This is a genomic window from Paraburkholderia sp. GAS448 (assembly GCF_050435685.1).
In the GTDB taxonomy this organism is placed as follows: domain Bacteria; phylum Pseudomonadota; class Gammaproteobacteria; order Burkholderiales; family Burkholderiaceae; genus Paraburkholderia.
The window spans coordinates 1-102,707 of record NZ_JBNDKT010000029.1 but is presented as its reverse complement, the minus strand read 5'-3'; the positions used below and the strand labels follow the sequence as shown (position 1 = coordinate 102,707).

Here is a 102,707-nt window from a genome sequence, read left to right as displayed (position 1 = left end):
ACTGAATTGAGCGTCGATTCGCTTCGTCATCTGGAAAGTTCGACGCCATCTCGCCTGCAACTTGGGCAGTTGGTCCATTGATCAGCGTTTCCCTAGGGCTCCTGCGGGCTGCGGGGGATCTTACGACTCAAGGCATCCCGATCATGCGAGAGGCAGTCAGGTTGTTGGCCGGCATCGACAATACGCCACCATACGAGATCCATCTTCTACGCGACGGTACTGAGCTGGAACTGGCCGGCGGGATGCCTTTCGGCACGACCGAGCAGATTCGCAGGTTTCTTGACGCTTCTTCGGGGGTCCGGGTGATTCATTTGAATAGCCGCGGCGGCAGAATGAACGAAGCCTACCTGCTGTATAAGTTGATCAAGGAAAGAAATCTCATTACCTACACGTCGGCTGATTGCGTCAGTGCGTGCTCCATGGCTTTTCTCGCTGGGCGTGAGCGGTATCTCGGAGAACACGGCCGGCTAGGCTTTCACAGCGCAGCTGTCGGCGACTTGAGTGGCGAAAACGCCACCGGACTGAACGACGATCTGAGGAGCGCATTGACAAGCCAGGGTGCATCAGAAAGCTTTATCAACAAGGCGCTTTCTACACCACCGAGTGACATGTGGTATCCGAGTACGGACGAACTGCTTCAGGCGCATATCATCGATTCAGTGGTGGATGACCGGTATTTTGGCATTTCCGGGATCGGTCAATGGAGCGATGCTCACAAGATGGAATCGAACTTGCTCAAGCTGCCGCTCTTTTCAACGCTTGCGCAATATGACCCAGCGAACTATCGGAAGCTGCGCGACGTTATCGTTTCAGGTGTTCAGAAAGGGAAGGCGGCGATCGATGTTCAGCGTGAAGTTCATTCAGTGGTCGCGAGTCAAATGATTCCTGGGTACCTCGCCAAGGGGCCGGACGATCCACTGCTTCGTTACTGGCGTTCGCAGATCGCCGAGATGCGTTACTTGGCAAGACTCAATCCGCAATACTGCGCCGATTTGCTGTTCCCGCAATATGCCGGTTCGCCTCCTGACCTTCCCAAGTTGCTACCGCAGGATCTCCAGACTGAGGACCAGAATGCGCTGGCCGATCTGGCAAAGGGCGCAGCGACGGATCCACAAGGCGCCGCCGAGAGTGATCAGATAAAAGCCGACCTGCAGGCAGCGGTTGAAAGCGTTTTGCAACAGTATCCATGGGCTGCCGATGTACTGGCGCATTCTGCCAACTACAGGGATAAGCCGGCCGCACTTTGTGGGGCAAGCGTGGCCCTATTCTCGGAGATCCTGTCTATGCCGGACAGCCATAGATCTGGTCCCATTCTTCGGTACATGAGCGCCTCCCAGTAGCAAGGAAACAAACAAATAGACCTCACAACTCGTCGGCGCCCTTGGCGCTGGTTTTCCCGACACCTTCGCCCAGTCAACGGCCGCTTGACAGTCGGCGAGACCCATCGCGTCATCTGCCTTGAAGCAACGTTCACAATCACCAACCGAATGGCCGCTTCCTGGGCGGAACCGACGTCCCAATGTCCGAGCGCCGGTGCAGACGAATGACGCTTGATGGCCGCACCGAGAAGTAGCCATTGCGCGCGGCACCGGACTGCCACCGGCTTGTGTTCCAACTGCCAGCCGACAGCGGTGAAATTCGCGAGTCGCTTCACGAACCGGCCGTCGCCAGTGACACTTTTACTTCGCGCGGTCGAAACCCTTGTCTTGCAAGGCTACGCCGTCCTCGGTCAGTCTCGGGGTCGCGAATTGACACATTTACTGTCGCAACGGCGACAGTTTTAACCGGTCTACGCCAGCCGTGGTTATTCGGCGAACAGGTCCGGACCAAACACTTCGTAGTGAATGCGGGCGTCATGGATGCTGAGCTCCTTTAGCGCGTCATGTTGCATGCGCATAAAGGGGATCGGTCCGCAGATGTAGTAATCGGCGTCCGGCAACAGGATCGAACTCTTGATCAGATTGACGTCGACGAAGCCCGCGTGATCGTAGTCACGGCCCTGAGTATCCTGGGGCAGTGGCTCGTCATAAAACACCACCAGATGAAAATTGGCATGCGCTGCGGCTGTCTCACGCAGCCGGTCGCGCATGGCATGCACCGCGCCGTTGCGAGCACCGTGGACAAATACCACCTGCCGCTGCGGATCCTGTATGGCCTTCTTGAGCATGCTGATCATCGGCGTCAGCCCCACGCCTCCGCTGATCAGCACGATAGGCGTCCTGGCGCTCACATCGATATGGAAACTGCCATATGGCGCGGCCAGCCTGACCTCGTCTCCGACATTGACGTGATCGTGCAACAGGCAGGAAACATAGCCTGGCGGGTGCGTACCGCCGCTCTCGCGCTTGACCGAGATGCGGTAGCTGCGTCCGTTCGGCATATCCGAGAGGCTGTACTGCCGAATCTGCTGCAAACCCAGAGCCGGCACGTTCACGGCGATACTGGTGTATTGCCCGGGTTCGAAGTTGGCGACGGGTCCGCCATCGGCCGGTTCAAAAACGAAGGATGTGATGACGCTGGTTTCCGGCCGCTTCTCGCGAACAACGAAGGTGCGCCAGCCGGTCCAGCCGCCCAGCCTCTCCGCGGAGCCTTCGCATAACTCACTTTCCATGCCCATCAGCATGTCCGCCAGGTTGCTGTAGGCCTGTGCCCAGGCGGAAACAATATCCTCGGTCGCCGCGGTCCCGAGCACGTCCTTGATGGCGCCAAGCAGGTGCTCGCCGACGATCGGATAGTGCTCCGGCAGCACGCCGAGGCTCGCATGCTTGTTGGCAATGTTTTTCAGCACCGCCGTCAGGCTTGCGGGGTCTTCGATATTTTCCGCGTACGCATAGACGGCACGCGCCAGCGCCTGCTGTTGCTGCCCCTGTTCCTGATGTGCCATGTTGAACACATTCTTCAGTTCAGGATGGGTCTCGAACAGGCGCTGATAGAAGCGCTGGATGATGGGGTAGCCATATTCGGCCAGAACGGGCGCGGTGGCCTTGACGATGTCCTTCGTTCGCTGCGTCAGCATGACCTGGCTCCTTCACAACGCTGGGGAGCGCCCCAACCTGGCTCAAGTCTATACAACGATGGCGCGTTTGATGATACCGAGTCGGCCCGGCTCGAGCCGAAAGCGGCGGCCGGGAGCATACTGGCATCGGTTGACGATATCTCCGTTGAGCAAATCGGGGGGACGAACATGCGCCTGATCGAACCAGATGAACACAAAGATTTTCTCGCGACCTTGCAGCGCAACGGTTTGGCAGAAGGAGATTTCGATCTTCGGGAAGCCGACACGACAGATCCCAGGAGTGACGAGAACTGCGGTCTACAGGGCTACGTCTGCGTAACCAGGCTATCGACGCAGGTTACGAAGGAATACCCGTTATGCGACGAAAGCGATTGGCTGCAGCATTTCAAGAGAGATCTCGACGCCGGCGTCTTCGGCTGACAGGAATGAAATCCCGGGCGCCATCGAAATCCGTGACTTGCGCTACGCGAACGCGAGCACGAAATCGAACCGGGCTGCATTGCGCCCGCCGTGGTCGTCGATCGTCATCAGCAGTCGGCGATCAAACAGGAAATCGCGAGCGTTGCGCTGCTCGCCCGGAAAGTAAAGTTGGGTCGTGAGGGTAGGCCCGTTCGGCGCTTGCACCGTCACATGGAAGTGTCGTGTGCGTCCCGGATACAGACCCGGCACGATGGTCTCGAGGCGGTAGCGTCCCTCGTTGTCGGCAAATTGGTGACCGCGCAGCCGGAACCCCTCGACGTCGTATTCCCCGGCGTCATCAGCGTGCCAGAAATCGAGCAAAGCTCCGGACACCGCCCTGCATCGTGTCGACAGCACCTGCCCCGTCAGGACGATCTTCGTTCCATTGATACCCGGTTCGAGCAGCGATGCGCGTTGCGGCGAGTGCGGCAGGAAGAACGGGCCTGCCGTCTGCCGCGGCGTCGGTCCGTGGCCGTCGTCGCAGGCGGGCGTCGGTGAAACTGCGTTGGCCCGGCCTTCGTCGGTTTTTCCGAGCGCCAACAGCAGCAACGTGGACGGCACCGCACCCGACCTGCGAAGAAAATCGCGCCGCCCCTGGCTCACACTTCGTGCGCGCATCGTGGACCCTCCTTGTTTCGCGCTCGATCGTCACGCCGCGCGATCCGCGCTGCGGAGTCGACGGGCGTCCGTGCGGGTCCCGTCGAAGTTAGCAGAGCCTGCACCAGTGCTAACCATGGTAGGCCGAAACTTCAGGTCGGGTGAGCCGGCCGCGAGGTCGCGAACGACACTGGCGGCGTGTTGCCCGGCGCGTTCAAACCCAGCCGTCGATCTTCAGACCGCTTGCCTGCTCGGCCTCTTCGCGCGACACCTTGCGCACCGTCTGACCGAAGCTCCACACGTGCCCTTCGGGGTCGCGCGCAGCATACACGCGATCGCCATAAAACTGGTCGGCAAGTTCGCGCACGATCACGGCGCCTGCCGCACGGGCGCGTTCGCAATGCCTGTCGATGTCGGCCTCGAGTTGAACGTGCACGCCCTGCGTGTTCTTGCCACCCACGGAAGCAGGACTCGCGGTGTGCTCGGCCCATTCGCTGCCGATCATCAGATAGCTATCGCCGAATCGCATTTCTGAGTGAGCGACAGAGCCTTCGCTATCCGTGATGACCATCGTGCGCTCGAAACCGAATGCCTTCTCCAGCCAGTCGAGCGCGGCCAGCGGGTCCTTGTAGAACAGCGCGGCGGCGAGTGAACGACGGCGAATCGGGTCTTCCATGACTGTCTCCTCATGTTGAGCGTGATCGCCCATCCTCGCTAAGCATGGGCTTGCCGGCAAGAGCGAATACAGCCCGGCGGCCATCAGAGGAAATCAGAACCTTTCTTTTTCCTTTCTGTTCAGTTTAAATAGGCTACTTCAACTTATCGTTACGGAGTTATGTATGTCGCACTTCATGCAAGGCGCAGTGACCCTGGGTGGCTGCATCGGTGTTTTCACGATGGTGGTAAGCGTCATCGAAATGCTCGCAAACTGACCGCTGCGGATTCGGGCCGGCGGCGCATGGCGGCCGGCGCAGCGGCGACGGGGCATGTGTGCTGAGGAAGGCCAGGAGGACGCTGGCGACCTATCACGGCCACGCCGATGCCGTGCGCGTGCTGCTCGAACACGGAGCGGACCCGGACCTGCGCAACGACAATGGCCAGACGCCCATCGCCGGCGCGGCCTTCAAGGGCTTCAAAGCCGTGATCGTCCCTGGCGGGCTCGTTCTTTGCTTCTCCATGCTGTGTACGCGCAGCGACGGAGGCGCCATGCAGCAGCTATCTGGCCGTGACATCGCGACCTTCAGAAACATCGCGAGACATCCGTGGGTATTTTTCTGGCAAACGCTAAAGGCGTTCCGCGCCAACCAGGGCATGCTGCTGGCTGGCGCGGTGGCTTACTACGCACTGCTGTCGATCGTGCCGCTCCTGATCCTCATCGTGATCGTGCTGTCGCATGTCGTCGAAAGGCAGATGCTGCTCGATACGCTTGCGCGTCTGCTCGAGTGGCTGGTGCCCGGACAGGCCAGCGCGCTCGTTCGCGAACTCGCCAACTTTCTGACCCATCGCGCGGTGATCGGCTGGGTCCTGCTCGTCACCATGCTGTTTTTCAGCTCGCTTGCATTTACCGTGCTGGAGAACGCGATGTCGGTGATCTTCGTGCACCGGGTTGCCATCCGCCGTCGCCACTTCCTGCTTTCCGCGCTGCTTCCATATAGCTACATCCTCTTTCTCGGCATCGGCATGCTGATCGTCACCTTCGTCTCCAACGGCTTGCAGACGATGGCCGCCAACAGCATCGCGCTGGCCGGCATGCATCTGTCCCTGCACGGCGTTTCGCGTGCGATCCTTTATCTTCTGGGACTGGCCGGCGAGATTTTCGTGCTGACATCGATCTATCTCGTGATGCCAGTGGGACGACTTTCCCTGCGCCATGCATTGATCGGGGCGATCACCGCCGCGCTTTTGTGGGAAATCACGCGCCACGTGCTGGTGTGGTATTTCGCAACGTTGTCCCAGGTGAGCGTCGTGTACGGCTCGCTGACGACATCGATCGTCGTGCTGTTCAGCCTCGAAATGCTGGCGACGCTTCTGTTGTTCGGCGCTCAGGTGATCTCCGAATACGAGCGTTTTGGCATCGAGCGGCCGAATCAGGCCGCGAAGCCGTTCCACACCGGCTAGCGGCCTCCCGCTAGCCTTGATCACCGCCCCCGACTGGAAGCACCGTGCCGGTGATATAGGATGCCTCGTCGGAAGCGAGGAACAGGATCGCACCGACCTGCTCGTCGATCGTCCCATAGCGATGCATCAGACTCGACGCGATCGTCTGGTCGACGATGCCCTGATACCACCCGGCTTCCTGCTCGCTCTGCTGTTCGGCATTGCGTGGCACTTTTCTCGGCGGCGCTTCGGTGCCACCGGTCGCGACGGCGTTCACCCGAATGCCATCCTGAGCGTGTTCGAACGCGAGACTCGCAGTCATCGCATTGACGCCGCCTTTGGCAGCGGCATACGGTACGCGATAGATGCTGCGTGTCGCGATCGACGATACGTTGACGATCGCGCCGCGTTTTCGCTCGATCATTGCGGGCAACACCGCGCGGCAGCACCAGAGCGTCGGAAACAGCGAGCGCCGAACCTCCGCTTCGATCTGCGCTTCCTCGTAGTGCTCATAGGGCTTCGCCCAGATGGTGCCACCGACATTGTTCACGAGAACGTCGATGCGCTCATAGGTCTCGAGCGCCGCCCGCATCAGCAGGCTTGCGCCTGCATACGTTTCGAGGTCCGCGATGACCGGAAGGCAGCGCCCACCGCGCACCGAAATTTCGCTCGCGACCTCGTGCACCAGTTCCGACCGGTCACAGAGCACGACCGTCGCCCCTTCGTCGGCCGCACCGAGCGCCACACCGCGCCCGATGCCCTGCGCCGCACCCGTGACGACAACAACCTTATCCTTGAAGCGAGAGAATGTCTTCATGCTGTCAGACCGCCGTACTGGCTGAGAACTTTTCGTAATGGAAGTTGACGGGCGTCACGCCCTCGTCGCGCAACCAGGCACGCACCGCCTCCACCATGGCGACCGGACCGCACAGATAAACGTCGACCTCTCCGCCGTTGAGCCATTCCGGCTCGACATGCCCGGTGACGTAGCCTTTGCGCGGATGCGCACTGGAGTCGTCCGCCACGCAGGTGCGGTACTCGAAATGCGCGAGCTTGCGCTCTGCTTCGTCGAGTTTCTCGAGGCAGACGAGATCGGTATCGTTCGTCACGCCGTAGACCATCCTGACCGGCTGCGTGTTGCCGCCGGCAGCCAGCACGTCGAACATCGACAGGAAGGGCGCAATGCCGGTGCCTCCGGCAAGAAACAGCACCGGCCGCACGGGCTCACGGAGGTAGAAGCTTCCGTACGGTCCCGAGAACGCAATACGCTGGCCCGGCCTCGCCTCGGCCGACAGGTACTGGCTCATGCGGCCATCCGGCACGTTGCGCACGACGAACGAAACGCGGGACGCACCGGGCGGCGAACTGAACGAATAGGAGCGGTACGCGTCGCTGCCGGGTATTTCGACGTTCACGTACTGTCCCGGGAGGAAACCCGGTTTGCCGGCATCGTCGACATCGATCGAAAAATGAATCGTCGAGTCGGACAGCCGTTCCACCGCTGCCAGCGTGCCTTCATGCCGCGACACGCCAGTCTTGCATACGGCGGACGAAGCCGGCACACGGATCACGCAATCCGAGCGGGGCCGCGTCTGGCAACACAGAACAAAGCCCTGTTCTGCCTCGTCGGCGGTGAGCGCATCCTCGATATAGCTCGAAGCGGGAAGATCATACTGACCCGCTTCGCAAAAGCTGCGGCATGCGCCGCATGCGCCATCCCGGCAGTCCAGCGGGATGTTGATCTTTTGCCGGTACGCCGCGTCGGCGAGCGTCTCCGTGTCCCGGCACGTGATGAAACGGGTGACCCCGTCTTCGAACTGAAGCGCAATGCTATGTTCCATGACCTGCTCCTCGACCCTGCTTCCGAACCCTGCGTGCTCAGATGTGGTAGATATCGATGACCTGATTGATGTAGTCGTTCTTCAACACGACATACTTGTTCAGGATCTGCGGCTCTTCACGCGAAAAATCGATCACGTAGCGCGACATGCCGAAGTAGCTGTAGTTCGTCCTGTACCGGTGGCTGAGTGTGTGCCAGTTGAAACGAACCGTGCAGACGCCGTTCTCTTCACTTTCGAGTTCGACGTTGGCAATGTTGTGGCTGGTGCGCGTGTCCGGCATCGTTGCGCTCGAACGCTCGGTCTTGATACGAAAGACGCGGTCCTCCAGCCCCTGGCGGCTCGGGTAGTAGATCAGCGAGATTTCGCGCTGCGGATCCGTGACGAGCTTGTCTTCGTCGTCCCACGATGGCATCCAGAAGACAGCGTCAGGGTGATAGCAGGTGAGCCATTCGTCCCATTGCTCATCGTCGAGCAGCCGGCTCTCGCGGTAGAGGAACCCTTGGATTTCGGCGAGCGTTATGCTGTTCATGCGGGTGTTCATGCCGGGCTCCCTTCGACAGCCAACGCCTTCTTCATCGTTTCCACCCAGTAGCGGTGCTGAACCGTATAGAGGCCTTCGTCTTCGGTCTTCACGCCGCTCATCACCGGGGAGAGACCGATCTTGCGTGCCGCTTCGTCCGGACCAGCGATCCAGTGCGTCGAACCGCGGCACATGTCGTTCCATTCGACCGCACGGGCTGCATAGCCTTGCTGGCATGCACGGAATTCCTCGAGATCGTCAGGCGTTGCCATGCCGCTCACATTGAAGAAGTCTTCGTACTGGCGGATGCGTTGCGCACGGGCTTCGTCCGACTCACCCTTCGGCGCAATGCAATAGATCGTCACTTCGGTCTTGTTGACGGACAGCGGGCGCAGCACGCGAATCTGCGAACCGAACTGGTCCATCAGGTAAACGTTCGGGTAAAGGCACAGGTTGCGCGAGTTCTGGATCATCCAGTCTGCTGTCTCGCCGCCGCAGCGCGCGGCAAATTCGTCGCGTCGGCTGAAGTTGGGACGGTCTTCCGGGTTCGCCCAGCGCGACCACAGCAGCATGTGGCCATGCTCGAAAGCGTAGAAGCCGCCGCCCTGGCGCCCCCAGTTGCCCGCATCCATCGCGCGGATGTTGTCTTCACGCACGCTTTCCTGCTTGCGATGGTTGGTGGTGGCCGCGTAGTTCCAGTGAACCGCCGACACGTGATAGCCATCCGCGCCGTTTTCCGCAGTGAGTTTCCAGTTGCCTTCGTACGTATAGGTCGACGAGCCGCGCAGCACCTCGAGCCCATCGGCAGACTGGTCGACGATCATGTCGATGATGCGTGCGGCCTCGCCGAGGTATTCCTCGAGCGGCTGCACGTCGCTATTCAGGCTGCCGAACAGGAAGCCGCGATAGCTTTCGAAGCGCGCCACCTTCCTGAGATCGTGCGACGCTTCCTTGTTGAAGCACTCCGGGTAACCGGCGCCTTCCGGATCCTTCACCTTCAACAGCTTGCCGCTGTTGTTGAAGGTCCAGCCGTGGAACGGGCACGTGTAGGTTGCCTTGTTGCCGCGCTTGTGGCGGCACAGCATCGCGCCGCGGTGCGTGCATGAGTTGATGAGCGCATTGAGCTCGCCCTGCCGGTTGCGCGCGATCACCACCGGCTGACGGCCCATGTAGGTGGTGTAGTAGTCGTTGTTGTTCGGGATCTGGCTTTCGTGCGCGAGATAGATCCAGTTGCCCTCGAAAATGTGCTGCATTTCGAGTTCGAACAGCGCCTCGTCGGTGAATGCGCTGCGATGAAGACGATAGTCGCCGCGCACCTCGTCTTCCACCAGGTAGTCGTCGATGTGCTTGAGCTTCGGACTATGGTCAGGGTAAATCGGAATCATCACGTGTCTCCGGAATCTTGGGATGGCCGGGCATGCGTTGCGCCCGGCGCGCCTCGGCAACCTGTCTGGCAGCTCGCCTGGGTACTGCCCTCAGGCCACTGCGCGCTTGCGCTCAACCTCAACGGCTGGCGCCGTCGCATGTTCGGCATTCAGGCGGAAGTCGAAATCGATCGAAACGAATGGTTTGTCGACGCCCTGTGCCTTGATCCGTTCGGGCGACGTGATGCGGGAGACTTCCGGCACGAGCCCTTCCCGGCTGGCGAACGCGAAGTCGTCCCACAGGTATTCGTCGCCATCGATATTGATCTGCGTCGTGAGCTTGCGGTGGCCGGGTGCGGAGACGAAGAAGTGAATGTGCGCGGGCCGGCGGCCGTGACGGCCGAGCTTGTCGAGCAGGCGCTGCGTCGTGCCTTCGGGCGGGCAACCATAGCCGACCGGCACGATACTGCGGAACTGGTAGCGGCCATTGCGATCCGCGACGATCGTTCGACGCAGATTGAAATCGGATTGGGTCTTGTCGAAGAACGAGTAATTGCCGAGCAGGTTGGCATGCCAGACTTCGACTTGAGCGCCAGGCAGCGGCTTGCCGTTCGAATCGTGCACGGTGCCTTGCATGAAGAGCACATCGCCCTTGTCGGCTTCGGTGCCGTCGTCAAGCCGCGCAAAGCCCTCACCTTTCGGCGCGCCGGCCACGTACAACGGTCCTTCGATGGTGCGCGGCGTGCCGCCGGTCAGGCCGATTTTCGCTTCGGCCTCGTCCATCCGGATGTCGAGGAAGCGTTCGAGTCCGAGGCCCGCAGCCAGCAGCCCCAGTTCCTGCGAAGCACCCGCCTCGGAGAAATACTCGATGCCCTTCCACACTTCGGTCGGGCTCAGATCGAGATCCTCGATGGCCTTGAAGAGGTCGGCGGTCAGACGAACCGCGACCTGTTGAATGCGCTGGTCGACGTGCCCTTTGGCGGTGTCGACGATGAACCCTTTCACGAGGGCCTCGATTTCTGGATGAGTCATTGTCTGCTCCTGATCTCTGATTTTGGTATGCACGGGAATCACGACCCATGCCGCTTCCGTGAGGACAGGCGCCGCAATCGAATGCCTGAAGAGATAATGCTCAGAAGGTATAATTCGCTGTGGCGTCAACCGTAGTGGCAGAATAATTGGCGGCTGTTCGGGTCGTCCAACACCGTTTTAGTATTGGGTTGATATCTCAAAGGTATGGTCATGGAACTGCGCCATCTGCGTTACTTCGTCGCCGTAGCAGAGGAATGCAATTTCACCCGCGCCGCGAAGCGCCTGCATATCGCGCAGCCGCCGCTCAGCCGGCAGATTCAGCAACTCGAGGAAGCCCTTGGGGTCCAGCTGTTCGAGCGCAATGCGCGGCCACTGAAGCTGACCGATACCGGGCGCTTCTTTTACCAGCACGCGGTTCAGCTGCTCGCCCAGACGGCCGAGCTCGAATCGATGACGAAGCGGGTTGGGAAAATCGAGCGGAGCCTGTCGTTGGGCTTTGTCGGCTCGACGCTCTACGGGATGCTGCCGAAGATCATTCGGCGCTTTCGCAGCGAGAACAGCGCGGTTGAACTGAGCCTGCACGAGATGTCCACGATGGACCAGATCAAGGCGCTGAAGGAAGGCCGCATCGATGTCGGTTTCGGCCGGATCCGTCATGAGGATCCGAGCATCCGGCGCGTGGTGTTGCGCGAGGAACGGATGATCGTGGCGCTGCCGGTCGGTCATTCACTTTCGCTGGCAAAGCCCGTGCTGTCGCTGCATGACCTGATCGGCGAGACGCTGATCATCTTTCCCAAGGCACCCCGCCCAAGCTACGCCGACCAGGTGCTGGCTGCCTTTCATGACCGCGCGCTGAAGCCCTACCGGATCTATGAAACACGTGAACTCCAGATCGCGCTTGGGCTGGTAGCCGCCGGCGAAGGCATTTCGATCGTGCCCAGCAGCGTGCACGGCCTGAAACGCGACGACGTGAGCTACCGGGAACTCGACGATCCCAACCTCGTTTCGCCCATCATCATGAGCATGCGCATGCTCGACGAGTCGGAGGACGTCAAGGCCATGCTCGAACTGATCTACGCGCTCTACGACGAAGAAGAAATGACTTATCTCCCGCCGCACGAGGGCTAAGGCCCCCGCTCGACAATACCCGCCAGGTATCAAGCTAGACGTGATCGGTCTTGGACAGGCCGAAATCATGGGGTGCATACTCAAGTCGACCTCACAATCTCTATCGGCAAGGTATGAACCCAACTGTCCACTCCGTTGAAGCCATCCTGGTGGATCTGCCCACCATACGCCCCCATCAGCTGGCGATGGCGACCATGCAGCAGCAAACGCTGGTGATCGTGCGGCTGCGCTGCAGCGATGGCGTCGAAGGGATCGGCGAAGCGACGACCATCGGCGGCCTCTCCTACGGCGATGAAAGTCCGGAAGGGATCAAGCTGACCATCGATACCTATCTCGCACCGGCACTTGCAGGGCTCGACGCGACCAACGTCCACGCGGCGATGGCACGTCTGAACAAGATCGCCCGCGGCAACCGCTTCGCCAAGTGCGCGCTCGAAACGGCGCTCCTCGACGCGCAGGCGAAACGCCTTGGCGTACCCCTTTCGACCCTGCTGGGCGGCGCGGTGCGGCCAACCTTGCCGGTGCTGTGGACGCTTGCCAGCGGGGACACGCAACGTGACATCGACGAAGCCGAGACGCTTCTCGCCGGGCGCCGACACAACACGTTCAAGCTGAAGATCGGCCGTCGCAGCGTGCGCGATGACGTGGCGCACGTGTCGGCAATCAAGCGGGCATTGGGGGAGCGCGCCCGCGTGACCGTCGACGTGAATCAGGCCTGGAATGAGGCCGATGCGGCGACCGGCATTGCGATGCTCGAAGCCGCCGGCATCGATCTGATCGAGCAGCCGACGCCGCGCGAACAGCGCGGCGCGCTCACACGACTCGCCGCCCGTTTTGTGGTGCCGATCATGGCCGACGAAGCGTTGACAGGCCCGGAAGACGCGGTCGAACTGGTGCGCGGCGCCTGCGCCGACGTGTTTGCGCTGAAGATCGCCAAATCGGGCGGCATTCACGGGATGCTGCGCACGGCAGCGGTTGGCGACGCAGCGGGTATCGCACTGTACGGCGGCACGATGCTCGAAGGCAGCATCGGCACGCTCGCCGCCGCACATGGCTTTTGCACGTTGCCGCAACTCGCATGGGGGACTGAACTGTTCGGTCCGTTGCTCGTGAAAGACGACATCGTGACCGAACGTCCCGTGTACCGTGATTTCGACCTGCATCTTCCGGCGGGACCGGGCCTGGGTCTTGTCATCGACGAGGACAAGCTGGCGTTCTATCGCCGCGATTCTGTTCGCGTGACATCACGTCCCGCCGCGGCGGCCTGAAATCCTCATTCGTTTGTGTGCGCTGCGCGCCGAGCGGTCGCGGTCGCACGACACGGCCAATATCTTCAAGGAAACATCATGCTTTACCTCGTCAGAATGGACGTTCATTTGCCGCTGGACATGCCCTCTGCACAGGCGGACGAAATCAAGGCGCGCGAAAAGGCCTATTCGCAAGACCTGCAGCGAAATGGCAAGTGGCAACAGTTGCATCGCGTGGTAGGCGAATACGCCAACTACAGCATTTTCGATGTCGAAACGCACGACGAGCTGCACACGCTGCTGTCCGCCCTGCCGCTCTTTCCCTACATGACGATGCAGGTCACGCCACTCGCCCGGCACCCGTCAGCCATTCGCTGATCGAGCGGCGGCTTGAGGCTGTCCCCAGTCGTATTGCCCTGCCGCAGGGACACGGAAAGGTGAGAAGTTCCAGGATGGTGAGGAATTCCAGGAGACGCAGTCATCCAGGTGAGCGTTTCCAGGAGGTGAGCCAATCCAGGAGGTGAGCCTTTCCAGGAGGTGAGCCTTTCCAGGAGGTGAGCCAGTCCAGGAGACGAGAGCGAATCCGCAACGCGGGTGTGTACGAGGCACACCGTCAAGGCCAGATCAGCACCGGCTTGCTGCCGCTGCGCGGCTCCGCTTCGCTGTACACCGGGTTGAGCACGAAAGGCTGCAGATTGCCGACGTTGTTCGCAACACTGACGAACCGACAGTCCTCCCGGCCGTAACCCGCTTCGACGCGCGCCGCCGCCTTCGAAACCTGGGCTTTGTCGCGCATGATCTGCGGCTGTGCGGGCGACAGGCAACCGTTGCTGTCCCGGAGAGCGCGCGCAAAGCTATCGTAACGGCAGACCGGCGGAAGTGTACGGTTGGACCTGAGCACATCAATAATCGACTGCGACGGGCCTTGCGCGAGGTGGACCGGCACCTCGAACTCATGTGCTTTCATCGATGCGACAGCACGCAACACCTGTTGCGACTGAAGCAGGATCGCAGTGAGATACTGGTCTCGCGCCTCCTCGCGCGAAGCACGATCAGGCAGGTCGGCGATTGCATCGCCAAGGTTGACGTAGGCTTCAGCGTAATCCGGCTGCAATTCCGTGGCCGTCATCAGGTAGCTCGTGGCGTAGTTGCGCAGTCTGATCACGTCGTCGCGGCTCAGCGCACGGTCGGTGAGCGTGAGGTTGAGTGCCTGCCGCCCGGCCGCGTTGTAGGCAAAGGCGAAAGCTGGCGTCGCGGGACGATATTTCACCGCCGTCAGAAACGCCTCCAGCGCCTGCTCGCCGCACCCCAGTTCGGCCAGTCCGATGCCCCAGTTGTAGTACCCCCAAGCGAAGGTCTGATCTTCTGCGACGGACAGCATCGCGCTTTGGACCTCGCTGGCGTATTCGCCCCGATCTTCATGGATCTTCGATAGCGCAAGCCAGCTCCATTTGTAGTAATGCGAGGCTTCCACGTCGTTGAGTATCCCGTTGAAGGCGTCCACTGCGTCGCGGTAGTCGCATTGAGGGCCATGCTCGTAGCACTTTATGCGGTCGCGGTTCGACAGCGCCTCGGCATAGACGAACGGATTGCGCTTTTCCATGACCTGGTCCGCAGCCAGGGAAACCAGATCGCGCCGATCGGTCGTGGCCTCCACCGATGCCGCGTTTTGCGCGGTCGGCCCGGTGCTGTCTTTCACGTCGGCGCATCGCATCTGGTTGTCTGAAGACGTCACGGCAAACGACTGCTCCAGCGCCCCCTGGCTGATCGTGATGGCGAATTCGCAGACCCCGCTGGCCGTCGGGCTCAGCGAACCGCGGATGTAGACATCGTTGATCCCGAACATGCGCTTCGTATAGTAGGCGACCGCGTCCAGCGATATTCCCGTGTTCAGCAACTGGACGCTCGATTCGGGCTCGTCGGCTTCGATACTCTCACGGATCTGGCTGGGCATCTCGCTGTCGGCTTCCGACAGGACCTGGTTGAGGCGGGCTGCCAGTTGCTGCTGAACGACCTCTCCGGTCACACCCCGCTCGGCGAGACTTTTCGGCACTGCGACTGGCTCAACCAGCGTGCGCGGCTTCAACTGCATACCGACGGTCAGGAGCAGCCAGATCACCAGAATCAACGAACCGGCAGTCTTCACCCAGCTTGTCAGCCGCGCGCAAAGGTCGCCATCTCCCTGCGAAGTTGACGTTTTGCCAGACGGACGACGCAGCGTGCGGCGACGCCGCGCGCCCGGGTCCGGGTTTGCCGGAAGAAAAGGCATGACAGGTACTCGCAAAACTCCCGCGCGCGACGGACGAGGCAGTATTCGCCTCGCCTGTGAACGAGAGTCATATGCTGCTCAGACGACTCGCGCCCGCGGAAATTGAAACTGCGTCGCTTTTGTCAGCGTGTCGTCAGGCGACCATGTAACCGGTTACGCCGTGTGTTGCACGACCAATGAGAATCGTCGAGTACCTGCGGGGGATTTAATGCCGGCACTGAGGCGTGCAGTCGCGCGAGGCAACAGCACGAACTGAAGACGTTCGAGCTGGAATCCGCCCTCCGCACGGACGAGCGATGAGGCGGAACTGCGTGACAGCCCACTGTGGAGCAGTTCGCATGAGCAAGAGCCGAAGTCGACGAGGCGCCGTGCTGGCGCCTCTACGTGCTCTACGTGCTCGCTTCAGCGCGGCTTGTGCGCGGCGGCTTCGGCTTCAGCGCGCAGGCGCTCTTCCTGCGCGCGCAGCTCGGGGGTGAATTCGGCGCCGAAATCGTCGGCCTCGAACAGCGGGCGAATTTCGATCTCGGACTCGCCTTCCATGGGGTTGGGGCAGCGCCTGACCCATTCGACGGCTTCCTCCATCGATTTGACCTGCCACAGCCAGAATCCCGCGACGAGTTCCTTGGTTTCGGCGAACGGCCCATCGATCACGGTCCGCTGACTACCCGAGAAACGCACCCGTTTGCCCCTGGAACTCGGGTGCAAGCCCTCGCCCGCGAGCATCAGGCCTGCCTTGACGAGTTCTTCATTGAAGTTGCCCATCGCTGCAAGCAGCTCGGTGCCCGGCATTTTGCCGGCCTCCGACTCGCTTGTAGCCTTAACCATCACCATGACGCGCATCGTCAATTCTCCTTGAATGGGTTGTTGGGGCCGCACGACCCCGAAGTCGGTCCAGAATCGACGGCCGCTCTCTGTCAATACGACGAATCGTGATAACCGAAATCGACATCGCCGTCAAAAAATCTCGCGCACGATGCTTCCCGCTCAACCTGCCGGCCGCAGTCGGCGCAGCGCATCGGCGCAAGCGCCTAGCGAGTCGATTTTGACAACCGGTGCGACAACCCAAGATTCGTCACGATTTGCCAGGTATGGACCCTTGAATACTTCGTGCCGAAACGCGTCGCTATGACCTCGCGCACACGTGCATTGGTCCAGGCGTCGGTCGGAAATCCATGTTCGCGTGCAGAGCCTTGCAAGGCAGCAGCGAGCCACCGAAGTGCATGCTCGTCCAGCGCCGCGGTACGTCCGCCCACGCTCACCTGCTTCAGGGCTTCAAGACCACCCCTGTCCAGAATGGCCTTATAGCGCCTGACCGTATCCGCGGACATGCGCAACGCTTCGACGACCTCGGGAATGGACGCGCCTTGCGCCAGCATTTGCCCGGCGGCCATCCTTCGCACGACGCTTGGCAGTTCGTCAGTTCGAGTAGGCATTTGATTACCCATGGGTGGGAACTCTCAGGCCCGCGACACGGCGGTACGTCTTTCAGCCATGCGCGCTCGCTCGTACAGTTGCCCGTTGAATCGCCGCTGCACGGTTCCTCCGGCCAAAGCCGCAACGAACTGCGTTCAATGGTGGATGCCGAAGCCGGGCACGCTTACTAATAAATGTTTTCGTCTGCTTCGTGTAAAGCCTCAGGAAAAATAATTGCGTTGACGCGCTATATCACGTGAACTATGGCAACCATCCCCGTTTTATCGCCTGAAACAATCTGGGCGCTCGCTACATATTTCAAATAACCTACAATTCGCCTTGATTTATTTTGGTACGTTAGCTATCGTTCTGAAACGGCTAGTAAGGCCTTTGTTCAAAGTCCCGCCGCACAGGCTTCACAGTGCGCCTGCCACGTTTTCTGAGGAACGTTGTATGGCTCCACATTCTCGCCCCGTTTAACGCAGCACCGCCGATTGCGGCGCTCCGCTGCATGCGCCCGGTCATCGATTGGCCACGGCTCGCTTAAACCGTCACGTTCCAAACAAGGCGGCGGCTTTTCGCGTTGATTTTCCCGCACAGCCATTTTGTGCGAAGAGTGGCATTGGTCTTTTTATAATGCGCGGGGAATACGATGTTAAGAAGCCGTTTAAACCTATTAAATGTATTAGCCCCCGCTTTTTTCTGCATCTCAAATACCTTTACATGGGCGCAAAGTGCGGCTGAAGACGCGAACCGGAGTAACAACCCGCTGAATCTGGCAACTTCATTCAATCTGCAGAACTATTTCGCGCCGGGTCTGTTCGACGCAAGTGCTCGACCCAACGATTTCCTGCTGCGCCCCATCCTGCCGCCTGGGCCAAACGGCCTGGTACCGGAGCCACAGATCTTCCGGATGACACTCCGTTCGGCATCTTCAACCTTCCCGATGGCTCGTATCTCCGCTCGACCGGAATCTGGACGTTCGACCTTCAGCGCGGCAACGATTACATGCCGGTCGGTCCCGGTGGCGGTAAGGCATGGAACGCTGGCTCGATCATCTTCAACACGCTCGTCGAACCACAGTATTCGGTCGCGCAATCTGGGGATGGCGTATCCCGATGGCAGATTTTTGCCGGCCTGAACATAATCTTCGGATAGTAGCGGACAGACCCACAGAGGCGGGAACCATGAACCTTCGGACAGTCGTTCGGGCAGGAGCACTTGTCCTGGGACTTTCGTTGCTGACGCTGCCGCCCGTGCAGGCGCAGGCCACGGGCTCTTCCGAAGCGGCAGGCGTGACGGTTTCTCCAGACGAGGCACGCAGCATTGCAAAAGACGCCTTCATCTACGCGTATCCCATGCTCTTCAACTACAAGACGATGTACCAGCAAGCCGTTGACACCAAAGCGAGAACCTGGGTGGGTGGCTTCGGCAAGTTCCGGAATTACTCCCGGCCATATGGTCCGGAGAACAGGGCAATCGTTACGCCCAACAACGACACACCCTACTCGTGGGCCTGGCTCGACCTGCGAAGCGAGCCATGGGTACTCACGGTTCCGGCTATCAAGGACAAACGCTATTACGTATTCCAGTCGATCGACCTCTTCACCTACAACTTTGCGTACGTCGGCTCGCGCACGACGGGTGAACGCGCAGGCCACTACCTGTTCGCCGGCCCCAACTGGAAGGGCAAGACGCCCAGGGGCGTCGACCAGGTCTTCCGCTCGGAGACGGATTTCATCCTGACGCTCGGGCGCACTGCGTTGAACGGTCCGTCGGATGTGAAGAACGTCCAGGCGATTCAGAAGGGCTACAGGCTGACGCCACTGTCTGCGTTTGAGCATGGCGCGCCGCCGCCGGCAGCGCCAAAGCTGACATTCCCCAAATGGGATGAAGCAAAGGCAACATCGATCGACTTCATTGCATACCTCAATTTCCTGCTGCAATTCACGCAACCAACTGCCCCGTCGGAAGTCGACTTGATGCAGCGCTTCGCGAAGATCGGCATTGGCCCGCGCAGGCACTTCGATGCGTCAAGCTTGCCGCCGGAAACGCGAGAGGCCATTGAAGCGGGCGTAGACGACGGCAAGGCCGCGCTTGCCGAAGCGGAGAAGCACACAACAAGCTCATTCGACCTCTTCGGCTCGCGGGAGGACCTGAATGGCGACTACATGAAGCGCGCGGTTGCCGCGGCGATGGGCATCTACGGCAACACGAAGGACGAGGCGGTGTATGTCGGCACACGTGTCGACGCCGATCATCAGCAGTTGCTGGGCTCTCAACCCTACGTGATTCATTTCGACAAAAAAGACCTCCCTCCTGCGAAGTTCTTCTGGTCAATGACGATGTACGACCTGCCCGGCCGGCACCTCGTGGCCAACCCGATTCATCGTTATTCGATCGGCGACCGGACCAAAGGGCTCCAATACAACGACGACGGTTCGCTCGATATCTACATCCAGCACGCGTCGCCTGGCAAGGACGAGGAATCGAACTGGCTTCCCGCTCCCGATGGCCCATACATCGTTATCGCCCGGATTTATGGGCCCGATGCGACGGTGTTCGATGGATCGTGGAAATTTCCGGCGCCGCAAAAGCAATGAGCGCATGGCTGCCCTGAACCAAACCTGAGGGGGAGTCCTGTGAACACTCCGAACCGCCTTGTCCGCGGCCAGGTCCGGGCGACACGCCATGCAGGTAGGCGGCGCGTGACGCCAGGGTCCGCGCGCAAGGAACACGCTGGAGAAAGCCGATGGATACCACTCTGACTACGCATCTGACCCGTTTGCTGTTGCACGCGGCCAGAAACAGGCGCGTACTGCCTTATACCCGCTTTCACTCGATCTTCCCGCACACGATACCCCTCGCCGCCAGGTACGCCGCGCTCGAGTCTGTGCTTCAACATCTCTCCGACTCTCAGCAGGCCGACTACGGCGTGCTGCTCGCGCGCGACAACGGTCTGCCAGGACCTGAATTCTTCCAGCGATTCAGGAAACATCGACTGGACGAATACACCGCTGTTGCAGGAGACCCGCGTTACCACAACGCGACGATGAAGCAGCAACGGTTGATTGTCGATACCGAGCGGGCTCGTGTCTATGCGCACGTGGCAACGCATTTCCCGACGCCGGAAACGCAGCGGGATGCTCCTGAAATCCGTTGTGCCGGCAGCAAGGCGGCAGCCACCACCCCTGCCGTCCATATCGCCGTCTGCTTCGCAGCGGTCCTGCTGCTCGGGATTTCGACGACCGATACGCATGCGCACCGCGCCAGCGCGCCCCGCATTGAAGGGAACCAGCTTGCCAGCCGATACAGCCACGACACGGATGTCATTTCATCGATGTCGGCGATCGCTTGCAGCCCGGTTTTCAACCCCTTCCCGTAGTAGCCAGGCAGCCACAAAAAGGAGTCTGTCATGACGTGCAACACATCGAATTCGAGCCGGCATCGTGCGACCGCAACCAAGGTAGCGCTCGCGCTTCTGGTCGCTTCCGCGTATCCGGCGATGGCTCAGGATGCCAACCCTGAGCAGGGTCAACAGGTCATCGGCGCGGCAGCGCTAGCCCACGTTCAGGCGCGTGTCATTGGTATCGAGCCGGATTCGAACAGCGTGACGCTGCGTGGGCCGCGCGGGAACGTCGCGGTCATCGAGGTGAACCCGGAAGTCGCGGACGTGAAGAAACTGCAAATTGGCGATGTCGTGGACATCGCCTACAAGAACGCGATTCTCATCGGCGTCGACAAGGTCGCGACAAGTGGCATTCGCGAACGCATCGACACCGAAACCGCTATGCCTGCATCAGGCGGTGTCGTCGCTACCGCTCGTCGGGTCGAAGTACTGGCGACCGTGCAGAAGATCGATCGCAAACACCGTCAGGTCACGCTACGGGGGCCAACCCGCACTGAGGTGCTCGATGTTGCACCGGACGTGTCGCTCGATAACCTGAAGGTGGGCGACTCGGTACGAGCCGTCTTTGTCGCTGCCGCTGCCGCGCAGGTTTCGCGGGATGGCGCCGATGTAAAGTAACAGCGTACCTCGCCGTTTCGATCCAACGCCACACCCTTCAGGAGCACTGCGATGGCTGACCTGGAAAGTATCGAAGATAAACGGGCGGCAGGCCAGAAAGCACGCGAGCGCACGAAGCGCTCGGAGCATCGCGAAGTGGGCAAAGTCGATCGCGACCCCGTCGAACTGTTGCAACGTAGCAGCCAGGGACGGGTCGAGGCGCTCGTTCCGTTGCGCTATGGCCGGATGGCGGTTTCGCCGTTCACCTTTTTTCGCGGCAGCGCCATTCTTCAGGCGCATGACCTGAGCGGGACACCGAACACCGGCATCGTCTCGCCAATCTGCGGGGACGCCCACCTGATGAACTTCGGCGGGTTCGCCACGCCGGAGCGTCAACTTATCTTCGACCTGAACGACTTCGACGAGGTCGCAATCGGCCCATGGGAATGGGACATCAAGCGGCTCGCGGCAAGTTTCGCCATCGCCGCGCAGCACATGGGCCTCGGTCGTGGCGTCGCAAGCGATCTGGTGATGGTCGTCGTCAACAGTTATCGCGACCGCATCGCCCAGTATGCGCAGTGCAGCGCACTCGAACTCTGGTACGAGCGCATTACGTTCGAAGGGATGATCGAAACGGCAGTCACCCCCGAAGGTCGCCGTCTGGTCCGCAAGGGCATGGAAAAGGCGGCCGGACGGACGCACGAGAGCGTACTCAGCAAGATGGCCGTCGAGCAGGATGGCCGATGGATCATGCGCGACGCGCCGCCCGCGCTCTTTCACCCGGCCGGCCCGAACTCACTCCTCGGCGCTCAGAGCGACTGGGCCGAAACGGACGCCTGGAAGAAAAAGCTCCACAAGTCGTGGCACGAATACCTCGACACGCTCGCGCCCGACCGTCGGGAACTGCTCTCCAGGTTTACCGTAGAGGACATTGCGTTCAAGGTTGTCGGTGTGGGCAGCGTCGGGACGTTCTGCCTCGTGATGCTTCTGATCGATAGCTGGGGAAAGCCTCTCTTCCTGCAGATCAAGGAAGCGCGCGCATCGGTGGTCGCCCAGTATTTCAACGCCCCCGGGCTGGGCCACGAAGGACAGCGCGTGGTAGTCGGGCAGCGCTTGCTGCAGGCGGCCAGCGACATATTTCTCGGTTGGACGACTGGCCCCCAAAGTCGTCACTTCTACCTTCGGCAACTTCGCGACATGAAAGTATCCGCCGCTATCGAACTCTTCGATACGACCATGCTGGAGGGGTATGCGCGAGTGTGCGCGTGGGTCCTGGCGCGTGCCCATGCGAAAGCGGGCGGCAAAGCGGTAGAACTGGCGAGCTACATGGGAAAAGGCGACCAGTTCGCAGAGGCACTCGTGCATTACTCGCTTGCCTGTTCGAAGCAGAACGAGAAAGACTACGACGCTTTTCTTCACGCGTGCCGGTCGGGCAAACTGGAAGCGCGTACCGATGAGGACATGGCGGCCGATTTCAGCGTCTGAGGCGCCAGCCGCTGCTGGAAGGAGCAAAAGTCAGAGGTCCGCCTGAAACAATCGAGAACGTAAGCGGACCCTCACCCGGCGCATGACTTCAGGATTCACCGCATGTTGCGCTCATAATGGCATGCGCATGCAGCCCTTCCGGATCTCGTCACATGGATCTGTACGCTCATGTACGCATCATCGTCGGAGTGGTCATCAGCCTCGGGCTGACCCATCTGCTGCGCAGCGCGGCCCACATGATCCAGCATCCGGGAAAGCAGAAGATTTACTGGGTGCATATGATGTGGGCCCTTTTCATGTTCATCTACGTTCTGCACTACTGGTGGTGGGAATTCTGGCTCCGTGAGCTGAGGTACTGGAGCTTTGCGATATACCTCTTCACGATCGCGTACGCCGTGTTGATCTACATGACGTGTGCGATGCTGTTTCCCGACTCGATGGCTGACTATCCCAGCTACGAGGAGTACTTCTACTCACGGCGCCAGTGGTTTTTTGGCCTGCTGATCGCGTTGTTCGCGCTCGACCTCGTGGATACGCTCCTGAAGGGGCGTCAGTACTACCTGCATCTTGGGATGGCGTATGCCTTACGGGCAATCGTCTTTATCGCCGGCTGCGCAATCGCCATCGCGACGCGCAACAGGCGTTATCACCAGTTCTTTTCCATCATCGGCGTCGTGTACCAGCTGCTGTACATTTTTAGCCTCTACAGCCACGAATTCTCATTTGCGTGCAGGGCGGAGTTCTCCCCGGCGCGCCTCCAGCATCGATCGGAAGCGACAGGTCACGCCAACCTTGACGATCGGATAGCGACGCCGTCGAGCGTGCGGGTGCGCGTCATACTGGTTGCGATTGCGTCGGGTTCGGCTTGCCGTCGTCACGCTATCGCGTCTTGAGTCAGTTGACGCTTGACCTTGCCACCGTGGGAACGTCGAAGCTAAAGGCTTCCGACTGACCACCGAAGGAGAAGCATATGGAACTGCAGATCAGCGACATGACATGCGGCGGATGCGCCACTGCGGTAACGCGCGCGGTAACGAATCTGGATAGCGGCGCGAAAGTGGACATCGACGTCGCCACGCGGAACGTGAAAATCAACTCAGGCGCAGCGCCCGGGAGTCTGCTGGCTGCGATCGAAGCGGCGGGTTTTCATCCGGTCGAAAAAACCGGGGCATGACCGCCAGCGGCACGATGAGCGGCGGTCGGCCGCTATACCGCTTCGACCACGCGATCCCGTCCTGAGACCTTGGCCGAATACAGCGCTGCGTCGGCGCGCGCCATCACACCGGTCGTTGATCGACTTGAAACGGTCGATGTCGATGGGAACACGCAGTTTTGACACGCTCATGTCCCCGCTTCGCAAACGGCAAACTTGCGACGGTAAGAAGCCGGACTGGTCAGCGTAACGCGCCGGAAGTGCCGCCTCAGCGATTCCTCTGACCCGAAGCCCGCCAGTTCCGCGACGCGCCCCATCGGCATGGACGCCTGTTGCTCCAGCAACTCGCGTGCAATTGCCACCCGTTCGCGGACCAGCCATTCGTAGGGCGCCATTCCGGTCGCATCGCGGAACTGACGTTGCAGCGTGCGCGGGCTCATGGCCGCGCGCTCGGCGAGCGAGCGCAGCGTATGCGGCAACGCCGGATTCACGCGCACCCAGTCCATCAGTTTCGCGAGCCGCCCGCCTTCGTCATGCGGCATCGGGCGTGGCACGAACTGCGCCTGGCCGCCCTCTCGATGCGGCGGCACAACGAGCCGTTGCGCGACGCGGTTCGCCACCGCGCTACCGTAATCGCGCCGCACGAGATGCAGCAACATGTCGAGTCCGGCCGCCGAGCCCGCCGAGGTAATGATCTGACCTTCGTCGACATACAGCGCGTCCGGCTTCACCCGTAACTGCGGATAGCGTCGTTGCAGACGCTCGGCATAACGCCAGTGGGTCGTCACGGTCTTGCCGTCGAGCACGCCCGCCGCGGCAAGCACGAATACCCCGGAGCAGATCGTGCAGAGCCGCGCGCCGCGCCTGTAGGCGGCACGGATTTTCTTCAGCAGCGGTTCAGGTGGAATTTCGTCGGGATCGCGCCAGCCGGGGATCACGATCGTCGCGGCGCGCTCGAGCATCCGCAACGAATACGGCGCGGCGACCGTGATGCCGCCCGCCGCACGGATCGGCCCCCGCTCGCCAGCGCAGACGGCGAAGCGGTACCAGTCGACTTCGAGTTCCGGCCGCTCGAGCGCGAACAGTTCGGTCACGCAGCCGAATTCAAAGGTACAGAGCCGGTCATAGACCAGCGCGACAACGAGATGATCTTGCATGGCGTGATGTTACCGGTAATTGTCGATTACGCCACTTATCCGGGACACGTCCACAGCCAATAATGGTGGCTGCAGATTCACTCCAGACTACATACAGGAACCCTGCCATGTCTCACGTCACCGCCGTTCCCGCCGCCGACAGCGCCGCCGCGCTGGCTCATTTCCAGTCGACGCTGCAGTTCGAGACGGATTGCTGGGATGTCCATGATGCGCTGTCGTCGGCGGGCGACGGACGCACCGGCTTCGTTCTGCTCGACGTCAGAAGCCCAGTTCTGTATGCACAGGGACATGTGCCGGGCGCGATCAATCTGCCGCACGGCAAGATCATCGAATCGAAGCTGGCCGCATGGCCGCGCGACACACTCTTCGTCACCTATTGCGCGGGTCCGCACTGCAATGGCGCAACGCGCGGCGCGATCCGGCTTGCGCAACTCGGGAGGTCCGTCAAGATCATGATCGGTGGGGTGACAGGCTGGCTCGACGAAGGGTTTGAACTGGCCGGGCCAGAGAGGCCTGAGGCGGCGCCGGTCGTCGGGACATAAACGCACGTGTCTCACGCGCTGCGGAATAGACAGGCGATGCCGGTCGTTTATACCGGGTAGTGACGCGGGCACGCAGGCGGCCAAAACCGCAGGGCGCAGTCCCGCTCGACTCATCGACCAACGGCAGGCTGTCATGAACACTCACGGCGCGCATCTCGTTCGTCCGGTATCCGCTCTGCTTTGCGTCGCCTCGCTGTCGGCACTGACAGCGTGCGGCGGTGGCGGTGGCGGAGGCGGAGGAAGCAACCCGATGCCGACGCTCACGATGTCGGGCACCGCCGCAACGGGCGTGGCGCTGAACGGTGCGGCTATGAGCGTCACCTGCTCGCCTGGCACGGCAAGCGCCACCGCCGACGCGAACGGCAACTACACCCTCACGGTGACGGGCACCCCACCCTGCCTCATTTCGGCGACGGCCAACGGCATGACGCTGCATTCGCTCGCATTCGCGGGTGGCACGTTCAACACGACACCAGAGACCGAACTGCTGCTCATCTATCTCGCCGCACAGCTTGGCACGACCGAGACCGGACTCATCGGTGGCCTCCCCGCCAATATGCAGTTTCAGCAGGTGCTGGCGAACTCGACCGATGTGCTGAACGCCCAGTCTGCCGTCGTCACGAACCTGCAGCAGCGCTATGCGCTGACGCTGTCGGTGCCGAGCTTTCTGACGACGGCTTTCACAGCCGGACAACCGGGCGTCGATAGCGATCTCGTTGCGCTCGAAAAAGCCGGCGCAATCGACAGCAACGGCCAGCCCGATCCCGCCGCGGTCTCGCTGATAATGACGGCAGGCGCCGCGCACGCATTGCCGGTGCCCCCCGCTTCGACAGGCGGCACCGGCAACTCCGGCGGCAGCGGTATTGGCGTCGGCATGATGTAGCCGCGCAGATGCTGTATCCAGCCTCGCTGGTCACGCCGCTGCAAGCTGCTTCAGGCGCAGATGCAACGCTTCGGACGCGCGCGTCATAGGCGCGCGCAGTTCGTTTTCGATTCTGCCTTGTGCCGCTAGCGCCGCCTTCACGGGTCCCGGATTCGGCTCCGCGAACATCGCGCTCACGAGCGGCGCGAGTGCATGCCAAAGCGAGCGCCCTTCGTCGAGCCTGCCCGCCGCCAGCGCACGGTACAGTGCGACAAAGCGCTCCGTGCACACATGGGCCGATGCAGCGACCGCGCCGGCGCCACCCATGCAAAGCGTCGTGAAGATCTCGCTATCGTTGCCGGCCAGCACGCGCAGCCGGCCGTCGAGGATCAGCGCGAGCGTCGTATCGGGCGAACCGGAACAGTCCTTGACGGCCTGAACGCGCGGATGCGCAGCGAGTGTCAGCAGGCTGTCGAGTTCGATACGCACGCCGGTGCGCGCAGGGATGTCGTAAATCACGACGGGCTTCTGGCTCAGATCGGCAAGCGACGAGAAATGATCGATCAACCCCGCCTGCGAGGGCCGGATGTAGTACGGCGCGGAAATCAGCACACCGGCCAGCGGCTGTTCGTTGAGTTGCGCGATGCGCTCGCGCAGGCTCGCCGCGTGGTTGCCCGATACGCCCGCCAGCACCGGCAGATCGCCGGCCGCCGCCAGCGTCGTCGCGAGCACGGCGTCCTGTTCCGACGCCTCGAGCGCGGCCGGTTCGCCGGTCGTCCCGAGCGCGACGAAGCCTGACACGCCCGCCTTCGCATACCCCTCGATCAGCGCGCGCAACGCATCGTGATCGACCGCGCCGTTTGCGAACGGCGTGACGAGCGGAATCCAGATCCCTGAAAAAATCGACATGACAATACCTCGAACGTGACCGTATCGATTCCGTTCAGCAGTGCGGGGGGAAGGTACGTCGAAGGCGGGCCTTGACTGACTGTTCCGTCGCACATCTGACGGAACAGCAGGCTCCGGTCAGATGAGCAGCTGTTTTTTGGCTTTCGCGCCAGCGACCGCGCAGGCGGACACGACGCTCGCGAAAGCGAGGCGTGTCGCACGAAGACGGAAGATCTGGCTGGTTTGCATGGATCGCAGTGTAACCGGCCTTCGCCCCATCCTGCAAAGGGGTCTATGCGCGGCGGGGTCTGCCTGTCTCAAAAATGCTTGACTTCTCCCGCCATCAAACTAATATACGCACCGCGTATATCAACCATCCTCAACCACCACCGAAGGGTGACCCGCATGAGCGTTCCGCAACAAGCCTTCCTACGCGACGCCATGCGTCGTCTGAACATGACCCGCGAAACCTTCGCGAGCCGCATTGGCGTCTCCCGGCGGGCGCTCGACACCTGGCTGCTGCCCGACGATTCGCAGGAATCGCGCGCCATGCCGGAAATCGTCGAGCGTTTCGTGTCCGAAATCGTCGTGAATGGCGCGCCCAGCGAAAACTATACGCAAAGCGTAGATTCCCAGTCGCTGGCAAGCCAGATCCTGTTCGAGGGCCGGCCGCAACTGCTTTCCGTCGATCAATTCTCGCGTGACTCCGTCGAAGCGCTCTTTCGCGTCGCGGACATCATGCAGCCCATCGCGCGCCGCCGGAAAATCTCCCGCGTGCTGGAAGGCGCGGTGCTCGGCAACCTGTTCTTCGAGGCCAGCACCCGCACGCGCGTGAGTTTCGGTGCGGCGTTCTGCCGCCTGGGCGGCTCGGTGTGCGACACGACCGGCTTCACGTTTTCGTCGATGGCCAAGGGTGAGTCGATCTACGACACGAGCCGCGTCATGAGCGGTTACGTCGATGCGCTGGTGATCCGCCATCCCGAGCAGGGCTCGGTCGCCGAATTCGCGCGCGCGACCAATATTCCGGTGATCAATGGCGGCGACGGCCCCGGCGAGCACCCGAGCCAGGCGCTGCTCGACCTGTACACGATCCAGCGCGAATTCTCGCGCCTCGGCAAGATCGTGGACGGCGCGCATATCGCGCTCGTCGGCGACCTGAAGTATGGCCGCACCGTGCATTCGCTCGTCAAGCTGCTGGCGCTCTATCGCGGCATCAAGTTCACGCTGGTCTCGCCGCCGATGCTCGAAATGCCGTCGTATATCGTCGAGCAGATTTCGCGCAACGGGCACGTCATCGAACAGACGCCCGACCTCACGGCCGGCCTGCGCGGTGCGGACGTGGTCTACGCGACGCGCATCCAGAAGGAGCGCTTCACCGACGAGTCGTTTGAAGGCTACACGCCCGATTTCCAGATCAATCAGGCGCTGGTCGATACGGTGTGCGGCGCGGACACGCTGATCATGCACCCGCTGCCGCGCGACAGCCGGCCCGGCGCGAACGATCTGAGCGTCGACCTGAACCACGATCCGCGGCTCGCGATTTTCCGTCAGACCGATAACGGCATCCCCGTGCGGATGGCGATTTTCGCGGTGCTGCTGGGTGTCGAGAAGCTGGTCCAGCATTCGATGCGCGACGCCGCATGGCGCCCGCCGACGTATCTCGGTCCGGACGACGCGGTGTTTCACGGGATCGATTGAGCGTCGGCCGAACGTCGATCAAGCGTCGACCGGGCCATCGATACCTGGGGCGAGGCATCCCGTCGCCTCGCGGCGACGCACTGGGCAACGATGTCGAACTGGCGGTCAAAAGCAGTGATCGCGTCGTCCCCTGCCCGCGCTCGCGCCTCTCAACCCCAGGCGTTCGCCGCGGTCGCCGCTGCCACCGTGCATTGCAGACCCTGCATGCGGCCCGCTTCGTCGATGGCCGCTTCGAGGTCGGCAAACGCGTACGACTTCAGTTCAACCGGTTCGAGCGACAACTGTTTCGCGTTCACCAGTGCGACCAGCGCGAGATAGTCGGCGCCCGTGTACATGAAGTTGCCGATCAACTCCCAGTTGTTGCGCAGCATCTCGCCGTACGGCACGGGCAGATCGACCTGCATGCTGCCCATCAGCACCAGCCGCCCGTTGCGGCGCAGGCTGCGCAGCGCCGCGAGCGTCGCGTTCGGGTCGCCGGCCTGGCCGACCATGTCGAACGCGAGATCCGCGCCACCGCCAGACGCCGAGCGGATCGCCGCGACATCGGCGGCGCCGTCGCCGGTGAGCAGAACCGGCACGACACGGCCACGCCCCAACTCGACCAGCGTTTGCAGCGGTTCGAGCCTGCGGCTCAGCGCGATCACCCTGCTCGCGCCGAGAGCCAGCGCAACGAGCACCGCCGCCGAGCCGAAATAGCCGCTCGCCCCATTGATCACGACAGTTTCGCCCGCCGTCAGCCGGCCGCGCCGCAAGCCGCCGAACGGCACGGCGAATTTGCCGAGCACCGCGAGGCGTTCAGACGAAATTCCATCGAGCCCATCGAGCGAGATCAGTGTAGACGCCGGAAACTCGGCCAGCTCGCGCCACGTACCGTGCGGGAATTCGGCGAGCATCGGCGCGCTGCCGGCGCTGATGCCGGTCAGGCCGATCAGCACCTGTTCCGGCTCGCGCGTGGTTTCGTTCGCGGTCCAATGCGGGTTCACGGCGACGCGCTGGCCGGCACGAAACGCCAGCACACCAACGCCTACCGCCTCCACGCGCCCCACGCCGTTGGTCCCCGGTGAGAACGGTCCCGGCGGATAAGCGTACGGCAGCTTGCCCGCAAGCCAGGTGCGCGTGTAGCTCAGGAGCGGCACCGCCTCCATCCTGACCAGAACGGCGCCGCGACGTGGCGCCGGCTCAGGAACCTCGCGCAGTGCGAGCGGCGTGCCGGGTTGATCGAGTAGCCAGGCTTTCATCGCTGATTTCTCCAGTCGTTCGATTGATGGGACCGACGGGTTGTACTGTAGGCTCCGCCAACCTATCCTTCAAATCAATTGCTCATACACGACGTATCAACATGATTGATCTGCGCGGTATCGACCTGAACCTGCTCGTCTCGCTCGACGCGCTGCTGAGCGAATCCAACGTGACACGGGCCGCCGCGCGGCTGCATCTGACGCAGCCGGCCGTCTCGACGCAGCTCGCGAGGCTGCGCGCGATCTTCGGCGACCCGTTGCTGATTCCCGCCGAAACCGGGCGCGGCATGACGCGCAGCGCCCGAGCGCTTGAACTCATGGAACCGCTTCACGCGGCATTGAAAAATCTCGAAACGGTGGTTCGCCACCAGCCGAGCTTCGATCCACGCACCGACACGCGACGCTTCATCGTCGCGGCGCACGACAACTCGATGGCCGTGCTTGGTCTGCGACTGATGGAACGGCTGTCGAAGATCGCGGGGCGCGGCGTGCAGATCGCGTTCGCACTCGTCGATCAACCGACGGTGGCAAGCCGACTCGAACGCGGCGAGATCGATCTGCTGCTCGGCTCAGAACGGATGATGCCGCCGACCATCAAAGCCCGGAAGCTGTACGACGAACACTTCGTCTTCGTGCAGCGCAAAGGACATCCGCGCGGCACCGGACCACTCGATCTCGATGCCTATTGCGCGCTCGACCATGTACTCATTTCCACGAGTGGCGGCAGTTTCTACGGCTTCATGGACGAGCATCTCGAAGTCCTGGGACGCGAACGGCGCGTCGTGCTGTCCGTGCAGCACTCCACACTGGTACCCGAGCTGATCACGCAGACCGACTATGTTGCGACACTGCCCGCGCGGCTGGCCGCCCGCTACGCCGACCGTCTCGACCTGTTCGATCTGCCATTCGAGGCGCGCGGCTTTTCGCTTTTTGCGGGCTGGCACCCGCGCAATCAGACCGATCCAGCGATCGTCTGGTTACGCGAAATGCTGACAGAAGTAGCGGCATTCTAAAGACCTTCGCGCTGGATACCGCTGCCGGGAGAAATAATAACGGCTGGTTACAGATGACCGTGCTGCTAAAGGCCATCAACTCGATATGCCGCGCTCAAGATGAATGCCATGAATATCGATGCAGTTGCAACGAAGATGCGTGAACGAGCCGTATTTTCCAGTGCAAAACGCATATAACCTGGATCTGACAGGTGTTTGAAATACCTGCCAGAAACGCGGGTCTTTAGCAGTCCAATACGGGTTCCTTTCAAATAAAAATCCTTTAGAACACGGCTTTACTTTTTTCCTCGTTAAGCGCAACGTGCATTGTTGAAACGTGCGTTGCCAGTTTATTCCTGTCGTTTGCCATGCGTGGTCCCGGCGCTTTTCACATGTGCCGCGTCGCAGCAGGCTTTGCCTTGCGCGAGACCCAGTGGCACCTGAATTGCTGATTGAACTGACGTCCCTTCGACGCAGCCCGACCTTGTATTGCGAGTCTGCATCGACCTCTCATGGAGCAAGCAGAACGTCATGCCCAGGAATCCCGACTCCAAGGATCCGCAGCAGGGATCCGCCTCCCCTAACGTCTCGCGTCGACGCTTTCTGCAATCCGCCGCAGCGGCAGCGACAGCCGGCGCAGCACCTCATCTGTATGCGCAGCAGCCCGTCGTCGCAGCGGCGCCTCCGGCCCCGCGAGCACCGGTGCCGCCGCGCCCTGTCACGCTGAACATCAACGGACGCGAGTACGCGCTGCATCTCGAGCCGCGCGTCACGCTGCTCGATGCGCTGGGCGAATATGCCGGACTGATGGGCACGAAAAAAGGCTGCGACCGCGGGCAATGCGGCGCGTGCACGGTGCTGGTCGACGGACGGCGCATCAACTCGTGTCTGACGCTCGCCGTCATGCATGAGGGCGAGGCCATCACCACCGTCGAAGGACTTGCGCGCAACGGCACGTTAAGCCCGCTGCAGGAGGCCTTCGTCAAACACGATGCGTTTCAGTGCGGCTACTGCACACCCGGCCAGCTCTGTTCTGCGACCGCCATGCTTGGCGAGTTCAAGGCGGGCACGGCAAGCACCGTCACCGCCGATGTGCGAAGGCGTCCTGCGCAACTCTCGGACGAAGAGATCCGCGAACGCATGAGCGGCAACCTGTGCCGCTGCGGCGCGTATTCGAACATCGTCGCCGCAGTGCGTGCGGTGAACGAAGGCACTGCCTGAGGAGGATCGGCCCATGGAAGCGATCTCCTACGAACGAGCCAGCGATGTCGCGAGCGCAGTGCGTGCTGCACAACAGCCAGGCACCGTATTCATCGGCGGCGGCACGAACCTGCTTGACCTGATGAAAGGCGGCGTCGCGCGGCCCCTCAGACTCGTCGACGTCACCCATATCCGCGGACTCGATACGATCGGGTCATTGCCTGACGGCGGCCTACGCATCGGCGCATTGGTGCGCAACAGCGACGCCGCGAATCATGCGGATGTGCGCGAACGCTATCCGCTGCTGACACAGGCTTTGCTGGCGGGCGCATCGGCGCAACTGCGCAACATGGCCACCGTCGGCGGCAACCTGATGCAGCGCACGCGTTGCCACTACTTCTACGACGTCGCTTTCGTTCAGTGCAACAAGCGTCAGCCCGGCAGCGGATGCGCCGCGCTAGACGGCCATACGCGCATGCACGCCATCCTCGGCGCGAGCAGTCAGTGCATCGCCGTGAATCCATCGGATATGAGCGTGGCTCTCGCGGCACTCGATGCCACGGTGCGCGTGAGCGGTCCGCGCGGCGAACGGGTGATCCCATTTGCAGAGTTCCATCGTCTGCCAGGCGAGCGTCCCGATCTCGACACGACATTGCAGCCCGGCGAACTCATTACATCGGTCGATCTGCCGCCGCCGCTCTCCAGCGAGCACGCGCACTACCTGAAGGTGCGCGACCGCGCGAGCTATGCGTTTGCGCTCGTCTCGGTCGCGGCGGCGTTGCAGCTCGACGGCAACACAGTGAAGAACGTGCGTATCGCGCTGGGAGGCGTGGCGCACAAACCGTGGCGCGCGAGCGTCACCGAACAGATGCTCACCGGCGCGCCGCTCACCGATGCAACGCTGCAATCCGCCGCAGCCGCCGCTTTGCGCGACGCGCATCCGCAGCGCGATAACGCGTTCAAGGTGCAACTCGCGCAGCGCGCCATCGTGCGTGCCCTCAAGCAGGCCGCAGGCGAACCAGGAGGCGTCGCATGAACATGATTGGTCAGCCGCTCGACCGTACCGATGGTCTGCTCAAGGTCACAGGCGAAGCGCGCTACGCCGCCGAATTTCCAGCCGCGAGACTGGCGCATGCCGTGCTGGTCACCAGCACGATCGCGAGCGGGAGCATCGCGGCTATCGATACGGCACGCGCCCAGTCGCTGCCCGGCGTGCTGCTCGTGATGACGTATCAGAACGCAATGAGACTGCCGAACGGCGGACGCCCCGCACTTGCGCCGCCCGCCGGGCGTCATCTGACGCTGTTGCAGGACAACCAGGTCCACTACAGTAACGAGCCCGTCGCAGTCGTGGTCGCGGAGACACTTGAACAGGCCACCGACGCCGCCCGCCAGTTGCGCATCACCTGGCAAGGCTCGCCGGCGACGCTCGATTTCACGCTCGCCAAAAGCACCGCGCATGCACCAGACCGACCGCAAGGCCGGCAGACCGACACGCAGCGCGGCGACATCGAAGCGGGCCTTGCGAGCGGCACGACGTGCATCGACGCGGTCTATACGACACCGATAGAGCATCACAACCCGATGGAGCCCCATGCGACGCTGGCAATCTGGGACGGCCCGAGGCTCACGCTGTACGACTCGACGCAAGGGGTCAGCGGCGCAAAAAATGCCGTGTCGAAGACGTTCGGCATACCCGCCGACGATGTTCATGTGATCTCGCCGTTCATCGGCGGCGGGTTCGGCTGCAAGGGCTCGTCGTGGTCGCATGTGGCGCTGTGCGCGATGGCGGCGAAGCAGACCGGCAGGCCGGTGCGCCTCGCGCTCGAACGGCCGCAGATGTTCGGGCCGGTTGGCGCCAGGCCACTCACCGAGCAACACTTCGTGATCGCCGCGCGCGCGGACGGCACGCTGACCGGCATGCGCCACGACACGTTCGCCAGCACGTCGATGTTCGAAGACTGGACGGAGACCTGCGCAATGGTCACGCGCATGCTGTACGCCGTGCCGAATCAGGCGACGACGCACCGGCTCGTGCCGCTGAACGTCGGCACGCCGACCTTCACCCGGGCGCCAGGCGAAGCAACCGGGTCGTTCGCGCAGGAATCCGCCATGGACGAACTCGCGTGGGCGCTGAAGATGGATCCGATCGCGTTGCGTCTGAAGAACTACGCGGAGATCGATCCCCAGGACGGCAAACCCTGGTCTAGCAAGTCGTTGCGCGAGTGCTACCGCGTCGGCGCGGAGAAGTTCGGCTGGTCGCGGCGCACGGCGACGCCGCGCTCGATGCGCTCAGGCAACACGCTGATCGGCCTTGGCATGGCCACCGCAACCTATCCGGCCAACCGCAGCCCGGCGGCGGCAATCGCTCGCATCCTGCCGGATGGCACGGCGATGGTCGCCTCCGGCACACAGGATATCGGCACCGGCACGTACACCGTCATGACCCAGGTCGCCGCCGATGCGCTGGGCTTTTCGCCCGACAACATCCGCTTCGCGCTCGGCGATTCGAACTTGCCCCCGGCACCCGGGTCGGGCGGCTCGCAATCGGTCGCGAGTGTTTCGCCGGCCGTGCGCGATGCCGCTACGCAGGTGCGCAACAAGCTGGTCGCGATGGCGCTCGCCGATCCGGATTCTCCGGTGCACGGTGCGGCCTTCGAAGAAGTGACCGTCGCGAACGGCTGGGTGGTCAGCGTGAAGGATGCGTCGCGGCGCGACCCCGCCGGTGCGATCCTCGCGCGGGCGGGCGGCCAGCCGATCGAGGCCCAGTCCAGCGTGAAGCCTGGCGACGAGCGGCAGCAATATTCGCTCCACTCGTTCGGCTCGGTGTTTGCGGAGGTGCATGTCGACGCCGATCTCGGCACTATTCGAGTCGCGCGGGTCGTCGCGGTGTACGGCGTCGGGCGGATCCTGAACGAAAAAACCGCACGCAGCCAGATGATGGGCGGGATCGTCTGGGGCATCGGCGCGGCGCTCGAAGAAGAAACGCAGCTCGACACGCGCTACGGCCGCTTCGTCAACGCGAATCTGGCGGAGTACCACGTGCCGGTGAACGCCGATATCGGCACGCTCGACATCACGTTACTCGACGAGGCCGACCCGCACATCAACTCAATCGGCTCGAAGGGAATCGGCGAAATCGGCATTACGGGCGTGGCGGCGGCCATCGCCAACGCGGTGTATCACGCAACCGGCGTCCGTGTGCGCGATCTGCCGATTACGCTCGACAAGATCATGGCGGGTCCCACGTCTGCGTGAAGCGATCTGCGCATCGCGATCGATGTCGCGATGCAACTGCGCTGAAACGCATCGACGCGCGGTCGTGTCCGCAAGGCACGGACCGCGTTCTTTTTTGTGCCCGCCATGACGTCGCCGTAACGATTGACGCTTGCCTGCCCGGGCGTTGCACCGCACAATCGAATGCATCCCCTCTTTCGGTGCCGCCCCATGTCTTATGCGTCGTCCGCCACTGGCGTCCTGCTCGCCGCCGGCTACGGGTCGCGTTTCGACCCCGACGGCATCCATAACAAGCTGCTTGCCCTGCTCCCCGATGGCATGGCCGTCGCGCACGAAGCGGCTCATCGCCTGCTGCGGGTCACGCCCCGCGTGGTGGCCGTTGTGCGGCCGGGTTCGGAAGCGCTTGCCCGCGTACTCAACGACGCGGGCTGCGAAGTCGTGTTTTCCGTTAATGCAGAGCGCGGTATGGGCGCAAGCCTCGCCGCCGGTGTCGAAGCAAGCCGCGATGCGGAAAGCTGGATCGTCGCGCTGGCGGACATGCCATGCATCGCCGTGTCGACGATCGAAGCCGTGGCGCGTGCGCTCGACGAAGGCGCATCGCTCGTCGCGCCTTTCTATCGCGGAGAGCGCGGGCACCCGGTGGGCTTCGGCGCGGTGCATTTCGCGGCGCTGGCCGCACTCGACGGCGACACTGGCGCGCGCGATCTGTTCAGGCGGAATGAAGCCACGCGGCTGGATGTCGCCGATCCGGGGATTCTCCGGGATGTGGATACCCCGGATGATCTGCACGGGTTGAGCTGAGGCGTAGGCGCTTCGCGTTGTTTGCGACTAAGCTGAACTCAACCGTCCGACCCGATGCGCCGACGCACCCGCTGCCGTGCAGTCCGATATACCGTCGCACGCCGAACCCATGAGTGAAACCAGTCCGCGTCTCTTTATTGTGTCCCCTCATTTCGACGATGCGGTGTTCAGTTGCGGCGCATTGCTGGCGGCCCATCCCGATGCCACCGTGTGCACCGTCTTTGCCGCGCCGCCGGAGCATGAAATGCACACCGGGTGGGACGCGAAGTCCGGATTTGCGAACGCGCACGAAGCCGTCCACGCCCGCACGATCGAAGACAATCACGCGCTCGCCATACTCGAAGCGATTCCTGTCCGTCTGCCGTTTCGCGATGGCCAGTATTTCGACTCGCCGTCGATCAGCAAGCTCGCTGCCGCGCTCGAAGAGATCATCTATGGCTCCACGGCGAATACGCTGCTGATGCCGCTCGGTCTGAACGATCCCGATCACGAGCGAGTGTTCGAAGCGTGCAGCGAAATCCTGCCGCGCCTCGCGCATCTGTCGTGGTTCGGCTATGAGGAAGCGATTCATCGGCGTGTGCCCGGCGTGATGCAGGCGCGGCTCGCCGATCTCGCGCAACGCGGCATCGTTGCGACGCCGACGCATCCCGCTGGCTCGTACGCGATCGATCCGCAACGCCAGGCGCTCATCAAGCGCGAAGCAGTCAATGCGTACGTGAGTCAGTTGCACGCGTTCGGACCGCAAGACTGCGAAGACGTGTTTGCACCCGAACGTTACTGGCAGCTCAGCGCGACGCGCCAACCGGCCCGGCATACAAAAAAATGAGCGCCGCACTGACAAAGCGCCTGCACGCGTGCAGCGTTTCGTCTACGCTAAAGACGTCAGCCCAGAAATATGCCGCCGACCCGGCCACCGCAATCAACGGGCATTCAGATACCCGCGAGGTGACGTCATGACGTACTGCATGCACACCAACCCGATTCCCGATCCGCTTGCCGATCCCACGCGTGACCCCGAAGCCGATCCGCTCGTACCGCCTTCGCCCGGCCATCACAACGACGAACCGCAACGGCCTGAAGGTCCACCGGACAAGGACCCGATCGTCGATATCGACTGAGATGAGTTCGGGGTGCGTGGACCGCGATTGGCGAGCACGGCATGGCGCGCATGACGGGCGGACCAGTCGCCTTCGCCCTCGAGTTTGCCGAGAGCGCGTCGACCAGCGCGTAATACGCGTGCACCGAAGGCGTGAACGGCGTCTGCTCGTGTGAAAAATCGCCCGCACGACGGAAGTCTTCGAGATCGTTCACGCCGCGCCAGTGGCCATGCACGTACTGCACTTCGATCGCTTCGCCCGAATCGATCACGCTCCGGTAGATTAAAAAAACCTTGAAACCGGATTATTTTCAAAACCCTCCTTAAACCCGTGTTCCGCGAGGCGGAACGTTCAATTCATCAGAACATTACGGGTTTCCCCTCGCTGTGCTGCGCCGCACACCCGGCCGTTAACGCGAGCATGGCATCGCCTGCCGCCCTACCCAGTTCCCCGCTTTGACCGATGGAAAACGCGCACACCATGCAGAAGATGACGCTCAACAAGAAACTTGCTTCGATGATTGCCGTGCTCTGGATCGGCCTGATCCTGATTGGCGCCTTTGGTGCATGGCAAAACCGCTCGTCGATGATCTCCGACCGGCGCGACCAGTTGACTTCGCTCGTTCAGCAGGGCATGGGCATCGTCAACCGTTACTACACGTTGTCGCAGCAACATGTCATTGCTGAAGACGAAGCGAAGAAACAGGCGCTCGCGGCGATCGCCGCCATGCGCTACGGCAAGGACGGCTACGTTTCGGTGAACGACTCGCAGCCCGTCATGCTGATGCACCCGTTCAAGCCGGAAATGGTCGGCAAGAACATGTCCCAGTTCACCGATTCTTCCGGCAATCGCCTGTTCGTCGACATCGTCAACGCTGGCAACCAGCCCGGCGGCGGATTCGTCAACTATCTGTGGGCGAAGCCCGGCAGCGGCAGCGACGAACCCGTCGCGAAGACGAGCTATGCGGCGCATTTCACGCCGTGGGACTGGTACCTCGTGACCGGCATGTACATGGACGATGTGCAGTCGGCCTTCTATGCGAACCTGCTGCGCTGGCTCGTGATTACCGTCGTGCTCGGCGCGATTGCCACGGCCGTCATGGTGCTGGTGCTGCGCAGCGTGCGCCACGCGCTCGGCGGCGATCTCGAGGTGGCCGTCGATGCCGCGCAGCGCATGGCGCACGGCGATCTTTCGATGCCGGTGCCTGTCAGCCAGACCGACCGGGGCAGTCTGCTGTATGCCCTGCACACGATGCAGCGCGGGCTGGTCGAAACGGTGTCGCGCGTGCGGACCGGCACCGAAAACATCAACGTCGGCGCGACCGAAATCGCCGCCGGCAACACCGATCTGTCGCAACGCACCGAGGAACAGGCCGCCGCGCTCGTAGAGACCGCGTCGAGCATGGACGAAATGACGTCCAACGTGAAGCAGAACGCCGAAAGCGCCCTGCAGGCCGCCGCGCTCGCGGGCCAGGCGGCGGACGTCGCGACGCGCGGCAGCCAGGTCGTCGACGACGTGGTCCGCACGATGGGCGAGATCACCAACAGCTCGCGCCAGATCGGCGACATCATCGGCGTCATCGACGGCATCGCGTTCCAGACCAACATCCTCGCGCTCAACGCAGCGGTCGAAGCGGCACGGGCAGGCGAACAGGGACGCGGCTTTGCCGTCGTCGCAGCGGAAGTGCGCAGCCTCGCGCAACGCTCGGCCACCGCAGCGAAGGAAATCAAGGCGCTGATCGAAACGTCGACGGATACGGTTGAAGCAGGTGCGTCGCTGGTGACGAACGCCGGTTCGACCATGACGGAGATCGTGCAGTCGGTACGCCGCGTGAACGAGATTCTCGAGGAAATCAGCAACGCCTCGCGCGAACAGAGCGCGGGCATCGAACAGGTCAATCGAGCGGTGGGGGAAATGGACCAGGTGACGCAGCAGAATGCGGCACTGGTCGAACAGGCTGCGGCGGCCGCGCATTCGCTGAAGGATCAGGTCGGCGTGCTGCGCGAAGCGATCGCCAGCTTCTCGCTGCCTGCCTGACGGCGGCAGCTCAGGCTCAAACGCAGGCTCAGGCTCAGAAACAAAAAAAGAAGGCGCCCGGAGATCGTAGCGCCTCGAAACACGCCGCGTCGGGGACGACGCAACAACAAGACGAACGGCCCGGGGCGACTTTGAAAAGAATCGCCGCCCGGGCCGCTTTTTTTAGTCCGCGTTCGCCGGACTCCCTCATGGATCTCGCATCCTGATTACGTTCTCATTACAATCGGTGCCGCGGAAGTTGTTGCACCGATCGGTGACGGACCCGCATCGCTGATCGCGCTGACCGGCGGCTTTGCCGTGCGCATGCATGCCGTGCGGTTTCACTGGCGGCTCAGAACCTGGACCGACGCTGGCATCGACGCCGGCCGCGCACATTAACCCGGCGACCCGTCATCTGGCGGGCGCCCTCGCAACAGGAGCACGCCTGACAGCCTCGAAACACGCGTCGCCCGGCCTCGCAGGATGCAGCCGGACAGATGCGTTTCGCCGGCGCTGCCCGCATTCGCACCCATGAACAACAGGAAGAAATCGTCGCACCGTGACCCGTACGCCCCCGTCGCCAGGAATCCCGTGCTGGCGACGGCATTGCCGATGTGGCGTTCGAAACTGGTCGTCCTGATCGTCTTCATGGCGTTTGCCGCGCTGGTCGGGCGCGCGTTCTGGGTGCAGATCGTCAACCAGGATTTCTATATCGAGCAGGGGCAAAAGCGCTATCAGCGCACCATCGAACTCGACGCAACGCGCGGCCGGATCGTCGACCGGCATGGCGCGATGCTCGCCGTCAGCCTCGCGACATACGAGATCTGGGCGACGCCGAAGCTGCTCGACGAAGCGTCGTTCGGACCGCTCGCAAAGCTCCTCGCGTTGCCGGCGACCGACCTGCGCAGGCGTCTGACCGCCGACAGGCAGTTCGTGCTGCTCAAGCGCCAGGTGGACGCCGACACCGCCGCGCACATCGACAGGCTGGGACTCGCCGGCATCACCCAGATCGCTGATACGAAACGCTTTTATCCGGAAGGCGAAGCGGCCGCGCACGTGGTCGGCTTTACCGATATCGAAGACAAGGGCCAGGAAGGCGTCGAACTCGCGGCCAACGCGCAGTTGAGCGGCGAGCCGGGTCACCGCGAGGTGATCCGCGACCGGCTGGGCCGCGTGGTGTCCGAAACCCGGCCGCTCGTGCCCGCGCAGAACGGCGCGACGGTCCACCTGACGATCGACCGCCGCATCCAGCAGCTCGCCTACGCGCAACTCAAGGTGGCGATCGGCAAGCACGGCGCGCAGGCCGGCAGCGTCGTCGTGCTCGACGCCCGCAACGGTGAAATCCTGGCGCTTGCAAACTGGCCCGCCTTCGATCCGAACGACCGCAAACGGCTGACCGGCAGGCAACTGCGCAACCGCGCGGTGGTGGACACCTTCGAACCGGGCTCGACGATCAAGCCGGTCGTGGTCGCATTATCGATCGACGAAGGCAAGGTGCGTCCGCAAACGCTCATCGACACGGCGCCGGGCACGTACAGGATCGGTCCGAACGTGGTTCACGACACGTCGGATCATGGCCGCATCACCGTCGCCGAAGCCTTGCAGAAGTCGAGCAATATCGCGCTCGCCAAGCTCGCGCTGAACCTGCCGGCCGAAACGATCTGGACGAAATATCAGGAATACGGGCTCGGCCGCTCGCCTGAGCTGACCTTCCCGGGCGTAGCGTCGGGCAAGGTGCGGCCCTACAAACGCTGGCGCCCGATCGAACAGGCGACGATGGCTTACGGCTATGGCCTGTCGACATCGCTGCTGCAGATTGCGCAGATCTATACAGCCTACGCCGGCGACGGCACGATGCATCCAGCCACGCTCCTGCTCGATGACAGTTCAGGCGGCAACCCGCAAGCGGCACGCGCCGGGCATCGCGTCACGACGCCCGCCACCGCCGCTTCGATCCGCTCGATGCTGGAAATGGCCACCGGCCCCGGGGGCACCGGCCGCGCGGCCGTCATCGATGGCTACCGGGTGGGCGGCAAGACCGGCACCGCGCGCAAGCAGATCGGCGCGACCTACGCGAAGAACCGCTATCGCGCGCTTTTCGTCGGTATGGCGCCGATGAGCGATCCACGCCTGATCGTCGCGGTCATGATCGATGACCCGGCCGGCCGCGCCTTTTATGGCGGCACCGTGGCCGGCCCGGTGTTCTCGTCGATCGCGGGCGGTGCATTGCAACTGCTCGGCGTGCCACCAGACGTCTGATCCGAACCGCCTGGCTCGATTCACGCTGCATACGTCGAATACCGACGTCACGCGACTAACACGCAAAGACGTCACGCACCCTCGCTGGCATTGTCGCGAGAGATTGCTCGACTACCGGGACGCCGGACGATCCAGACTCCGGCAACGCTTCGCGCGCCAGGCGCAGCCGAAGACTGGCGCATTCCCCAGCAACACATGCAAAGGAAGAAGAGCCATGACGTATCGTACGTCGACGACCGCGGCCGGCGCTTCGGCCTGTTCCGGAATCCGCCTTGAAGTGAGGATCGGCTCATGCCATGCCGTCGACGGGGCTTCGTGCCATCGCCGGCGGTAGCGTCCCAACGTGCGCGCTCCTTGCGCATCGTTCCATGCCGCGCGCGGCAAATCACGCCGCGCGTTTCCACCTGCTCCTACTGCGCTTCGCTCTCGAGCGCTTCCACGCGATTGCGGCCATTGCGCTTCGCCTGATACATCGCGCGGTCGGCTTCCTCCATCAGCGCGGTGCCGAGCGTCGTAGCGTCGTCACGCTTCGCGCTGGTACGCGCCGACACGCCGATCGATACCGTCAACACGATCCGCGAGCCGCCATCGTCGAAGCATTCCAGCGCCGACACGGCCTGCCGCACCCGCTCCGCGACGATCCGTGCGTCCCGGGCATCGCCCTGCAGCAACGCGGCAAATTCTTCGCCGCCATAACGTGCAAGCGTATCGCCGAGCCGCAGCTGCTGCCGCACGCACGCGGCCACCATCACCAGTGCGCGGTCGCCAGTCGGATGGCCATAGGTATCGTTGATCTGCTTGAAGCCGTCGATATCGATGAAGAGACACGCAACCGGCAGCGCGTAACGTGCCGCGCGCGTCGTTTCCTCGCGCAGGCGTTCGTCGAAATAGCGGCGGTTGGCAAGACCCGTCAGCGGATCGGTCATGCCGAGCTGCTTCAGCCGCTCGCGGTGCGCGACGTTGTCGAGGCTCGCGTTGACGACCGTTGCGAAGCGTTCGAGGATGTCGGTCGCCATGCCTTCCGCGAAACGGCCGGCGTTGTCGCTGCCGAGGCACAGATATCCGGTGGTGCGCCCAGCGGTTTTGAGCGGCAGCACGATTGCGCTGGCGGGCGGCGCGTCGCTGCCAAAAAATGCGCCGCAGGCCGCCTCGCCCATCTCCTGCGCGGTGCCTAGCCAGGGCCTGCCTTCCTCGCATAGCTGTGCCCCGGCCTCGCTGGTCCGATGGCCGGTCTTCAGTTGATGGCGGCCCGGCCGGCGCGGCAGGTCCGGAGCGACGAGATCATGGAGCATCGGCGCACGCTCGTCGAGCCACAGGATCACAGTCGTGAGCGTGAATTCGCGCGGCAGGCGCTCGAACAGCGTGTCGAGAAAGGATTTGAAATCCTGTGCGCCAATCAGGTGGAGCTCCACGTCCTGAAAACGGCGCAACGTGCGCTCGTTGTGCTGCACGGTATCGATCAGCGCGCGCAGGCGGTCGGAAAGCGGCGTTTGGGCGAGGTTCGTCACGTTATCCAGGAATGGGCAGAGCGGGGCCAGGTCATTGCCCCAACGGCTTTATATCGGCCGCTTTTGCCAGGTCTTGAGGGCCGGATGCGGGGGCGGCAAGACAGGCGCAAGCGCCGGCCGCCGCAATGCCGGCGGCATTTATCGCTTCTTGCCCGGTCGGACGCCGGTAAGCTTGTAGCCAACCCAGGCTACGAACGCCGAGATCAGCACCTCGCCGATCTTGCTGATCACGGGATTCTGGTCCAGCCAGCTGTACCATTCCGAGCGGTCGAAACGCCCGTCCTTTGCCACCCACGCGCTGCCCACGACGAGCACGTCAAGCGAATCGGGCGCCAGCCGAAGTTCCTTCGCAAAGAGGTGTCCCGGCGAGCACATCCCCCGGCTCGGTTCCGCGAGTCGCCACGAAATCCGCGCATGTTCCGCCCCGCATGCGTAGATGCGGTAGTCCCCCGTATCCAGCGGTCTCACGCCGATATCGCGCACCGCAAGCTTCGTTGTGCCGTTGTCTCCGGCTCCTAAAGTCAGAATTGAGCGGGGCTGGTTGTTCGGAAAGACGAACCTGACCCGTGCGCCTTCTGGCACGTCCATCAATACGGGGAATGCGCCTGGCAACGATACGTGAGCCTTATTGGCCCACTCGAGTCTCTTCGCTTCGGCTGTGGCCGACATGTCGGCGTCACCGGGTACGACGGTCAGCCTGACTCGTAAGGTTGCGTGCCGCGCGATCAGACTGAGCACCGCATTCGATCTTTCGTCATGCGATGCGAGGTGGATTTCCGTATCGGGCTGAACCGACCCGACGTCGACATCGATTGTCGTATGCCCGGTGACATCAGGGCTCATGGATCGCCAGGTGATGGCCTGTTCGACGTTCGGTGAATCGAGCTGCAGTGCCGCCAACGACTGCTGCGTGGCAAGGTCCAGACGCGCCTTGTCGAAATATACGTCAACGCCTTCATGGTTCACGCCTTCGATGGAAAGCAGTGAGCCCGCGGCGATCGGCGACGCGACGACTTCCTCGTCTGAGCGGACCGACCACTTCGTCGATTCGATCGTGTGCGCAAAGGGGCGCGTGATCGCATACTGGAACGCCGCCGCGACGACCAGCACGAGGATGATGGCACCAACGGCACCGGCGATCTTCTGCCCAAAGGTCCTCGCCTTGGCAAGCGGTCCAAGCGGTCTTCTTGAAGGGACGCGCCTCGTTGTCATGGCCGCGTGATGGTCACGAGGTCGTCCGAGATTCCGCCCGCCCAGCTCGATTCGTCCTCCTGGTTGTCCCACGCGCGCACCTCGAGCCGGTGAATGCCGAGCGAAAGGGTCCGGGTGTCGTCCAGACCGTCCCAGCTTCCGGTATGAACCTTTGGATCGAGATCCTGAACCGGGATGGAGCGAATCAGCGTCGCACGAATCCCGCTGCTGGCCGATGCGGGTTCGAACCGGAGAAACGACACCGTTGCCCGGTTGAAGAGGGATTTCGTGGTGAAGGCGTAAGTGATCCTGTCGGTGCGGACGTTCGGTCGCGGCGGCTGGAAATGCAGGTTTGTCACCGCTACAGACCCAACCGCCCGGGGACCCGCGCCAATGCCGTATATTTCCAGCGGCGATGGCCTCGCCGACGAACCGTAGGCCGCGGGATTGCCCGACGGACAGGGCGGCGCCTGCGACTGCACTCGATAGCGGGCTGGCAAGGGGCTTTCAGGCGGGCCTGCGGGGAAGTCGAGCCGCACAAGGTGGCGGCCCTGGCGGCCATCGGAATCGATCACCACCGCTTTCGACGCCTGGTCGCCGATGAATATCACGACAAAGGTGCACGAAGCCGGCGCGGGCATGAAATCGACTACGAAGGGCCAGCCGCCCTTGAGAAGCGCCGTGACCTCGAACTGGTCCGGCGCACGTGTTTGCGGAAATTGCGGGCCGTCCAACAGCAATTCCTTTACCTCACCCGGGCCTGCTTCGGGTGTAGGTACATTAGGCGGTGGCGCAGCGACAGCGGAAGCCGACGATGCTTCGTGAGCATGCCGCAGGACTCCGAAAAGCAAATCCAGCGGCAGCCCAACGCCACCACTCACACCGCCGCCCGATGATTGCCCGTGCCCTTGCTGCGGGGCTCCCTCCTGGGCGCAGGCGGGTTGACTGGCCAAAAGCTGGACTGCGCACAGGCACGAGGCGAGTGTGTGCAGCGCTTGCCGAAACCGCTGGCCGTGGATGGGATGGTCGCTCATGTTGCAAGACATTCCGTCGAGCTACGAAACGCAGCGCGTCCAGAGAACGTCGACGGTTCAGTGCCTCTCGAGAAGATCGATCTGCCGTCCCGGCGCCCGGCTGTCCTTGTAGACAGACTCCGTCACCGCGACCATCCGATCTGGACCTCGCAGCGAAAGGGTCATCTTGCGAAGGACAAACGACTGATCCCAATCGACGTGACCAGTACTGCCTATGATCGCGCCATACTGCGAATTCCAGTCGCAATCGGTAGGGTGGCACCTTCCCCAGGTGTGGACGCGTAAAGTCGTTCCGTTCTGTGCTATCTCAATTCTCGTAATATCCCGCGTATTTTCATCCACGTTTACCCAGGTGCCGGCGAATGGGGCAGCGGCAATGGGTGGCGGATTGCCCGCAAGGTAAGCGGCTTGCGAGACGAGGGGCGCGGTGCAGAGGAACGCCGTTAATGCGTATAAACAGCGTCGTGCAATTGAAGCAGCAGGTGGAATTAAATACTTCATCATCTGCCCTCCTTGAACGCGTGCGCTGACAAGAGGTTGCAACGCCAGGCGATCGGTCAGCCCAGCCTTGTCGAAAGAAGTCCCTCTCCAATGAGACGAATGATCACGGTCGATTTGAAACCTGACCCGGGCTCTTCAATTCTCGATTACCACGGCCTCGCCGGCCAGGCCGTCTCGAGCGTTTCCCATCCGTAAAGGATGTTTTCCGATTGATTTTGCTGCACGGCGCTTCACGCTCAGCTCGAATGGACCTCCCTTCTGCGTGAGAATCAGCCATCAACCACGAAATGCGCAGACCCCTTTCATTACCTCCCAGGTAATCGAGTTGCGCCGCGCACGACGATATCCTCGCCTCATCCCTGTTGCCCTCGGGCATCGACCACGAAGCGAGGAACCACCATGTCAACTTACGCCATCGCGCATCTGCATGAAGTCACGATGGGCCGGCCCATCGTCGAATATCTGGAGCGGATCGACGCCACGCTTGCCCCGTTTGGCGGCCGGTTCATCATTCATGGCGGCCAATACGAAAGGCTCGAAGGGCAATGGCGCGGCGATCTGATCGTCATTGAGTTTCCCGAGCGCAAGGCGGCGCAGGACTGGTATCGATCGCCTGCCTATCAGGCGATCCTGCCGCTGCGAATGGAAAACTCAATCGGCGACGTGATCCTGATCGACGCCGTCCCGGCGAACCACGTCGCGACCGATGTGCTCGCCGGCTAGAACCCCGGTTGACCGGCGTTGCCCCACGTTGTCCGGCATTGATCGCGAACGCCGGTTGTCACGCCATGGCGCCACGACGCTATCGCCGGTTCGATCCCGACACCACGTCGATCCAGACGGCCAGCACCAGAATGGTCCCTTTGACGATCATCTGCCAGTACGCGTCGACGTCGAGCATCGACATGCCGTTATCGAGGCTCGCCATGACCAGTGCGCCAATCAATGCGCCATAGACCGTGCCTGAACCGCCGCGCATCGACGTGCCGCCGATGAAGCATGCGGCGATCGCATCGAGTTCACCCATCGAGCCGGCCGACGGCGAACCTGCCGCGAGCCGCGCCGTGTTGACGATGCCGCCGAAGGCGCACATCAGCCCCATCAACGCGAAAATCGCGAGCTTCACCCGGTCGGTGTTCACGCCGGACAGGCGCGTCGCTTCCAGGTTGGAGCCGACGGCATAGATGCGCCGGCCGAACACGGTCTGCGTCGCGATCCACGTGAAGATGGCGAGCAGCGCGAGCAGCAGCAGAACCGGCACCGGGATGCCGCCGTAACGGTCCAGCGTCGCCACGAACGCAAACAGGATCGCGCCCGCACCGACGATCTTCGCGACGTCCTGCCAGACCGGCACGACCGGCAGTTGATAGCGCTGCCGGTTGCTCCGCTGGCGCACCGTCAGGAGCGCGAGCAAGGCGAACAGCACGACGGCGAGCGTATCGCCGGCAATACGCGGCAGATAGCCCTGGCCGATGAACACCAGCCCGTCGGACACCGGCGCGATCGTCGAGCCGCCGGTCAGCCCGAGCAGGATGCCGCGGTAAGCGAGCATGCCGCCCAACCCGACGATAAACGACGGTATCCGCCGATACGTCGACCACCAGCCGTTGAACATGCCGACCAGCACGCCGAACAGCATCACCGCGGGCACGGTTGCGACCAGCGGCCAGTGGCGGTTCACGTCGAGAATCGCCGCCACGCCGCCCAGCAGCCCGAGTAGCGACCCCACGGACAGATCGATTTCGCCCGAGATGATGACGAACACCATCCCGCACGCCAGCATGCCGGTGATCGACATCTGCCGCAGCAGGTTCGACAGGTTGCGCGGCGTGACGAACGCGCCATGCGTCAGGAACGAGAAGAAAGCCCAGATGACCGCAACGGCGAGCAGCAACGCAAGAATCTTGTAGCGCGCGAACAGTTGCTGAAAACGCTGCGCACCGCCATAGGCAGAGGACGAGCCGGCATCGCCGGGGCTATGGGAAGTGACGTCGGGAGTCATGCGGCACTCGCTCCGGGTTGGGACATAGAGGGATTCACCGCATTCAGCGCGGCACTGAGAATGTGTTCCTGGGTCAGCGTTGCGCCGTCGTTGACGAAATCGCCGCGCACTTCGCCTTCGCCGATCACCAGCACGCGGTCGCTGATGCCGAGGATTTCAGGCAGTTCCGACGACACCATCACAATCGCGATACCGCGATGCGCGAGCTGGAAAATCAGCTTGTAGATCTCGTATTTCGCGCCGACATCGACACCGCGTGTCGGCTCGTCGAGGATCAGCACCTTCGGGTTGGTCAACAGCATCTTCGTCAGGACGGCCTTCTGCTGGTTGCCGCCCGAGAGGCTCGATATCGACAGCATCGGATGTGCGGCGCGGATCGACAGCCGGCGAATCTCCGTGTGGATGGTGTCGAGTTCCGCCGCGGCGTCGATGCGCCCGCCTTTTGCAAAGCGTTGCAGCACCGCCAGCGTGATGTTGTGTCCGACACCCAGTTGCGGAACGATGCCGTGCCGCTTGCGGTCTTCGGGCACCATCGCGATGCCGGCCCGAATGGCGTCGAGCGGCGCGCGGATTTTCAGCGGCTTGCCTTCGAGTGTCACCGACGCGACGCTCGTGCCCGGATACGCGCCGAAGATCGCCTGCATCAGTTCCGTGCGCCCCGCGCCGACAAGCCCGGCGACACCCAGGATTTCCCCGCGCCGCAACGCGAAGGACACATTGTTCACGCGCTTGCGGCGCGGATTGGTGACGTCGAAACAGGTGACGTTGTGCGCCTCGAAGATCACGTCGCCTATCGGATGCGGCTCGCGCGGAAACAGGTTGCGGATTTCGCGGCCGACCATCATCGCGATGATCCGGTCAGTGGTCAGCGCGCGCATCGGTTCGGTGCCGACATGCCGGCCGTCGCGGATCACGGTGATCGTGTCGCACACGGCTTCGACCTCGTCGAGCTTGTGCGAGATGTACACGCAGGCCACGCCGCGCTTCTTCAGGTCGCGCACGATGTCGAGCAGGATGCGCGTTTCGGAAGCCGTCAGCGACGACGAAGGCTCGTCCAGCAGCAACAGCTTCGCGCGCTTGTTCAGCGCCTTGGCGATCTCGATCAGTTGCTGATGGCCGCCGCCGTAGTTCATCACCGGCTGCGCGACGTTGATGCCTTCTATGCCCAGTTCGCGCAGCAGTTCATCGGCGCGGCGATACATCGCCGCGTAATTCATGCGCCCGCCGGGCAACGTGATCTCGTTGCCGAGAAAGATGTTCTCCGCCACCGACAGCTCCGGCACGAGCATCAGCTCCTGGTGGATGATGACGATACCGGCATGCTCGGTGTCGCGCACGTTGGCCGCCTTGAGCGGCTTGCCCTCCCACAGGATTTCGCCGTCCCACGTGCCGTGCGGATACACGCCCGACAGCACTTTCATCAGCGTCGATTTGCCCGCGCCATTCTCGCCGCATAGCCCGACGCATTCGCCAGGCGATACGGCAAGGTCGATGCCGTCGAGCGCTTTCACGCCGGAAAACGATTTGACGATGCCACGCATCGTCAGCAATGGTTGCGCCATTCGCGTCTGCCTCGCTGCAAAATGCGCGGTTTCCCCTACATGAGCATGCTAGCCACGCTAACCACGTGGCCATGCGAACATGCGAGCGAAACCGCGCACGCCTTCCGTTTATTGGCTCGCGAGTTGCGACTGGGTATAGAAGCCGTCCTTCACGACAAGGTCGATATTGCTCTTCGTCAGCTTGGTCGGTTCCAGCAGCACGGTGTCGACCTTCTTCTTGCCGTTGTCATATTGCGCGTTGAACGCCGGTTTCGTGCCCTTCGCAAGATCCACCGCCAGCTTGGCGGCTTCGCCTGCGATCAGCTTCAGCGGCTTGTAGACCGTCATCGTCTGCGTACCTGCGATCACGCGCTTGACGGCTGCAAGGTCGGCATCCTGACCGGAGATAGGCACCTTGCCCGCCATGTTCTGCGCGGCGAGCGCCTGGATCGCGCCGCCAGCCGTGCCGTCGTTCGAGGCAACCACGGCGTCGATCTTGTTGTTGTTCGCGGTCAGGGCGTCTTCCATGATGCGCAGCGCCGTCGAAGCGCTCCACTCCGGCACCCACTGCTGGCCGACCACCTTGATGTCGCCGCGGTCGATCGCCGGCTTCAGGATTTTTAGCTGGCCTTCGCGCAGCATCTTGGCGTTGTTGTCGGTCGGGGCGCCGCCGAGCAGGAAGTAGTTGCCCTTCGGCTTCACGTCGTACACGCCCTGCGCCTGCATTTCGCCGACCTTTTCGTTATCGAACGAGATATAGGCGTCGACATCTGCATCGAGAATCAGCCGGTCGTATGACACGACCTTGATGCCTGCTTTCTTCGCTTCGGCGACCACATTACCGAGCGTCTTCGAGTTGAACGGCACGATGACGATCACGTCGACACCGCGCGAGATCAGGTTTTCGATCTGCGCAATCTGGCGCTCTTCACTGGCATCGGCCGATTGCACCGATACTTTCGCGCCGAGCTTCTGCGCAGCGGCGACAAAATAGTCGCGGTCGCGCGACCAGCGCTCGACGCGCAGATCGTCGATACAGAAGCCGATTTCAGGATTGTCCTTGCTCGCATGCGCGAGTGGCGCGGCAAGCGACAGGCTGGCGAGTACTGCTCCGCACAAAAGCGAACTGAGTACGGAACGACGTGTAGCGAATTTCATGTCTCACTCCTCGTTATGATCTGGTCATGCTGAATTAATGGCGCACGCGGCGAGACGCGCGGCCGGACAAACGACAACCCAGGAACTACCCGTTGCACCGCGGCTACGCTGGCCGTGAGCGTCGTGCTGCCTGATATTGCGCTACGGACTACTGGCGAACACCGGTTCGAGCGCGCGATAGAGCGAATGAAACGTGGGCCGGCGTTCGTCGCGATACCACGCGTGTCGTGTCGCATCCGGCTCGCGGACCGCAACGACTTCCGGCGTGGGACACACGTCATCCAGAGACGCATCCGGCTCGATGGCAAGATGAGCGAGACGCGCCGCTCCCAGGGCCGGGCCCACTTCGCCACCCGAACGCAATGTCAAGGGGCGACCGGCGATATCGGCGAGCATCTGCGTCCACCAGGCGCTGCGCGAGCCGCCGCCGATCACCGTAATTTCATCCGGCACGAGTCCTGCAGCGTGCAGCGCATCCATGCCATCGAGCAACGCGAGGCCTACGCCTTCGAGCGTTGCGTTCGCGAGATCGGCACGCGCCGTCTCCGGGGTCATGCCGTAAAACACGCCCTTCGCGTTGACGTTGTTGTGCGGCGTGCGCTCGCCGGTCAGGTACGGCAGGAACCATGGGCGGCGGTTTCCGCCGTTCGCTTCGGCATCCGCCAGCAAAGCGGTCACGTCGGCGTAACCGGTCAGACGCGCGCAATAGTCGATACAACCCGCGGCGTTGAGCATCACCGACATCAGGTGCCAGGTTTGCGGCAGCGCATGACAGAAGCTATGCACTGCCGACGCCGGATTCGCGAGAAAGCCGTCCGACACCGCGAAATAGACGCCCGAGGTCCCGAGCGACAGCATCGCCTGTTTCGGCTTGACGATGCCGACGCCGACGGCGCCCGCCGCGTTATCCCCTCCACCTGCCACGACCGGAATCTCACGCAAACCCCACTCGCTGGCTAGCGCAGGGCTCAAGGTTCCGGTAATGCGGTTGCCTTCGTACACATCGGGCATCTGCTCACGCGACAGGCCGCACGCGGCCAGCAGCGCATCGCTGTAATCGCGCTTCGCAACATCCAGCCACAAGGTACCCGCGGCATCCGATGGATCGGTCGCAAAATCGCCGGTCAACCTGTAGCGCAGATAGTCTTTGGGCAGCAGCACCCTGGCGATGCGCGCGAAAACGTCGGGCTCGTGACGTCGCACCCAGAGCAGCTTGGGTGCGGTAAACCCGGGCATGGCCAGATTCCCGGCAATCTGATGCAGTTGCGGCACTGCAGCTTCGAGTTCCGCACATTCCGTATCGGACCGTCCGTCATTCCAGAGGATCGCTGGCCTCAAAACGGCGCCACGCGCGTCGAGCAGCGTCGCGCCGTGCATCTGGCCGGTGAGTCCGATCGCTTCGATACGGTCCGCCCCGATACCCTCGACGCGGACCTGGGCAAGCAGGTCCTCGATCGCCGCCGAAGTGGCGTTCCACCAGTCGTCCGGCGCCTGCTCGGACCAGCGCGGATGCGGCCGGCTGACAGAAAGCGCGCGCTGCGCCGTGCAGCGCACGCGCCCGTCCCTGTCGAGCAGCACGGCCTTGACGCCAGACGTGCCGAGGTCGATCCCGATGAACATGTGTCTCCATCCTTTTTTCGCGCAAGTGTGCGCTTTGTCGACCCGCCTTCCATTGCGAAATTGACGGGTCGCACTAACGTTTTTTAGCGGTGCCTCATGTGTCTTTTCGTGGTCCGTAAATCGCCTGATTCACGACGTTTTCGAGCCGCTCCTGATGGCCGCTCACATGCTGCGGATTCACGCCGCGGGCAACCGCGTCCGTCGCCAATGTCGCCAGCGAATAGCCACCCGACAGGATCTTGCGGCCGAACTCCGTATCCCAGCCCGCATAGCGCTGCTGACGGAACTGCTCCAGGCGATCGTTCTCGACCAGCGCCGCCGCGCGCTCCAGTCCGAGCGCGAGGATATCGATCGCGCCGACGTGTCCGTAGAACAGGTCTTCCGCGTCCACGCTCTGGCGCCGCACCTTCGCATCGAAGTTCATGCCGCCCGTCGTGAATCCGCCATGACGCAGGATCTCGTAGAACGCCAGCGTCATTTCTTCGACGCTGTTCGGAAACTGGTCGGTATCCCAGCCGTTCTGCGGGTCGCCGCGATTCGCGTCGACGCTGCCGAAGACGCCAAGCGCAAAGGCCGTCGCGATTTCGTGATGGAACGAATGACCGGCAAGCGTCGCGTGGTTGGCTTCGATGTTCACGCGAATCTCGTTCTGCAAGCCGTATTGCGTCAGAAAGCCGTGTACGGTGGCCACGTCGTAATCGTATTGATGCTTGGTCGGCTCCTGCGGCTTCGGTTCGATGAGGAGCGTGCCCTTGAAACCGATGCGGTGCTTGTGCTCGATCACCATGTTCAGGAAGCGGGCAAACTGGTCGCGCTCACGCACGAGATCCGTGTTGAGCAGCGTGTCGTAGCCTTCGCGACCGCCCCACAGCACGTAGTTGTCGCCGCCGAGCTTGAGCGTCGCGTCCAGCGCGTGACACACCTGGGTCGCGGCAAAGGCAAAGACTTCCGGGTTCGGGCTGGTCGCCGCGCCTGCCGCGTAGCGCGGATTCGAAAACAGGTTCGCCGTACCCCACAGCAGCTTCATGCCGGTGTCCTGCTGCTTGCGCGCGAGGTAGTCGCTCATGCGCGAGAAATTCTCGACGTACTGCTTGATGCTCGTGCCTTCGGGCGCGACATCGGTATCGTGAAAGGTGTAGTACGGCACGCCGAGCTTCGTGAAAAACTCGAAGGCGGCATCGGCCTTTAGTTGGGCACGCTCCATGGCGTCGCCCGGCTGATGCCACGGACGGTGAAACGTCCCTTGCCCGAAAATATCGGTGCCCGGCCAGACAAACGTGTGCCAGTAGCATGCGGCGATCCGCAGATGCTCTTCCATCGTCTTGCCGAGCACGCGCTTCTGTCTGTCATAGTGGCGGTAGGCGAGCGGATTGTCCGACTGTGGACCTTCGTAGCGGATCGCGGGGATGTGTTCGAAAAAGGACATAACGTCTCCAGTTTTTATGTTGCGCCGCAACCAGATCGAGCGTCGCGGAAAGCCTGTGCGGCAAGGTAAAGCCATGCTGCCAGCACGCGGCATATACCGGCAATTGCGAAATTGCGCAGGCTGTGTGATGTTTCTCGCCAGTGGCGCGAATCGGTTGCCCTGCCGCGGGTTTCCGGGCCTAAAATAACCGGACACTTAAAACCGGCGCGGCGCTGGCTGCTGCGCACAACAGGAGACGATGGTCCGCCGGCATCTGAGTGCCGCCGCACCCTCCCTTGCGATGACTCGAGCCCAGGCGCCCCAGAAGACCCATCGTATTGCCCTGCTGTTCAACGCGAACAAGGTGTATGACCGCGAGATCATCACGGGCATCGGCAATTACCTGCTGTCGACCCGCGTCGCGTGGGATCTCTTTCTCGAAGAGGACTTCCGCTGCCGCCTCGCGGGCATCGAGCGTTTCGACGGGGACGGCATCATCGCTGACTTCGACGATCCTGCCGTTTGCGAAGCGTTGAGCAACTTCGCGTTGCCGGTGGTGGCCGTGGGTTCATCATATGAAGACCCGGCGCAGTATCCGCCGGGCCTCCCCTACATAGCGACCGACAACGCGAAGCTCGTGTCGCTTGCGTTCACCCATCTGATCGGCGCCGGCCTGCAGCGCTTCGCGTTCTACAGCCTGCCCGAAGCGCCCGAAAACCGCTGGGCACAACAGCGGGAACTGGCGTTCCGGCATCTGCTCGAGGCGGAAGGACTCGACGTCGACATCCATCGCGGCCTGCCGACCAGCGCGCCGGAGTGGAATCAGGCGATCGAGCAGCTGGCCGCCTGGCTGAAGGATCTGCCGAAGCCGGTGGGAATCATCGCCGTGACCGACGCCCGCGCGCGGCATCTGCTGCAGGCGTGCCTGATGGCCGGCATTCCGGTGCCGGAGGAAGTCGCGATCATCGGCATCGACAACGATCCGTTGACGCGCACGCTGACGCGCATTCCCCTTTCGTCAGTGATACAGGGCACGGAGGAAATGGGCCGCACTGCGGCGCACCTTTTGCACCAGATGCTGCACGGCGCGCGTTTTCCCGGGCGACGCATTCTCGTGCCGCCCGTCGGCATCAACGTGCTGGCATCGACGAAGCACCAACCGCTGGCGAGCCCCTATGTGATGCGGGCGCGGCACTTTATCCGCCAGTACGCGTGCCAGGGCATCCGCACGGAACAGGTCGCGGATTATGTGGGCGTCTCGCGTTCGTCGCTCGAAGAGTACTTCCGCCGCGAGTTGCAGTGCACCGTGCATCAGGAGATCCTGCGTCACAAGCTCGATGCGGCGAAGGCGATGCTCGAGAAGCGCGATGCGTCGAGCGCGGAAGTGGCGATCCGCTGCGGGTTCACGTCGCTGCAATACATGTACGCGGTATTTCGTCGCGAACTCGGCTGCACGCCGCGCGAGTATCAGGAGCGCGCGAAGTCGTCGGCTGCGCCGGGTTGAATCCTCATCACCTTCTTACTTTCCGACGACATGATCAGTACCGCACGTCTTTCCTCCGATTCGTGGGGCGCATTGCCGAGCGGCGACCCCGCCCGCCTGTTCACGCTGCGTAATACGCACGGCATGAAAGTGGCCATCAGCGACCTCGGCGCGACGCTCGTCTCGTGGCATACGCCCGACCGCGCCGGCCGCCTCGACGACATCCTGCTCGGCCACGACAAACCCGCCGACTACTTCACGGGCACGACCTACATGGGCGGGCTGATCGGCCGCTGGGCAAACCGCATTGCGAACGCGCACTTTGTGCTGGACGGCATCGAATACACGCTCGACCGCAACGAAGGCGACAATCTGCTGCACGGCGGCGCGGCGGGTTTTCACCGCGCGATCTGGGAAGCCAGCGAAGACAACGGCACGCTCGTCATGCGGCTCGAATCGCCGGAAGGCGATGCGGGCTTTCCCGGCAACGTGACTGTACAGGTACGCTACACGCTCGACGACGACGGCACGCTGACGCTCGATTACGAAGCCGTGTCCGATGCCCCGACACCGCTCAACCTGACAAGTCATCCCTACTTCAACCTGACGGGCCAGACGGATACGGACATTCGCGGCCACGTCATGACCATCGACGCCGACGCGTTCTTCGAAGTCGACGCGGGCCTGATTCCGTGCCGTCGCGCGGAAGTGGCGGGCAATGCATTCGATTTTCGCCAGAGCGCGCCCCTTGGAGCCAGGCTCGACTGGCCGCATGAACAGCTTGCACGTGCGGGCGGATTCGACCACTGCTATGTGCTGCGCGATCCCGCCGCAGCGGCCGATACGGTGTTGCGCCCAGTGCGTCAGGTCGCGCGTGCCTATGATCCGGGCAGCGGGCGCGAACTGACCGTATCGACCAACGAGCGCGGCTTGCAGTTCTATACGGGCAACTACCTCGAAGGAATCGCCGGCCGCAATGGTGCCGTCTATCGCCGGCATGCGGGGCTGTGTCTCGAAGCCAGTGCGTTTCCCAACCAGATCAACATGGACGATCGCGAGCGGGTCGTTTTGCGCCCCGGCGAGACATACCGGCAGGTGACATGCTATCGCGTGGGCGTAGTGGCGTAGTATCCGTCGCTCGCCGCGCGCACTGACACCCGGAATTCACGACGATGCAAAAGGTCACCCCGTTTCTGATGTTCAACGGTAACGCGCAGGAAGCACTGGACTTCTATCTCTCCGTGTTTCCGGACTCGGCTATCGAAAGCATTTCGCACTACGGCGCGGGCGAAGACGGCCCGGAAGGCAAGGTACGCCATGCCGTGTTTTCGCTCTTCGGACAACGCTTCATGTGCATCGATAGCGTGGTCAAGCACGGCTTCACATTCACGCCCGCGATGTCGCTCCACGTAACGTGCGAGAGCGCTGGCGAAGTCGACGCGCTCTTTGCCAGACTGTCGGCAAACGGACAACTGCTGATGCCGCTCGACACCTATCCGTTCAGCAGGCGCTACGCATGGTTCAACGACCGCTTCGGCGTGTCGTGGCAATTGATGATGGCCGGCCCTGCGTGAAGGCAGGTGAACTGGAGGGCTGACGGCGCAGCGAACGGCCGCGCGCTTATCGATGCTGGGTGGCGACTTTCAGCCCGAGCGAAATGAAAATCGTGCCAACGATCTTGCCCTGCCAGCGGCTGAGCCACGACAGCCGCTTGACCAGCCTGCCGAGCGGGCGGATGGTCAACGCGATGAGCGTCGTATACGCCGCGCTCAGTCCGACGAAAATCAGCCCGAGCACCGCGAATTGCAGGAAAGACGAACCGTGCTCGGGATGCACGAATTGAGGGAGAAAAGCGAGGAAGAACAACGCGGTCTTGGGGTTCAGCACTTCGGCGGGAATGGCCTGAAAGAACGCTTTGGCAGGCGTAACGGCAGCCACCTTCGGCTGGGTTGCCTTCGATGAGGCGCCTTCAGGCTGCGCCGGGCCGGAGGGTTTCTCCATCAGCGCGCGAATGCCGAGATACACGAGATAAGCCGCCCCCACCACCTTCACGACGTTGAATGCGAGTGCGGACGTCATCAACAGGGCGGACAGACCCACGGCGGCGCATAGCGTATGAACGAAATCGCCGCTCGCAATGCCAAGGCCAGTGAGTATGCCGGTCTTGCGTCCGCCCTGCACGGTGCGGGTCAGAACGAGCAGCACGGCAGGCCCGGGAATCAGGAACAGACCGAGCACCACCGCGACGAAAGCGCCCAATGTAGTGAGGTCAAACATGTCGTCTCCTGGCTTCGAACGATTCGACGGCGGCGCGCTGGTCCGTCGCGACGCTGTTGCGTCGATAGCGTGCGAACAGCATCGTCGAGGTGTCTCATCCGACGACGCCTCACGCCTGAATTAGCCGAACGATTGTACAGTGACTGAAAAACGCCCGCGCGAACTGCGTTGCGGGCATGCCAGACCGGCCTCGCACGCCACGTCGAGGCTCAGGCTCAATCCATCGCCGCGTGAGCGATCGACGTCGGCTGGGCTTTCGCTGGCCGGATCAGCAGAATCAGCGGAACGACCAGCAGTGTCGCCACGAACATCAGCTTGAAGTCGTTCAGGTAGGCAATCATCGATGCCTGCTGTGTGATCGACTGGTTCAACACCGCGAGATCGTAGTTCGAGCCGCTGGCAAGCATAGGTTGAATGGCGGGATTGAACGGCGTGACGTTCGCCGCGAGATCCGCGTGAGCGATCTGCGTATTGCGCGTGATCAGCGTCTGCACGATCGAAATGCCGATACTGCTGCCGATATTGCGCGCGAGGCTGTACGTTGCCGTGCCATCCGCGCGCAGTTGCGGAACCAGCGTGGAAAACGTCAGCGTACTCAGCGGCACGAACACGAGACCCAGCCCGAAGCCTTGAATCACGCCTGGCCAGATGATATCGGACGCCGACAGCACGATCGTGTACTGCATCATCTGCCAGAGCGCGAAGGCGGAAATCAGGAAGCCGGACAGCAGCAGCACGCGCGCGTCCACATATTTCAGCAGGCGGCCGGCGAACAGCATCGCGATCATCGTGCCGGCGCCGCTCGGCGCAGTCACGAGCCCGGTTGTCGCGACGGGATAGTTCATCAGGGTCTGCAGCATCGGCGGCAACAGCGCGCGCGTGGCGTACATCACCGCCCCGATCACGAAGATGAAGCAGGTTCCGGTAGCGAAATTGCGGTCCTTCAGCAACTCATAGCGGAAGAAGGAGCGGGCGCCAGCGGTCGCCGTATGGACCAGAAAGAACGCAAAGCTCAGCGCCGCCACCAGCGCCTCGATGCGGATTTCGAGTGAGTTGAACCAGTCGAGCTGCTCGCCGCGATCGAGCATCGCCTGCAACGCGCCGATGGCGAGACTCAGTGTCAGAAAACCGAACAGGTCGAACTTCGCGTCATGTTTCGCCGGTCTCGCGGGCAGGAATGTCAGCACGCCAAATAGCGCAAAGGCGCCGATCGGCACGTTGATGAAGAAAACCCAGCGCCAGTTGTAACTGTCGGTCAGCCAGCCGCCAAGCGTCGGCCCGAGAATCGGCCCGACCATCACGCCCATGCCCCACACGGCCATCGCCTGCCCCTGCTTCTCGTGCGGATTGATGTCGAGCAGGATCGATTGCGACAAAGGCACCAGCGACGCCCCAAAAATGCCTTGCAGCAGCCGCGACGCGACGATCTGGGTCAGTGTTTCCGACAGCCCGCATAGCGCCGACGCAAGCGTGAATCCGGCAATCGCCAGTGCCAGCAGACGCTTGACGCTCAGCCGGTCGGACAGCCAGCCCGTCAGCGGCGTCGCGATGGCCGCGGCCACGATGTACGACGTCAGCACCCACGTGATCTCGTCCTGCGACGCGGACAACGCGCCCTGCATGTGCGGCAGCGCAACGTTGGCGATCGTGCTGTCGAGCGTCTGGATCAGCGTCGCCAGCATGATCGAGATGGTGATCATGGACCGGTTGAGCGGAACAGCAGCGCTTTCCGAACCTGATTTAGATGACATTGGGGTGGATCACCGGGCTATTCCAAATAGTAAGCATGCTTATTATATCGATAACGGTTCAACGCGCAATTGGTAGAGTCGAGATCCCATGCCGTCGCTTCGCGGGGCTGCCGTTGCCGCCCACCTTCCGCGTCGGGCTTTCGTATAATCGCCGGATGAAAACCCATCTTGAACAGCGCTTCGGCTTTCTGGTGTCGGACGTAGGGCGCCTGTGCGGCAAGCGCTTCGACGATCTGGCGAAGTCGTCACTCGATCTCACGCGTGCCCAGTGCCGCGCACTTGCGTATCTGTCGCACTACGGCGACGTCAATCAGGCGCGTCTTGCCGATCTGCTCGAAGTCGCGCCGATTTCGGCCGGCCGCCTGCTCGACCGCATGGAAGAAGGTGGGTGGATCGAGCGCTCGATGAACCCGCAGGATCGCCGCGAAAGGCACATCCGGATGACCGAAAAAGCGGAGCAGACACTCGGCCGGGCCCGACGCGTAGGCGACGAGGTCGCCGCCGAAGCGCTCGAGGGTTTCAGCGACGAGGAAACGCAACAGTTGATCGCCTTGCTGCAAAGGGTGCGCAGCAACCTCAGTTCGCTCGTCGACAGCTGAGGATGCCTGCGGGAGTGGCGAGGTATGACGGCTTGCGGCCTGCGACGTGAGGCGTGAGATGTGACACGAGGCGCTCAGGCGAGAATGGTCGCGAAGACGCTGTTGCGTCCCGCCGCCTTGGCGGAGTAAAGCGCTTCGTCGGCGGCCTTCACGACCGACTCCACCGTGTTCGACTTTTTCCCTTGCCACGTCGCGACACCGATGCTCACCGTGATGCGTCCCTGCTCGCTCCCGGCGTGTTCGATCCCAAGACTGAACACTTCGTCGCGAATCGTCTCTGCGACGTTGAACGCGCCGGGCCCCAGGGTGGCGGGCAGCACGATCACGAATTCCTCGCCGCCGTAGCGGGCGGCACTGTCGCCAGGACGGCGGAGATTCCCTGAGATGCAGCGCGCCACGCAGGCGAGCGCGTCGTCGCCGGCCTGGTGACCGTACCCGTCGTTGTAAGCCTTGAAATGATCGATGTCGACAAACAGGATCGACAGCGCTTCGCCCGAGCGCTTCGCGCGCTGCCATTCGCGCTTCAGCAGGTCGTCCAGTGAGCGGCGGTTGTACAGCCCCGTGAGACTGTCGATTCTCGACAGCATCGTCAGCATCCGTTCCGCCTGCGCTTTCTTCGCCAGTGAATAAGCCAGCAGCACCGCAAGGCCGACGACGATCAGGCCGAATACCGTTATCAGGATCGCCATTCTGATGGCCCGCACCCGCCACGCCGCATAGATATCCATCTCGGCTGGCGCGACTTCCATGATCAGCGGCAGGCCCGGCAGGTGCCTGAACGTGTAGACGCGGCGGATACCGTCGATCGGGGACTCGTCGCTGAACCGGCCCTCGGGCTGCAGGTTCATCCGTAGAAAAAGCCTCGTGCCGCTGAGGTCCCGTCCGACCACGCGTTGATCGTCGGGCGAACGCATGATCAACTGTCCATTCGTATGAATGAGCGCCATCGTGCCATTCGGCCCGAGTTGCAGCCCCGCCAGCAGCCTGTGAAAGTACTCGAGCCGAAACGTGCCCAACACAATGCCGCCAAACGATCCATCAGGCTTGTTGATGCGCCGGCTGAGCGCGATACTCGGATCGCCGCCGCGCAGCCGCGACCGGAAAGGTGGGCTCAGATAAAGACCGGCATTGGGGTTGTCCCGATGTACGGTGAAATAGCTCCTGTCCGCAAAATTGGCCTGACGCGGGGTAGCCGAGCCGGAATCGATCATCACGTTGCCGGCGCTGTCCAGTACGAGCATGGAACCCAGGTCCTTGGCGGTGGCGGCACGTTCGAACAGCACCGAATCGCGCAGCGCGCGCGGCAGCGCCATGACTTCAGGGTCGCCCACACCATCGACGACGGCCTGCAGCGAAAGATCATAAAGTTCGACGTTACGCGCGATATCGCGCTCGACCACCAGCAGCGTGTTGAGTGACGACTCATTGGCAAGCGCGAGCGCGTCTTCACGACCGTCGTACAACAGCACCGCGCACACCACAAGCATAGTCAGCGCCATGAGCACGCCGCCAGCGATCACAAACCATGGCGAGACGAGCCAAGGCAGCAGGCGTCTGAAAATATGGCGGATCAGCATCGAGCGCGCTTCGGCTGGTCGGTTTTCAAATTCAATGGCGGGTGTGCACCGTCTCCGGGCAGCGAGAATAGCATATGCCACTTTCGTGATGGATCGATTTCGGGGATGACGTGGCGAGGATCTCGACTGACGAATTCGCGCGCCCTGCCGCCATCGACATCGCCCGAGGTGCCCCGACAATCCGCTTTCACCCCCGCACACGCCCGGCGCGATCGGACAACCCCGCCGTCGCAACGCGATCGCCCACTACCGGGCACGCACTACCCGGCACGCGCACGCACCGTGCGCGTGTAGGACGCGATCATCGTGGCCAGTTCCTGTGCCGCAGGCGTCACGGGAATCGCGGCGCGCTGCAGCAGGCAGACGTTGTGCTGCGTGGGCCGCTCGCGAAGCGGAATCGACTTCAGCGCGCCGGCAAACGGCCCGCGTTGCGTCACGATCGACGACTCCAGCGAAAGGCAATCCGTTTCCCCGACGAGGTGCAGCGCTTCGAACAGGCCTTCGACCGTCGCAATGATTCTGGGCGGCGGCAACCCATGGCCTTCAAAGAAGCTGAGCAGCCGGTTCGATGACGTGTCGCCGGTCAGGTTCGGCGAGCGCGTCGCAATCCACGTGCAGTCCGCCAGTTCTTCGAGCGACTTCGCGCCTGCTTTCGGATGTCCGCGACGGCAGACCACCACCGGGTCGGACGGATAGAGGGTCATCACCGAAAGGTCGGTCGTGTCCGTGTCCTTCGATACCAGCGCGACAGCGAAGTCGAGCGTGCCGTCGCGTATCCACGCGATCATCATCCGCGACGTGCCTGTTCTCAGGTGCACCGAAACCCGCTCGAAACGCGAGCGGAATTCGGTCAACACGGGCGCGAGCGCATCGATCAGCGGCTCGGTCGTCATGCCGAACGACACCTCGCCCGCATACTCTCCGCGCAACTGCTGAACCTCCTGCTCCGCCCGCCCGCATTCCCCGAGAATCGCGCCAGCGCGCTGCAGCAGGCGCTGGCCAAGCGCAGTCAGCGCCACGCCGCGATTGGTGCGCGTAAAAAGCGTGGCGCCCAGCATCAACTCAAGGTTCTGGAGTTGCTGCGTGATACCGCTTTGCGCCGTCCCAAGCGCTCGCGACGCGGCGCGGATGCTGCCGTGCTCGGCGACCGCGGTAAATACGCGCAACTGGGAGATCGTCAGAGACATGTCTGTTTTTTTGCGATCAGTAAAAATGATCATGATAGACCGCTGCGCACTTCTCCGGATCGCCAACGCGCCGTAGCATGGGGCCGAATCCCCTCTCTATCTCACACGCCCATGTACACGCAAAACGCCCCGCTCCTGTCGCCCGCCATCGGCACCCGCCGCGAATTGACGAGCTTCCATTTCGGTCCGTCGGACACCAGGCAAAAGATCTATATCCAGTCGTCGTTGCATGCCGACGAAACGCCCGCGATGCTGACGAGCGTCATGCTGAAACGGCGCCTCCTCGCGCTCGAAGCCGAAGGGGCACTGGCGGCCAGCATCGTACTCGTGCCGGTCGCCAACCCGGTCGGCCTCGGACAGTACGTCATGGGCCAGTTCGTGGGACGCTTCGACCTCGCCAGCGGACGCAACTTCAACCGTCATTTCCTGCCTTTCACTTCGCTCGTCGAACGCGCGAAGGAAGCGCTGGGCGCCGATCCGCTCGAGAACCAGCAGATCGTCCGGCAACTGGTTCGCGACGAACTTGAACAGCAGAAGCCGCTGACCGAATTCGAGTCGTTGCAACTGGCGTTGCTGAAGCTGTCGTTCGATGCCGATCTCGTCATTGATCTGCACTGTTCGCTGGAAGCCGTGATGCACGTGTACACCAGCGAAGCCGCGTGGCCACAGATCGAACCGCTTGCGCGCTATCTCGGCTCCGAGGCGTCGCTGCTCGCGACCAACTCCGGCGGCCAGGCGTTCGACGAGACGCATAGCCTGCTCTGGTGGCACCTTCAGGCGGATCTGCCCGCGGACAGGCCCGTCCCCATCGGCACGCTCGCGGTGACGGTCGAATGCCGTGGCCAGCGCGACGTGTCGTATGAGATTGCCCAACAGGATGCGGACGCGATCATCGATTACCTGATCTGGCGCGAAGCGATCAAAGGCGACGCGAAGCCGCAGCCGGCATTGCCCATGCCGGCGACGCCGCTCGCGGGCAGCGAGCAGTTCTACGCGCCGGCAAGCGGGATCCTCGTGCATCGCGCGAAGATCGGCGACACCATCCGCGCAGGCGATCCGCTCTTCGACATCATCGACCCGCTCACCGACGAAACGACGACCGTCGAGAGCCACACCGACGGCGTGCTTTATATGCGGCGCGCGATCCGTTTTGTGACGACCGGCGCGCCGCTGGGCCGCGTCACCGGGACGCGGCCCGTGCGCACCGGCGTATTGCTCGGCGCGTGATCGCCGGGAGGGTGGAACCGCCAATTTCTTTCCAGAAGCTTACGCAAACTGATTTGTCGGCAGCCGCCTGCTGCGTGTGCCTCGCGTGCCGGTCTGAAGGGTAGAATTTGCTGTGGGGGGTGCGAGTATCGCCCGCCCACGCCAAAATCAAGAAGCCGGTCAGCGCTGCGGGCGCGCGTGCATCACATGGAGCAAGCGATGAAACCTGAACCCACGGAAAAGCGGGCCCGCAAGCGTCCGTCCAACCTCGTCCTGAACCTGCTGACCGTTCTGGTCGGCCTCGGGGTCCTGGCTGCGGGGCTTGCCTATCTGATTCTGAACGACACGCCGGTGTTCGCCATCCCGCTTGTCGTCACGGTGCCGGTTATCGCCGCCGTGGCATTTCGCAATTGCTGGGACTAGCACGGTCGCCGGCGTCTTTCGCGTCCGTCAATGATGGCGAGACTCGCGGTCGGCAGAATGTACCGTTCGCGGCGACAATGGCGCGAAGAAGAACGAATCGCGCCGAACGCCCGCGAATCCGATCCGGCCCATGCCGCCGGCCGCGGTGTGTGACACCTCTCCGTCAGTTGTTGCCGCTTTCCCCCAACGTCCATACGGTCAGCGTATTCGTGGCGTCATCCACGGCGGCTAAACGTACCCGACCATGCCGGTCTCGCCCGAAGGCGAGACCAAAAGCGGCCCCCTGCGACGGATCAACCGACAACTCGGCGATGAAGCGGCCGTCCACCGTAAACTCGACCAGCTCGCTCGGCTGCTGCGGATCGGGATTGATCGCGTCGCCGTTCGCCGTGACCAGATGGCCGTTCGGTGCAAGCGCAAGGCCCAAGGGTCCGCGCAGATGTGCGTTGTCCTGGTAAATGAGTCGCCCGACACCCGCGTCGTGCGTCGCGGAAGCGGCGCCGTAGATCGCGAACACAGCGTTGTCTGCAGTCGATGCGACATACAGCACGTCGTGATCGGCGTCGTAAGCAAGTCCGGTCGGCCCGAGTTCGAACGCCGTGGGGTCGCTGCGATGCATGTAGCCGGAGGCGACGATGCGCGAAGTCGGCAGCACGTGGACACCGGTCTCGTCTATCGAAAGGTCCAGTCTGGCGACATTCCCGCTCAAGACGTTCGACACGAATACCTTGACGCTTCCGCCCCGATCGATCACGGTGAGATCCCATGGTCCATTCAACAGGGTCGGGTTCTTCAGCTCAGCCGCGAGTCCGCCTTGCGGGTTGACGACCAGCAACGAACCCTGCGACGTCGGTGTCTTGCCGTCGGTGGTGGGCAGGTTGCCGACCAGAACGAAGCCACTTCTGAGCACCGCCAGCGCGGTGGTCAGCCCCAGGTTGTGCCCCTGGAAAAAGGTAATGGGCGTGCCGTTCGGCACGAACTTGACGATCGTCGTTCCGGTGCCTTGCAGATTCGATTTCGCATTGAAGTTCGACACCACCACGTCGCCCGCTTTTAACGTGCTCCAGGACGGCACCCCAGCTGGTACGAACGCCACACCATAGGGATTGACGTCGCCGTTGGCAGGAACCGTCGACGCAGTCACGGACGAAGGCGGAAGAATGGGCTCATCGCCGGCAGCCCACACATAACCGGTCGATAGCGCAGCGAGGCAGGCCCCGCATATCACCTTGCGCAGTCGATGACCAGGCTGGCCCGACATAGGCGCGGCTTGCACGGAACCAGCCGCTCCGTCGACACCACCGAAGACGGGGACACGCTTGAACGCTCTCATCACTCGACTCCTTTTGGCAAAGAACACGCCGACCGCGGACATCGCACACTGACGGCCGGGCAGCGAGCGCTCGCGGTGCTTTGACGCGGGCAGTCGCCCTGCTTAAACGAATTCGCGTCGCCTTTATTCCGCCCAATGCTGCCCATCGTGAACGAGGTGCGCCGCGCCCCGTGCAAGGTCTTAAGGAAACCTTCAGCCTGCGCGTGACGATTTCGTGTCGTTGCCTGTCAGCAGCCTTGATGCAAAACCGGTCTCGCTGATGTACGTGCCTCGCTGTCGCACTCAACGCACCGCGTGTCGACGCGCAAACGTTGGCGAGTTCACTTTGTGGAGCATGTGATCGATTTCAACGCTCGATCCGGTCTCAACCCGCGCATGCCCCTCCAGGGTAACCGCACGAAAACGGAGTCATTCATCTGGCTTTCGTCATCGATCAGTAACAATCCATCCACGATAATCTGGGCGCCCGACGATTCGGCAATTTCACAAAAAGGCGGCCAACTCCAGTCAGGAGTTCGACACGCTGGTTTGACCTCCGGGGAAGCACTCAAATGACCATTCGTCATCGCATCACGCTATTGGTAATCTTGATGTTCGTCGCACTGTCGGCCATCGGCGGCTATGCGGTCTACCAGACGCGGGGCAGCGCCCGTGAGGTCAGGCAGGTGACGGAAGGTGTGGTGCCAAGCGCACTGGCGTCGGCGAATCTGGTGTCGCAGGTCAAGGACGTCCAGCTGGCCACGATGACGCTGGTCTACGCGCCCGACGGCAACGTGATGTCGCAGGCGCAGGAAGAACTCAAGGCGAAGAAAGCGTCTTTGCAACAGGCACTCGCGCTGCAGGCGAGAGATGCCGCGAGTCATGCCCAGAAAGGCCTCGTATCGCAGGCCAGCGACAGCCTGGAGAACTATTTCTCCGCGATCAACGAAACCGCAAAGATGAAAGCCGCCGGCAAGAATGAGCTGGCGCAGGCTTATCTTTTCGCCAACGTGGCCCAGTATCGCGACGAACTCGAAGGCATCGTCGAGACGCTTCGCGTCGAGAAGAACCGCGAGAAGGATGAGGCCATCGCGACGCTGAACAGCACCCTCGCGACGACCACCACCGCGATCGGCGCCGTCACGGGTATCGCAGTCATTCTGCTGATCTCCATCGGTCTGCTGCTGTATCGCCAGATTACCCGGCCGCTCAGCCGCATGCAGGCGATGATGAGCGAGATCGCGTCGAGCCAGGACTTCACGCGCCGCGTGCCGGTGGGCCGCATGGACGAAATCGGTCATTCGATCGTCGCGTTCAACGGAATGATCGAAAAGATTCAGGAAAATTCGGCGCTGCTCAAGCAAAAGACCGCGGACATCCAGGCGATGCTGCAGAACATGCAGCAGGGTATTCTGACCGTCGTCGAAGGGGCGGTCATCCATGCAGAGTATTCGGCGTATCTCGAAGCCATCTTCGAAACGAAGGACATCGCCGGACGCGGCCTGATGGAGCTTGTTTTTGCCGATACCGATCTGGGCGCGGATATCCTGTCGCAGGTCGACGCGGCGACTCACGCCTGTCTCGGCGAGGATTGCATCAACTTCGAGTTCAACCAGCATCTGCTGGTGAGCGAAGTCGCCCGGCGCATGCCGGATGGGCGCGTCAAGATTCTCGACCTGAGCTGGTCGGCCATCACCGATGAAAGCGACACCATCGTTCGACTGATGCTGTGCGTGCGCGATGTCACCGAACTGCGCAAGCTCGCGGCCGAGGCCAGCGAACAGAGGCGCAGGCTGGAGATGATCGGCGAAATCCTTGCGGTCAGTCAGGAGAAGTTCCACCACTTCATCGAGAGTTCGGCGGGCTTCATCAGCGAGAACGAGCGGATCATCCGCAAGCATTCCGAGGCGGACGGCGAGGCGATCGCCGAACTGTTCCGCAACATGCACACGATCAAGGGTAACGCACGCACCTACAACCTTCAGTACCTGACTAATGTGGTGCACGAAACGGAGCAGCGCTACCAGCAACTGCGCCAGTCGGACGCGGAGCGCGCCTGGGACCAGGAAGGTCTGATGCAGGAACTGGCCCGCGTGCGGGAAGCGGTCGAAAGTTACGCCACGATCAACGAAGTCAGTCTTGGCCGCAAAGGCCCGGGCCGCCGCGGCAACGTCGAACAGTACCTGATGGTCGACAAGGCGCAGATCCAGGAAAGTCTGCGTCTCACTGAAAAGGCGAATTCGGGCGAGCTGCGCGATCTGATCGCCATGCGCGACGCGGTGCAGCGCACCTTGCGCATGCTTGGGACGGAAAGCATTGGCGAAGTGTTGTCCGGCGTGCTTGAATCGCTGCCTTCGCTGGCAAACGAACTGGGCAAGGTGGCGCCGGCCGTGCGCATTCACGATAACGGCTACCGCGTGAGCCGCGAGGTGAGCGGCACCTTGAACAACGTGTTCATGCATCTGCTGCGCAACGCCGTCGATCACGGCATCGAGACCGCTGACGCGCGGACCGCGCAGGGCAAGCCCGCCGCCGGCACGATCGACATCGAAGTCGGCGCACACAAGGATAGCGTTCGGATCACCCTCAGCGACGACGGACGCGGTCTCGCGCTGGGCCGGATTCGCAGCATCGCAATCGGGCGCGGCTGGATCGGCGCCGACGACGCGCTCGACGATGCGCAAATCGCACATCTGATCTTCAGGCCGGGCTTCTCGACAGCCGACAGAATCACGGAGGTGTCGGGACGCGGTGTGGGCATGGACGCGGTACAGGACTTCCTCAAACGCGAGAACGGCCGGATCGAACTGCGTTTTACCGACGATCGCAAGGGCGCGGAATTCCGCCGGTTCCAGACGGTCGTGGTGCTGCCGGATAACGTCGCGGTGAACAGCGGCGGAATTCACGCACGCCGCGAAACCGATGCGTTGCTCGATGCGGTCACCGGTTAAGCGGCTTGAGTCGCTTAAGCCGTTGAGTCTCCCCTACCCTCTCGCATCAAATGAAATCCGGAAGGACTGGTTGTGATTGAACAGTATCTAGTAGCGGCACTCGGGAGTAGCGCGGTCACTGCCGTGCTCGCGCTCTCGGTGCACAGGGTGTCCCGCGCGAAAGCAATGCGCCGGCCACGCGTTGAAGCAGGCGCCCGGATCGACATGCTGTCTGAGACCAATGCGCAGCAGAGCGCGCTGATCGACCAGCAGAACCAGCAGACGCAGGAACTCGAAGCAACGCTCGCGCAGCTTCGCGACGACCTTGCGAATCAGGTCGAATCCAATGAGGAAATCCGCGTGTCGCTGCATGCGGCCGTCGAAGTCCGCGAGCAGCTGGCGCAGCACGCTGACCGGATCGCGGCCGAAGCCTTGCGCCTGAAAAGTCTTGGCGCGACGTTCGAGCGATGGCATGAGCAGATGATCTCGCTGATGACGCAGAACAAGGATATGCATGCGAAGAACCAGGAGCTTTCGTCGATCGTCAGGCATGTCGTGATCGTTTCGCTCAATGCGTCGATCGAGGCTGCCCGTGCGGGCCAGGCCGGGCGCGGCTTTGCGGTGGTCGCAAGTGAAGTCAGGGCGCTCGCGGCCCGCTCGGAAGAACTGTCGAAGAGCTACAGGGACAGCCTCGACATCAGCGACCTGACCACCACCGCGACCTTCCAGGATATCCAGGCCGGCGGCAAGATGATCACCGCATCGCTTGCCAGCGTCGAGGCGCTTGCCAACCAGTTTCAGTCAACGCTTCATCAGGCATCAACGTGATCAGTAGCCACGCGAAGGACAGTTTCGAACGCATTTTCCGCAAGGCGGCGCAGTCACGGCTGACACTGGATTCGGGCGACGCTTGCGACATTACCCCGCTCGGGCAAGGCGAAACGGGAGCAAGCCTCGCAGGCGACGTCGTCGTACTGACGATCTCGTCGATCGTGTTCAGGTTGATCCTCGTGATCCACTTCGATGAGGACGCCAGCACGCGCGACTATTTCGCAAGGAATGCGGCGGAAAGACCGTTTCAGGAGGTCTTTCTGGAGATCTGCAACCTCTGCTGCGGCGCCATGAACCAGGAACTGCTCCGGTATTTTCCGGATCTGGGCATGTCCACGCCTTACGTGCTGCACGCTCGCTGCGTGTCCCATCTGGAAGAGCTGAAGCCTGGGTATCTGTCGTCGCACGCGATCACGATAAACGGGTCCGTTCACCTCGCGGCGACAGTCTGCGTATGTGCCTACGCGCCCATCGATTTCATCGCCGACGTCAGCACCGTCGAAGAAACCAGCGGCGAACTCGAGTTCTTTTGAGCGCTGTCAAGACTGGCGATGCCGCCCCGCTCCAATTGTCGTTACAGGAAAATGAAATGGCGAAAATTCTGGTTGTAGATGATTCCAGCACCGTGCGCGACGAGGTCGCCGGCTTCCTGCGAAAGAATGGCCTTGACGTCGATACCGCAGTCGACGGCAAGGACGGGCTGAGCAAGCTGAAGATGAGCCCCGGCATCAAGCTCGTGATCAGCGACGTCAACATGCCCAACATGGACGGCTTGACGATGGTGGAAAAGATTCGCGGGGAGCTGGCGAACAACGCCGTCAATGTGGTGATGCTCACGACCGAAAGCAGTCCGGCAATGAAGGAAAGAGGCAAGGCGGCGGGCGTCAAAGGCTGGATCGTCAAGCCGTTCAAGGGCGACGCCGTGCTGGAAGCGTTCAGGAAGATGGCCAGCTAGACCCGCTCGCAACGTGATACGCCGTTAGAACGTGCGCCAGTCGTCACCGGCCGGGGCCTGTGCAACCGGCGCGGGTGCAACGTAAGCACGCTGCCCTCACGATGTCAGCGCACGGACGGACGGCGTTGCCGCGCGCCTGATTTGGCCGCGCGTGCTGTGCGTATGGGCCGCACTGTCAGCGGTGTCGTTGATGCGAAACACCGCGACCGCTTCCCGCAACGCCGTCGCCTGCTCGGCCATCGACTGCGCAGCCGCCGACGCCTGCTCGACGAGCGCCGCATTCTGCTGCGTCACTTCGTCCATCTGGCTGACCGCCATGTTCACCTGTTCGATGCCGGTGGTCTGCTCATCGGAAGCCGATGAAATTTCCGCCACGATCGCGGTCACCTGCTGCACCGACCGAACGATCTCCGCGATGATCCCGCCTGCGTCGTGCACCAGCTCGTTGCCGGTATCGACGCGGCTCGCCGACTGCTCGATCAACGCCTTGATTTCCTTCGCGGCGCCGGCGCTGCGCTGCGCGAGCGTGCGCACCTCGCTCGCGACGACGGCGAAGCCGCGCCCCTGTTCGCCCGCACGCGCGGCTTCCACTGCGGCGTTGAGCGCAAGAATGTTGGTCTGAAACGCGATGCTTTCGATGACGCCGATAATCTCGCCGACCCTCGACGAGCTTTCCGAAATACCCGCCATCGTTTCGACCACGCGCCCCATCACATCGCCACCGCGCGCGGCCGTTTCAGAGGCGGTGCCCGCGAGCGTCGACGCATGCCGGGCGTTGCCCGCGTTCTGCCGCACCGTGCTGGTCAGTTCCTCCATGCTGGCTGCGGTTTCTTCGAGCGATGCGGCCTGCTCTTCGGTCCGTGCCGACAGGCTCAGATTGCCCGCCGCGATCTCCGAACTCGCTGTCGCCACCCCTTCCGCATTGCGCCGCACATTGCTGACCACACTCGACAGACTCGTCTGCATCTCCTTCAGCGCGGCGAGCAGGTCTGCGATCTCGTCCGAACCTGTCGCGTGAAACTCGGTCGTCAGGTTGCCGAGCGCGATGGTGCGCGCGACATCCAGCGCCCGCCTGAGCGGCCGCGTGATCGAGCGGCTGAACATGACCGCCCCACCCAGCCCCGCGCTGAACGCCACCAGCATCAGCACGATACTGATCTCCGAAGCCTGCCTCGCGTCGGCAGCCGCTTTCGCCGACACGTCCGCGCTCGTTGCCGCGATTTCCTGCGCGGCGTGGGCCAGCAAGCGCGCCGGTTCACGATCGACGCCCGCGACGGCGGTGTCGCCGGCGGTGGGATCAAAAGCCGCGGCCTTGAAGGCTTCAAAACCCTTTCGATAGCCGACGCCCATCGTCGAATGCGCAGCCGCGAACTGCTCCACCAGTGCACGGCTTGTGCCTTCGTCGAGCTTCGTCAGCAGAGACCGGGTCTGGTCGTCGACGGAGCGCTCCTGCTGCTCGAAAGCGGCCCATCCGTGTTCGAGTTTCGCCGGGTCCTTGCCGCGCAACAGGATGTCCTTCCACTCCTGAACCTGCAGCTTGAAGGTCACCAGCACGCTGGACACTGCCCGCTCGTTTGCGACGTTGTCGCGAACCACCGTGTTGTATTCGGTAATCGAGTTGTTCAGCGAATAAAGCCCATACATTGCGCCGGCAAACATCAGCAGAAGTGCAGCGCCAAAGGCCAGAGGTAATTTGATAGTCAGTTTCATCGGGAAGGAGGCTTAACAAAACGTCGGAAAGCGCGCATGGCAGCGCGGCTTGATGGCGCAAAGACCCTCATCCAGGTCTTTACGGCACGGCGTATGCGAAATGAATCCCTACCCAAATATTGAGTTGCGGCCGTTGATCCGATTGACACGCATGCCCCTTACTTTCTCTTCACAAATATTACACAGCTCGCCGGATATGCTTCCGCGTCATCGAGCCGTGCATCTGCACACGCCGGCATTCCCAACGTCACGCGGGAGGCTTTCATGTTTGTCAGGTTCACTCGCCACCGGGCGCCGGGACGCAAACGATTAACCTCTGCGCCCGAATGCTGGACCGGCGTGCTCTCGACGGTATTGCTCGCCGCATCGTGCTTCATGTTCGTCAGTGCCTGCAGCGACGACGACAAGGCCACTGCCCCGGCAGCCGCCGTTCAGGCGCATGACAGCTCCGCGTCAGATGCGCGAGGTGCATCGGTCGACACGCCGAACGCGCTGCCCGCTGCCGCCCTCACGATCCAGACACCGGCGCACGCCACCGACCCGTCCTCTGACGCAGCGACCGCGCAGGCCACTGCGCAACCTGGCGAGGCCGCATCCGGCAGTCTCGCTCCACCCGTGATTCACACCGTAGATTGAGTTCGACCGAGCCGCGCCCCGGTACCGTGCCTGCGGGCACCGGTCGCGCCTGTTTCTTTTCCTGACGACTGACACTCCCCATGACCTCGAATAAAAACCGCCGTGACTTTCTACGTACTGCCGCCCACGTGGCAGGGTCCGCCACCGCCTTGAGCATGCTGCCGGCCGGAATCCGCAGCGCGCTGGCGATCCCTGCGAACAACTCGACCGGCAGCATCCGCGATGTCGAACACATCGTGATCCTGATGCAGGAAAACCGTTCCTTCGACCATTATTTCGGCACGCTCAAAGGCGTGCGTGGGTTCGGCGACACGCGCACGATCTCGCTGCCCAATGGCAAGCCCGTCTGGTATCAGCCGCAGGCTGTTGAACCAGGCTATGTGCTGCCGTTTCGCCCCGGTGCGCCCAACCTCGGCTTGCAGTTCCTGCAGGATCTCGCCCACGACTGGACCAGCACGCACTTCGCCTGGAACGGCGGCCGCTACGACCAGTGGGTGCCCGCCAAAGGCGCAACCACGATGGCCTACCTGACGCGCGACGACATCCCGTTCCACTACCAGCTTGCCGACGCGTTCACCATCTGCGACGCCTACCACTGCTCGATCATGGGTCCGACCGACCCGAACCGCTACTACATGTGGACGGGCTGGGTGGGCAACGACGGCAACGGCGGCGGCCCGGTGATCGACAACGCCGAGCTGGGTTACGGCTGGTCGACGTATCCGGAAGTCCTGCAGAACGCAGGCATCTCGTGGAAGATCTATCAGGATGCCGGCACCGGCCTCGACGCCAACGGCTCGTGGGGCTGGACGCAAAACGCCTACATCGGCAACTACGGCGACAACTCGCTGCTCTATTTCAACCAGTACCGCAACGCGCGGCCGGGCAATCCGCTCTACGACAATGCGCGCACGGGTACGAACGTCGCGAACGGTGGCACGTTCTTCGACATCCTGAAGCGCGACGTGCAGAACAACGCGTTGCCACAGGTTTCGTGGATCGTGGCGCCCGAAGCCTATTCGGAACATCCGAACTGGCCGTCGAACTACGGCGCATGGTATGTCGATCAGGTCCTGCAGATCCTGACGTCGAATCCCGCCGTATGGAGCAAGACGGTGCTCCTCATCAACTTCGACGAGAACGACGGCTTCTTCGATCACATGGCGCCGCCGTTTGCGCCGGCAACGAGCGCCAACGGCCTTTCGACGGTCAGCATCAGCAACGAGATCTACCCGGGCGATGCGAAGAATCCGGCTGGCCCGTACGGCTTCGGACCGCGCGTGCCGATGCTGGTGGTGTCGCCATGGTCGAAGGGCGGCTGGGTGTGCTCTGAGCTCTTCGATCACACGTCGGTTATCCGCTTCATCGAGAAGCGTTTCGGCGACCATCACGATCTGGGCGAATCGAACATCACGCCGTGGCGCCGCGCCATATCCGGCGACCTGACGTCCGCGTTCAATTTCACCAACCCTAACGATTCGCTTCCTTCGCTGCCCAGCACCAACGCCTACGTGCCGCCGGACCAGCAACGCCATCCCGACTACGTGCCACTGCCGCCGTCCGTGCAGGCGGTGCCGAAACAGGAAGCCGGTGTGCGGCCGGCGCGCGCGCTGCCCTACGAGCTGTTCGTGCGCTTACGCGCCGAAGGCTCGCAAGGCAAGGTGTCGATACGCTTCCTCAACACCGGACGTGCTGGTGCGGTGTTTCTCGTCTATACGGGCAACAGCGCGGACGCGCCGCGCAGCTACACGGTCGAAGCGGGCAAGCGCCTCGAAGACCAGTTGCCGCTCGCCATCGACGGCAGCTATGACTTTACGGTGCACGGCCCGAACGGTTTCCTGCGGCGCTTCGCGGGCAAGCCCGCCGCGACCGGCTGGTGGGGCGGAGCCGACAAGGCGCGTCCGGAAGTGGCTGAAGGCTATGACCTGGCGAACGGCAATCTCCAGCTTCGCCTGGAAAATCCCGGCTCCGCGCGCTGCCAGTTCACCATCGTCAACGCCTACGATCCGGGCGCGACCATCACGCACGTCGTGCGCGGCGGTGACACCGACCCGCTCTACCTCGATCTGCGCAATGCCTATGGCTGGTACGACCTCACCGTGACGGTCGACTCCGACGCGAGTTTCGAGCGCAGACTCGCCGGGCACGTCGAAACAGGCCGCAGCAGCATGAGCGATCCTGCACTCGGCCGGTAGAACGCGGGGGCGCAGCGATAGAGGTCGCTGCTTCATTGAGTGGCGCCTCGCGCACGGCAGCGCCAGGCGCGGCAGCACGTTCATAGACCGTCACCAGACCTTCGCTGGTCTGGCGGACGGTCGCACCGTTACCGGCTGCCTCGTCGCCGGATATTACCAGCAGGAAATATCTCGTAAGCAGATGCCGAAGTCATGCTTTTTTCGGCGCCTCCCCAAAACCTGGTCAGCCGATCATTCATTGCACGACAGAACCCATGTTCTACCGAGACCGCAATGAAGATCTCCCGCTATATCCTGCTCGCCGGCTTGCTGCTGGCGGACACGTCGGCGCACGCGACCAGCTTCGACTGCAACAAGGGCCACTCCGTTGCTGAAAGGCTGATCTGCCATAACGCCGACCTGTCGAAACTCGACGATCAGCTCGGCAAACTCTACTGGAAGGCAAGACGTGCCACGTCCAACCGCCGGTCATTCATTAACGACAGCGACAGCAAATGGGCATGGCGCGAAGCCAACTGCACCGACGAGGTATGTTTGACGGTCTGGTATTCCGGCCGCATCGAGGAATTGCAGCGATTGCTCGCCGATACCCAGCCTGGCACCACGCCCCCGCCGCAGCCACATAGTCCCCGCGCCGGCACCACGCCCCCGCCGCAGCCACAAAGTCCCCGCGCCGGCACCACGCGCGCACTCGCTGCGGGTGTGCCTTTGACAGAAAAGAACCTCGTGCGTCAATGCACGGCAACCGATCTCGGCATGACCTGGCACGACCAATGTGCCACGGTTCTGAAGCAGAACACCGGCTGGCGACGCCAGGCCCCCGATGACGGCTGGTTTTGCAGCATGGCGATGGTGGAACCCTCGCCCGCCGCGCCTGATGCTTCGCAATGATCCCTCAAGGCAAACCTGCTGGCCACTGGAAGGAGAAGAATCGGGCGCGTGCCGCGAACAAGTCACAAGCCCTCCCGCGGTATCAACCGCCGCCCTGAAGACCCGAATCCCTGGCCTCGATATACTGCATCCGTTGTCCCCCTTAGCGTATCTTTCTGCCACGGGCGGCCCGGACCATGCAGGCAACAGAACTCGAACAGCGCATACTCAAACGATCGCTGCTTTGCACCCTGATGATTGCGGGCCTCGGGATTGCAGTGGGTATTCTCAGCGGTTCACTGTCGATCATCTTCGACGGGATGTTCTCCGCACTCGATGCAGCCATGTGCAGCCTGTCCCTGCTCGTGACCCGCCTGCTCGGCCAGCAGGCCAGCAAACGTTTCCAGCACGGCTTCTGGCATATCGAACCCCTGGTGCTCGCCTTCAATGGCAGCCTGCTGTCGGTGCTGTGCTTTTACGCGTTCCTCAATGCGGTCAAAGGCATGCTCGATGGCGGTCATGAACTGGAGTTCGGCTGGGCCATCTGCTATGCCGTGCTGGTCAGTATCTTCTGCTTCTTCATGTTCTTCAGACAGCGCAGGGTGAATCGCACCATCGAATCGGAATTGATCGGTCTCGATACCAAAAGCTGGCTGATGTCGGCCTGCGTCAGTTCGGCGCTGTTGCTCGCTTTTTCGATTGCGTGGATCCTCGAAGGCACGCGGTACGGTCATTTAACGCCGTATGTCGACCCGGGCGTGCTCGCTCTCCTGACGCTGGTTCTGATCCCGATGCCAATCGGTACGGTGATCGGCGCGGTCAAGGAAGTGCTGCTGATTACCCCGGAAAATCTGGACCGCACCGTGAGCGAGCTGATGCAGGGACTGACGGCAGACTATGGCTTTCTGTCGTACTCACACTACGCGACACGCGTGGGCAGAGGCCTCTTCGTCGAGGTTCATATCGTCCTGCCCGAAGCGATGGAACACGTCGGTATCCGTCAACTCGATCTGATCCGGGACAAGATCTCACACGCGATCGGTGAGCCGGGTCCCGACCGCTGGCTGACTGTCGCGTTCACACGCGACCCGCGCTGGTTGTAACCGTTCGCCGCGCCAGCTTCAGCCAGCACCTTCGCTGCGCGCGTTGCGATTCGCCGATGCGAGGTCCACCGACACGCGTCCATCGACGCCAGGCTTTGCGCTCGCCCGCATACCCGGCGTGTCAGGCCGCGAAAGCGCGACCGAAAAGCCGAACGTGTTCACACCGGCCGCGCTGCTCGCGAATACCGTGCCGCCGTGCATCTCTGCGACCGCCTTGACGATTGCAAGGCCCAGCCCATGATTCTCCCGACTGTTGGTGCGCGATACTTCCGCCCTGAAGAAGCGGTCGAACAGATGGTCCCGCACAGGCTGATCGATCGGATCGCCCGGATTGGCCACCGCAATGCGCACGTGGTCCGCTTCACGGGCAATGTTCACGGTAATCGTCGCGCCGCGTGCGCAATGCTGGATCGCGTTCATCACCAGATTCGTGCACGCCCGTCCGAACAGCGAGCGGTTCACGAGGCTGGCTGCGTCGCCGTGCGAGACGGCGCGCACCCGTGCTTCCTCGAGCGGAATGTCGAGAAACTCCAGCGTGCGCGCCACCTCGGCCGCGAGCGACACCTCGACGAGTTCCGTGGCCCGTTCGCCCTGATCGGCGCGCGCGAGGAACAGCATGTCGTTGATGATCGTGCGCATGCGTTCGAACTCTTCAAGATTCGATTGCAGCGTGTGGCGCAGATCTTCGACCGAACGGTTGCGCGTCAACGCCACCTCGGTCTGCCCGATCAGGATCGTCACGGGGGTACGCAGTTCATGGGCGACATCGGCGTTGAACGATTCGAGGCGGCCATAGGCGGCGTCCAGACGCTCCAGCGCGCCATTGAACGAATTGGCGAGATCGTTCAGTTCATGCGGCAACGATGTCGTGTTCAGGCGTTGCGAGCGGTTGTTCGGGCTGACCTCCGACGCGTCTTTCGTCAGCCGCCTGAGCGGCGCGAGACCGATTCTCGTCACCGAGTAGCTGAGCAGCAGCACGACGAGGCTGCCCACCGCCGACAGCGCGGCGAGCGCCAGGCCGAAGGCGCGCATCGTGCGCACATTGGGACTGTAGCTGGTGGCAACCTGCAGTTCCACGGGCGGGCGTACGCCATTCGCGGGTAGCTTCAGCGTGCTGGTCAGCATGTCGTGCCCGTCGCCCGCGGCGCGTACCCGCGCATAGTTGTCCGGCCAGTTGGTGATGACCTGCCCGTCGACGGGATGGCCATAGCGAAACGACGGGTCGTCGCTCGACACCGAGTAGGTCGTCGTGCCGTCGCGCGGCGTCATGTCGGTGAGCTTCTCGCGCGCCATCTTCCATTTTTCAGGGGTGGTCGAGTGAGACACGATGATCTTCGCGATCTCCATGCGGCCGTCGAGCGACTCGCGCAGATGATGTTCGAGCTGCGAGCGCAACACGAAAAACAACCCGCTGCCCACCAGCGTAAAGACCGACAACGCGACCAGCGCGAACATCAACGCGAGGCGGCGTGCAATTGAGGGATTCATGGCAGTTCTGCTTCTTCGCGGACTTCGAGCACGTAGCCCATGCCGCGTACGGTGTGCAGCAGTTTGACCTGAAACGGTCCGTCGAGCTTTGCGCGCAAACGTTTGATGGCGGTCTCGACCACGTTCGTATGGCTGTCGAAATTCACGTCCCACACGAGCTCGGTAATCGCGGCCTTCGACAGGATGTCGCCCTGGCGTCGCGCCAGTACGCTGAGCAACTGGAATTCCTTGGCGGTGAGATCGAGACGTACGCCATCGCGCGTCGCGCGGCGGCCGATCAGATCGACGAACAGGTCGCCAACCGAGATCAGCGTCGATTCCTGCGAACGCGTACGCCGCGCCAGTGCATGCAGGCGCTCAACCAGTTCGAGGAAGGAAAACGGTTTGGTCAGATAGTCGTCGGCGCCCTCGCGCAGACCGCGGACACGGTCGTTCACGTGGTCGCGCGCGGTGAGCATGATGACGGGCGTCGACTTGCGCATGCGCAACGCCTTGAGCACGCTGAAACCGTCCCGTTTGGGCAGCATCACATCCAGCACGATGACGTCGTAGTCGAACTCGGTTGCGAGGTACATGCCTTCTTCGCCGTCGAGCGCGACGTCGACCACCCACCCCTGCTCGGTCAGGCCGGAGCGCAGGTAGTCCACCACCTTGTGTTCGTCTTCAACGATCAGCAATTTCATTCGCGTCTCCCCGTCCCCTTACATTGGCATTATACGAAACGCTCACTACTCCTCTTGCCACCTGCTCCTGGCCGGATCGCGTCAAATCACTGCGGCGGGTTCATTGGCCGCTGCTTTTCAGCGAGTTTCCCGGCGGGTTTGTCCATCAGCCTGTCCGTGACTTTGTCCGCAGCGGGCGCGCTCACGTCCCAACCGCCGCCGAGCGCCTTCACCAGCGACACCGACAGCGTCAGCTGCTGGCCGCGAATCTGCACGTCCTGGCGCTCGCTCGTCAGCAGCGACTCCTGCGCGGTAATCACGTTGAGGTAAGCAACGAGGCCCCCCGAATAGCGATCGTTGGCAAGCTCCAGCAGGCGCTGGGCGTCGGCCACCGCATCTTTCGACTGCTTCGCCGCGCCGTCCAGCACGGATAGCCCGGTGACGCCATCCTGCACCTGCTGGAACGCATTCAGCACGGTCTGACGGTAATTCGCTTCGGCGGCCTTGTACCCTTCATTCGCGAAGTCCACATTTGCCGCACGCTTGCCGCCATCGAAGATGACCTGTCCGACGGCCGCGCCTAGCGTCCACATCAGGTTCGGCGCGCTGAAGAGACTCGCCAGCTGCGTGCTTTCCCAGCCGATGCCCGGCGTCAGCGTCAGGCTTGGGAAAAAGGCCGCCTTCGCGACGCCGATCTGCGCGTTTGCCGCAGCCATCGCGCGTTCTGCCGAGGCGATATCCGGGCGACGCTGCAGGACATCGCTCGGCACGCCAAGCGGAATGGACGGAACGCCTGTGTCCGTCAATTTCGGCTCGATCGCAAATTGCGGGGCCGGCACGCCCACCAGTGCGGCAATGGCATGCTCGAACTGCGCGCGCTGGTTGAGCAGCAACTGCGCCTGCACACGCGTCGCGTCGAGTTGCGATTTCTGCTGCAGCACATCGAGTCCCGACACCGCGCCGAGATCGTGCTCGGAAGTCACGTAATCGAGCGCTTTCTGCTGCAAGGTCACGGACCGGTTCAGCACGTCGATCTCGGCGTCGAGTTCGCGCATCGAGAAATAGTCGGTGGCGAGATCGGTGGTCAACACAAGACGCGCGTTGGCCAGATCGTCGGCCGACTGTTCCTCCGACGCCCTGGCTCCCTCCACCTCGCGACGGATCCGGCCAAACAGATCGGTGTCGTAGTCGATGGTCGGGCCGATCTGAACATTGTTCTGTACAGTCGACTGGGTCGGCACGCCGTAGTTGGTGAGCGGCCGGTTCTGCGAGATCCTGAAGCGCTCCGCCGAGCCTCCCAGATCGACCTCCGGCAACTGCTGCCCGCGGGTATTGGCAAGGGTCGCCCGTGCCTGGGCATAGTGTGCGCTCGCCGCGACGAGCGTCTGATTCTGCGCAAGCGCCTGGCTTTCGAGCGAAGCCAGCAACGGGTCGTTGAAGACTTGCCACCAGTCGGGCGCAAGCGGTGCATGCGACGGCTCGGCCAGACGCCAGTACGAATCGGTATGCCACGTCGGCGGCGCGTCGGCCTGCGGCTGTTGATAATCCGGGCCCACCGTACAGGCCGACAGCAGCACGGCGCCCAGCGCCGCAGCGATGGCCGCCGGCGCTGACTCTGCCGTGCATCGACGCAGCCGCTTCACGATGCCCCCTTGCCGGCCTTCGCCGGCTGCGCGACCTGCACGTGATCGCCATCCGCGATCGAATCGCTCGGGTTGATGATGACCTTGTCGCCAGGCTCGATGCCGCTTTCGATTTCAAGCGATTGCCCAAGGTCCTGAGCGATCACGATCTTGCGCAGATGCACCGTGCCCTGTGCATCGACAACCGCGAGCCGCGGCCCCTCCGCGCGAAACAGCAGCGTATTGCCGGGCACCATCATCTGCGCGTGAGCGACGGCCGGCACCGCGACCTGCACATACGCGCCGGGCCGCAGCTTGCCGTCGGGGTTCGGCAGCGTCACTTCGATCTGCAGCGAACGGGTCGGTACGTCGATCGCACCGGAGATATGCGTGATCGTGCCGTGGAATTGCTGACCGGGCAATTCGGCCTGCGTGACGACGACTTCCATGCCATCCGTCACGTTTTGCGCATACGCCTGCGGCAATTGCACATACACCCGCAACGGGTCCGACTGCGCAAGCGCAAAGAGCGCGCGGCTCGTCCCGCTGCCCGCATCGATCAGATCGCCGACATCGACGTTGCGCTGCGTCACCACACCTGTAAACGGCGCGAGGATGCGCTTGAACGACTCGAGTTGCCGCAGGCGCTGCACGTTCGCATCGGCGGCTGCGAGATTCGCGAGATCCTGCGAGTACGTGCTCTGCCGTTCATCGAGTTCCTGCTGCGAAACCGCATCGCGCTGACGCAACTGCTGCCAGCGTTCCAGCGAACTCTTTGCAAGCCCCAGACTCGAGTTGATCTGCTCGCGTTGCGCGACGGCCTGGGCGAGTTCCTGATCGATTTCAGGCGTATCCAGATCGGCAAGCAACTGGCCCTGCTTCACGCGTGCGCCGATGTCGACGTACCAGTGCAGCAGATAACCCGTCGCGCGCGCATAGATCGGCGACTCGACATTGCCGCGCAACGTGCCGGGCAGCAGCGTGTTGCCGCCCCCCTCGGTCTGCGTGGGCGACACCACTTCGACATACTGCTTCGCGTTCTGCAAGGTCGTCTCCGCTACCGAGCGGCTTTGCATCATGTCCGCGATCACGGTGCGCAACGCGCCCAGTGCGAGCAGCGCCAGCACGATCCAGACGGCGATCTTCGCGCGCTTCCATTCGCGATGGCGTGGCGGCAATGCATGGCCACCCTCGGTGTCTCTCGCGGGTATCGCCAGCGATGCATGAGTTTTTTCGGTCATCTCAGTCAACCATCAAATAGCTTATGCGGGTTTGCCGTCGCCGGCGGGGTTGCCGCCAGACGGGCCATGGGGATCATCGTGCCGGTTTTGTCCGCCTGCCCCGCCATGACCATCGTCACCGCCGCCACGGCGGCGAGCCAGCCGGCTGTGGATACCAGCGAATACGAGCGGTACAAAAAACAGCGTCGAAATCGTCGCGAACAGCAGGCCGCCGATCACCGCGCGGCCAAGCGGCGCGTTCTGCTCGGCGCCTTCGCCGAGACCCAGCGCCATCGGAATCATGCCGATGATCATGGCGAACGCGGTCATCAGCACCGGGCGGATGCGGCTCGCGCCTGCTTCGAGCGCCGCGGTCAACGGCGGCGCGCCGGCCGCGAGACGCTGACGCGCGAACGCCACCATCAGAATGCTGTTCGCGGTTGCGACGCCCATCGTCATGATCGCGCCGGTGAGCGCCGGCACGCTCAGGTGCGTGCCGGTGAGGAACAGCATCCAGACGATGCCCGCCAACGCCGCGGGCAGCGCGCTGATGATGATGAGCGGATCGACCCACGACTGGAAGTTCACGACGATGAGCAGATACACCAGCACGATCGCCATCGCCACGCCGACGCCGAGGCCGAAGAACGAGGTCCGCATCGTCTGCACCTGGCCGCGCACGACGATCTGGCTGCCACGCGGCAACGACAGGCGGGTCTGCTCCACCAGCTTGTTGACCTGTGCCGCGACGCTGCCCAGATCGGTCCGCTCGACGCCCACATACAGATCGATCACCGGCCGGATGTTGTAATGCGTGACGACCGCGAACTGGCTTTGCGGTGCGACCCGCACCAGATTGCCCAGCAGTTGCGTCGGCCCGTTGATCGAACCTGACACCGGTGTGCGCAACAGTTCGTCGATCGACGACACCTGGTATTGCGGCGTCTGCACGGCGACGCTGTACTCGACGCCATTGCGGTTGTTGAACCAGAAACCAGGCGACGTCTGCGAGCTGCCCGACAGTGAAATCAGCACGTTCTGCGCCACATTGCTCGCGCTCAGATTCAGCTGCTGCAGGCGGGTGCGATCCATATCCAGATTGATGACGGGCTCATCGAGCTTCTGCTGGATGTGTGTGTCGACCGTGCCCGGAATCATCCGCACCTGTTTCATCAGCTTGCGCGCCACGTCGAAATTGCCTTGCTGGTCCTGGCCGGTGATCTGCACATCCACGGCGGCAGGCAAACCGAAATTCAGGATCTGGGTCACGATGTCCGCAGGCTGGAAGAAAAATTCCACGCCCGGGAAGCGCTGCGGCAACAGTGCGCGCAGCTTGTCGATATAGCGTTGCGAAGGCTTGTGGTCTTCGTTCAGCGCTATCTGGATTTCGCCGTCAAGTGTGCCGATCGTGCCCGCGTTGCTATAGGACAGGTTGATCCCGCTATATGGCAAGCCCAGGTTGTCGAGTATCGTGCCCAGTTCCTTCGCGGGCACGACCGTGCGGATCACCTTCTCCACCTCATCGGCGAGACGCGCCGTTTCCTCAATGCGGGTGCCGGTCGGCGCACGCATATGCAGGCGGATATCGCCGGCATCGACACTCGGAAAGAAGTCCTCCCCGAGCACGAACGTGAGTCCCATCGACAACACGCAGAAGCCGAGAAAGACACCCGCAAAGAGCCGCCGGCGCACCAGAAGACTGCTCAGAATCACGATATACGTGGCCCGCATCCGTTCGAAGCCGGCGTCGAAGCGGTGATAGAGCCGCATGAACAGATTGGGTCTCGCGTTCGCCTTCGGCTTGTGCGCATGGCCCATCAGCAGCATCGCGAGCGTCGGCACCAGCGTGCGCGACAACACGTACGACGCGAGCATCGCGAACACCACCGCCTCGGCGAGCGGCACGAACAGATAGCGCGCCACGCCGGTCAGAAAGAACATCGGGACGAACACGATACAGATGCACAGCGTGGACACGAGGGCAGGCACCGCGATCTCGCCGGCGCCTTCGAGAATCGCCTGATGCAGATCCGTGCCCATATGCAGGTGGCGCTCGATGTTTTCGATCGTCACCGTCGCGTCGTCGACCAGAATCCCCACCGCCAGCGCGAGGCCGCCCAGGGTCATGATGTTGATGGTCTGTCCCAGCGCATGCAGCGCAATCAGCGACGTCAGGATCGACAGCGGAATCGATATCGCGATGATGCAGGTGCTGCGCCAGTTGCCGAGGAACAGCAGAATCATCGCCGCCGTCAGCGCAGCGGCGATCACCGCTTCGCGCACCACGCCCTGCACCGCCGCCTTCACGAAGATCGACTGGTCGAAGAGCGTCGTGATCTTCAGGTCGGGCGGAAGCGCCGCACCAGCCTGAGGCAACAACGCGTGCAACGTGTTGACGATCGACAGCGTGGACGCGCTGCCGTTCTTGAGCACTGAAATCAGCACGCCGCGATGGCCGTCCTGGCGCACGACGTTGGTCTGCGGCGAGAAGCCGTCCCGCACGTGCGCGACTTCCCGCAGGTAAGTCGTCGCTCCATTCACGGTGCGCACCGGAATGTCGTTCAGCCCCGCCACGGTGAGCGGCGAGCCGTTCATGTTGATCGTGTATTCCTTCGGCCCGATCTTCGCCGTGCCAGTGGGCAGAATCAGGTTTTGCGCGTTGAACGCGCTGACAACGTCGGACGGCGTCAGGCCCTTCGCGAGCAGCGCGCGGGTGTCGAGGTCGACCGAGATCAGGCGCGATTTGCCGCCGTACGGATAAGGAACCTGCGCGCCGGGAATCGTCACCAGTTGCGGGCGCAGGAAGTTGAGCGCGGTATCGTTGAGCGCCTGCTCGGAGAGCTTCGGGCTCGACAGGCCGAGCTGGATCACCGGAATGCTGGAGGCCGAATAGCTGATCACGAGCGGCGGCGTCGCGCCGGGCGGCATCTGCTTCAGTTGCGCCTGCTCGACCGCGACCGTCTGCGCGATCGCCGTCTGGATGTTCGCGTTCGGCTGCAGAAACAGCTTGATGATCGCGATGCCGGCAAGCGACTGCGATTCGATGTGCTCGATGTCGTTGACGGTCGTGGTCAGGCTACGCTCGTTGACCGACGTGATACGGTTGGCCATGTCCTCGGCGGACAGCCCTGTGTAATTCCAGATGATGCTGACGACCGGAATGTTGATTTCCGGCAACACGTCGACTGGCGTCGTCAGCAGGACAAACGGCGTGGCCAGCAGGATCAGGATGGCCATCACGATGAACGTGTATGGCCGCTTTAGCGCAACGTTGACAATCCACATTGAAACGTGCCCGAAAAGGATGCAGACGACGATGCTGGATCGTCGTGACCAAAGTTGCGCGCCGTGCTTCCTGCGAACCCGGCGCAGAGATTGCACCGACGAACCTCCCCTGGGCGCAACGCGCCACGCGGGTAGAAACAGCCCCGGCGGCGCCCGTCGTCACGGACCTCCGCTGGCATGGCAATAACGGGGCGGATCGATGTACGTTCCCATCTCTCCTTCACCCGGCGTCAATGCTAGCGGGTCAGCACCAACGGGTAGATGACGCGAAAATGGCGAAACTGCCATAAATGATAACGCCCGACGACAACCTCGATGACAACGCCGTCCCGCTTCGCGCCCGCGCACCACTGAGCCGTGCGCCGCCGGACCGGCGCTGTGAACCCCACCTGACAAATCTGTCATCTTCCGGTCAGGATGAGGTCAGGAGCGCGGGCCTAGACTGCAGTCGTCCGTCGCGAAGGTCAGGCTGGTAGTTCGGGCAAATCTGTCTGGGTAACAAGAGGCAGTTCCGTGCAAGCACCAGAGCCCTCCGCCGTGGCTCGCCAGCCAGCCCAGCGACGGACCAGGGGTCGGCCACCGGTCGCCCTTGCCCGTTTCACGGCAATGCCCTCCGGAGCCGTCCATGGATCATCTCCTCTCGATGCGCGTATTCATCAAGGTTGCGGAGTTGCGCGGATTCGCCCGCGCCGCGAATGCGGTGGGGATTTCCAGCACCGTCGCGACTCGCTACGTTGCGGACCTCGAAAGCCGCCTCGGCACGCGACTGCTCAACCGCACAACCCGCAGCGTGTCTGTGACCGAGTCGGGTCAGGCCTATCTCGAACGGGTTCGCCACGTGCTCGGTGAGCTCGAGGATATCGAGCGGATGGTGGTCGCCCGCAATCACGAACCCGTTGGCAGACTACGCATTGTCGCGCCGGTTGTGTTCGGGCTGCACAAGCTCGCCCCGGTGCTGCATACCTACGCGCAGCGCTACCCGAAAGTCATCCCCGATGTCACCCTCGTCGATCATCAGGCCGATCTCGTCGACGAAGGCTTCGATGTCGGCATCGTGATTGCGCGGCAGATGCGCAGCGCCACCGTCGTCACCCGGCGTCTCACCACCTCTTCCATGTTTGTGTGTGCAACGTCCGCGTATCTTGCGGAACACGGCACGCCGACGCACCCCGAGCATCTGCTGGAGCACCCGTGCCTGAGCCTCGCGTCAGGGTACTGGGGCGACGAAGGCGCGTTCAGGGGACTGGAGGGCGAGGTTCGGGTGCGTCCGACAAACCTGATCATCGCGAACAACACCGAGATGCTGCGTCAGTTCGCGTTGCTCGATATGGGTATCGCGATCCTGCCTGGCTATCTGATCGACGACGATCTGACGAGCGGGCGCCTCGTGCCTCTGCTCGGACACTATCGTTTGCCGCAGGTCGAGATCAACGTCGCCTATCCGAGCCGCCGTCATTTGCCGGTCAAGGTACGCACGTTCGTCGATCACATGGTTCAACACTTCGCGACGCCACAACGCGTCACGCCAGCCGGGTCGCACGAAAGGCTCGACGAACTTGCCGGTTCCGCGGCCTGATGCCGTAACTAACAGCACCCATGCGAGGAACAATTTATACGGTGGCGGAGTTCGAAGGGACGTCCTTCGATAGCACACTAAAGCCGCGCAAAACTCAACCCGTCGCGGATTCAGGATGCCGAAACCTTATACGGGGGATTTCGGCAATCGCGGCGATTTCGATCATCAGGTCAGGGTGGTACAGGCGTTCGATCTGAACCGTCGTGGTAACCGGATAGGGCGCGACGAAGAACGCCTTTCGGATATCCGCGGCGGCCATGAACTGCCCGATATCGGTCGCATAGTGCACGGCAGAGATCACGTCTGCCATCTGGCCGCCCATGGCCGCCAAAACGTGACGGATGTTCTCCAGAACCTGATGCACCTGCGCGCGCATATCGTTGCTGCCAACCACATGGCCGTGCCGGTCGAGCGACACCTGACCTTTCAGGTGAACGATCTGGCCATCGCCCTGGATCATGGCCATCGAGAACGCCCCGAAGGGCGGCCAGAGGCCTGGTGGATTGGTTGCAATCGCCATGTGTGAACCCCGTTGACGGATTTGTTGTGCGGATTATGCACCGTCGTCATTCACGGAATAGCGAGGCTGAGAGACACGTTGCGTAGCCGATTTTCAGGAATCTTGCTGGATACCTAGTCGCGCGCGATCAGATTGCCTACGCGCCCTTGCCCAGTCACGAGGCAGCTCGACAGGAAATTTTCGCCCTGCACACTGGATGCAGTTTCTCCGAACCCTTTCCCCAACGCGTCCAGTTTGACCAGTTCCGCGCCCTTCTGGCACGTAATCGATCCGCTTTCTCCGGCTTGCGCGTGAACCATCGCCCGATCCGCAATCAGATACGCAAGGAGCGCAAATACGGCAATATTAAATAAGCGTCTCATGGTTTCGTCTCCTCTTGCGAGCAAGACTATCGCGAACCACTTGATGCACGATGCCAGGGCTTTCCCGAGCATTTCGCGCTCCGGCTGCGCGAGCGAAATCGACGTACATAGTGCGATCAGGCCTGATCTGCTGGCGTTTCGCGCATCGGCGCGTCATGACTCCTGCCGTTGGCCTGCAATCGAAGTACGCGCGTCGAATACCGATCACGCGTCCGCCAGCGCTTCGATCGTCACATCAAGAAGGGCACGCAGCCGCCCGAGCCGCCGCAGATCGCGGTGATAACCGAGCCAGACATCGCGGCCCGGCGGCGCTTCGCCCAGATCGATGCGTCGCAGGCCCGGCGTCGTATCGCCCAGCGGACACGGCAGCACCGCGAAACCGCCGCCTTCCGCACACATGCGCGCCTGCGCACCGCGATTGTTGCTGCCAAAAGCAACGCGCGCCTTTGGCAACATCCGCTTCAGCCACGTGACGTCGGGCAGCGCATCAAACGCGCTGTCCATGCTGACGAGCGTCTGGCCTGCACCATCGCCCGCATCCGGGGCCACGCAATCGACGGGCCCATACAGCGCATAGTCGATGTGCATCAGCTTGCGCTGGATGACATCGGGTTCGTCGAACGGCGTAATGCGGAACACCAGGTCGGCCTCGCGGCGCGCAAGGTTGTACCGGCGTGCATCGGTGACGAGTTCCAGCGATACCTGCCGGTGCCTGTCGAGAAATCGCGCGAACACCGGCGTCAGGACGTGGATGCCGAACCAGTCCGACGACGATACGCGCAAAAGCCCGCTCAGTTGCTGCTCCTTGCCGGCAAGCGCACGGGAAAAACCGAGCGCTTCTTCCTCCATTCGCTCGGCATAGTTCAGGACGGCTGCGCCCTCCCCGGTCAGCACGAAGCCATCGCTCGTTCGCTGGAACAACTCATGTCCGACCGCCGCTTCGAGAGCGCGCAGGCGCCGCCCCATCGTCGGCTGAGTCTGGCCGGTGAGCCTTGCCGCCGCGCCCAGCGTGCCGCTGCGGGCAATCGCCAGAAACACGCGGACGTCGCTCCAGTCCATCATCGAATCATTCATTTACGTTTGGACGCCGTGCAATAACGTTGATTTTCATGCCAATTTGCATGGCCTATTATGCCCTTCATCGCCCCGCTCAAAGCCAATACAAAGGAACCCATCATGGATATGCAAGCCCTCGTGCTGAACCGGTACAACGGCCCCCTCGAACTCACCAGCCTGTCGCGGCCGGAGCCGTCGCGCGGCCAGGTCCTCGTGCGTATCGTCGCGAGCGGGCTGAATCCGCTCGACACCAAGATCCGCGCCGGCAGCGCGGCACATGCGAAGCATCCCTTGCCGTTGGTGCTGGGCATCGACATGGCGGGCGTCGTCGAAGCGGTGGGCCAGGACGTCAGCGCGTTCAAGGTTGGCGACGAGGTGTATGGAATGACCGGCGGCGTCGGCGGCATTCAGGGGTCGCTCGCGCAATACGCGGCCGTCGATGCAGACCTGCTCGCGCTGAAGCCCTCGAACCTCTCGATGCGCGAAGCCGCCGCGCTGCCGCTCGCCTTCATTACTTCGTATTCGGGCATCGTCGATCGTGCGCACCTGCAGTCTGGGCAAACCGTGCTCGTGCAGGGCGGCGCAGGCGGCGTCGGACACGTCTCGGTGCAGCTGGCGCGCGCGCTCGGCGCAACCGTCTTCGCGACGGCCGGCACGCGCGATCAGGCATTCGTTGAGCGCCTCGGCGCCACGCCGATCGACTACCGCGCGCAGACGGTGGAACAGTACGTCGATTCAGCCACGCAAGGCAAAGGCTTCGACCTCGTGGTCGACACGGTCGGCGGGGCGACGCTGGACGCATCGTTCGCTGCGGTCAGGCACTTCGGCCACGTCGTCAGCGCGCTCGGCTGGGGGACGCATGCGCTCGCACCCCTGTCGTTTCGTGAAGCCACCTACTCGGGGGTGTTCACCCTGTATCCGCTGCTGAGCGGCAAACACCGCGCTCATCACGGCGAGATGCTGCGCGAGGCAACACGTCTTGCGGAGGAAGGCAAACTTTCGCCGAGACTGGATCCGCGCCGTTTCGATCTGCGCTCGGCAGAACTCGCCTACGACGCGCTAACCCAGGGTAGCCAGGGTAACCTGCAAGGAAAGATCGTGGTGGACGTGGCTTGATGCCGGTACGTCCCACCTGTCACCAGAAGCAACTTTCTCGCGGGCGCTAAAGATTGGCGGCGGCTGGCCGTTATTTGAACCAGATAGTTAAACCGCTCCAGCCGCCCCAACGATGAAAATTTCCACCCGACTCATTTTGCTGGTTGCGACCGCGCTGCTGGGCATCGCCTGCGTGGTCGCCACCGCGCTGTATTCACTGGACAGTTCCCTGACAGCGAGCCGCCGCGGGCAGATCGTCAATCTGCTGACCAAGGCGGAGCACCTCGTCCAATACTACCGGGGCCTCGAAGCCAGCGGCAAGCTGAGCCGCGAAGAGGCTCAGGCGGAAGCCAGGCGGGCGCTGAGCGCCTTGAACGCCGATCGGAAAAGCTACTTCTGGGCAACGACACAGGACGGCATGAACCTCGTCCACCCGAACCCCGACCTCGTGGGAACGAAAACCGCCGGCAATCGAACCACCAGCGGCCTCACCGACACGCAAGCCTATCAGCGCGGACTGGCGAGCGACCACATCGCGCTGGTCGACGTTCTCATCAGGCCCGCGCAGGATGCACCGCTCGTCGCCAAGCTGCAGGGCGTGGTGGCGATCCCGGAATGGAAATGGTGGATCGGCACCGGCTTCTTCTACGACGACATCAACGCCGCCTACTGGAAGCTCGCCGCGACGCTCCTCACCATCTCCGTGGCGATCTTCGCGGTGGTCTGCGCAATGGCGTGGTTCATGACGCGTAGCGTGCGCAATGCGCTCGGCGGCGAGCCCGCCGATGCAGGCGCCTTCGCCGCGCAGATTGCCGCAGGAAACCTCGCCGCCGAGATTACTGTGGCGGCATCGGACCGCTCCAGCCTGATCTACGCCCTTCACGAGATGAAGCTGAAGCTGCGCGAGCTCGTGCAAGGCATCCAGCAGTCAAGCGAGTCGATTGCGACGGGTTCGAGCGAAATCGCCCAGGGCAACACCGACCTGTCGCAGCGCACTGAAGAGTAGGCAGCCTCGCTCGAGGAAACGGCGTCCAGCATGGAGCAGCTCACGGCGACCGTTCAGCAGAACGCCGATAACGCCCGTCAGGCGAGCCAGCTTGCGGTCCAGGCGTCGGCGGCGACTGAGCGCGGTGGCGCAGCGGTCGAGCAGGTCATCGGTACGATGCAGGGTATCGCCGGGGAATCGCGCAAGATCGGCCAGATCATCAACGTGATCGAAGGGATCGCGTTCCAGACCAACATTCTCGCGCTCAACGCCGCCGTCGAAGCCGCCCGCGCAGGCGACGAGGGGCGCGGCTTTGCAGTCGTCGCCGGCGAAGTGCGTTCGCTCGCGCAGCGCAGTGCCGCGGCGGCGAAAGACATCAAGACGTTGATCGAAGCGTCCGTGTCGCGCGTCGATGAAGGCACCGGACAGGTCGCAGCGGCAGGTGAACGGATGCACGAGATCATTGACTCGATCAAGCGCGTGAGCGACATCATGGGCGAGATCGCGGCAGCGTCCATCGAGCAGAGCACCGGCATCGAACAGGTCAATCGCGCGGTTTCGCAGATGGATGAAGTGACCCAGCAGAACGCGGCGCTGGTCGAGCAGGCGGCAGCCGCTGCTGCATCGCTCGATGAGCAGGCTGCGCGCCTGCGCGGAACCGTATCGGTGTTTCGTCTTTGAGCGTGATATTCGTTACGATCGTGCAGGGCCGCGCTGATAACGCCGCCCTGCGCATCCGGCTCAACGGTGCGAGTAGAGCGAATTCGGCATGACATGTTGCGGCAACGTTGCCGGCTGACCCGATTGTGATGAGCCAACCGTCGCCGAACCGTACTCCCCGCCGCCGGCCGTCGCGTTGGCGTTCGCATTCGTGTTCATATTCGCGCCCGCGTCGGCATGCATACTGTCCTGCCGGTTGTAATCCGGATAGTGCACCCTCGATTGATGCAGGACACCCTGCTGCTCGGCCTGAACGATCTCCGACTTGACCTGTGCGCGTGTAATGGGATCGTTACTTCCGGCCTGAGCAAACGAAATCGCCGGAGCGATCAATGCGGCAGCAACAGCAAGCGATGAGATGAAGGTTTTCATGTGTACTCTCCGTGAACGTGAACACGACCGCCGGCCTGTCCTGGCGGTATGGCGTTTGCATCGGCAGTCGCAATGCGCGCGGAGCGGCAAGTTGCGCGACGCAGATCGTCGAACGCAACGGACCTTTCCGGCTTTGCCCTAAGGCTTGATGACTGTCGATACTCACGTACAGAATACGGAGCAGTGGCTTAACAGATGCTTAGATGAGCGTCTCTGTCTTTCGCCAGATGCGGTGAGTGTGTAACCGGATGTGAATGAAACAAGCGCCGGGGGCTGCACCACTGGCGAGATCGATCGTCGAAATGATGCGAGGCACATAACACGCGGCACGCGATCCACTACGGATCGCGCGCCGCGCAGTGGTATGGACGCTCGCGCTTACTGCGCGCCCTCCGACAGATGCTTGCGTTTCGCAAGTTCCTGCGCCATTGCGTAATGCTCCTGCATTGTCGGCAGTGCCTTACGCGCTGCGTCCTTCAACTGCTCATTGCGCCCGCCGGCGATCTCCGCCTGAAATGCGGACAGCGCTTTCTGCTCATCGGCGAGCGCGACATTCTCGATATACGTCTTGTCGAATTCACCGCCACGCAGGTTCCGGACGCTCTCGAGCACGGCGTTGTCGGGATCGTCCTTCGGCACTGCCACGCCATGAGGAATGGCTGCGCGAAGTTCGGTAGCGAGCGTAGCGTTGTCGTTGGCGACCTTCTCTGCAAACGCCTTGACTTCATGGTCTGTCGAGCGGGACGTTGCAATCCGCGCAGCGTCACGTTGTGTCGAAACGGCCTTCGTGGCTTCGTTGATGAACGCCTGATCGTTACCGTGCAGCCGGACCTCGCCAGACGAGGGCTGTGCAGTCTGCGCGCTCGCCGCCGTCGTGACAACGAGCAGGCCAGTCGCGAGTGCACCAAGCGTTGGAGCAATAGAAAAGCGGATCATAAGTTCTCCCTGGAGTAACAACAAAGAATGGCGCAGAGGGAAGACGGGTGAAGCGTCGCACGCGACACACGACGCCGGTTCTTGAACGGTGCCGTGTATCCGGCACTGCGCGGCGCACCCGCCACCAGTCAGCGCGGGGGATTGTAGTAGCGGCCACCACGACGAGGTGAAACGATGCGGCCGATTCTGTAACCGCTGGTAACACTACGTGTTGTGTTCTTCCCGATCAGCCTTTCTCTCACCGCGCGCAGACGGGCCATTCGACACTTCGACAAACGCATGAGAAAGCTTGCGGAAAGAACGTCGAAAGCTCGTGCAACCTTTTCTTAATACTGCGTACTTTTTTATTCCGACCGTCGCGGCGGTGAGTACAAATGACATGGCCCTCGCCTTTCGCCTGCAAATCTTTCCAGGCACATGAGCACGCAGACAGCGCTGAAGCCGACTGCTGGCGAACTTGCGTTCGCGCTGTTCAGTCCCGGCATCATCCGCACCGACATGCTCGCACTGCCGGTCCTTGCCGGCTCGGCCGCCTATGCGGCTGCCGGTGTGTTCAGGTGGCGCAACAGCCTTGCATTACAGGTGAATCTCGCAAAAGAGTTTTACGCAGTCGTCGCACGTGCCCTTCACTACATCACTCTATATAGACGCCGCAGAAACCCCGCTCCCGGATCACGGCCAGCACCGCCTTCCACCCTGGCTCCGCAAGCACTGCGCGCCGGGAAGGCGCAGGCAGACCGGGCAACGTTACGTGTTCCCTGCTGGCTTCCCGACGGCATCCATAGAAGTGTGTAAGAATGGCGGCGCAAGATCCTTTGGAGGTAAATTTTTCTTAAGATTTCCTTCAGCACGGCAATATTCCATCGGGGTCGCTCATTCAGGACAGGTGACACGTCTTCTCAGGAGATACCCAAAACGATTTGCTGATCAAATTGGCAAGGCAATCGAAAGCGTCTCCCGTTCGTCCACTTGTCGGAATTTCCGGCTGTCGCCTCCCGCGGCGCACGGCCGGTCGAAATCCCATTCGGAAACCTGGATCGGGTGATCGACAGACGCCCGACAACAGGGTAGCTTGTGAACGCGTAACGCACCGCAGGGTTCGGCTGAGCCGCCCTTAGCCGAATACTGTACAAAATCCTGCACAATAAGGATGTCGGACGACCGGTCACTGCAAATCATGCGCACAGGCCCGCCGTCCGGCATAATGGCTGACTGTCAGAACATCCATCAAGCCATTTGACATAGCAGAGCACGCCGGAGCAATTATGAAGACATTGTTTTTGCAAGCCCCGTCATACGACGGTTTCGACGGCGGCGCGGGTTCGCGCTATCAGGCGAAGCGGGAGGTCCGGTCGTTCTGGTATCCGACGTGGCTTGCCCAGCCGGCCGCGCTGGTGCCCGGCAGCCGCGTATTCGATGCATCCGCCAACGGGGCGTCGGTGAGTGACACACTCGACCTCGCGCAGCAATACGATCTGGTCATCATCCACACCAGCACGCCTTCCTTTCCCACCGATGCGCTGTTCGCGCAGGACCTGAAGCAACGCAAGCCGTCGGTTTTGATCGGGATGGTCGGCGCCAAGGTGGCGGTCGATCCGCACAACTCGCTCACCGCGACCCAGGCGATCGATTTTGTCTGCCGCGAAGAATTCGATTTCACCTGCAAGGAAATCGCCGAAGGCATTCCGTTTGCGCAGATCCAGGGCTTGAGCTATCGGGCGCCGGATGGTTCGATCGAGCATAACGAAGCGCGCCCGATCCTCGAAGACATGGACGCGCTGCCGTTCGTCGCGCCGGTCTACAAGCGCGATCTGACGATCGAAAACTACTTCAACGGTTACCTGAAGCATCCGTACGTGTCGCTCTACACGGGCCGCGGCTGCCGCTCGAAGTGCACGTTCTGCCTGTGGCCGCAAACCGTCGGCGGCCACCGCTATCGGGTGCGTTCGGTCGAGAACGTGCTCGAGGAGGTCAAGTGGATTCGCGACAACATGCCTGAAGTGAAGGAGATCATGTTCGACGATGACACGTTCACCGACTTCAAGCCGCGCGCGGAAGAAATTGCGCGCGGTATGGGCAAGCTGGGCGTGACGTGGTCGTGCAACGCCAAGGCGAACGTGCCTTACGCGACGCTGAAGATCATGAAGGAAAACGGCCTGCGCCTGCTGCTGGTCGGCTATGAATCCGGCGACGACCAGATCCTGCTGAACGTCAAGAAGGGCTTGCGCACGGACATCGCGCGGCGCTTCGCCAAAGACTGCCGCACGCTCGGCATCAAGGTTCACGGCACCTTCATTCTGGGCTTGCCGGGCGAGACGCCGGAAACGATTCAAAAGACCATCGAGTACGCGAAAGAGATCAATCCGCTTACGATCCAGGTGTCGCTCGCCGCGCCGTATCCCGGCACCACGCTCTATAACCAGGCGGTCGAGAACGGCTGGCTCGCAGAGAACAAGGTCATCAATCTCGTCAGCAAGGAAGGTGTGCAACTGGCGGCGATCGGCTATCCGCATCTGTCGCGCGACGAGATGTACCACCAGCTCGAAAACTTCTACAAACGCTTCTATTTCCGTCCGTCGAAGATCTGGGAAATCCTGCGCGAGATGCTGACGAGCTGGGACATGATGAAACGACGGCTGCGCGAAGGCGTGGAGTTTTTCCGCTTCCTGCGCGCACACGAGGCGTGAACACCCCACGCTGCACCTTCGGCATTCCGCGCAAGGCGCTGTCATGAAGCGTTTTGCGTGGCTTGCCGGACCGGCCGGCCTGCTACTTCTGAGCGGGCTGGTCGTGTTCGAGGGTTCGCTGCAAACGGCTCATCATGTCGTCCTCGCGCTGCTATGCGTGAGTGTCGCGGCGACCGTGGCCGGCATCGGCTACACGTTGCTGGCAAGTGCGTTGATCCTGCGTTTCTTTGCACGCCCGACTGCGGAGGCAGCAAGCTATCCGCCCGTCACGGTCGTCAAGCCGCTGCACGGTGACGAATGGGACTTGCTCAGCCACCTGTCCAGCTTCTGCCAGCAGGATTACCCGGGCGAAGTGCAGTATCTGTTCGGCGTGCATGACTCAGCAGACCCGGCACTGAAGACGGTCGACGAACTGCGTCGCCTGTACCCCGACGCGCACGTCACAGTGGTCACGGATACACGCCTCTATGGGCCCAACAGGAAAATCAGCAACATTGTGAACATGCTGCCGCAGGCACAGCACGATGTGCTGGTCTTCGCGGACAGCGATGTCAGCGTGAGCCCGGACTTTCTGCGTAACATCGTCGGTGAGCTGGAAAAGCCTGATGTGGGACTCGTGACCTGCATCTATCGCGGAAATCCGGCCCCGGGAATCTGGGCGCGTCTGTCTGTGAGTGCAATCGACTATCAGTTTGTGCCCGGCGTGGTAACAGGTTTTACATTGGGTCTCGCGCATCCGTGTTTGGGTCCGACGATTGCGATGCACCGCACCACGCTGGAAAAGATCGGCGGTTTCGAACAGTTTGCCCATCACCTCGCCGAGGACCACGCGATCGGTCGAGCCGTACGGATGGCGGGCGAGAAAGTTGCGATTCCGCCATTCGCGATTTCCCACGCCTGCGACGAAGCAAGTGCCGCCGAGCTTGTCGAACACGAATTGCGCTGGAGCCGGACTATCCGCACCATCGACCCGGCCGGCCATCTTGGTTCTGCGCTGATGCATCCTTTCGCGTTTGCGATGCTGGCCGTCGGGTTATCGGGCGCGGCTGCCTGGTCATGGCCGCTCGCCGTGGCCGCGCTGCTGTCGCGGTTCTGGTTAAAGATGCGCTCGGATCATGCGTTGCGGCAACCCCGCCACGGGCTGTGGTTGTTGCCGATAAGCGATATTGCGTCCTTTGGCATTTTCCTCATGAGCTTCCTTTCGACGCGGATAAGCTGGCGTGGCTTCACTTTCAAGGTGGACGGCGACGGCCTGCTGTGTCCCGTCCAGGACGAGTAACGGACGCAGGATGACGAATTAATGAAACATCTGGGGAGAATCACTGCACTTGCTGGACTGATCGCGTCGCTCTGGCTGGTCTGGCGCGACAACCCCGGTGCTGTGCTGGGGCTGATGCAAGCGGCGGGCGGCGGCCTTGTGCTGGCAGGCCTCGCGCACGTGCTACCGATGCTCGCGAACGCGCGGGACTGGCAATCCCTGATACGCGGCGGCGACCGGCCGCGTCTGTTGACCATGCTCCGGCTGGTATGGATCCGCGAATCGATAAACTGCATGCTCCCCGTCGCACGGGTCGGCGGTGAGATCGTGGCGTTCCGGCTGATGCGCCGGCACGGATTGCGACCGTCCACGGCAGTGGCCAGCCTGATTGTCGATACGCAGCTCACGCTGATCAGCCAGTTGATGTTCACGATGATCGGCATCGGCTTCCTGTTCGCGCACGCGGCGTCCGGCACACTGCGTCTCGCCGGCGATCTGGCCTGGGGCATCGTCGCGCTCACGCCGCTTCTGGTGCTGTTCTCGCTGGTTCAGCATGCCAGCCCCTTCGAGCGGCTGACACGGCTGCTCAACCGTGTGACGAGCGGGAAGCTTGCCGCGCTGGTCGGTCAATCGGCGCACATCGACAAGTCGATCAAGCTCATCTGGCGCCGGCACGGGGTGATCCTCCGCTATCTGTTCATCTGGCAGCCGCTCCAGTGCTTCGGAATCTCGTTCGAAATCTGGCTCGCACTGCATTTTCTCGGGACGCACATCAGCTTTACCGAAGCCGTGGTGATCGAATCGCTGATCCAGGCGATCAGTAGCGCGGCCTTCTTTGTACCGGGCGGCCTGGGTGTTCAGGAAGGCGCCTTCATCCTGATCGGCGGCGCGCTCGGCCTCGATCCGACGACCAGTCTCGCGTTGGCGGGCGCACGCCGCATTCGCGACCTGGTCGTTTTTGTGCCGGGTCTGGTCGCCTGGCAACTCGCCGAATCGTCCGGACTCGCGCGGACCCGCTTCACACAGGCGGGAGCGCGGCTGTCGCGGGCGAGCGAGGGTGTGACCGAAAACTCCCGCACCTGAAGGGACTGCTGGCTTCAGCCTCCACGCCTCTTGCCCGAAAAATGCGCTCAGGCTTTCCCGCTCACACGGTCCATGACGGCAAGCAGATCGGTTAGTGACTGCCTGCACGCCCTGGCGTCCGGCGCACTGGCGCGCAATGCCTCAAGGGCCCGGTCGATTGCCTTGTCGACCGTGTGCCAGTCGGCAGCCGAGCGCGGCTTGAGCGACGGCTCCGCCTCGTCCCACGACGTTTCCAGGTCCTTGATGCGCGCCTTCGCACCGGCAAGATCGCCCTTGTCGACTCGCGCAGCGGTGTCGACCACAATCGCTCGAAACGGCGACATGTCGCCCAGCTTCGATGCGGTTGCCGCTTCGGCAGATGCAATGACCATGCCGTGAGGCGAAACCGGCGCGGTACCCAGAAGGGCCAGTACCAGAAGTGGTGCGACTATGCTCGTGCCGCGCTTTACCTTCATCATCCGTTCTCTCCTTAACGATGGACCCGCCGGGACCGGATCGGGCTATCAATGCGGCATCCTGTGCGTCGCTGCCGGGTCACGACTCGTCTCCTGCCCCTACCCGCCGCGTCGAGCGGTCGTCGCCGAGACTCACGAAGAGCACCAGAGCGAGGATCACGATCAGGAAGACGACGCTCGTCTGAACGTTGCCGAGTCCAAGGCCACCGTAGGTCCGCGCCTGAGACAGCAGATCCCCCAGCGACGCGCCCAGGGGACGCGTCAGGATGTAGGCCAGCCAGAAAGTCAGTACCGGGTTGCCGCCGAGATACCGGGCGCCTGCGATGACAGCGATGATTGCGCCGAATGACACAACGCCAAGCGTAAATCCAAGGCCGAGCGCTTCTGTCGCCAGATCACCGGCAGCCGTGCCGAGTGCGAAAGTGAACAGGATGGCGGCCCAGTAGAACAGTTCTCTGCGCCTCGTCACGATCGTGTGGATGGACAGGGTTCGTTCGATCCGGTACCAGAGGGCGAAGGTGGCGGCCAAAGCCACACCGAAACAGGCCGTGCTGACGTACAGACTGACGCCCAGGCCGTCTGTGAGCGCGTCGGTGATCTGTGTCCCGACCACACTGACCAGCACGACGGTCAGCCAGTAAATCCACGGCACGTACCTGCGTGAACGAAGCTGGAGAAGCAGCGCTGCGATCAACAGGGAGGACATCAGTGCGCCCGTGATGGCCGTGCCGAGTCCCACGTGGACCGCCAGATAATCTGCACCGGTCTCGCCAACAGTCGTCGACATGATCTTGATGATCCAGAAGACGAGCGTCACTTCCGGTACCTTGTTGAGCATGCGTACGACGGGTCTTTTCACGGATCTGGTCAACGGCCTCTCCTTTTGAGCGTCGGCTTGCGCGGCAACATGCGGCATGAGTAAGGGCGCTACGCTCGCCGCGGCGTAGCAGGCTCAAGCCGGTAACTTCGATTCGTCGACACTGTATGTCGCGCCGGCTTAAGAGAGACTTATCCGGCGAGACCCAGCGGCTCGCCATGCAGCAATCGCACAGCCATGCCTGAACGCCGGCAGCCACTCAAAATGACGCTCGCGACTTTGCGCAATCCGTCGCGGGTATCTATCATGCGACGTGTCATGCGTGCATCTTCGATGCTGCGACCTGGGAAGACAGCATGGCGGACTATGAGGGACTCGGTATGAACTGCCCAAGTCGGATCTTTCGTTGTGCCGCCACCGCCCTGCTGTTGGGCCTGTGTGTTCCTGCCTTTGCGCAGGCGCGGCTTGAAGGCACGAGCTGGACGATGGTGCGCTTTCAGTCGATGGACGACAGCGTGCTGACACCCGCGGATCCGACCCGCTACACCCTGGGTTTTGCGGTCCACGGGCGCCTCAGGATCCGGGCTGACTGCAATCGGGCTCAGGCAGGATGGAAGACTGACGACGCGAGTTCGTTGCGCATCAGCCACATGGTGATGACTCGGGTACGTTGCTCAAAACGTTCGCTCAGCGCCCGCTTTCTTCGGGATCTCGCATACGTGCGCACCTACACGTTTCGGGACGACCACCTGTTTCTCGCGCTCAAAGCCGACGCTGGAATCTATGAGTTCGCGCCAATGACAGGCGGTACAGCGCACGCGCCGTTACACACCCAGACGCTGCCGCCGGTCGATTCCGGCGACCCGCCTCCGTGCGTCGCCAAAGGGTAGCCTCAATCGTGGGTTCTACAACCCATGACATGCACGCTCTCATGCCCTCGACTTGACCCTCACGGTTCGGCAAGGCGATGTTGCCACGCCGCCCGTCTCTACTCGCGCGACCGAGGCTGCCCGCGCCGCACTGTTCATCGAAGCTTGACCGAAACAAAGCTGCGCGCGTGATTGCGCTGGATCAGCACCGCCACCACTTTCCCAGCCTTTGCTTCGAGCTCGGCCACCTGCTCCTGCGATTCGACCAGCGTGTCGTTCAGCGACAGGACGACATCTCCCGGCTGGATGCCTGCGCTTGCCGCAGGTTCATGAACCTCATCCACCATCAGACCTACCGCGAGATCGATCGTGCGCCGCTCGTCCTCGCTCAGCGGATGCATGATCAGGCCCAGACGATCTGCTCCGCTGCCCTGGCTCGTTCCAGCGTTGGCGATTTTCCCGGACGTGCCGATGACGACCGTCAGCATCATCGGTCTTCGATTGCGGATGACCTTGAGCGTGGCTTTCGTCCCCGGCTGCAGCGCAGCCGCGTCCTCCGCGAGTTCGGCGGAGCGATCGATCGGCTTGTCGCCGATCTGTAAGATGACGTCGCCCGGCTTGAGGCCGCTCGCGGCCGCCGGTGTGCCGGGCCCGACGGTATTGACCAGCGCGCCAGCCGGTCGCGGCAGACCAAAGGCCGCCGCCAGGCCCGGGCCGACGTCCTGCACCTCCGCGCCAAGGCCACCCGGCGAGATCTTGAGCTGGCTTTGCATCTGCGCCTGCAACTGTGATTGCACCTGCGCTTCCACCTTGATCGCCAGGTTGATCGGGATGGCGAAGGTCAGGCTGGGATACCTGTCCCCGTCCGCGTAAATCTGCACGTGGATGCCGACTACCTCGCCAGCACGGTTAAACACCGGGCCGCCCGAGTTGTCCGGATTGACGGAGACATCGGTTTGAAAAAAGGGAAAGCTGGTGCCGTCCGGCAGCGTGCGAGACGTGGCGCTGACAAGGCCGGCGGTGACCGTATTCTCGAAGCTGTCGGGCGAGCCGATCGTCAGCACCTGTTCGCCGACGCGCACCCGCGACGAATCGCCAAGTTTGACGGTCGGAAGCTTCGTGCCCTCGATCTGGAGCACCGCGACGTCGCTCTGGGCATCGACCGCCAGCACCCTCGCCTTGAACTCGCGTCGATCGGTCAGCCTGACCGTTACTTCGTTGGGCTGATCCACCACATGAGCGGTGGTGAGAATGAGGCCATCGGAACTCACGATGAAACCGGAGCCGGTACCGGACATGGCGCGCGGCGAACTGTCCTGAGATACCTGCGGTTGCGTCGCCATGCGCTTGAAGAACGCGAAAATGGGATCGTCCGTATCGATGGGTTGGGTGGCTGGCGCCGACGTCTGTTGCTGCGGGCCAGTCGTGCTGATATTCACGACGGCAGGCCCGTATCGCTCCACGATGGTGGGGAAGTCGACCTGCGCCGCTGGGGCAGTCTGCGCCGCTGGGGCAGACTGCGCCGCAGAGGCAGCCTGCGCAACGCGCTTCTCCTTCACAGGCTGCGGCGTAGCGCTCGCGGCGATCGCCGTGGGCGGCAGGCACGCGCAGCCGGTGACGACGATCGCCATCACGGTAGCGTGACGCAGGGTCCGGGCAAGAGTCTGGTGAAACACAGTGCACCTCCAAGGCGGTCGATATGCCGGGACCGGGCGCACGTGGCGCCGGGGGCGAACAGGCACTGATGGGTAAATTATGGGCGCACGGTGACCACCGAGTGTGACGCAGCGTACGAACAACATTGAAAACGAAAATTGCCCGGATGTCATCCGGCTCACCCTGTCAACCGCATGCAAGATTCACGGATGCCGATGGATGGGATTGACCCATAGACCCGTGCGGTTGGTGGCGATAGAGATGTCGATGTCGGGCACTGCGCCGCGCCCGGTAGTTGATCGGTCTGCCGATCTCATAGCCGTCGCGCGGGCGCGTGTCCCGTCTGCGGATCGAGACTCAGTCATCCGCGCCTGGTGTGGCGCCGTGCGTTGAAGCCGGCGGTGGAATTGCCGGCGGCGGCCTCGCCCAGATAAGCCGCCGAGTGCCCGCGACGCCGGCCAATCAACACCGCGATCATCGCCGCCCCGCCACACTATCGACGAGGCGGCACGGTGCCGCTAGTAATCCACCGCGTCACGCACGATCGGACAGGTCATGCAGTGGCCGCCGCCGCGTCCACGCCCCAGTTCCGCACCGACGATCGTCACGACCTCGATGCCTTCCTTGCGCAGCAGCGTGTTCGTGTACGCATTGCGGTCGTACGCGAAGACCACGCCCGGCGATGCGCACACCAGGTTCGCACCGCTGTCCCACTGCGTGCGCTCACGCTGATAGTCGCTGCCGCCCGCCTCGACCACGCGCAGCTTCTTTAACCCCAGCGCTTCGGCCACCACATCGACGAACGGCTTCTCTTCCCTGTGCAGTTCCACCCCGCTCGGATGGCTGCTCGGGCGATACGAGAACGTGCGCGTCTGGTTCATGAAGTCCGGCGCCAGCAGCACGCAGTCGCGGTCGGCGAAGGTGAACACCGTATCCAGGTGCATCGCCGCACGGATCTTCGGCATCGCCGCCACGATCACCCGCTCGGCCGCCCCCTTCCTGAACAGCGTCGCGGCGAGCTGGCTGATGGCCTGGCGCGACGTACGCTCGCTCATGCCGATCAGCACGACGCCCTTGCCGATCGGCATCACGTCGCCGCCTTCCAGCGTCGCCAGCCCGTGATCCTCGGTCGGGTCGCCCCACCACACGTTGACCTTGCCGGCAAAGTCCGGATGAAACCGGTAGATCGCGGTCGTGAGGATGGTCTCCTCATGGCGCGCCGGCCAGTACAGCGCATTGAGCGTCACGCCGCCGTAGATCCAGCAGGTGGTGTCGCGCGTGTACAGGGTGTTCGGCAACGGCGGCAGCAGATACTCCGTCGTGCCGGCGGCCTCGCGCACCATCGCCAGCGCCTTGCCGCCGTG

At 62.6% G+C, this 102,707-nt stretch carries 87 protein-coding genes and 3 pseudogenes; 47 read left to right on the top strand and 43 right to left on the bottom strand.

Translation table 11 applies throughout. From position 1 onward, the window contains the following. Window positions 1-143 precede the first annotated feature (143 nt). Window positions 144-1,340 (top strand): hypothetical protein, encoded by a 1,197-nt coding sequence (locus P3T23_RS35540; RefSeq protein WP_429320734.1) that lies wholly within the window; start codon window positions 144-146, stop codon window positions 1,338-1,340. Window positions 1,341-1,804: 464 nt separating this feature from the next. Here the strand turns inward: P3T23_RS35540 and hmpA are convergent, their stop codons facing one another. Continuing rightward, on the bottom strand, window positions 1,805-3,016 hold the full coding sequence (gene hmpA, locus P3T23_RS35535; RefSeq protein ID WP_429320733.1) for an NO-inducible flavohemoprotein: 1,212 nt from the start codon (window positions 3,014-3,016) through the stop codon (window positions 1,805-1,807). Window positions 3,017-3,184: 168 nt separating this feature from the next. Between hmpA and P3T23_RS35530 the strand changes: the two genes are divergently transcribed. Further along, a complete protein-coding gene (locus tag P3T23_RS35530) occupies window positions 3,185-3,436 on the top strand; it encodes a transcriptional regulator (RefSeq protein ID WP_429320732.1) in 252 nt (83 codons plus the stop codon). A gap of 42 nt (window positions 3,437-3,478) precedes the next feature. Here the strand turns inward: P3T23_RS35530 and P3T23_RS35525 are convergent, their stop codons facing one another. Together P3T23_RS35525 and P3T23_RS35520 are read right to left on the bottom strand one after the other, a co-directional pair. Continuing rightward, complete coding sequence (locus P3T23_RS35525; RefSeq protein ID WP_429320731.1) at window positions 3,479-4,093, bottom strand: intradiol ring-cleavage dioxygenase; 615 nt, start codon at window positions 4,091-4,093, stop codon at window positions 3,479-3,481. 193 nt (window positions 4,094-4,286) lie between these two features. Continuing rightward, window positions 4,287-4,748 (bottom strand): VOC family protein, encoded by a 462-nt coding sequence (locus P3T23_RS35520; RefSeq protein WP_429320730.1) that lies wholly within the window; start codon window positions 4,746-4,748, stop codon window positions 4,287-4,289. Between the two features lie 314 nt (window positions 4,749-5,062). On the opposite strand from P3T23_RS35520, the gene P3T23_RS35515 reads away from it, so the two are divergent. Next, window positions 5,063-6,190, top strand: a complete 1,128-nt coding sequence (locus P3T23_RS35515) for a YhjD/YihY/BrkB family envelope integrity protein (protein WP_429320729.1) — start codon at window positions 5,063-5,065, stop codon at window positions 6,188-6,190. 10 nt (window positions 6,191-6,200) lie between these two features. Here P3T23_RS35515 and P3T23_RS35510 read toward each other — a convergent pair whose 3' ends face one another. The 5 genes from P3T23_RS35510 to catA all read right to left on the bottom strand — a co-directional run bounded on the left by P3T23_RS35510 (window position 6,201) and on the right by catA (window position 10,926). Further along, window positions 6,201-6,986: a 1,6-dihydroxycyclohexa-2,4-diene-1-carboxylate dehydrogenase gene (locus P3T23_RS35510; RefSeq protein WP_429320728.1), complete on the bottom strand. Its 786-nt coding sequence runs from the start codon at window positions 6,984-6,986 to the stop codon at window positions 6,201-6,203. 4 nt (window positions 6,987-6,990) lie between these two features. Beyond that, window positions 6,991-8,010 carry a benzoate 1,2-dioxygenase electron transfer component BenC gene (gene benC, locus P3T23_RS35505; protein ID WP_429320727.1) on the bottom strand — a complete coding sequence of 340 codons (1,020 nt, stop codon included), beginning with the start codon at window positions 8,008-8,010 and terminating at the stop codon, window positions 6,991-6,993. A 37-nt stretch (window positions 8,011-8,047) separates the two neighbouring features. Further along, window positions 8,048-8,539, bottom strand: a complete 492-nt coding sequence (gene benB / locus P3T23_RS35500) for a benzoate 1,2-dioxygenase small subunit (protein ID WP_429320740.1) — start codon at window positions 8,537-8,539, stop codon at window positions 8,048-8,050. An 8-nt stretch (window positions 8,540-8,547) separates the two neighbouring features. Beyond that, complete coding sequence (benA, locus tag P3T23_RS35495) at window positions 8,548-9,915, bottom strand: benzoate 1,2-dioxygenase large subunit (protein ID WP_429320726.1); 1,368 nt, start codon at window positions 9,913-9,915, stop codon at window positions 8,548-8,550. A gap of 90 nt (window positions 9,916-10,005) precedes the next feature. Continuing rightward, the gene (gene catA, locus P3T23_RS35490) at window positions 10,006-10,926 is read right to left on the bottom strand and encodes a catechol 1,2-dioxygenase (RefSeq protein WP_429320725.1); all 921 of its coding nucleotides are present in this window, start codon (window positions 10,924-10,926) and stop codon (window positions 10,006-10,008) included. Window positions 10,927-11,136: 210 nt separating this feature from the next. On the opposite strand from catA, the gene P3T23_RS35485 reads away from it, so the two are divergent. The 3 genes from P3T23_RS35485 to catC all read left to right on the top strand — a co-directional run bounded on the left by P3T23_RS35485 (window position 11,137) and on the right by catC (window position 13,679). Then, entirely contained in the window at window positions 11,137-12,054 is a 918-nt protein-coding gene (locus P3T23_RS35485) for a LysR family transcriptional regulator (protein ID WP_429320724.1), read from the top strand. A gap of 113 nt (window positions 12,055-12,167) precedes the next feature. Continuing rightward, window positions 12,168-13,322 (top strand): muconate/chloromuconate family cycloisomerase, encoded by a 1,155-nt coding sequence (locus P3T23_RS35480; RefSeq protein WP_429320723.1) that lies wholly within the window; start codon window positions 12,168-12,170, stop codon window positions 13,320-13,322. A 78-nt stretch (window positions 13,323-13,400) separates the two neighbouring features. After that, window positions 13,401-13,679, top strand: coding sequence for a muconolactone Delta-isomerase (gene catC, locus P3T23_RS35475; protein ID WP_429320722.1), 279 nt, complete (start codon window positions 13,401-13,403; stop codon window positions 13,677-13,679). Between the two features lie 235 nt (window positions 13,680-13,914). Here the strand turns inward: catC and P3T23_RS35470 are convergent, their stop codons facing one another. From P3T23_RS35470 to P3T23_RS35460, 3 genes are all read right to left on the bottom strand, one after another. After that, window positions 13,915-15,570 (bottom strand): tetratricopeptide repeat protein, encoded by a 1,656-nt coding sequence (locus tag P3T23_RS35470; RefSeq protein WP_429320721.1) that lies wholly within the window; start codon window positions 15,568-15,570, stop codon window positions 13,915-13,917. A 402-nt stretch (window positions 15,571-15,972) separates the two neighbouring features. Beyond that, on the bottom strand, window positions 15,973-16,410 hold the full coding sequence (locus P3T23_RS35465) for a YciI family protein (protein WP_429320720.1): 438 nt from the start codon (window positions 16,408-16,410) through the stop codon (window positions 15,973-15,975). Between the two features lie 188 nt (window positions 16,411-16,598). After that, the gene (locus tag P3T23_RS35460; protein ID WP_429320719.1) at window positions 16,599-17,003 is read right to left on the bottom strand and encodes a helix-turn-helix domain-containing protein; all 405 of its coding nucleotides are present in this window, start codon (window positions 17,001-17,003) and stop codon (window positions 16,599-16,601) included. Window positions 17,004-18,170: 1,167 nt separating this feature from the next. On the opposite strand from P3T23_RS35460, the gene P3T23_RS35455 reads away from it, so the two are divergent. The 6 genes from P3T23_RS35455 (at window position 18,171) to P3T23_RS35430 (ending at window position 23,648) form a co-directional block, all read left to right on the top strand. Beyond that, window positions 18,171-19,586, top strand: coding sequence for a DUF1254 domain-containing protein (locus P3T23_RS35455; RefSeq protein ID WP_429320718.1), 1,416 nt, complete (start codon window positions 18,171-18,173; stop codon window positions 19,584-19,586). 149 nt (window positions 19,587-19,735) lie between these two features. Next, window positions 19,736-20,368, top strand: a complete 633-nt coding sequence (locus tag P3T23_RS35450) for a hypothetical protein (protein ID WP_429320717.1) — start codon at window positions 19,736-19,738, stop codon at window positions 20,366-20,368. A 30-nt stretch (window positions 20,369-20,398) separates the two neighbouring features. Next, the gene (locus P3T23_RS35445) at window positions 20,399-21,010 is read left to right on the top strand and encodes a hypothetical protein (protein WP_429320716.1); all 612 of its coding nucleotides are present in this window, start codon (window positions 20,399-20,401) and stop codon (window positions 21,008-21,010) included. A 51-nt stretch (window positions 21,011-21,061) separates the two neighbouring features. Next, window positions 21,062-22,474: a DUF2252 domain-containing protein gene (locus tag P3T23_RS35440; protein ID WP_429320715.1), complete on the top strand. Its 1,413-nt coding sequence runs from the start codon at window positions 21,062-21,064 to the stop codon at window positions 22,472-22,474. A 152-nt stretch (window positions 22,475-22,626) separates the two neighbouring features. Next, window positions 22,627-23,367: a hypothetical protein gene (locus tag P3T23_RS35435; RefSeq protein WP_429320714.1), complete on the top strand. Its 741-nt coding sequence runs from the start codon at window positions 22,627-22,629 to the stop codon at window positions 23,365-23,367. Window positions 23,368-23,444: 77 nt separating this feature from the next. After that, window positions 23,445-23,648 (top strand): heavy-metal-associated domain-containing protein, encoded by a 204-nt coding sequence (locus tag P3T23_RS35430; RefSeq protein ID WP_429320713.1) that lies wholly within the window; start codon window positions 23,445-23,447, stop codon window positions 23,646-23,648. 167 nt (window positions 23,649-23,815) lie between these two features. Here the strand turns inward: P3T23_RS35430 and ftrA are convergent, their stop codons facing one another. Further along, a complete protein-coding gene (gene ftrA, locus P3T23_RS35425) occupies window positions 23,816-24,784 on the bottom strand; it encodes a transcriptional regulator FtrA (RefSeq protein WP_429320712.1) in 969 nt (322 codons plus the stop codon). A gap of 107 nt (window positions 24,785-24,891) precedes the next feature. Between ftrA and P3T23_RS35420 the strand changes: the two genes are divergently transcribed. Both P3T23_RS35420 and P3T23_RS35415 read left to right on the top strand, forming a co-directional pair. Next, a complete protein-coding gene (locus P3T23_RS35420) occupies window positions 24,892-25,326 on the top strand; it encodes a rhodanese-like domain-containing protein (RefSeq protein WP_429320711.1) in 435 nt (144 codons plus the stop codon). A gap of 133 nt (window positions 25,327-25,459) precedes the next feature. Continuing rightward, window positions 25,460-26,209 (top strand): hypothetical protein, encoded by a 750-nt coding sequence (locus P3T23_RS35415; protein WP_429320710.1) that lies wholly within the window; start codon window positions 25,460-25,462, stop codon window positions 26,207-26,209. Between the two features lie 30 nt (window positions 26,210-26,239). Here P3T23_RS35415 and dapA read toward each other — a convergent pair whose 3' ends face one another. After that, the gene (gene dapA, locus P3T23_RS35410) at window positions 26,240-27,097 is read right to left on the bottom strand and encodes a 4-hydroxy-tetrahydrodipicolinate synthase (RefSeq protein ID WP_429320709.1); all 858 of its coding nucleotides are present in this window, start codon (window positions 27,095-27,097) and stop codon (window positions 26,240-26,242) included. A 384-nt stretch (window positions 27,098-27,481) separates the two neighbouring features. Here dapA and P3T23_RS35405 point away from each other — a divergent pair, with 384 nt between their 5' ends. Beyond that, window positions 27,482-28,774, top strand: coding sequence for an aspartate carbamoyltransferase (locus P3T23_RS35405; protein WP_429320708.1), 1,293 nt, complete (start codon window positions 27,482-27,484; stop codon window positions 28,772-28,774). Between the two features lie 149 nt (window positions 28,775-28,923). On the opposite strand, the gene P3T23_RS35400 is transcribed toward P3T23_RS35405, so the two are convergent. Next, a complete protein-coding gene (locus tag P3T23_RS35400) occupies window positions 28,924-30,012 on the bottom strand; it encodes a zinc-binding dehydrogenase (protein WP_429320707.1) in 1,089 nt (362 codons plus the stop codon). A gap of 101 nt (window positions 30,013-30,113) precedes the next feature. On the opposite strand from P3T23_RS35400, the gene P3T23_RS35395 reads away from it, so the two are divergent. From P3T23_RS35395 to P3T23_RS35355, 9 genes are all read left to right on the top strand, one after another. After that, complete coding sequence (locus P3T23_RS35395; protein ID WP_429320706.1) at window positions 30,114-31,025, top strand: LysR family transcriptional regulator; 912 nt, start codon at window positions 30,114-30,116, stop codon at window positions 31,023-31,025. 510 nt (window positions 31,026-31,535) lie between these two features. After that, window positions 31,536-32,225 carry a 2Fe-2S iron-sulfur cluster-binding protein gene (locus tag P3T23_RS35390; protein WP_429320705.1) on the top strand — a complete coding sequence of 230 codons (690 nt, stop codon included), beginning with the start codon at window positions 31,536-31,538 and terminating at the stop codon, window positions 32,223-32,225. Between the two features lie 13 nt (window positions 32,226-32,238). Beyond that, window positions 32,239-33,240: an FAD binding domain-containing protein gene (locus tag P3T23_RS35385; RefSeq protein WP_429320704.1), complete on the top strand. Its 1,002-nt coding sequence runs from the start codon at window positions 32,239-32,241 to the stop codon at window positions 33,238-33,240. Then, window positions 33,237-35,462, top strand: coding sequence for a xanthine dehydrogenase family protein molybdopterin-binding subunit (locus tag P3T23_RS35380; RefSeq protein WP_429320703.1), 2,226 nt, complete (start codon window positions 33,237-33,239; stop codon window positions 35,460-35,462). Before P3T23_RS35385 ends, P3T23_RS35380 begins: the two co-directional genes overlap by 4 nt. A 189-nt stretch (window positions 35,463-35,651) precedes the next feature. Continuing rightward, window positions 35,652-36,242 (top strand): nucleotidyltransferase family protein, encoded by a 591-nt coding sequence (locus P3T23_RS35375; RefSeq protein WP_429320702.1) that lies wholly within the window; start codon window positions 35,652-35,654, stop codon window positions 36,240-36,242. 109 nt (window positions 36,243-36,351) lie between these two features. Continuing rightward, window positions 36,352-37,068 (top strand): PIG-L deacetylase family protein, encoded by a 717-nt coding sequence (locus P3T23_RS35370; RefSeq protein WP_429320701.1) that lies wholly within the window; start codon window positions 36,352-36,354, stop codon window positions 37,066-37,068. 127 nt (window positions 37,069-37,195) lie between these two features. Further along, window positions 37,196-37,360 carry a hypothetical protein gene (locus tag P3T23_RS35365; protein WP_429320739.1) on the top strand — a complete coding sequence of 55 codons (165 nt, stop codon included), beginning with the start codon at window positions 37,196-37,198 and terminating at the stop codon, window positions 37,358-37,360. Between the two features lie 468 nt (window positions 37,361-37,828). Continuing rightward, window positions 37,829-39,376, top strand: coding sequence for a methyl-accepting chemotaxis protein (locus tag P3T23_RS35360; RefSeq protein ID WP_429320738.1), 1,548 nt, complete (start codon window positions 37,829-37,831; stop codon window positions 39,374-39,376). 510 nt (window positions 39,377-39,886) lie between these two features. Next, complete coding sequence (locus tag P3T23_RS35355; RefSeq protein WP_429320700.1) at window positions 39,887-41,614, top strand: peptidoglycan D,D-transpeptidase FtsI family protein; 1,728 nt, start codon at window positions 39,887-39,889, stop codon at window positions 41,612-41,614. Between the two features lie 410 nt (window positions 41,615-42,024). Here the strand turns inward: P3T23_RS35355 and P3T23_RS35350 are convergent, their stop codons facing one another. The 4 genes from P3T23_RS35350 to P3T23_RS35335 form a co-directional block, all read right to left on the bottom strand. After that, complete coding sequence (locus tag P3T23_RS35350; protein ID WP_429320699.1) at window positions 42,025-43,122, bottom strand: diguanylate cyclase; 1,098 nt, start codon at window positions 43,120-43,122, stop codon at window positions 42,025-42,027. Between the two features lie 138 nt (window positions 43,123-43,260). After that, entirely contained in the window at window positions 43,261-44,334 is a 1,074-nt protein-coding gene (locus tag P3T23_RS35345; protein ID WP_429320698.1) for a hypothetical protein, read from the bottom strand. After that, a complete protein-coding gene (locus P3T23_RS35340; RefSeq protein WP_429320697.1) occupies window positions 44,331-45,047 on the bottom strand; it encodes a hypothetical protein in 717 nt (238 codons plus the stop codon). The genes P3T23_RS35345 and P3T23_RS35340 overlap by 4 nt, the downstream gene beginning before the upstream one ends. A gap of 357 nt (window positions 45,048-45,404) precedes the next feature. After that, on the bottom strand, window positions 45,405-45,851 hold the full coding sequence (locus P3T23_RS35335; protein WP_429320696.1) for a hypothetical protein: 447 nt from the start codon (window positions 45,849-45,851) through the stop codon (window positions 45,405-45,407). 396 nt (window positions 45,852-46,247) lie between these two features. Between P3T23_RS35335 and P3T23_RS35330 the strand changes: the two genes are divergently transcribed. Further along, window positions 46,248-46,571 (top strand): DUF1330 domain-containing protein, encoded by a 324-nt coding sequence (locus P3T23_RS35330; protein WP_429320695.1) that lies wholly within the window; start codon window positions 46,248-46,250, stop codon window positions 46,569-46,571. Window positions 46,572-46,650: 79 nt separating this feature from the next. Here the strand turns inward: P3T23_RS35330 and P3T23_RS35325 are convergent, their stop codons facing one another. The 5 genes from P3T23_RS35325 to xylA form a co-directional block, all read right to left on the bottom strand. Next, window positions 46,651-47,850 carry a sugar ABC transporter permease gene (locus P3T23_RS35325; RefSeq protein ID WP_429320694.1) on the bottom strand — a complete coding sequence of 400 codons (1,200 nt, stop codon included), beginning with the start codon at window positions 47,848-47,850 and terminating at the stop codon, window positions 46,651-46,653. After that, window positions 47,847-49,412 carry a D-xylose ABC transporter ATP-binding protein gene (gene xylG / locus P3T23_RS35320; protein WP_429320693.1) on the bottom strand — a complete coding sequence of 522 codons (1,566 nt, stop codon included), beginning with the start codon at window positions 49,410-49,412 and terminating at the stop codon, window positions 47,847-47,849. Before xylG ends, P3T23_RS35325 begins: the two co-directional genes overlap by 4 nt. Before the next feature lie 108 nt (window positions 49,413-49,520). Then, window positions 49,521-50,549 (bottom strand): D-xylose ABC transporter substrate-binding protein, encoded by a 1,029-nt coding sequence (xylF, locus tag P3T23_RS35315; RefSeq protein ID WP_429320692.1) that lies wholly within the window; start codon window positions 50,547-50,549, stop codon window positions 49,521-49,523. A gap of 141 nt (window positions 50,550-50,690) precedes the next feature. Continuing rightward, a complete protein-coding gene (gene xylB / locus P3T23_RS35310) occupies window positions 50,691-52,169 on the bottom strand; it encodes a xylulokinase (protein WP_429320691.1) in 1,479 nt (492 codons plus the stop codon). A gap of 94 nt (window positions 52,170-52,263) precedes the next feature. Beyond that, window positions 52,264-53,595 carry a xylose isomerase gene (gene xylA, locus P3T23_RS35305; RefSeq protein ID WP_429320690.1) on the bottom strand — a complete coding sequence of 444 codons (1,332 nt, stop codon included), beginning with the start codon at window positions 53,593-53,595 and terminating at the stop codon, window positions 52,264-52,266. A gap of 280 nt (window positions 53,596-53,875) precedes the next feature. On the opposite strand from xylA, the gene P3T23_RS35300 reads away from it, so the two are divergent. From P3T23_RS35300 to P3T23_RS35290, 3 genes are read left to right on the top strand one after another with little or no spacing between them, the layout of a single operon-like run. Beyond that, window positions 53,876-55,078, top strand: a complete 1,203-nt coding sequence (locus P3T23_RS35300) for a XylR family transcriptional regulator (RefSeq protein ID WP_429320737.1) — start codon at window positions 53,876-53,878, stop codon at window positions 55,076-55,078. A 30-nt stretch (window positions 55,079-55,108) separates the two neighbouring features. Next, window positions 55,109-56,185, top strand: coding sequence for an aldose epimerase family protein (locus tag P3T23_RS35295; protein ID WP_429320689.1), 1,077 nt, complete (start codon window positions 55,109-55,111; stop codon window positions 56,183-56,185). A 44-nt stretch (window positions 56,186-56,229) separates the two neighbouring features. Continuing rightward, entirely contained in the window at window positions 56,230-56,631 is a 402-nt protein-coding gene (locus P3T23_RS35290) for a VOC family protein (RefSeq protein ID WP_429320688.1), read from the top strand. A gap of 46 nt (window positions 56,632-56,677) precedes the next feature. Here P3T23_RS35290 and P3T23_RS35285 read toward each other — a convergent pair whose 3' ends face one another. Both P3T23_RS35285 and P3T23_RS35280 read right to left on the bottom strand, forming a co-directional pair. After that, window positions 56,678-57,334, bottom strand: coding sequence for a LysE family translocator (locus P3T23_RS35285; RefSeq protein WP_429320687.1), 657 nt, complete (start codon window positions 57,332-57,334; stop codon window positions 56,678-56,680). Between the two features lie 215 nt (window positions 57,335-57,549). Next, window positions 57,550-59,085, bottom strand: coding sequence for a DHA2 family efflux MFS transporter permease subunit (locus tag P3T23_RS35280; RefSeq protein WP_429320686.1), 1,536 nt, complete (start codon window positions 59,083-59,085; stop codon window positions 57,550-57,552). Between the two features lie 155 nt (window positions 59,086-59,240). On the opposite strand from P3T23_RS35280, the gene P3T23_RS35275 reads away from it, so the two are divergent. Next, the gene (locus P3T23_RS35275) at window positions 59,241-59,684 is read left to right on the top strand and encodes a MarR family winged helix-turn-helix transcriptional regulator (protein WP_429320685.1); all 444 of its coding nucleotides are present in this window, start codon (window positions 59,241-59,243) and stop codon (window positions 59,682-59,684) included. A gap of 74 nt (window positions 59,685-59,758) precedes the next feature. Here the strand turns inward: P3T23_RS35275 and P3T23_RS35270 are convergent, their stop codons facing one another. Next, the gene (locus P3T23_RS35270; protein ID WP_429320684.1) at window positions 59,759-61,261 is read right to left on the bottom strand and encodes a diguanylate cyclase; all 1,503 of its coding nucleotides are present in this window, start codon (window positions 61,259-61,261) and stop codon (window positions 59,759-59,761) included. A gap of 260 nt (window positions 61,262-61,521) precedes the next feature. After that, window positions 61,522-62,448 (bottom strand): LysR substrate-binding domain-containing protein, encoded by a 927-nt coding sequence (locus P3T23_RS35265; protein ID WP_429320683.1) that lies wholly within the window; start codon window positions 62,446-62,448, stop codon window positions 61,522-61,524. A gap of 111 nt (window positions 62,449-62,559) precedes the next feature. Between P3T23_RS35265 and P3T23_RS35260 the strand changes: the two genes are divergently transcribed. Both P3T23_RS35260 and P3T23_RS35255 read left to right on the top strand, forming a co-directional pair. Further along, entirely contained in the window at window positions 62,560-63,675 is a 1,116-nt protein-coding gene (locus P3T23_RS35260; protein WP_429320682.1) for a succinylglutamate desuccinylase/aspartoacylase family protein, read from the top strand. A gap of 198 nt (window positions 63,676-63,873) precedes the next feature. Further along, window positions 63,874-64,077 (top strand): hypothetical protein, encoded by a 204-nt coding sequence (locus P3T23_RS35255; protein WP_429320681.1) that lies wholly within the window; start codon window positions 63,874-63,876, stop codon window positions 64,075-64,077. Between the two features lie 163 nt (window positions 64,078-64,240). On the opposite strand, the gene P3T23_RS35250 is transcribed toward P3T23_RS35255, so the two are convergent. Beyond that, on the bottom strand, window positions 64,241-65,338 hold the full coding sequence (locus P3T23_RS35250; protein WP_429320736.1) for a hypothetical protein: 1,098 nt from the start codon (window positions 65,336-65,338) through the stop codon (window positions 64,241-64,243). A gap of 623 nt (window positions 65,339-65,961) precedes the next feature. Between P3T23_RS35250 and P3T23_RS35245 the strand changes: the two genes are divergently transcribed. From P3T23_RS35245 to P3T23_RS35230, 4 genes are all read left to right on the top strand, one after another. Next, window positions 65,962-68,340 carry an ATP-binding protein gene (locus P3T23_RS35245; protein WP_429320680.1) on the top strand — a complete coding sequence of 793 codons (2,379 nt, stop codon included), beginning with the start codon at window positions 65,962-65,964 and terminating at the stop codon, window positions 68,338-68,340. A gap of 72 nt (window positions 68,341-68,412) precedes the next feature. Further along, window positions 68,413-69,147, top strand: a complete 735-nt coding sequence (locus P3T23_RS35240; RefSeq protein ID WP_429320679.1) for a methyl-accepting chemotaxis protein — start codon at window positions 68,413-68,415, stop codon at window positions 69,145-69,147. Further along, on the top strand, window positions 69,144-69,683 hold the full coding sequence (locus P3T23_RS35235) for a hypothetical protein (protein ID WP_429320678.1): 540 nt from the start codon (window positions 69,144-69,146) through the stop codon (window positions 69,681-69,683). Before P3T23_RS35240 ends, P3T23_RS35235 begins: the two co-directional genes overlap by 4 nt. Before the next feature lie 56 nt (window positions 69,684-69,739). Beyond that, window positions 69,740-70,105: a response regulator gene (locus tag P3T23_RS35230; protein ID WP_429320677.1), complete on the top strand. Its 366-nt coding sequence runs from the start codon at window positions 69,740-69,742 to the stop codon at window positions 70,103-70,105. A 96-nt stretch (window positions 70,106-70,201) separates the two neighbouring features. Here P3T23_RS35230 and P3T23_RS35225 read toward each other — a convergent pair whose 3' ends face one another. Beyond that, window positions 70,202-71,815 carry a methyl-accepting chemotaxis protein gene (locus P3T23_RS35225; RefSeq protein ID WP_429320676.1) on the bottom strand — a complete coding sequence of 538 codons (1,614 nt, stop codon included), beginning with the start codon at window positions 71,813-71,815 and terminating at the stop codon, window positions 70,202-70,204. Window positions 71,816-72,079: 264 nt separating this feature from the next. Between P3T23_RS35225 and P3T23_RS35220 the strand changes: the two genes are divergently transcribed. The 4 genes from P3T23_RS35220 to P3T23_RS35205 all read left to right on the top strand — a co-directional run bounded on the left by P3T23_RS35220 (window position 72,080) and on the right by P3T23_RS35205 (window position 76,619). Continuing rightward, window positions 72,080-72,451 carry a hypothetical protein gene (locus tag P3T23_RS35220; RefSeq protein WP_429320675.1) on the top strand — a complete coding sequence of 124 codons (372 nt, stop codon included), beginning with the start codon at window positions 72,080-72,082 and terminating at the stop codon, window positions 72,449-72,451. An 80-nt stretch (window positions 72,452-72,531) separates the two neighbouring features. After that, window positions 72,532-74,646 carry a phosphocholine-specific phospholipase C gene (locus P3T23_RS35215; RefSeq protein ID WP_429320674.1) on the top strand — a complete coding sequence of 705 codons (2,115 nt, stop codon included), beginning with the start codon at window positions 72,532-72,534 and terminating at the stop codon, window positions 74,644-74,646. Window positions 74,647-74,838: 192 nt separating this feature from the next. Then, on the top strand, window positions 74,839-75,537 hold the full coding sequence (locus P3T23_RS35210) for a lysozyme inhibitor LprI family protein (RefSeq protein ID WP_429320673.1): 699 nt from the start codon (window positions 74,839-74,841) through the stop codon (window positions 75,535-75,537). Window positions 75,538-75,713: 176 nt separating this feature from the next. Continuing rightward, entirely contained in the window at window positions 75,714-76,619 is a 906-nt protein-coding gene (locus tag P3T23_RS35205) for a cation diffusion facilitator family transporter (protein ID WP_429320672.1), read from the top strand. A gap of 18 nt (window positions 76,620-76,637) precedes the next feature. On the opposite strand, the gene P3T23_RS35200 is transcribed toward P3T23_RS35205, so the two are convergent. The 5 genes from P3T23_RS35200 to P3T23_RS35180 all read right to left on the bottom strand — a co-directional run bounded on the left by P3T23_RS35200 (window position 76,638) and on the right by P3T23_RS35180 (window position 84,896). Continuing rightward, window positions 76,638-78,107 (bottom strand): heavy metal sensor histidine kinase, encoded by a 1,470-nt coding sequence (locus P3T23_RS35200; RefSeq protein WP_429320671.1) that lies wholly within the window; start codon window positions 78,105-78,107, stop codon window positions 76,638-76,640. Beyond that, window positions 78,104-78,790 carry a heavy metal response regulator transcription factor gene (locus P3T23_RS35195; protein WP_133664829.1) on the bottom strand — a complete coding sequence of 229 codons (687 nt, stop codon included), beginning with the start codon at window positions 78,788-78,790 and terminating at the stop codon, window positions 78,104-78,106. The genes P3T23_RS35200 and P3T23_RS35195 overlap by 4 nt, the downstream gene beginning before the upstream one ends. An 86-nt stretch (window positions 78,791-78,876) precedes the next feature. Next, entirely contained in the window at window positions 78,877-80,412 is a 1,536-nt protein-coding gene (locus P3T23_RS35190) for an efflux transporter outer membrane subunit (protein WP_429320670.1), read from the bottom strand. Continuing rightward, window positions 80,409-81,632 carry an efflux RND transporter periplasmic adaptor subunit gene (locus P3T23_RS35185; protein WP_429320669.1) on the bottom strand — a complete coding sequence of 408 codons (1,224 nt, stop codon included), beginning with the start codon at window positions 81,630-81,632 and terminating at the stop codon, window positions 80,409-80,411. Before P3T23_RS35185 ends, P3T23_RS35190 begins: the two co-directional genes overlap by 4 nt. Window positions 81,633-81,653: 21 nt before the next feature. Next, entirely contained in the window at window positions 81,654-84,896 is a 3,243-nt protein-coding gene (locus tag P3T23_RS35180; protein ID WP_429320668.1) for an efflux RND transporter permease subunit, read from the bottom strand. A 625-nt stretch (window positions 84,897-85,521) separates the two neighbouring features. On the opposite strand from P3T23_RS35180, the pseudogene P3T23_RS35175 reads away from it, so the two are divergent. Then, window positions 85,522-86,403 (top strand): annotated as a pseudogene (locus P3T23_RS35175) (LysR family transcriptional regulator); the annotation flags it as partial. Between the two features lie 163 nt (window positions 86,404-86,566). Here P3T23_RS35175 and P3T23_RS35170 read toward each other — a convergent pair. From P3T23_RS35170 to P3T23_RS35160, 3 genes are all read right to left on the bottom strand, one after another. Then, window positions 86,567-86,992, bottom strand: a complete 426-nt coding sequence (locus P3T23_RS35170) for a RidA family protein (protein WP_429320667.1) — start codon at window positions 86,990-86,992, stop codon at window positions 86,567-86,569. A 113-nt stretch (window positions 86,993-87,105) separates the two neighbouring features. Next, window positions 87,106-87,354: a hypothetical protein gene (locus P3T23_RS35165; RefSeq protein WP_429320666.1), complete on the bottom strand. Its 249-nt coding sequence runs from the start codon at window positions 87,352-87,354 to the stop codon at window positions 87,106-87,108. 204 nt (window positions 87,355-87,558) lie between these two features. Further along, window positions 87,559-88,428 carry a LysR family transcriptional regulator gene (locus P3T23_RS35160; protein ID WP_429320665.1) on the bottom strand — a complete coding sequence of 290 codons (870 nt, stop codon included), beginning with the start codon at window positions 88,426-88,428 and terminating at the stop codon, window positions 87,559-87,561. A 102-nt stretch (window positions 88,429-88,530) separates the two neighbouring features. Between P3T23_RS35160 and P3T23_RS35155 the strand changes: the two genes are divergently transcribed. Together P3T23_RS35155 and P3T23_RS35150 are read left to right on the top strand one after the other, a co-directional pair. Continuing rightward, window positions 88,531-89,526: a zinc-dependent alcohol dehydrogenase family protein gene (locus P3T23_RS35155; protein WP_429320664.1), complete on the top strand. Its 996-nt coding sequence runs from the start codon at window positions 88,531-88,533 to the stop codon at window positions 89,524-89,526. 112 nt (window positions 89,527-89,638) lie between these two features. Further along, window positions 89,639-91,171: pseudogene (locus tag P3T23_RS35150) on the top strand (methyl-accepting chemotaxis protein). 60 nt (window positions 91,172-91,231) lie between these two features. Here the strand turns inward: P3T23_RS35150 and P3T23_RS35145 are convergent. After that, on the bottom strand, window positions 91,232-91,582 hold the full coding sequence (locus P3T23_RS35145; RefSeq protein WP_429320663.1) for a DUF4148 domain-containing protein: 351 nt from the start codon (window positions 91,580-91,582) through the stop codon (window positions 91,232-91,234). Window positions 91,583-91,960: 378 nt separating this feature from the next. Next, entirely contained in the window at window positions 91,961-92,518 is a 558-nt protein-coding gene (locus P3T23_RS35140; RefSeq protein ID WP_429320662.1) for a DUF4142 domain-containing protein, read from the bottom strand. A gap of 432 nt (window positions 92,519-92,950) precedes the next feature. Here P3T23_RS35140 and P3T23_RS35135 point away from each other — a divergent pair. The 4 genes and pseudogenes from P3T23_RS35135 to P3T23_RS35120 all read left to right on the top strand — a co-directional run. After that, window positions 92,951-93,142, top strand: a pseudogene (locus P3T23_RS35135) (divalent metal cation transporter); the annotation flags it as partial. A gap of 641 nt (window positions 93,143-93,783) precedes the next feature. Continuing rightward, a complete protein-coding gene (gene hpnJ, locus P3T23_RS35130; RefSeq protein WP_429320661.1) occupies window positions 93,784-95,205 on the top strand; it encodes a hopanoid biosynthesis associated radical SAM protein HpnJ in 1,422 nt (473 codons plus the stop codon). 43 nt (window positions 95,206-95,248) lie between these two features. After that, window positions 95,249-96,484 carry a bacteriohopanetetrol glucosamine biosynthesis glycosyltransferase HpnI gene (gene hpnI, locus P3T23_RS35125; RefSeq protein WP_429320660.1) on the top strand — a complete coding sequence of 412 codons (1,236 nt, stop codon included), beginning with the start codon at window positions 95,249-95,251 and terminating at the stop codon, window positions 96,482-96,484. Between the two features lie 21 nt (window positions 96,485-96,505). Then, window positions 96,506-97,546, top strand: coding sequence for a lysylphosphatidylglycerol synthase domain-containing protein (locus P3T23_RS35120; RefSeq protein WP_429320659.1), 1,041 nt, complete (start codon window positions 96,506-96,508; stop codon window positions 97,544-97,546). Window positions 97,547-97,593: 47 nt separating this feature from the next. Here the strand turns inward: P3T23_RS35120 and P3T23_RS35115 are convergent, their stop codons facing one another. Then, window positions 97,594-98,004 carry a histidine kinase gene (locus P3T23_RS35115; RefSeq protein WP_429320658.1) on the bottom strand — a complete coding sequence of 137 codons (411 nt, stop codon included), beginning with the start codon at window positions 98,002-98,004 and terminating at the stop codon, window positions 97,594-97,596. A gap of 76 nt (window positions 98,005-98,080) precedes the next feature. After that, complete coding sequence (locus P3T23_RS35110; RefSeq protein WP_429320735.1) at window positions 98,081-98,839, bottom strand: COG4705 family protein; 759 nt, start codon at window positions 98,837-98,839, stop codon at window positions 98,081-98,083. A 359-nt stretch (window positions 98,840-99,198) separates the two neighbouring features. Between P3T23_RS35110 and P3T23_RS35105 the strand changes: the two genes are divergently transcribed. Continuing rightward, window positions 99,199-99,708, top strand: a complete 510-nt coding sequence (locus P3T23_RS35105; protein WP_429320657.1) for an META domain-containing protein — start codon at window positions 99,199-99,201, stop codon at window positions 99,706-99,708. 134 nt (window positions 99,709-99,842) lie between these two features. Here the strand turns inward: P3T23_RS35105 and P3T23_RS35100 are convergent, their stop codons facing one another. Further along, window positions 99,843-101,363 carry a trypsin-like peptidase domain-containing protein gene (locus tag P3T23_RS35100; RefSeq protein WP_429320656.1) on the bottom strand — a complete coding sequence of 507 codons (1,521 nt, stop codon included), beginning with the start codon at window positions 101,361-101,363 and terminating at the stop codon, window positions 99,843-99,845. 498 nt (window positions 101,364-101,861) lie between these two features. Then, a partial coding sequence (locus P3T23_RS35095) for an arginine deiminase family protein (RefSeq protein ID WP_429320655.1) occupies window positions 101,862-102,707 on the bottom strand: 846 nt, incomplete at its 5' end.

Bases quoted from the DNA above. Each gene is read 5' to 3' on its own strand.
- benA (WP_429320726.1), bottom strand. From the start codon at position 9,915: ATGATTCCGATTTACCCTGACCATAGTCCGAAGCTCAAGCACATCGAC.
- hmpA (WP_429320733.1), bottom strand. From the start codon at position 3,016: ATGCTGACGCAGCGAACGAAGGACATCGTCAAGGCCACCGCGCCCGTT.
- P3T23_RS35185 (WP_429320669.1), bottom strand. From the start codon at position 81,632: ATGACCGAAAAAACTCATGCATCGCTGGCGATACCCGCGAGAGACACC.
- xylA (WP_429320690.1), bottom strand. From the start codon at position 53,595: ATGTCCTTTTTCGAACACATCCCCGCGATCCGCTACGAAGGTCCACAG.
- P3T23_RS35160 (WP_429320665.1), bottom strand. From the start codon at position 88,428: ATGAATGATTCGATGATGGACTGGAGCGACGTCCGCGTGTTTCTGGCG.
- P3T23_RS35225 (WP_429320676.1), bottom strand. From the start codon at position 71,815: ATGAAACTGACTATCAAATTACCTCTGGCCTTTGGCGCTGCACTTCTG.
- P3T23_RS35265 (WP_429320683.1), bottom strand. From the start codon at position 62,448: ATGTCTCTGACGATCTCCCAGTTGCGCGTATTTACCGCGGTCGCCGAG.
- P3T23_RS35245 (WP_429320680.1), top strand. From the start codon at position 65,962: ATGACCATTCGTCATCGCATCACGCTATTGGTAATCTTGATGTTCGTC.
- P3T23_RS35200 (WP_429320671.1), bottom strand. From the start codon at position 78,107: ATGAATCCCTCAATTGCACGCCGCCTCGCGTTGATGTTCGCGCTGGTC.
- xylG (WP_429320693.1), bottom strand. From the start codon at position 49,412: ATGGCGCAACCATTGCTGACGATGCGTGGCATCGTCAAATCGTTTTCC.
- P3T23_RS35485 (WP_429320724.1), top strand. From the start codon at position 11,137: ATGGAACTGCGCCATCTGCGTTACTTCGTCGCCGTAGCAGAGGAATGC.
- P3T23_RS35285 (WP_429320687.1), bottom strand. From the start codon at position 57,334: ATGTTTGACCTCACTACATTGGGCGCTTTCGTCGCGGTGGTGCTCGGT.
- P3T23_RS35450 (WP_429320717.1), top strand. From the start codon at position 19,736: ATGGATACCACTCTGACTACGCATCTGACCCGTTTGCTGTTGCACGCG.
- hpnI (WP_429320660.1), top strand. From the start codon at position 95,249: ATGAAGCGTTTTGCGTGGCTTGCCGGACCGGCCGGCCTGCTACTTCTG.
- P3T23_RS35400 (WP_429320707.1), bottom strand. From the start codon at position 30,012: ATGAAAGCCTGGCTACTCGATCAACCCGGCACGCCGCTCGCACTGCGC.
- P3T23_RS35470 (WP_429320721.1), bottom strand. From the start codon at position 15,570: ATGCCTTTTCTTCCGGCAAACCCGGACCCGGGCGCGCGGCGTCGCCGC.
- P3T23_RS35325 (WP_429320694.1), bottom strand. From the start codon at position 47,850: ATGACTCCCGACGTCACTTCCCATAGCCCCGGCGATGCCGGCTCGTCC.
- P3T23_RS35290 (WP_429320688.1), top strand. From the start codon at position 56,230: ATGCAAAAGGTCACCCCGTTTCTGATGTTCAACGGTAACGCGCAGGAA.
- P3T23_RS35390 (WP_429320705.1), top strand. From the start codon at position 31,536: ATGCCCAGGAATCCCGACTCCAAGGATCCGCAGCAGGGATCCGCCTCC.
- P3T23_RS35230 (WP_429320677.1), top strand. From the start codon at position 69,740: ATGGCGAAAATTCTGGTTGTAGATGATTCCAGCACCGTGCGCGACGAG.
- xylF (WP_429320692.1), bottom strand. From the start codon at position 50,549: ATGAAATTCGCTACACGTCGTTCCGTACTCAGTTCGCTTTTGTGCGGA.
- P3T23_RS35395 (WP_429320706.1), top strand. From the start codon at position 30,114: ATGATTGATCTGCGCGGTATCGACCTGAACCTGCTCGTCTCGCTCGAC.
- P3T23_RS35180 (WP_429320668.1), bottom strand. From the start codon at position 84,896: ATGTGGATTGTCAACGTTGCGCTAAAGCGGCCATACACGTTCATCGTG.
- P3T23_RS35165 (WP_429320666.1), bottom strand. From the start codon at position 87,354: ATGAGACGCTTATTTAATATTGCCGTATTTGCGCTCCTTGCGTATCTG.
- P3T23_RS35540 (WP_429320734.1), top strand. From the start codon at position 144: ATGCGAGAGGCAGTCAGGTTGTTGGCCGGCATCGACAATACGCCACCA.
- P3T23_RS35220 (WP_429320675.1), top strand. From the start codon at position 72,080: ATGTTTGTCAGGTTCACTCGCCACCGGGCGCCGGGACGCAAACGATTA.
- P3T23_RS35375 (WP_429320702.1), top strand. From the start codon at position 35,652: ATGTCTTATGCGTCGTCCGCCACTGGCGTCCTGCTCGCCGCCGGCTAC.
- dapA (WP_429320709.1), bottom strand. From the start codon at position 27,097: ATGTCGATTTTTTCAGGGATCTGGATTCCGCTCGTCACGCCGTTCGCA.
- P3T23_RS35105 (WP_429320657.1), top strand. From the start codon at position 99,199: ATGAACTGCCCAAGTCGGATCTTTCGTTGTGCCGCCACCGCCCTGCTG.
- P3T23_RS35455 (WP_429320718.1), top strand. From the start codon at position 18,171: ATGAACCTTCGGACAGTCGTTCGGGCAGGAGCACTTGTCCTGGGACTT.
- P3T23_RS35145 (WP_429320663.1), bottom strand. From the start codon at position 91,582: ATGAAAACCTTCATCTCATCGCTTGCTGTTGCTGCCGCATTGATCGCT.
- P3T23_RS35275 (WP_429320685.1), top strand. From the start codon at position 59,241: ATGAAAACCCATCTTGAACAGCGCTTCGGCTTTCTGGTGTCGGACGTA.
- P3T23_RS35525 (WP_429320731.1), bottom strand. From the start codon at position 4,093: ATGCGCGCACGAAGTGTGAGCCAGGGGCGGCGCGATTTTCTTCGCAGG.
- ftrA (WP_429320712.1), bottom strand. From the start codon at position 24,784: ATGCAAGATCATCTCGTTGTCGCGCTGGTCTATGACCGGCTCTGTACC.
- P3T23_RS35385 (WP_429320704.1), top strand. From the start codon at position 32,239: ATGGAAGCGATCTCCTACGAACGAGCCAGCGATGTCGCGAGCGCAGTG.
- P3T23_RS35420 (WP_429320711.1), top strand. From the start codon at position 24,892: ATGTCTCACGTCACCGCCGTTCCCGCCGCCGACAGCGCCGCCGCGCTG.
- P3T23_RS35465 (WP_429320720.1), bottom strand. From the start codon at position 16,410: ATGCGCGTCATGGTGATGGTTAAGGCTACAAGCGAGTCGGAGGCCGGC.
- P3T23_RS35360 (WP_429320738.1), top strand. From the start codon at position 37,829: ATGACGCTCAACAAGAAACTTGCTTCGATGATTGCCGTGCTCTGGATC.
- P3T23_RS35430 (WP_429320713.1), top strand. From the start codon at position 23,445: ATGGAACTGCAGATCAGCGACATGACATGCGGCGGATGCGCCACTGCG.
- P3T23_RS35110 (WP_429320735.1), bottom strand. From the start codon at position 98,839: ATGCTCAACAAGGTACCGGAAGTGACGCTCGTCTTCTGGATCATCAAG.
- P3T23_RS35355 (WP_429320700.1), top strand. From the start codon at position 39,887: ATGAACAACAGGAAGAAATCGTCGCACCGTGACCCGTACGCCCCCGTC.
- P3T23_RS35155 (WP_429320664.1), top strand. From the start codon at position 88,531: ATGGATATGCAAGCCCTCGTGCTGAACCGGTACAACGGCCCCCTCGAA.
- catA (WP_429320725.1), bottom strand. From the start codon at position 10,926: ATGACTCATCCAGAAATCGAGGCCCTCGTGAAAGGGTTCATCGTCGAC.
- P3T23_RS35345 (WP_429320698.1), bottom strand. From the start codon at position 44,334: ATGACAACGAGGCGCGTCCCTTCAAGAAGACCGCTTGGACCGCTTGCC.
- P3T23_RS35415 (WP_429320710.1), top strand. From the start codon at position 25,460: ATGAACACTCACGGCGCGCATCTCGTTCGTCCGGTATCCGCTCTGCTT.
- P3T23_RS35280 (WP_429320686.1), bottom strand. From the start codon at position 59,085: ATGTCATCTAAATCAGGTTCGGAAAGCGCTGCTGTTCCGCTCAACCGG.
- P3T23_RS35510 (WP_429320728.1), bottom strand. From the start codon at position 6,986: ATGAAGACATTCTCTCGCTTCAAGGATAAGGTTGTTGTCGTCACGGGT.
- P3T23_RS35480 (WP_429320723.1), top strand. From the start codon at position 12,168: ATGAACCCAACTGTCCACTCCGTTGAAGCCATCCTGGTGGATCTGCCC.
- benB (WP_429320740.1), bottom strand. From the start codon at position 8,539: ATGAACAGCATAACGCTCGCCGAAATCCAAGGGTTCCTCTACCGCGAG.
- catC (WP_429320722.1), top strand. From the start codon at position 13,401: ATGCTTTACCTCGTCAGAATGGACGTTCATTTGCCGCTGGACATGCCC.
- P3T23_RS35330 (WP_429320695.1), top strand. From the start codon at position 46,248: ATGTCAACTTACGCCATCGCGCATCTGCATGAAGTCACGATGGGCCGG.
- P3T23_RS35460 (WP_429320719.1), bottom strand. From the start codon at position 17,003: ATGCCTACTCGAACTGACGAACTGCCAAGCGTCGTGCGAAGGATGGCC.
- P3T23_RS35365 (WP_429320739.1), top strand. From the start codon at position 37,196: ATGACGTACTGCATGCACACCAACCCGATTCCCGATCCGCTTGCCGAT.
- P3T23_RS35210 (WP_429320673.1), top strand. From the start codon at position 74,839: ATGCTTTTTTCGGCGCCTCCCCAAAACCTGGTCAGCCGATCATTCATT.
- benC (WP_429320727.1), bottom strand. From the start codon at position 8,010: ATGGAACATAGCATTGCGCTTCAGTTCGAAGACGGGGTCACCCGTTTC.
- P3T23_RS35445 (WP_429320716.1), top strand. From the start codon at position 20,399: ATGACGTGCAACACATCGAATTCGAGCCGGCATCGTGCGACCGCAACC.
- P3T23_RS35405 (WP_429320708.1), top strand. From the start codon at position 27,482: ATGAGCGTTCCGCAACAAGCCTTCCTACGCGACGCCATGCGTCGTCTG.
- P3T23_RS35270 (WP_429320684.1), bottom strand. From the start codon at position 61,261: ATGCTGATCCGCCATATTTTCAGACGCCTGCTGCCTTGGCTCGTCTCG.
- P3T23_RS35120 (WP_429320659.1), top strand. From the start codon at position 96,506: ATGAAACATCTGGGGAGAATCACTGCACTTGCTGGACTGATCGCGTCG.
- P3T23_RS35335 (WP_429320696.1), bottom strand. From the start codon at position 45,851: ATGATGAAGTATTTAATTCCACCTGCTGCTTCAATTGCACGACGCTGT.
- P3T23_RS35140 (WP_429320662.1), bottom strand. From the start codon at position 92,518: ATGATCCGCTTTTCTATTGCTCCAACGCTTGGTGCACTCGCGACTGGC.
- P3T23_RS35520 (WP_429320730.1), bottom strand. From the start codon at position 4,748: ATGGAAGACCCGATTCGCCGTCGTTCACTCGCCGCCGCGCTGTTCTAC.
- P3T23_RS35370 (WP_429320701.1), top strand. From the start codon at position 36,352: ATGAGTGAAACCAGTCCGCGTCTCTTTATTGTGTCCCCTCATTTCGAC.
- P3T23_RS35260 (WP_429320682.1), top strand. From the start codon at position 62,560: ATGTACACGCAAAACGCCCCGCTCCTGTCGCCCGCCATCGGCACCCGC.
- P3T23_RS35255 (WP_429320681.1), top strand. From the start codon at position 63,874: ATGAAACCTGAACCCACGGAAAAGCGGGCCCGCAAGCGTCCGTCCAAC.
- P3T23_RS35215 (WP_429320674.1), top strand. From the start codon at position 72,532: ATGACCTCGAATAAAAACCGCCGTGACTTTCTACGTACTGCCGCCCAC.
- P3T23_RS35115 (WP_429320658.1), bottom strand. From the start codon at position 98,004: ATGATGAAGGTAAAGCGCGGCACGAGCATAGTCGCACCACTTCTGGTA.
- P3T23_RS35205 (WP_429320672.1), top strand. From the start codon at position 75,714: ATGCAGGCAACAGAACTCGAACAGCGCATACTCAAACGATCGCTGCTT.
- P3T23_RS35435 (WP_429320714.1), top strand. From the start codon at position 22,627: ATGGATCTGTACGCTCATGTACGCATCATCGTCGGAGTGGTCATCAGC.
- P3T23_RS35295 (WP_429320689.1), top strand. From the start codon at position 55,109: ATGATCAGTACCGCACGTCTTTCCTCCGATTCGTGGGGCGCATTGCCG.
- P3T23_RS35440 (WP_429320715.1), top strand. From the start codon at position 21,062: ATGGCTGACCTGGAAAGTATCGAAGATAAACGGGCGGCAGGCCAGAAA.
- P3T23_RS35170 (WP_429320667.1), bottom strand. From the start codon at position 86,992: ATGGCGATTGCAACCAATCCACCAGGCCTCTGGCCGCCCTTCGGGGCG.
- P3T23_RS35380 (WP_429320703.1), top strand. From the start codon at position 33,237: ATGAACATGATTGGTCAGCCGCTCGACCGTACCGATGGTCTGCTCAAG.
- xylB (WP_429320691.1), bottom strand. From the start codon at position 52,169: ATGTTCATCGGGATCGACCTCGGCACGTCTGGCGTCAAGGCCGTGCTG.
- P3T23_RS35195 (WP_133664829.1), bottom strand. From the start codon at position 78,790: ATGAAATTGCTGATCGTTGAAGACGAACACAAGGTGGTGGACTACCTG.
- P3T23_RS35250 (WP_429320736.1), bottom strand. From the start codon at position 65,338: ATGTCGGGCCAGCCTGGTCATCGACTGCGCAAGGTGATATGCGGGGCC.
- hpnJ (WP_429320661.1), top strand. From the start codon at position 93,784: ATGAAGACATTGTTTTTGCAAGCCCCGTCATACGACGGTTTCGACGGC.
- P3T23_RS35300 (WP_429320737.1), top strand. From the start codon at position 53,876: ATGACTCGAGCCCAGGCGCCCCAGAAGACCCATCGTATTGCCCTGCTG.
- P3T23_RS35530 (WP_429320732.1), top strand. From the start codon at position 3,185: ATGCGCCTGATCGAACCAGATGAACACAAAGATTTTCTCGCGACCTTG.